This is a genomic window from Streptomyces sp. NPDC049970 (genome assembly GCF_040660235.1).
In the GTDB taxonomy this organism is placed as follows: domain Bacteria; phylum Actinomycetota; class Actinomycetes; order Streptomycetales; family Streptomycetaceae; genus Streptomyces.
Genome location: NZ_JBFALP010000006.1, coordinates 279,056 through 366,142, shown reverse-complemented (window position 1 = coordinate 366,142; position 87,087 = coordinate 279,056). Strand labels below are relative to the sequence as shown.

The 87,087-nt window shown below is 71.9% G+C and carries 72 protein-coding genes, 3 pseudogenes and 3 riboswitches (1 of these 78 running past the window's edge); of the genes and pseudogenes, 39 read left to right on the top strand and 36 right to left on the bottom strand.

The window, feature by feature from the left end; all coding sequences use genetic code 11:
- A pseudogene (locus tag AB0I83_RS15060) lies at positions 1-469 on the top strand (hypothetical protein); the annotation flags it as partial.
- A 345-nt stretch (positions 470-814) separates the two neighbouring features.
- Here the strand turns inward: AB0I83_RS15060 and AB0I83_RS15055 are convergent.
- Positions 815-1,144: a hypothetical protein gene (locus tag AB0I83_RS15055; protein ID WP_363304864.1), complete on the bottom strand. Its 330-nt coding sequence runs from the start codon at positions 1,142-1,144 to the stop codon at positions 815-817.
- A 488-nt stretch (positions 1,145-1,632) separates the two neighbouring features.
- On the opposite strand from AB0I83_RS15055, the gene AB0I83_RS15050 reads away from it, so the two are divergent.
- The 4 genes from AB0I83_RS15050 to AB0I83_RS15035 are packed head-to-tail and all read left to right on the top strand — an operon-like array spanning position 1,633 to position 14,110.
- The gene (locus AB0I83_RS15050; protein ID WP_363304863.1) at positions 1,633-12,048 is read left to right on the top strand and encodes an amino acid adenylation domain-containing protein; all 10,416 of its coding nucleotides are present in this window, start codon (positions 1,633-1,635) and stop codon (positions 12,046-12,048) included.
- Positions 12,045-12,251: an MbtH family protein gene (locus AB0I83_RS15045; protein ID WP_356529629.1), complete on the top strand. Its 207-nt coding sequence runs from the start codon at positions 12,045-12,047 to the stop codon at positions 12,249-12,251. Before AB0I83_RS15050 ends, AB0I83_RS15045 begins: the two co-directional genes overlap by 4 nt.
- A gap of 42 nt (positions 12,252-12,293) precedes the next feature.
- Positions 12,294-13,313, top strand: a complete 1,020-nt coding sequence (locus AB0I83_RS15040) for an ATP-binding cassette domain-containing protein (RefSeq protein WP_363304862.1) — start codon at positions 12,294-12,296, stop codon at positions 13,311-13,313.
- On the top strand, positions 13,310-14,110 hold the full coding sequence (locus tag AB0I83_RS15035) for an ABC transporter permease (RefSeq protein WP_356529632.1): 801 nt from the start codon (positions 13,310-13,312) through the stop codon (positions 14,108-14,110). The genes AB0I83_RS15040 and AB0I83_RS15035 overlap by 4 nt, the downstream gene beginning before the upstream one ends.
- A 191-nt stretch (positions 14,111-14,301) precedes the next feature.
- Here AB0I83_RS15035 and AB0I83_RS15030 read toward each other — a convergent pair whose 3' ends face one another.
- Both AB0I83_RS15030 and AB0I83_RS15025 read right to left on the bottom strand, forming a co-directional pair.
- Positions 14,302-15,189, bottom strand: a complete 888-nt coding sequence (locus tag AB0I83_RS15030; RefSeq protein ID WP_363304861.1) for an SDR family oxidoreductase — start codon at positions 15,187-15,189, stop codon at positions 14,302-14,304.
- Positions 15,190-15,451: 262 nt separating this feature from the next.
- Positions 15,452-15,652 carry a hypothetical protein gene (locus tag AB0I83_RS15025; protein ID WP_356529634.1) on the bottom strand — a complete coding sequence of 67 codons (201 nt, stop codon included), beginning with the start codon at positions 15,650-15,652 and terminating at the stop codon, positions 15,452-15,454.
- 362 nt (positions 15,653-16,014) lie between these two features.
- On the opposite strand from AB0I83_RS15025, the gene AB0I83_RS15020 reads away from it, so the two are divergent.
- Positions 16,015-16,257 carry a DUF6411 family protein gene (locus AB0I83_RS15020; RefSeq protein ID WP_356529635.1) on the top strand — a complete coding sequence of 81 codons (243 nt, stop codon included), beginning with the start codon at positions 16,015-16,017 and terminating at the stop codon, positions 16,255-16,257.
- A gap of 156 nt (positions 16,258-16,413) precedes the next feature.
- Here AB0I83_RS15020 and AB0I83_RS15015 read toward each other — a convergent pair whose 3' ends face one another.
- Positions 16,414-17,595, bottom strand: coding sequence for an acyl-CoA dehydrogenase family protein (locus AB0I83_RS15015; RefSeq protein WP_356839419.1), 1,182 nt, complete (start codon positions 17,593-17,595; stop codon positions 16,414-16,416).
- A gap of 220 nt (positions 17,596-17,815) precedes the next feature.
- Between AB0I83_RS15015 and AB0I83_RS15010 the strand changes: the two genes are divergently transcribed.
- A complete protein-coding gene (locus AB0I83_RS15010) occupies positions 17,816-19,819 on the top strand; it encodes a hypothetical protein (RefSeq protein ID WP_363304860.1) in 2,004 nt (667 codons plus the stop codon).
- Between the two features lie 43 nt (positions 19,820-19,862).
- Here AB0I83_RS15010 and AB0I83_RS15005 read toward each other — a convergent pair whose 3' ends face one another.
- The 6 genes and pseudogenes from AB0I83_RS15005 to AB0I83_RS14980 all read right to left on the bottom strand — a co-directional run bounded on the left by AB0I83_RS15005 (position 19,863) and on the right by AB0I83_RS14980 (position 27,445).
- On the bottom strand, positions 19,863-21,182 hold the full coding sequence (locus tag AB0I83_RS15005) for an amidohydrolase (protein WP_363304880.1): 1,320 nt from the start codon (positions 21,180-21,182) through the stop codon (positions 19,863-19,865).
- A gap of 75 nt (positions 21,183-21,257) precedes the next feature.
- Complete coding sequence (locus tag AB0I83_RS15000; protein WP_363304859.1) at positions 21,258-22,565, bottom strand: amidohydrolase family protein; 1,308 nt, start codon at positions 22,563-22,565, stop codon at positions 21,258-21,260.
- A gap of 160 nt (positions 22,566-22,725) precedes the next feature.
- Positions 22,726-23,367, bottom strand: coding sequence for a GntR family transcriptional regulator (locus AB0I83_RS14995; protein WP_363304858.1), 642 nt, complete (start codon positions 23,365-23,367; stop codon positions 22,726-22,728).
- 207 nt (positions 23,368-23,574) lie between these two features.
- Positions 23,575-25,233 carry an acyl-CoA dehydrogenase family protein gene (locus tag AB0I83_RS14990; RefSeq protein WP_363304857.1) on the bottom strand — a complete coding sequence of 553 codons (1,659 nt, stop codon included), beginning with the start codon at positions 25,231-25,233 and terminating at the stop codon, positions 23,575-23,577.
- Positions 25,234-25,279: 46 nt separating this feature from the next.
- Positions 25,280-25,879 (bottom strand): annotated as a pseudogene (locus AB0I83_RS14985) (TetR/AcrR family transcriptional regulator); the annotation flags it as partial.
- 468 nt (positions 25,880-26,347) lie between these two features.
- Entirely contained in the window at positions 26,348-27,445 is a 1,098-nt protein-coding gene (locus AB0I83_RS14980) for an alkene reductase (protein ID WP_363304856.1), read from the bottom strand.
- A gap of 340 nt (positions 27,446-27,785) precedes the next feature.
- On the opposite strand from AB0I83_RS14980, the gene AB0I83_RS14975 reads away from it, so the two are divergent.
- A complete protein-coding gene (locus AB0I83_RS14975; protein WP_363304855.1) occupies positions 27,786-30,134 on the top strand; it encodes a GH92 family glycosyl hydrolase in 2,349 nt (782 codons plus the stop codon).
- A 94-nt stretch (positions 30,135-30,228) separates the two neighbouring features.
- Here AB0I83_RS14975 and AB0I83_RS14970 read toward each other — a convergent pair whose 3' ends face one another.
- Genes AB0I83_RS14970 through AB0I83_RS14960 form a run of 3 tightly spaced genes read right to left on the bottom strand, consistent with a single transcriptional unit; the run spans position 30,229 to position 33,172 of the window.
- On the bottom strand, positions 30,229-31,032 hold the full coding sequence (locus AB0I83_RS14970) for an ABC transporter ATP-binding protein (protein ID WP_363304854.1): 804 nt from the start codon (positions 31,030-31,032) through the stop codon (positions 30,229-30,231).
- Positions 31,029-32,105: an iron ABC transporter permease gene (locus tag AB0I83_RS14965; protein WP_363304853.1), complete on the bottom strand. Its 1,077-nt coding sequence runs from the start codon at positions 32,103-32,105 to the stop codon at positions 31,029-31,031. Before AB0I83_RS14965 ends, AB0I83_RS14970 begins: the two co-directional genes overlap by 4 nt.
- 35 nt (positions 32,106-32,140) lie before the next feature.
- On the bottom strand, positions 32,141-33,172 hold the full coding sequence (locus AB0I83_RS14960) for an ABC transporter substrate-binding protein (RefSeq protein ID WP_363304879.1): 1,032 nt from the start codon (positions 33,170-33,172) through the stop codon (positions 32,141-32,143).
- Between the two features lie 41 nt (positions 33,173-33,213).
- Positions 33,214-33,397: riboswitch (cobalamin riboswitch) on the bottom strand.
- A gap of 148 nt (positions 33,398-33,545) precedes the next feature.
- A riboswitch (cobalamin riboswitch) is annotated at positions 33,546-33,674 on the top strand.
- 96 nt (positions 33,675-33,770) lie between these two features.
- On the opposite strand from AB0I83_RS14960, the gene AB0I83_RS14955 reads away from it, so the two are divergent.
- Positions 33,771-34,139 (top strand): (2Fe-2S) ferredoxin domain-containing protein, encoded by a 369-nt coding sequence (locus AB0I83_RS14955; protein ID WP_356530071.1) that lies wholly within the window; start codon positions 33,771-33,773, stop codon positions 34,137-34,139.
- A 91-nt stretch (positions 34,140-34,230) separates the two neighbouring features.
- Positions 34,231-34,917, top strand: a complete 687-nt coding sequence (locus AB0I83_RS14950) for a (2Fe-2S)-binding protein (RefSeq protein ID WP_363304852.1) — start codon at positions 34,231-34,233, stop codon at positions 34,915-34,917.
- A 100-nt stretch (positions 34,918-35,017) separates the two neighbouring features.
- On the opposite strand, the gene metE is transcribed toward AB0I83_RS14950, so the two are convergent.
- Together metE and AB0I83_RS14940 are read right to left on the bottom strand one after the other, a co-directional pair.
- Positions 35,018-37,336 carry a 5-methyltetrahydropteroyltriglutamate--homocysteine S-methyltransferase gene (gene metE, locus AB0I83_RS14945; RefSeq protein WP_363304851.1) on the bottom strand — a complete coding sequence of 773 codons (2,319 nt, stop codon included), beginning with the start codon at positions 37,334-37,336 and terminating at the stop codon, positions 35,018-35,020.
- 182 nt (positions 37,337-37,518) lie between these two features.
- A riboswitch (cobalamin riboswitch) is annotated at positions 37,519-37,707 on the bottom strand.
- Positions 37,708-38,000: 293 nt separating this feature from the next.
- Positions 38,001-38,645, bottom strand: coding sequence for a dihydrofolate reductase family protein (locus tag AB0I83_RS14940; protein WP_356529656.1), 645 nt, complete (start codon positions 38,643-38,645; stop codon positions 38,001-38,003).
- Positions 38,646-39,098: 453 nt separating this feature from the next.
- Here AB0I83_RS14940 and AB0I83_RS14935 point away from each other — a divergent pair, with 453 nt between their 5' ends.
- From AB0I83_RS14935 to AB0I83_RS14905, 7 genes are all read left to right on the top strand, one after another.
- Positions 39,099-40,637, top strand: a complete 1,539-nt coding sequence (locus tag AB0I83_RS14935; protein WP_363304850.1) for a glycoside hydrolase family 43 protein — start codon at positions 39,099-39,101, stop codon at positions 40,635-40,637.
- A gap of 193 nt (positions 40,638-40,830) precedes the next feature.
- Positions 40,831-41,670 carry a maleylpyruvate isomerase family mycothiol-dependent enzyme gene (locus AB0I83_RS14930; RefSeq protein WP_356529658.1) on the top strand — a complete coding sequence of 280 codons (840 nt, stop codon included), beginning with the start codon at positions 40,831-40,833 and terminating at the stop codon, positions 41,668-41,670.
- 238 nt (positions 41,671-41,908) lie between these two features.
- Positions 41,909-42,892, top strand: a complete 984-nt coding sequence (locus tag AB0I83_RS14925) for an Lrp/AsnC family transcriptional regulator (RefSeq protein ID WP_363304878.1) — start codon at positions 41,909-41,911, stop codon at positions 42,890-42,892.
- Between the two features lie 235 nt (positions 42,893-43,127).
- A complete protein-coding gene (locus AB0I83_RS14920; RefSeq protein ID WP_356529660.1) occupies positions 43,128-44,063 on the top strand; it encodes a polysaccharide deacetylase in 936 nt (311 codons plus the stop codon).
- Entirely contained in the window at positions 44,060-45,367 is a 1,308-nt protein-coding gene (locus AB0I83_RS14915) for an MFS transporter (protein ID WP_356529661.1), read from the top strand. The genes AB0I83_RS14920 and AB0I83_RS14915 overlap by 4 nt, the downstream gene beginning before the upstream one ends.
- Complete coding sequence (locus tag AB0I83_RS14910; protein ID WP_363304849.1) at positions 45,367-46,218, top strand: glucose 1-dehydrogenase; 852 nt, start codon at positions 45,367-45,369, stop codon at positions 46,216-46,218. The genes AB0I83_RS14915 and AB0I83_RS14910 overlap by 1 nt, the downstream gene beginning before the upstream one ends.
- A complete protein-coding gene (locus AB0I83_RS14905; RefSeq protein WP_363304848.1) occupies positions 46,215-48,428 on the top strand; it encodes a 2-dehydropantoate 2-reductase in 2,214 nt (737 codons plus the stop codon). Before AB0I83_RS14910 ends, AB0I83_RS14905 begins: the two co-directional genes overlap by 4 nt.
- A gap of 66 nt (positions 48,429-48,494) precedes the next feature.
- Here the strand turns inward: AB0I83_RS14905 and AB0I83_RS14900 are convergent, their stop codons facing one another.
- Complete coding sequence (locus AB0I83_RS14900) at positions 48,495-49,247, bottom strand: MerR family transcriptional regulator (RefSeq protein WP_363304847.1); 753 nt, start codon at positions 49,245-49,247, stop codon at positions 48,495-48,497.
- 88 nt (positions 49,248-49,335) lie between these two features.
- Here AB0I83_RS14900 and AB0I83_RS14895 point away from each other — a divergent pair, with 88 nt between their 5' ends.
- From AB0I83_RS14895 to AB0I83_RS14870, 6 genes are all read left to right on the top strand, one after another.
- Positions 49,336-49,950: a putative immunity protein gene (locus tag AB0I83_RS14895; protein WP_363304846.1), complete on the top strand. Its 615-nt coding sequence runs from the start codon at positions 49,336-49,338 to the stop codon at positions 49,948-49,950.
- On the top strand, positions 49,947-50,462 hold the full coding sequence (locus AB0I83_RS14890) for a putative immunity protein (RefSeq protein ID WP_356839399.1): 516 nt from the start codon (positions 49,947-49,949) through the stop codon (positions 50,460-50,462). Before AB0I83_RS14895 ends, AB0I83_RS14890 begins: the two co-directional genes overlap by 4 nt.
- A 254-nt stretch (positions 50,463-50,716) precedes the next feature.
- Positions 50,717-51,868: a polyprenyl synthetase family protein gene (locus AB0I83_RS14885; RefSeq protein WP_363304845.1), complete on the top strand. Its 1,152-nt coding sequence runs from the start codon at positions 50,717-50,719 to the stop codon at positions 51,866-51,868.
- Positions 51,865-53,397 carry a phytoene desaturase gene (locus tag AB0I83_RS14880; protein ID WP_363304844.1) on the top strand — a complete coding sequence of 511 codons (1,533 nt, stop codon included), beginning with the start codon at positions 51,865-51,867 and terminating at the stop codon, positions 53,395-53,397. The genes AB0I83_RS14885 and AB0I83_RS14880 overlap by 4 nt, the downstream gene beginning before the upstream one ends.
- Positions 53,394-54,374: a phytoene/squalene synthase family protein gene (locus AB0I83_RS14875; protein WP_356839398.1), complete on the top strand. Its 981-nt coding sequence runs from the start codon at positions 53,394-53,396 to the stop codon at positions 54,372-54,374. The genes AB0I83_RS14880 and AB0I83_RS14875 overlap by 4 nt, the downstream gene beginning before the upstream one ends.
- The gene (locus AB0I83_RS14870; RefSeq protein ID WP_363304843.1) at positions 54,371-55,378 is read left to right on the top strand and encodes a DUF5914 domain-containing protein; all 1,008 of its coding nucleotides are present in this window, start codon (positions 54,371-54,373) and stop codon (positions 55,376-55,378) included. The genes AB0I83_RS14875 and AB0I83_RS14870 overlap by 4 nt, the downstream gene beginning before the upstream one ends.
- A gap of 4 nt (positions 55,379-55,382) precedes the next feature.
- Here the strand turns inward: AB0I83_RS14870 and AB0I83_RS14865 are convergent, their stop codons facing one another.
- From AB0I83_RS14865 to AB0I83_RS14845, 5 genes are all read right to left on the bottom strand, one after another.
- Complete coding sequence (locus AB0I83_RS14865; RefSeq protein ID WP_363304842.1) at positions 55,383-56,945, bottom strand: FAD-dependent oxidoreductase; 1,563 nt, start codon at positions 56,943-56,945, stop codon at positions 55,383-55,385.
- Positions 56,942-57,670, bottom strand: a complete 729-nt coding sequence (locus AB0I83_RS14860) for a class I SAM-dependent methyltransferase (RefSeq protein ID WP_363304841.1) — start codon at positions 57,668-57,670, stop codon at positions 56,942-56,944. The genes AB0I83_RS14865 and AB0I83_RS14860 overlap by 4 nt, the downstream gene beginning before the upstream one ends.
- Positions 57,667-58,884, bottom strand: a complete 1,218-nt coding sequence (locus AB0I83_RS14855) for a lycopene cyclase family protein (protein ID WP_363304877.1) — start codon at positions 58,882-58,884, stop codon at positions 57,667-57,669. Before AB0I83_RS14855 ends, AB0I83_RS14860 begins: the two co-directional genes overlap by 4 nt.
- 44 nt (positions 58,885-58,928) lie before the next feature.
- Complete coding sequence (locus AB0I83_RS14850; RefSeq protein WP_363304840.1) at positions 58,929-60,194, bottom strand: NAD(P)/FAD-dependent oxidoreductase; 1,266 nt, start codon at positions 60,192-60,194, stop codon at positions 58,929-58,931.
- 589 nt (positions 60,195-60,783) lie between these two features.
- On the bottom strand, positions 60,784-62,364 hold the full coding sequence (locus AB0I83_RS14845) for an alpha/beta hydrolase (RefSeq protein ID WP_363304839.1): 1,581 nt from the start codon (positions 62,362-62,364) through the stop codon (positions 60,784-60,786).
- A gap of 94 nt (positions 62,365-62,458) precedes the next feature.
- On the opposite strand from AB0I83_RS14845, the gene AB0I83_RS14840 reads away from it, so the two are divergent.
- From AB0I83_RS14840 to AB0I83_RS14825, 4 genes and pseudogenes are all read left to right on the top strand, one after another.
- A complete protein-coding gene (locus AB0I83_RS14840; protein WP_363304838.1) occupies positions 62,459-63,490 on the top strand; it encodes a MerR family transcriptional regulator in 1,032 nt (343 codons plus the stop codon).
- 295 nt (positions 63,491-63,785) lie between these two features.
- Positions 63,786-64,688, top strand: coding sequence for a metallophosphoesterase (locus AB0I83_RS14835; RefSeq protein ID WP_363304837.1), 903 nt, complete (start codon positions 63,786-63,788; stop codon positions 64,686-64,688).
- A complete protein-coding gene (locus tag AB0I83_RS14830; protein WP_356529685.1) occupies positions 64,685-65,365 on the top strand; it encodes a 4'-phosphopantetheinyl transferase superfamily protein in 681 nt (226 codons plus the stop codon). The genes AB0I83_RS14835 and AB0I83_RS14830 overlap by 4 nt, the downstream gene beginning before the upstream one ends.
- A 117-nt stretch (positions 65,366-65,482) precedes the next feature.
- Positions 65,483-65,724 (top strand): annotated as a pseudogene (locus tag AB0I83_RS14825) (IS5/IS1182 family transposase); the annotation flags it as partial.
- A gap of 124 nt (positions 65,725-65,848) precedes the next feature.
- On the opposite strand, the gene AB0I83_RS14820 reads toward AB0I83_RS14825, so the two are convergent.
- Together AB0I83_RS14820 and AB0I83_RS14815 are read right to left on the bottom strand one after the other, a co-directional pair.
- Positions 65,849-66,493, bottom strand: a complete 645-nt coding sequence (locus tag AB0I83_RS14820) for an SMI1/KNR4 family protein (protein WP_363304836.1) — start codon at positions 66,491-66,493, stop codon at positions 65,849-65,851.
- Between the two features lie 108 nt (positions 66,494-66,601).
- The gene (locus AB0I83_RS14815) at positions 66,602-67,207 is read right to left on the bottom strand and encodes a histidine phosphatase family protein (protein ID WP_356839381.1); all 606 of its coding nucleotides are present in this window, start codon (positions 67,205-67,207) and stop codon (positions 66,602-66,604) included.
- A gap of 274 nt (positions 67,208-67,481) precedes the next feature.
- Between AB0I83_RS14815 and AB0I83_RS14810 the strand changes: the two genes are divergently transcribed.
- The 4 genes from AB0I83_RS14810 to AB0I83_RS14795 all read left to right on the top strand — a co-directional run bounded on the left by AB0I83_RS14810 (position 67,482) and on the right by AB0I83_RS14795 (position 70,535).
- Positions 67,482-67,697: a CbtB-domain containing protein gene (locus AB0I83_RS14810; RefSeq protein ID WP_356529691.1), complete on the top strand. Its 216-nt coding sequence runs from the start codon at positions 67,482-67,484 to the stop codon at positions 67,695-67,697.
- Between the two features lie 26 nt (positions 67,698-67,723).
- Positions 67,724-68,503 (top strand): CbtA family protein, encoded by a 780-nt coding sequence (locus AB0I83_RS14805; RefSeq protein ID WP_363304835.1) that lies wholly within the window; start codon positions 67,724-67,726, stop codon positions 68,501-68,503.
- Positions 68,504-68,795: 292 nt separating this feature from the next.
- Positions 68,796-69,545 carry an SDR family oxidoreductase gene (locus tag AB0I83_RS14800; RefSeq protein ID WP_356529694.1) on the top strand — a complete coding sequence of 250 codons (750 nt, stop codon included), beginning with the start codon at positions 68,796-68,798 and terminating at the stop codon, positions 69,543-69,545.
- 300 nt (positions 69,546-69,845) lie between these two features.
- Positions 69,846-70,535, top strand: coding sequence for a TetR/AcrR family transcriptional regulator (locus AB0I83_RS14795; protein ID WP_363304834.1), 690 nt, complete (start codon positions 69,846-69,848; stop codon positions 70,533-70,535).
- Positions 70,536-70,769: 234 nt separating this feature from the next.
- Here the strand turns inward: AB0I83_RS14795 and AB0I83_RS14790 are convergent, their stop codons facing one another.
- Positions 70,770-71,147 carry a tetratricopeptide repeat protein gene (locus tag AB0I83_RS14790; protein WP_356529697.1) on the bottom strand — a complete coding sequence of 126 codons (378 nt, stop codon included), beginning with the start codon at positions 71,145-71,147 and terminating at the stop codon, positions 70,770-70,772.
- A gap of 121 nt (positions 71,148-71,268) precedes the next feature.
- Between AB0I83_RS14790 and AB0I83_RS14785 the strand changes: the two genes are divergently transcribed.
- Positions 71,269-72,234 (top strand): pirin family protein, encoded by a 966-nt coding sequence (locus AB0I83_RS14785; RefSeq protein ID WP_363304833.1) that lies wholly within the window; start codon positions 71,269-71,271, stop codon positions 72,232-72,234.
- A 657-nt stretch (positions 72,235-72,891) separates the two neighbouring features.
- Here AB0I83_RS14785 and AB0I83_RS14780 read toward each other — a convergent pair.
- The 3 genes from AB0I83_RS14780 to AB0I83_RS14770 all read right to left on the bottom strand — a co-directional run bounded on the left by AB0I83_RS14780 (position 72,892) and on the right by AB0I83_RS14770 (position 75,737).
- Positions 72,892-73,977 carry an alkene reductase gene (locus AB0I83_RS14780; RefSeq protein ID WP_363304832.1) on the bottom strand — a complete coding sequence of 362 codons (1,086 nt, stop codon included), beginning with the start codon at positions 73,975-73,977 and terminating at the stop codon, positions 72,892-72,894.
- Positions 73,978-74,040: 63 nt separating this feature from the next.
- Positions 74,041-74,643, bottom strand: coding sequence for an NAD(P)-binding domain-containing protein (locus AB0I83_RS14775; protein WP_363304831.1), 603 nt, complete (start codon positions 74,641-74,643; stop codon positions 74,041-74,043).
- A 20-nt stretch (positions 74,644-74,663) separates the two neighbouring features.
- Positions 74,664-75,737, bottom strand: coding sequence for a zinc-binding dehydrogenase (locus AB0I83_RS14770; protein WP_363304830.1), 1,074 nt, complete (start codon positions 75,735-75,737; stop codon positions 74,664-74,666).
- A gap of 38 nt (positions 75,738-75,775) precedes the next feature.
- On the opposite strand from AB0I83_RS14770, the gene AB0I83_RS14765 reads away from it, so the two are divergent.
- On the top strand, positions 75,776-76,384 hold the full coding sequence (locus AB0I83_RS14765; protein WP_356529704.1) for a TetR/AcrR family transcriptional regulator: 609 nt from the start codon (positions 75,776-75,778) through the stop codon (positions 76,382-76,384).
- Between the two features lie 270 nt (positions 76,385-76,654).
- Here the strand turns inward: AB0I83_RS14765 and AB0I83_RS14760 are convergent, their stop codons facing one another.
- The 3 genes from AB0I83_RS14760 to AB0I83_RS14750 form a co-directional block, all read right to left on the bottom strand.
- The gene (locus AB0I83_RS14760) at positions 76,655-76,831 is read right to left on the bottom strand and encodes a hypothetical protein (protein ID WP_356529705.1); all 177 of its coding nucleotides are present in this window, start codon (positions 76,829-76,831) and stop codon (positions 76,655-76,657) included.
- A gap of 342 nt (positions 76,832-77,173) precedes the next feature.
- Positions 77,174-77,611, bottom strand: coding sequence for a universal stress protein (locus AB0I83_RS14755; protein ID WP_356529707.1), 438 nt, complete (start codon positions 77,609-77,611; stop codon positions 77,174-77,176).
- 180 nt (positions 77,612-77,791) lie between these two features.
- Entirely contained in the window at positions 77,792-78,217 is a 426-nt protein-coding gene (locus tag AB0I83_RS14750) for an ATP-binding protein (protein ID WP_356529708.1), read from the bottom strand.
- A gap of 518 nt (positions 78,218-78,735) precedes the next feature.
- Here AB0I83_RS14750 and AB0I83_RS14745 point away from each other — a divergent pair.
- The gene (locus tag AB0I83_RS14745; protein WP_363304829.1) at positions 78,736-79,326 is read left to right on the top strand and encodes a dihydrofolate reductase family protein; all 591 of its coding nucleotides are present in this window, start codon (positions 78,736-78,738) and stop codon (positions 79,324-79,326) included.
- 23 nt (positions 79,327-79,349) lie between these two features.
- Here the strand turns inward: AB0I83_RS14745 and AB0I83_RS14740 are convergent, their stop codons facing one another.
- From AB0I83_RS14740 to AB0I83_RS14720, 5 genes are all read right to left on the bottom strand, one after another.
- Entirely contained in the window at positions 79,350-80,405 is a 1,056-nt protein-coding gene (locus tag AB0I83_RS14740) for a helix-turn-helix domain-containing protein (protein ID WP_363304828.1), read from the bottom strand.
- A gap of 293 nt (positions 80,406-80,698) precedes the next feature.
- Positions 80,699-81,280, bottom strand: a complete 582-nt coding sequence (locus AB0I83_RS14735) for a hypothetical protein (RefSeq protein ID WP_363304827.1) — start codon at positions 81,278-81,280, stop codon at positions 80,699-80,701.
- Positions 81,280-82,245 (bottom strand): DUF6286 domain-containing Asp23/Gls24 family envelope stress response protein, encoded by a 966-nt coding sequence (locus AB0I83_RS14730; protein WP_363304826.1) that lies wholly within the window; start codon positions 82,243-82,245, stop codon positions 81,280-81,282. The genes AB0I83_RS14735 and AB0I83_RS14730 overlap by 1 nt, the downstream gene beginning before the upstream one ends.
- Positions 82,242-82,427, bottom strand: a complete 186-nt coding sequence (locus AB0I83_RS14725; RefSeq protein ID WP_356529716.1) for a hypothetical protein — start codon at positions 82,425-82,427, stop codon at positions 82,242-82,244. Before AB0I83_RS14725 ends, AB0I83_RS14730 begins: the two co-directional genes overlap by 4 nt.
- 60 nt (positions 82,428-82,487) lie before the next feature.
- On the bottom strand, positions 82,488-82,991 hold the full coding sequence (locus AB0I83_RS14720; protein WP_356529717.1) for an Asp23/Gls24 family envelope stress response protein: 504 nt from the start codon (positions 82,989-82,991) through the stop codon (positions 82,488-82,490).
- 210 nt (positions 82,992-83,201) lie between these two features.
- On the opposite strand from AB0I83_RS14720, the gene AB0I83_RS14715 reads away from it, so the two are divergent.
- From AB0I83_RS14715 to AB0I83_RS14700, 4 genes are all read left to right on the top strand, one after another.
- Complete coding sequence (locus AB0I83_RS14715; RefSeq protein WP_356529719.1) at positions 83,202-83,792, top strand: sigma-70 family RNA polymerase sigma factor; 591 nt, start codon at positions 83,202-83,204, stop codon at positions 83,790-83,792.
- The gene (locus AB0I83_RS14710) at positions 83,789-84,415 is read left to right on the top strand and encodes an Asp23/Gls24 family envelope stress response protein (protein WP_356529721.1); all 627 of its coding nucleotides are present in this window, start codon (positions 83,789-83,791) and stop codon (positions 84,413-84,415) included. Before AB0I83_RS14715 ends, AB0I83_RS14710 begins: the two co-directional genes overlap by 4 nt.
- Complete coding sequence (locus AB0I83_RS14705) at positions 84,412-84,756, top strand: hypothetical protein (protein WP_356529722.1); 345 nt, start codon at positions 84,412-84,414, stop codon at positions 84,754-84,756. The genes AB0I83_RS14710 and AB0I83_RS14705 overlap by 4 nt, the downstream gene beginning before the upstream one ends.
- Before the next feature lie 88 nt (positions 84,757-84,844).
- Positions 84,845-85,366 carry an AAA family ATPase gene (locus AB0I83_RS14700; RefSeq protein ID WP_363304825.1) on the top strand — a complete coding sequence of 174 codons (522 nt, stop codon included), beginning with the start codon at positions 84,845-84,847 and terminating at the stop codon, positions 85,364-85,366.
- Positions 85,367-85,407: 41 nt separating this feature from the next.
- Here the strand turns inward: AB0I83_RS14700 and AB0I83_RS14695 are convergent, their stop codons facing one another.
- Positions 85,408-86,445, bottom strand: coding sequence for an alcohol dehydrogenase catalytic domain-containing protein (locus AB0I83_RS14695; protein WP_363304824.1), 1,038 nt, complete (start codon positions 86,443-86,445; stop codon positions 85,408-85,410).
- A 352-nt stretch (positions 86,446-86,797) separates the two neighbouring features.
- Between AB0I83_RS14695 and AB0I83_RS14690 the strand changes: the two genes are divergently transcribed.
- Positions 86,798-87,087, top strand: the 5' portion of a protein-coding gene (locus AB0I83_RS14690; protein ID WP_363304823.1) for a flavodoxin domain-containing protein. 220 nt of this gene lie beyond the right edge of the window; the window shows 290 of its 510 coding nt (coding positions 1-290); the start codon lies at positions 86,798-86,800; its stop codon lies off the right edge, out of view.

Below are 87,087 nucleotides of genomic sequence, written 5' to 3'. Positions count from 1 at the left end.
CGTCGCCGTCGTCGGCGGGCACGCCTATGCGCTGCATCCGTGGATCGACGGCCGGCACCGGCACGGCGGCCAGCTCAGCACCGCGCAGAGCGCCCGGCTGGGCGCGCTGCTGGGCGCCGTGCACGCCTGCCTGGAGGCCGTGATGCCGCCCAAGGGGCGCACGCGCCCCGCCACCAGCCCCCATCCGGTGGAGAGCGCCGATCCGGCCGACACCTTCGCCCTGATCGACGAGCTGCTCGGGCATGTGCAGCGCCACCGCCCCTGCGACGCCTTCGACACGCTGGCACGTCACCGGTTGCTGGAGCGCCGCACGCTGCTGGAGCAGCACGCCGACCGGCGGCCGCCGCTGCTGGACCTTGGCTCCCGGCGCCCGGGAGTCCGCCGCCACGTCGAGGCAGTGCCCGCTCCGCTCGAGGAGTTCCGGAGCCGGTCGCGCGCCGGCGACCACTCGTGTCGGCGCTGCCGGTGAGCGAGCCGGTGGCGAAGTAGGCGCGGCACACCGAGCCGTCCTGGTCGGTGGCGCTCTGCGACAGCCGCCGTCCCCCGATGTGGATCCTGGCCGCACGCGTGCGGATTCGGACTGTCGCCCCCCGTACGGCAGTGGGATGTGGCCGTGCGTACTTCCGCCTGCGGGCCCGGGCGCCGCGCTGCGTGTCCAGGCGTTGGCCGACCGCGAAGTGACGGGTCGACCTTGCACCGGAGGCACCGAACGACTTCGCCGTACGCATTCGGGTGCTCGGATGACGAGGGGTGGAATGCGTACGGCGAAGGGTGTTCAGCGATTCTCAGAAGTCCTCAGGGTTCTCACGGGTTCTCAGGGGCGGACCGTGCAGGCGGAGAGCAGGCAGAGGTTGAACCCCTGGGTATTGCTGGGCCCGGTGTGCCCGCCCGGTCCTGAATTCCCCACCGTGCAGCGCGCGAGCAGACAGAGGTTGCCGCCCTGTATGCCGCGATAGGAGCTGAGCGGTCCGGTCGAACCGGATTCGGCCGCGGTCCCGGAGGCCGCGGGAGCCGTGGACCCGGCCTGCCGGGCCGACGGCTCGGGGGTGACCGAGGCCCCGGAGGCGGATGCGCCGGTCAGTACGAGTACGCCCGCTGCTGCGGATGCGATCGCCCAACGTAGAGGTGTGCGGACAAGGTTCATGGGTTCTCCGGACTGTGCGGAACGAAAGGTCTGACGCCGGAGGTTCGGTGCTGCGCCTCACCCGGATGGGTGGCCGGCGAGAACTTCTTGACGAGTTGGCTGGTATGCGTCAGCGAAGTGCAAAACCTCGCGGCGCCCGTGTGGCGTGTGTCACATGTGCAATCCGGGACGCCAGTGCCTCCGAACGACTCATGTGAGGGCCCATTCGGGGGACACATCTACTTATCGGAGGCCATCGACGTGTGCGGGTGTCCTGTCGGACGAGGTTCGCAATCGCGATGCACCTGTCAACAGGGAGGCGCGGGTGTGGGCTTCGGCCGGCCGGGTGCGGCCGCGTCCGACCCACCCTCGGGCCCCTGAGTCACACCTCCCCCCCCCGGAGACCCGGTTCCGCCGTCCACCGGGCCCACCCGTCCTGTTCCGCCCTGCCTCCGGCACCGGCCCACCGGCCTTGTGCTCCCGCAGGTCTTCCACCGAGGTGAAATCGCGTGACCGTCGCACCGCACAAGGGGACTCCGCCGGACATCCTGCGCCTGACCGCCGCTCAGCGGGGACTCTGGTTCGCCCAACGGCTCGATCCCGCGAATCCGTCCTACAACGTCGCCGAGTACGCCGATATCCGGGGCCGAATAGAACCAGGCCTGCTGCGGCGCGCGGTCGCTCACGCAGTGGACGAAATGGATGCCCTGCGCAGCACCTTCGGCGAGCGGGACGGAATTCCCTTCCAGCGCGTCCACCGGTCTGCCGAGATCGACGTGCCGATGGTCGACCTCTCGGAATTCGAGGACTCGCACGCCGAAGCCGTACGGCGTATGAAACAGGCCCTCGCGATGCCCACGGATCTCGGCACCGGACCGCTGGTGCGGATGACGCTCTACCGCCTCTCCTCGGCCCGCCACCTGTTCCACCAGCAGGTTCACCACCTGGTGCTCGACGGCTACGGGGCCGTGCTCGCCCTCGCACGCATCGCCGAGCTGTACACGGCCCTCGCCGACGCTCCGGACGCCGAACCGCCGGCCCGGCCGGTGGCCTCGCTCGCCGCTCTCCTCGAAGAGGAGGATGCCTACAACTCCTCACAACAACACGACCTGGACCGTGAGTTCTGGACGGACCGACTGGCCGGTGGGCCTGCTCCCACCGGCCTGGCAGGCAGGAGCGGGCCTCCCGGACACGGGGCGCTCTCGGTGCGCCGGGAGTTCACGCCGGACGAGACGGCACGGCTTCGGGCCGCCGCCAGACGGGCCGGCACCGGCTGGCCGACCTTCTTCATGGCGGCACTCGCAGTCTGCGTGCACCGGGGCCGAGGACTCGGAGAGGTCGTCCTCGGGCTGCCGGTCACCGGCCGGCGGACCGCCCTGGCCCGCTCCACGCCCGGGATGCTCAGCAACGTGCTGCCCCTACGTCTCGCGATATCCCCCGCCGACCGTGTGGCGGACCTGGCGAAGCGTGCCTCCGCCGGGGCCCGAGACGTCCTGCGGCACCAACGCCACCCGTCCGAGAGCCTGCGCCACCAGCTCGGCACGGCCGGGGACCGGACACCACTGACCGGGCCGTCCGTCAACATCCTGGCTTTCGACGAGTCCCTGCGCTTCGGCCCCCACACCGCGACACTGCACAACCTGTCCATCGGCCCGGTCGAGGACCTGGCCGTGGCCGTCCACGCCTCGTACGCCGATGGCGGGATGCATGTGGACCTGCTCGGAAACCCGGACCTCTACACCCAGCGGGAGCTGGCGGACCACCATGCGCGCTTCTGCCGCGTGGTCGAGGCGTTCGCCGGCGATCCGCAGCGCACGATCGGCTCCCTCAGCCTCGTCGGTGACGACGAGCACCTCGAGGTCCTCGGACTCGGGGCCCCCCGGCTCCCCTTTGAATCCGGCGCAAGCGACCTGTGCCCGCTGCCCGGGCAGCTCGCACGACAGGCCCGCAGCACCCCGGACGAGACGGCAGTGGTCTGCTCCGACACCCGTCTCACCTTCGAGGAGCTCGACCGGCAGGTGGATGTGCTCGCCGCCGTGCTGACTGCTCGCGGGGCCGGTCCCGGCAGCCGTGTGGCGGTCGGGCTGCCCCGGTCAACCGCCCTCGTGGTGGCGATGCTCGCGGTGATGCGGACAGGGGCGGCGTACCTGCCGCTCGACCCGTCCTATCCCGCGGACCGGCTGGCCTTCATGATCGAGGACTCCCGGCCGGTGGCGCTCGTCGCGACGGCCGAGTCCGCCCGGTTGACGGACCCCGGTGGCAGCGTGCCGCTGGTCGATCCTGCCGGGGCGGCGGCGGAGACCGAGCGGAGCGAGCCGGTCGGGCCCGCTCCCCACGACGCCGCGTACGTCATCTACACCTCCGGTTCCACGGGCACACCCAAGGGTGTCGTCGTCGAGCACCGCTCGCTGAGCAATCTGCTCGACCACCACCGGCGGGAGATCCACGGGCCGGCCGAAGAGGTGCTGGGCCGCAGGCCGCGGGTCGCGCTCAGCGCCGCCACCTCGTTCGACGCCTCCTGGGACCCGGTGCTGTGGATGGTCGCCGGACACGAGTTGCACATCGTCGGCGACGACGTGCGCCGGGACCCGCAGGCGCTGGTGGACTTCCTCGTCGAGCAGCGCATCGACGCCATCGAGACGACCCCCACCTACCTGCGTCAGATGCTGACGGCCGGGCTTCTCACCGACCCACGGCACCGGCCCAGGGTCATCGCGCTGGGCGGCGAGGCCGTCGACGACGCGCTGTGGGACGAGCTCGCCGGCGACCCCGCGCTGCTGGTCTTCAACTACTACGGCCCGACGGAGACCACCGTCGACGCGGTGACCACCCGGATCACCGGCGGATCACCCGTCATCGGGCGACCCGTCGCCGGCGCGGGCGCGTACGTCCTGGACCCCTCGCTGCACCCGCTGCCCCGGGGCGGGGTCGGCGAGCTGTACCTCACCGGTGAGGGCCTGGCCCGCGGCTACGCCGGGCGCCCTGGCCTCACCGCCGAACGCTTCATGCCGGACCCGTACGGACGGCCCGGCGGCCGGATGTACCGCACCGGCGACCTCGCCCGGTGGAGCGACGACGGCACACTGGAGTTCCACGGCCGCAGCGACCGGCAGATCAAGGTGCGGGGCTTCCGTGTGGAGACGGGCGAGATCGAGGCGGCCCTGCGCTGCCTGCCCGGCGTCGAGGACGCGGCGGTCGCCCTGACCGCTCCGCAGGACGGACCCGAACGCCTCGCCGCCTACCTGGTGACCGCGACCACCGAGGCACCCGCACCCGGTCACGCCGAGGTCCGGGACGCGCTCGCGGCGCTGCTGCCGGGCCACATGGTGCCGAGCGCCTGGGCGACGGTGCCGCGTCTGCCGATCACACCCAACGGCAAACTGGACACGGCCGGGCTCCCGGAAGCCGTGCCCGTTGCCTCCGACGGAGGGCGGCCGCGCACTCCCGAGGAGTCCCGGATGTGTGCCGTCTTCGCGGAGTGCCTGGGGCTGCCGAGGGCGGGCCGGGACGACGACTTCTTCCTGCTGGGCGGCCATTCCCTGCTGGCGATGCGGCTGATCGGCCGGATCCGGGGCGAGTTCGGCGCTGAGCTCCCGATCCGGGCTTTGTTCGCCGCACCCACCCCGGCCGGGCTCGTGGCCGCGCTCGGCGACGCCACACCGGCCCGGCCGGCCGTGACGGCCGTGCGGCCTCGCCCGGACCGGGTACCGCTCTCATTCGGGCAGCAGCGGCTCTGGCTCCTGGAGACCCTGGGCGACGCCGGCACCTCTTACCACCTCCCGGTCGCCCTGCGGCTGCGCGGGGCGCTCGACCGGGAGGCGCTCGCGCAGGCCCTGGCGGACCTGGTGGGCCGCCACGAGATCCTGCGCACGCTGGTGCGGGACAGTCCGGACGGACCCGAGCAGACAGTCCTGCCCACCGTGTCGGCGTGGCCGGGACTGAGCGTCATGGCAGTCACGGACCCGGTGCGGCCGGATGCCGCCCCCTTCGACCTGGGCCGCGAACTCCCCCTCCGGGCGCGGCTGTTTCCCGTCGGCCCCGACGAGCATCTCCTTGTTGTGACGCTGCATCACATCGCGGCGGACGGCTGGTCGATGGAACCGCTGATGCGGGACCTGTCCACCGCCTACGCGGCGCGCCGCTCGGGCGCGGCACCTGACTGGGCCGAGCTTCCCGTGCAGTACGCCGACTACGCCCTGTGGCAGCGGCGTCTGCTCGGCGACGTGGGGGAGGAAGGCTCCATCGCCGCACGCCAACTCGCGCACTGGGTAGACGCACTGGCCGATCTGCCCGAGGAGTCAGCCTTCCCGACGGACCGGCCGCGACCGAGCCGGTCCTCGGGACGCGGCGGAAGCGTTCCGATTCGGATCGGCGCCGCTGACCACCGCGCGCTGATACGGCTCGCGGGAGACTGCGGGGCCAGCGGCTTCATGGTGCTGCACGCGGCGCTGGCGGCCCTGATGTCCCGCCTCGGCGCGGGGGACGACATCGCGATCGGCACCCCCGTGGCCGGGCGGACCGACGAGGCCCTCACCGGCTTGGTCGGCTTCTTCGTCAACACCCTCGTGCTGCGGACCGACACCTCCGGCGCGCCGGACTTCCGTGGACTGGTGCGCCGGGTGGCGCGGGACGACGTGGCCGCCTACGCCCACCAGGACATCCCCTTCGAGCGGATCGTGGAGGAATTGGCCCCGGCCAGGTCGCTCTCCCGCCATCCGCTCTTCCAGGTGATGCTGAGCCTGAACAACACCCCTCCGCCGGAACCGGTGCTTGATGACCTGACAGTCACTCACGAGTCCTCGGTGGGACGTACGGGCGCCAAGTTCGACCTCACCTGGGACCTGGCCGAGCACCACGACGACCAGGGCGTGCCGGCCGGAGTCTCCGGCGAGCTGGAGTTCAGCGAGGACCTCTTCGACCGGGACACGGCCGAGCGGTTCTCCGAGCACTTCTCCAGGCTGCTCTCGGCCCTCCTCGCAGATCCGGACCGTCCCTCGGCGGACGCTGTGTACCTGACCGCCGGACAGCGCGCCGGCGCCCTTGACGAGTTGTCGCTCCCCGCCGCCGAGCCGGTCACCGGCGGGTCTCTGACGCGGCCGGGTGAGCCGGAGGGGGAGTGGACGGTGGTGGACGTCCTGGAGACGCGAGCGGCCGTGCAGCCGGGCCGCACCGCGGTGACGGCCCCTGACGGCCGCCTCACCTTCGGCGAGCTGGTCACTCTCGGCCACCGGCTGGCAGCCGCGCTGACCGAAGCCGGAATCGTCGCGGGAGACCGGGTCGCCGTGGCCCTGCCGCGCACCTCGCTGCACATCGTCGCCGTACTCGGTGTGCTGCGTGCGGGCGCCGTGTACGTCCCGGTCGACCCGTCGCAGCCGCGCGCCCGCAACCAGCTGATCCTCGACACCGCGGCGCCGCGCCTGGTGCTCGCCACGGCCGGTACGCGTGCAGCGCTGCCCGGTGAGGCCGACGTGATGCTCCTGGACGGAGAGGCATCGTGGCGCGGTGCCGAAGGGCCGCTGCCAGCCCCGCCGCGCGGCCGGGACGCCGCCTATGTCCTGTACACCTCCGGCTCCACGGGGGTGCCCAAGGGTGTCGTCGTGGAGCACCGGTCGCTGGCCAATCTGCTGACCGGCCACCGGGAGCGACTGATGGAGCCCGCGGAGAAGGGCAACAACGGTCTTCCTCTGCGGGTCGCTCTCACCGCGGCCATGACGTTCGACGCGTCGTGGGACCCGCTGCTCTGGATGACCGCGGGCCATGAACTGCATCTGGTGGACGACGCGACCCGCCGCGACCCCGAGGCGCTCACCGCGCTTCTGCACGAACGGGCGATCGATGTGGTGGAGACCACCCCGTCTTTCCTGGAACAGCTCCGTGCCTGTGGCCTGTTCGCCATGGGACGGCCCCGGCCCCGGGTTCTGGCCCTCGGAGGGGAGGCCGTCAACGACGCGCTGTGGCAGGAGCTGGCCACGCTGCACGACGTCACGGTGTGGAACCTCTACGGGCCCACCGAGACGACCGTCGACAGCGTGATGGGCCGGATCCTGCCCGGCTCCCGGCCGCACCTGGGCCGCCCCGTCAACGGCACCAAGGCCCGGGTGCTCGACGCACGGCTGCAGCCGGTCGCCCCGGGCGCCACCGGTGAACTGCACCTGGCGGGACCCGGGCTGGCGCGTGGATACGAGAACTGGCCGGTGGCCACCGCCACCCGCTTCCTGCCCGACCCCTACGGCGCGCCGGGCACCCGGATGTACCGCACCGGTGACCTCGTACGGCGCAGGGAAGGACGGCTCGAGTACGTCGGCCGCGCCGACGGCCAGATCAAGGTGCGGGGCTTCCGGGTCGAGACCGGCGAGATCGAGACCGTTCTGGCCGGCCACCCCGACGTCGCGCGGTGTGCCGTCGCCGTCCGCCAGAGTGCCGGGGGCGACGGGCGGCTCGTCGGCTGGGTGGTCGCGGCCCCCGGCCGCGACCCCGTCGGCCGGACGCTTCGTACCTACGTCGCCGACAGGCTGCCCGCCCACATGGTGCCGGGCACCGTCGTCACGGTCGCGACGCTGCCGTTGACCCCGCACGGGAAGGTCGACGTCGCGGCCCTGCCGCTCACGCCGGAGGCCGAAGCGGGGGCGGCGGACGACGACCCGCCGCGCTCGGCGCCGGAGGAGATCATCTGCGCCCTGTTCGCGGAGAGCCTGGGACACGATCAGGTCTCCCGCACCGCCGACTTCTTCGAACTCGGCGGACACTCACTGCTGGCGACCCGGCTGATCGGCCGGATCCGTTCCGCGTTCGGTGTCGAGCTGCCCGTACGCGCCCTGTTCGAGTCCACCACCCCCGCCGCACTCGCCGAACGGCTCGGTGAGGCCGGGGACGCCCGGCCATCGCTGCGGCGGACCACCCGACCCGACCGTCCGCCGCTCTCGCCCGCGCAGCTGCGCCTGTGGTTCCTGCACCAGCTGGATCCTGGCACCGCCGCCTACCACATCTCCATCGCCGTGCGGCTGCGCGGCGAGCTGGACCACCGGGCACTGCACCACGCGCTCTGCGACGTACTGACGCGGCACGAGAGCCTGCGGACCCTGATCAAGACCGTCGACGGTGAGCCGTACCAGGCAGTGCTGGCCCCGGGAGATGCCCGTATCACTCTGCCGGCCATGCCGGTGGAAGAGGCGGCTCTCGACGCGGCGCTGCGGGACTCGGCGGCGGACCCGTTCGACCTGACAAATGAGGTGCCGATGCGCGCGGCGCTGTTCAGCACCGGTGAGGACCGTCACGCACTTTTGTTGACGATGCATCACATTGCGGCCGACGGATGGTCGATGGGCCCGCTTGCCCAGGACCTGGCCGGCGCGTACGCCGCTCGGACGGCCGGACGTGCGCCGAACTGGGCCCGGCTTCCCGTCCAGTACACGGACTACACGCTGTGGCAGAGAAGCCTGCTGGGCGAGGTCGCCGACCCCGCCTCGCTGGCCACCCGCCAACTCTCGTACTGGTATGGAGAGCTGACGGGAGCTCCGGAAGAGACGCCGCTGCCCGTCGACCGTCCCAGGCCCGCCACCTCCGGCGGACGGGGCGGGACCGTCCCGCTGCACCTCAGCTCGGAGACCACGGCGGCTCTCGCACGCCTGGCCAGGTCGTCGGCCACCAGCACCTTCATGGTGCTCCACGCCGCGTTGGTCGCTCTGCTGCACCGCATCGGCGGCGGCTCCGACATCGTCATCGGTACGCCCGTGGCAGGGCGGACCGACGAGGCGCTCGAGCCGCTGGTCGGATTCTTCGTGAACACGCTGGCCCTGCGCACCGACCTGAGCGACGACCCGTCCTTCGACGGCCTCCTCGCGCAGGTGCGGGAGACCGATCTGGCCGCGTACGCCCATCAGGAACTGCCCTTCGAGCGGCTGGTGGAAGCGCTGCGGCCGACGCGCTCGCCGGTCCGCCACCCGCTGTTCCAGGTCATGCTCGGCCTGAACAACCACCGCCCGCCCCAGCTGAACCTGCCGGGGCTGCACGCCCAGGTCGAGGGTGTGGACACCGGCGGTGCCAAGTTCGACCTGTCCTTCTCGTTCACCGAGCGGTCCGGCACCGCGAACGAGGGCGCGTCCCTGGCGGGCACGCTGGAGTTCAGCCACGACCTGTTCGACAGAGGTACGGCACAGAGGATGGCCGACTGGTTCGGCAGGCTCGTCTCGCACGCGGTCCGCGCGCCCGGCACCCGGATATCCGACCTGCCGCTGATCGGCGCCGAGGAGAGCGACCGGCTGCTGGCGCTCGGCGACGGCGGCCACGGCGGAGCGGCGCCGGCCACCGTGCTGGACCGCTTCACGGAGACCGTCGCCGCGGCACGCAGCGGCGACATCGCGGTCACGGCTCCCGACGGCAGCGTCTCCTTCGCGGAGCTCGACGACCGTTCCGACCGGATAGCCGAGCTGCTCAGGGGCGCCGGCATCGGATCGGGTGAGCCGGTGGCCGTGCTGCTGCCGAGGAGTGTCGACTCGATAGCGGCACTGCTCGGTGTGCTCAAGGCGGGCGCCGTCTACGCCCCGGTCGACGACTCCCTCCCGCAGGGCCGGATCGACGCAGTCCTGGCCGACGCCCGCCCGAGCGTCGTGCTCACCGTCGACGCCACCGCTCCCCGCGTCGGGGACGGATGGCGCCGGCTGAACCTCGATGGGCCGCAGACCGCCCGGCCCCCGGAGAGCGTGACGGACTCCGCGCGGGCTGCCCGGCCCGGCGCCGCGAATCCCGCCTACCTGCTGCACACCTCCGGTTCCACCGGCCGCCCCAAGGGGGTGCTCGTCGGCCACGGTTCGCTGGCCCGGTTGCTTGAACACCACCGCCGGAACGTCTTCGGCCCGGCGGTCCGGGCGAGCGGGAAACACCGCCTCCAGGTCGCACTGACGGCCGCCCTGTCCTTCGACGCGTCCTGGGACCCGGTGTTGTGGATGATCGACGGCCACACGCTCCACGTCCTCGACGACCTCACCAGGCGCGACCCGGAGGCGCTGGCCGAGGCCGTCCGCATCCGGGGGCTCGACGTTCTGGAATCAACCCCCACCCACGTCCGCCAGCTCCTGGACACCGGTCTGCTCTCCACGCCCGGCCACGCACCGGCCGTCCTGATCCTCGGCGGCGAGGCCGTACCGGCCGCGCTGTGGAGCACCCTGCGGGAGCATCCCGGCGTACGGAGCCTGAACTTCTACGGACCCACCGAAGCCACGGTCGACACGCTCACCGCCGACGTCCGGGACCACACGCGTCCGGTGCTCGGCACACCCGTTGGCGGCACCCGCGCCCACCTGCTCGACACGCGGCTCCGGCCGGTGCCCGTCGGCGTGACCGGTGATCTTTACCTGGCCGGGGACAGCCCCGCGCTCGGCTACTACGGCCGTCCGTCCGAGACCGCGTGTGCCTTCCTGCCCGATCCGTACGGCCCGGCCGGAGCGCGGATGTACCGCACCGGCGACCGGGCGGTGCGAGCCTCGGACGGCGCCCTGGAGTTCGCAGGGCGCGACGACGGCCAGGTGAAGGTACGCGGTTTCCGCGTCGAGCCGGACGAGATCGCGGCCGTGCTGGAGTCCCATCCCGACGTCGTCCAGGCGGCGGTGGTGCCGCACAGCGACGGACCGGAGGGAACCCGCCTCGCCGCGTACCTAGTGACGGCGACCGGCGCCCGAGCCGGTGCGGACGGTCCCGACGCCGAGGACGGCCTGCTCACCGGCTTGCGGGAGCACGCCGCGGCCCGGCTGCCCGCCTACATGGTGCCGTCCGGATGGCTGGCGGTGGACCGCATTCCGCTCACACCGAGCGGAAAGCTCGACCGGGTCGCACTGCCCGACCCGGCGTCGGCCACGGGGGCCACCGGGACGGGGCGCGGCCCGCGCAATCCGCGGGAGGACGTGCTCTGCACCCTGTTCGCGGAGGTACTGGACCACGAGAAGATCCAGATCGACGACGACTTCTTCGCCCTGGGCGGCCACTCCCTCCTGGCCACCCGCCTCATCGGACGGATCAGGACCACACTCGGTGTGGACGTCAGCATCCGCAGCCTGTTCGAGGCCCCGACCGTCGCCACGCTCGCGGAGCGGCTGCTCGACGGCTCGCAGGACAACCCGCTGGCGACACTGCTGCCCCTGCGCACCACCGGCAGCAGGCCCCCGCTGTTCTGCGTCCATCCGGCGGGCGGCCTGGCCTGGTCGTACGGCGGGCTGCTCCCGCACCTCGACGGCGACCAGCCGGTGTACGGGCTTCAGACACCGAACCTGGACGGCACGGCACAGTTCCCCGGCAGCATCGAGGACATGGCCTCCGTGTACGTGGGCGAGCTGCGCGGCGTACAGCCGCACGGGCCGTACCACCTCTTCGGCTGGTCGTTCGGCGGCAACGTCGTCCAGGAAGTGGCCGTGCAGCTCCAGGAGGCGGGGGAGCAGGTGGCCCTGCTGACGATCCTGGACGCCTTCCCGCTCGCCCCGCTGGACGACCTGGACAGCGCGGGCCGCGACACCGTGTTCCGGGCGCTGCTGGCCAACATGGGCGTCGGCGAGGAGGTCGCGGCAGGCGTGGACAAGGTCGACGCCGCCTCCGTACGGGAGGAGTTCCGCCGCGCCGGAAGTCCCCTCGGGTCCCTGGAACCGGCCACGATCGACGCGATGGTCGACAACTTCGCAGGCCAGGCCCGGCTGATGCGCGCCTACACCCCGCGTCGTTTCCACGGGCCCGTGCTCTTCTTCACAGCCACCGAAGGGCGCCCCCGGGACACCTTCGCACTCGACCTCTGGACCCCGTACGTGGACGGGCACATCGAGAACCACGACGTGGCCTGCGCGCACGCCCAGATGATGGCGCCGGCCGCGCGCGAACAGATCGGCACCACGGTCTCGGCCGCACTGCGCGCCAACCGACACACCGCACAGGGAGAACTCTCATGACGAATCCGTTCGACGACCCCCGGACCGAGCACCGCGTACTGGTCAACGACGAGGGACAGCACGCGCTGTGGCCGTCGTTCGCCGCCGTACCGGCCGGCTGGGACGAGGTGTTCGGCCCGGCTGGGCACACCGCCTGCCTCGAGTACGTGGAAGTGAACTGGACCGACATCACCCCCAGGAGCGCGCGCGTGCGGGTCGCCTGACCACCACGGCCCGCCTCCTCACCAGCGCGACGAAAGGCACCCATGACCACACCGCAGGCCCGGACGGCGATACGCGCCGAAGGGCTCACCAAGAGATTCGGGAGGAAGCGGGCGCTGGCCGGGGTGGACCTCGAAGCGGCACCCGGCACCGTGCTGGGAGTCCTCGGCCCCAACGGCGCGGGCAAGACCACGACGGTGCGGGTGCTGTCCACACTGCTGAGACCGGACGGCGGGCGTGCCTGGATGGCGGGGCACGACGTGCTGGAGGCCCCCGAGGCCGTACGCCGCAACCTCGGGCTCTCCGGGCAGTACGCGGCGGTCGACGAGAAGCTCACCGGACGGGAGAACCTCTACCTCGTCGCACGGCTCTACGGCCTCACGCGCCGCGCCGCGCACCGCAGGGCGCGTGAACTGCTCGACGGCTTCGATCTGGAGGACGCGGCGGACCGGCCGAGCGGTACCTATTCCGGCGGAATGCGCCGACGGCTCGACCTCGCCGGAGCACTGGTGGCCAGGCCCCCCGTCGTCGTGCTGGACGAGCCCACCACAGGACTCGATCCGCGAGGCAGGGCCGACACCTGGCGCGCTGTCAGGGATCTCGTGGCGGAGGGCACGACGGTTCTCCTCACCACGCAGTACCTCGAGGAGGCGGACCAGCTGGCTGACACCATCGTCGTCATCGAGCACGGCGCCGTGGTGGCCCGAGGCTCCGCCTCCGAGCTCAAGGCCAGGGTCGGCGGCGAGCGGCTCTCGCTGACGGTCGGGCTGCCCGAGGCGCGCTCGACCGCCGCCGGCATCCTGTCCTCCCTCGGCGCGCACCGCCCGGAACTCGATCCGCGTACCGGTCGCTTCACGGTGACCACCGACTACGGCGCCCAGACCCTGGAATACGCCCTGGGCTGCCTTCGGCTGGCGAACATCACGGTCCGGGACATCGAACTGGCACCACCGACCCTCGACGACGCCTTCCTCGCCCTCACGGGTCAGCCGGTCTCGGCCGGGGCACCGCTGAACGACGCCGTGGAGGCCGTCGGCGCCGGCGCCCAGGGAAGTGTCCGGTGACCGGTGTGCAGAGGCTCGGTAGGGACTCGTCCATCATCGCCTGGCGCAACCTGCTCAACCTGCGCCGCACACCGGGCTCGGTCATCGCGGCCTTGGTACAGCCGGTGATGTTCGTCCTTCTGCTGGCGTACGTCTTCGGCGGGAGCCTCGGCGGGGCCGAGTACCGGACGTTCCTGATGGGCGGGATATTCGCCCAGGCCGTCACCTTCAACGCGGCGTTCACTGCGCTGGGCCTGGCCAACGACATGGACAAGGGGATAGTGGACCGATTCCGCTCCCTGCCGATGCCCGCGATGGCCGTACTCCTGGGCCGGACCCTGTCCGACCTGACGATGAGTACGGTGACGCTGGTCGTCACCTCGCTCTGCGGGCTGCTGGTCGGCTGGCGCATCGAAGCGTCCCCGGCCGAGGCGTTGCTCGCCTACGCGCTGATCCTCCTGTTCGCCTTCGCGATGTCCTGGGTCGGCGCCGCGATCGGGCTGCTGGCCCGCAGTGTCGAGGTCGCCCAGAGCGCGGGGCTGATCTGGCTGTTCCCGGTCACGTTCGTGTCGTCGGCGTTCGTGTCGACACACACCATGCCTGGCCCGTTGCGCACGGTCGCGGAGTGGAACCCGGTCTCCGCCACCGCCACCGCCGTACGGCAGCTCTTCGGCAACCCCGCGCCGGGGGAAATCCCCGCAGGGGACGCATGGCCGGTGGTGCACGCGCTTCCGTACGCCGCGCTCTGCGCTTGCGTGATCACCGCGACGTTCATGCTCCTCGCGCTCAGGAGGTTCCGCCGCATCACCCTCGGCTGACGGCGACCGCTTCCCCCTCCGAACGGGTGACACGGAACGCCCGAAGGCGCCCGGTACCAATCCGGGAAGCCGGTGGCCCCGAACGAAGGATGCGAGGGCGCGGAGCGGGCGGCCTCGCACGCTGCCCGGGACCGGATCGGCAGCCTGGCAGAATCCGGCCCGGGCAGCACACGCTTAATCCGTACGCCCGCTCAGCCGCCGAATCCGCCCAGGCCGTCGAGGTCGGCCCGCCCGCCGGCCCCGAGCAGGCCTGTCACCTCGAAGGACGTCTTCCGCTCCAGTCTGGGGATCTCCCGCTTCGAGAGGGCCGTGACCACCGGCGGCATGGCCGCGCGCACCAGTTGGGTGGCGCGGAGCCACCCGGGGGCGTACACGGCGGCCCGGCGGCGCTCGACCGCCCGCACCAGGTGCCCGGCCACGGTCTCCACCGGGTACACCTTCCGCGCGGGCCTCGGCATGTGCGCGCGCAACTCCCTCAGCACGGGGTGCGCGTCGGCGTCCCGGATCATGTCGGTGTCGGTCCAGTTCAGGTACGCGATCCCCACGCCCACCCGTTCATGGGCGAGCTCGGCGCGCAGTGAGTGGGCGAACGACTCCACTCCCGCCTTGGAGGCGCAGTAGGCGCTCATCATCGGTGCCGCCCCGATCGAGGCCAGTGAGGCGATCTGCAGGTAGTAGCCGCGCGTGGCCCGAAGGTGGGGCAGGAAGGCGCGTGCGCTGATCGCGCTGCCGACGAGGTTGACCTCGATCACGCGCCGCCAGGTCACCGGGTCGGAATCGGCGAACGGGCCGCCCTCGGCCAGTCCCGCGTTCGCGACCACGACCGAGGCGGGGCCCATCCGGGCCCTGACGTCGTCGGCCACCTCCGCCATGCGGGCGTCGTCGGTGACATCGACCTCCCAGCACATGGCCCCGGGAATGGTCTCCCGCACCTCGGCCAACGTCGATTCCTCCCGGCCGAGCAGGGCCACAGTGGCGCCGCGCCGCGCCAGCTCCCGAGCCATTGCCTCACCCACGCCCCGCGCCGCACCGGTGACGACGGCGACACGGCCGTGAAGTGGGCGAGCTGTGCCGGTCACGTGGACCTCCTCGACGGATGGCCGCAGGGGGTGCTCAGCGCCGCCGGGCAGGGGAGCCTGAGCGACGGGATCGGAGACCCGCTTCTGCGGTACGCCCCATTTTGCCGCTCTTCGGGTGAGGTGCGCATCCGGGCGAAGCCGCTCCGGGGCCGGGGCCGGAGCCGGGGCCGGAGCCGGCGACCGGGCGGTGTGCGTACCGCACCGCCCGCCGCCGCGGAGGCCGGCCGAGGTGGCCGGCTCCGTCGTCGTGGTCCCCGCCGGGTCAGCTGCCGGCGGACTCGTGTGCCCGGATCGCTCTGAGTCCGTGCCCCAGGGAGGGGCACTCGGCGGTCAGATCGTTGCCGCGCACGAGATAGTTGTGTACCCGCCCGTCCTCCGGGCGCTCGATGGCCCGGTAGAGGGTCCCGTTCACGGTGATCGTCCAGTCGTCGCCGTCCTGGGCCCACCCGACCGTCTTCTTCATGATGCGTCCTCTCGATCGCCGCCGCTGCGGGCCGGCTGTCGTGTATTGGCATGAAGAACGGCTTGCGGCCCTGCGCGGTTCCGACTTCCCTACGCCATTCAGGTAGAGCTTGGTCGCTGCCACCATGCCTGCGGTGCAACAGATCTGATTATCGATCAGAGAAACGACCGCACGCCGGACCGGCATCCGCCGCCCCGCCGGCTCCCACTCCTCGTGGCGGCGGGTGGCGACGCGCGTTCGGGCCCGTCCTCCGGTGTCCGTGCGCGTGCGTGCCTGCCACGCGGCGCCCGGTCGCACACGGCTGCATACCGGGGGATCCGTCGGGCACACGGCAGGTCCGACGTCGATTCGAGGAGCTCGTCATGGTGGTTGTCGGCATAGTTGCCGTATGTGTTGTCCTGGCCGTTCTGGCCTTTTTCGTCCCGCGCCTCTCCCGGCATCCGGAACGCGGTACCCAGCGCACCCTCGGCCTGGGGTCGCGGGCGGGCGGCAAGGCTCCCGGCGTGCTGGGGCGGATCTTCAGCAAGCCCTTCCGCAGCAGCTCCAAGGCCGTCGGCCGCAGTGGATCGGCCGGCCGTCGCGCGCGTGGCCGTATGCCCTTCTGACGGCCTGTCCCACCGACCCCGTCGAGCCGGGCGCGTACGGACCGCCACGCCGGTTCCTTCGGTCCGGATCGGGCAGGAGACCCTGCCCGATCCGGCCGAAAGCCTCCGGCGTGGCGGTCGGTGCGGTGGTCGTGGGGGAGAACCGCGGACCTTCTCTCAGACGAAGGCGCCGAGGCCGGTCACGGCGCGGCCGGTGATCAGGGTGTTGATCTCCCTCGTGCCCTCGTACGAGTAGAGCGCCTCCGCGTCGGCGACGAAACGCCCGATGCTGTAGTCGAGCACGATCCCGTTGCCCGCCAGGAGTTCGCGCCCCCACCCCACGACCTCGCGCATCCGGGTGGTGCAGTGGGCCTTGGCCATCGCCGAGTGCTCGTCGCGGAAGGTGCCCTCGTCCTCCAACTGGGCCAGCCTCACGACCATGCCCAGGCAGGAGGTGGCATCGCTGAGCATGCGGACCAGCAGGTCCTGCACCAGCTGGAAGCGGGCGACGGGCCCGCCGAACTGCTCGCGCTCGCGCGTGTAGTCCAGGGCGATGCGGTACGCGGCCAGCATCACGCCCACCGCTTCCCAGGCCACCCCGCTCCTGGTGTGCCGCAACACGTCCGCGGTGTCCCGGAACCCGCGGGCCTCCTGGAGCCGGTCCGCCTCGGGGACCCGGCAGTCCTCCAGGACGATGTCGGCGTTCTCCACCGTCCGCAGCGCGATCTTGTTCTCGATGAGTCCCGCCGAGAACCCAGGGGTCGAACTGTCGACGACGAAGCCGAGCACGCCGCCTTCCCCGCCCTCCTCCCTGGCCCAGACGACCACGAGATCGGCGAAGGTGGCGTTGCCGATCCACCGCTTCTCCCCGTTCAGCACCCAGGTGTCACCCTCGCGCCGTGCGGTGGTACGCAGGCCGGCCGCCACGTCGGACCCGCCCTGGGGCTCGGTCAGCGCGAACGCCCCGATCTGCTCCATCCGCCCCATGGCCGGCAGCCAGCGACGGCGCTGCTCCTCGGACCCGCACCGGGCGATACTTCCCATGGCGAGGCCCGCGTGCACCCCGTAGAACGTGGCCATCGACGCGTCCACCCGCGCCATCTCCAACGCGATGAAGCCGCTCAGCAGACTGCTCGCGGTGGTCTTCCCGCACTCCTCGTACGCCAGGCCCGCGATGCCCAACTCCCCGTAACGCGGGATCAGATGGTGAGGAAACGAAGCCTTGCCCCACCATGTGTCCGCGTGCGGGGCCACTTCCTCGCGCAGGAACTCCCGGACACGGTGGAGCGTCTCGCGCTCCCCTTCGTCCAGCAGCGCCTCGAAACGGTACAGGTCCTCTTCCAGCATGCCGCCGGCCATCGGGTCCGCCCTCCCACCGCATGTTCTGATGCTGATCGTTCGACGACCGACCGCCTACCCGGTGATCCACAGGGAATACCCGTGCCGTCGCGGGGTGGCTCCGAAAGGGTGACCGCGCGCCCCGCGGACCGTCGGCGGGACCGGCTGATGTGACCGTCACACGATTGGCTCGTTTGCCCCGATGACGGTTCTCCGCCCACGGCTCGGAAGGCACCCACCCATGCCGCTCCATCCCTCGCCGCTTCGCATCCTCGGGCGCGGTGCGCGCCTCGACGTGAAGGAGGCCGAGGCCGCGCTCGTCGAGCACTACCCGCGCCTCGTGCGACTTGCCTACCTCACGCTCCCGCCGTCCCTCGGCCGGCACCGCCGCGTCCTCTCCGCGCACGCCGCGGTACAACGGGCGCTGTACGGCGCGGTGCGCACGGAGCCGGGCCAGGGTGGCGGAACGGTTCCCGCGCCGCGCACCGCCGGTCCTGCGGGTGACGGCACGTACTCACCCGCGTACGCGGGAGTCCGCCTGCGGGTCGTGCGCTCCGCGCTGGCGTACGAAGTGCGGCCCCGCTGGTGGCCCGCACGCCTGCCCGCACCGGCAGCTCTGCGGCCCTCGGTGCCGGTGGTCCGGGGACTGAGGCTATTCCCCCGGGCGGGCGGAATGGAGGAGTTCAACCTCGACCGGGCGCTGTCGGACGTCACCGGGCCCGCTCGTGCGGCCCTCGGCCTGTTGCTGTTGGAGTCGCTGTCCGGCGACGGCACACGCTCGCTGCTCACGGAGGCGGGTGTCGCCGATCCCGCCGAAGCCGTACGGGCGGCCGGACAGGTCGCGGGGAGCGACCACGAGCGGGTCCGCCTGCTCCTGCGGTCGGCCGAGTTCGATCCGTGCACGGTGCAGACCCGCCCCAGCGACCTGCTGCGCCGCAGGCACCGCGTGCGAGCGGGGGCGGCGGCCCTCGCGCTCCTCGCCCTGGCGGGAGGGCTCGCCGTCTCGGCCGGCGCGGGAGCCGACGACGCCAGGCCGACCGTCGCCGCCCCGCGCGCCACGCTGCCCGGTGGGGCGCTCGACCCGGCTGCCCTGGCGCGTACGCCGTCGGGGCAGTGGGCGGACACCTCGCGCGTGGACTTCAGCGCCTGGTCCCCGCGTGGCAGCCGCACCGAGGACGAGGCGCTTCTGGGACGGGCGCTCGACAGCTGGGCCCGGCCTCCCGCAGGCGCCGTCGTCACGGTCACCCCCGGGACCGCGGACGTGCCGCCGGCCGAGCCGCCTCGACTGCTGTTCGCGGGCCGTCTGGACGGCGAGGCCGTGGTGCTGTTCCACGACAGCGGCGTACGTGTCGTCCGTTACGCCGAACCGCTGTCCGGGGAAGGCGCCTCGCACCTGGACTTCGCCCGGGTCGACGACGCGGACGTCACCACCGCCGCCGCACTCGCCGTCAGCCGCTCCGGTACGGCGGCGAGGTTCCTGCTGGCGCCCTGGGTCGCGGAGTCGGCGACGCGAGATCTCCTGAGCCCTGACGCACCGGCGCAGCCACTGCCCGTGGACAAGGACGGGGTCACCGCCGAGGTGCCCGGTCCTCCGGCCGGCGGATGCCGGTCCTGGCCCGTGATGCAGCTGCGGTCGTCGCAGAAGATCGTGGAGAAGCACGCGTTCCTCGTGACGGATCTCGGCGATCTCGCCCCGGTGCACCTGACCCACACCCCCAAGCCCGGATCCGGTGCGCCGTCCAGGCAGCCGCGCGAGGCGACGGGCACCGACGCGCTCACCGGCTGGGCCCGCACGGCCTGCTCGCTCCAGGACCTCCGGGGCTCCGGGGTGAGGGCGGTCAACCACTGGCAGTTCGCCGAGCAGCCCCTCCCCGGGACCCGGACCAGGGCCGGCTGGGTGTGCACCAGGGCGGACACCTGGCGGGGCCAGGGCCGTGTCCTGGTGCAGTTCGTCCCGCCCGCGCAATCACCCACCGACCCGGCCGAGGTGGTGGCTGACCGTAGGAACACCGCCCTGTGCAGCCGTTTCGGACAGCATGTCGTCGCAGGCACCCACTGGAGGTCGCCGACGGGAGCCTGGTACGTGCTCGCGGCGGGCAGCCGCGCGGTGCGGGGCATCGAGGTGACCGGTTCGGTGCTCGGTACCGCCCAGGGACAGACCTTGGCGGTCCCCGCCCGGCGCGACGCGCGGTTCCGGGTGAACGCGAGGCTGCGGGACGGCGGGACGATGCCCTCCGTCCGATGAGGCCCGCTGCCGCCCCTGCCCGGAGGGCGCGCGCCGACCGGGGTCAGTCCAGGAACCTCCCGTCGCGGGCGACGACGGCTCCGCCGTGCACGACCAGGTCCCGGCGGGGCATGTCCACTACGATCTGCGGCAGGCACTCGCCCCGCACGAGGACGAAGTCGGCCGGGGAGCCGGGCCGGAGGTCCGCGTGCGCCAGGCCCATGACGTCGGCTCCGCCGTCCGCCGCCACACGATGACAGTCCGTCAACTCGTCGTCGAGTCGCACGTCCGTCACCCACCCCAGCAGTTGGGCACGGTGCAGCATGTCGGCGTTGCCGAACGGGCTCCAGGAGTCGCGTACCCCGTCGGAGCCGAGTCCCACCCGTACCCCGTGCTCGCGGAGGCGGGCGACGGGCAGCACCAGGGATTCGGACGGCGCCACCGTGGTGAGCGCGATGTCCAGCTCGCCCAGGTCGGCGGCCATCGAGCCGAGGTCACTGTCCGACAGTTCGGGCAGGCAGAAGACGTGGCTCACGGTGACCTGGCCGGTGAGGGACAGTGCCCGCGTGCGCTCGATGATGCCGCGCATCGCGTCGAGCCCCTTCTCCCCGCGGTCGTGCAGATGGATGTCCACGCCGATGCCGTGCCGGTCCGCGATGCGGAAGACCAGGTCCAGCTGCTCGTCCAGCGCCTGGTCGAAGCCGATGGGGTCGATGCCGCCGATCATGTCGACGGCGCCCGAGCGTGCGGCCTCCTCCAGCAGTTGCGCCGTGCCCGGTGTACGGATGACACCGTGCTGCGGGAAGGCCACGATCTGGACGTCCAGGGCGTGGCGAAGCCGTTCACGGGCCTTCGCCACCCCTTCGAGCCCGGCCAGGCCGTAGGCCGGGGCCACGTCGGCATGGGCGCGCATCGCCCGTGTGCCGCGGGTGACCGCGTGGGCCATCAGGCCGTACGCGCGCTCCGCGACCGAGCGGTCCTGGCTGTGGAACAGCTCCACGTCCTGGGCCACGTAGTCGGCGATGCCGTCCGCCGGACGCCGCGAGACCCACGAGCCGCCCCAGGTCGTCTTGTCGGGGTGGATGTGCGCGTCCACCAGGGACGGGAGAGCGATACGTCCGCCACCGTCGACGACCGTCGCGCCGCGGGGTGCCGGGCCACGTGAGATCCGGCCGTCGACGACCACGAGATCGCTGGACTCCGCCGCGCCGTACGGACGTACGTCCCGGAAGACCACGGCCCGGCCATGGGCACCCGGCTTCCCCCGGACGTCCGTCTCGCCGGGCGCGGTGGGGTCGACGGGCGGGGGCGACGCGTGGGCACGGGCGGACGCGGCGGTACTCGTGGCCGCTGTCCCGGCCAGCGCGGCGGCACCGGCCAGCATCGTCCGGCGGTCGAAGGTGGCGGGGGAAGACTGGGACGGCTGCACGGGAACTCCTTCGGCGGGGTCGGGGCGGGATCAGACCGGGATTCCGGCCCGTATCACCCGTGTCGGCTCCTTGAGCAGGGCGGGATCCGCCAACGGGTCGCCGTCCACGAGGATCGCGTCGCCCGTGAAGCCGCGTGAGAGGCGGCCCACCGAGCGCTCGAGCCCCAGGAGGCGGGCGGCGCCCGTGGTGGCGGTGCGGATCGCGTCGAGCGCGGGCAGCCCAGCCGCGCGCATCAGCTCCACCTCCCTGCCGATGGGGCTGATCGTGCCGCCCGAGGAGTCGGTCCCGGCGGCGAGCGGGACACCGATCTCGTGTGCGGCGAGCACCGCCCGCTTCAGCACGGGGAGATAGGTGCGTCCGCGTTCGGCGAGCACCGGGTCCGCGGAATCGGCCAGACCGGCGATGGCGGTGAGGGTGGGCGTGAAGTACGTGCTCCTGCGGCGCATCTCGTGCAGGGTCCGCTCGCCGACGAAGGCACCGTGTTCCAGGGAGCGGATTCCGGCAGTGACGGCGTCGTGGCAGCCCTGCTCGCTGTAGCTGTGGCAGAGGACGCCCTTGCCGCCCCGCCGCGCCGCGGCGACGATCTCGGAGAGCTGCTCGTGCGAGTACACCTGGGCCAGCGGATCCTGCTCGGGCAGCCCGGCGCGCTCGTTGACGCGCGTCTTGATCACGTCGGCACCTCGGGCGAGGTTCACCTGGACCACGCGGCGCAGTGCCTCGGCCGAGCGCACGCCGTCATCGAGGCGGGCGAGCGTCGTGAGATCGGGGTCCGCCAGCACGGTGTCACCGAGGTCCGGGGTGACGAAGACGCCCGCCGCGGTCAGCCGTGGCGCGAGCTCGGGGCTGTGGCGGGCGAGTTCACGTACGGCGATGTCCTGGAAGAAGCTGGTCGAACCGCTGCGGGCGCTGGTCGCGCCCTGTCGGACGGCGTCACGGGCCTCGGTCGCGGTGCTGAGATGGATGTGCGCGTCCACGAGGCCGGGCAGGACCCAGCGTCCACGGGCGTCGACGGTCTTCCCGATGTGCCGGGGCACGGTGACATCGCCGCGGCGGCCCGCGGCGCGTACCGTCCCGTCCTCGATGACGACCACGGCGTTCTCGGTGACCTCACCGGTGGCCGGGTCCAGCAGCGTGCCGCCCTCGATCACGAGGCTGCCGCCACGGGCCCGGGTGCCGGGGGCGCGCCGGCCGCCGACGCCCGACGCGGCGGCACGGTCCGCCGGTGCGGCTGACGCCGAGCCCGCTGCGGCCACCGTGCCGGCGAGTGCCGCGGCACCGGCGAGCACGCCGCGTCGGGTCAGCCTGTCGGGGGGCGGGGGAGTGGCTTCGACGCACACGGGAGCTCCTTGGGGGAGGGAGTCGATGAGTCCCCAGTTTGTATACCAGTATGGCGCGGGCGGGCAAGGGTTGTGCCCAGGAGGTGGCAAAAGGTGCCGTATCTGCCTGATCCGTGACCTTGTGCGCGCTATGGGCGAGTAGCCTTGGTATACAAATCCGTCAGTGTTCGCCGAACATGGTCCGCAGCGCGACGACCCGGCTGTCGCGCACGTGCAGGAGGGTGCTCGCTGCCGCGGCCTCCGAGTCCCCGGCCGAGATGTGCCGGTACATCTCGGCATGCTGGGCGCGCATGTGCGCGGGCTCCTCGCGCAGGCCGAACAACAGCCGCAGCTGCCAGCTCAGCTGGTCCATGGTCCGGGCGAGCAACGGGTTGCCCGACATCGCCACGACGCCCTCGTGGAACGCGGTGTGCGCGGCCACCTCGCGTGTTCCCTCGTCCGCAGCCGCCGCGGATTCGGCCTGGCGGAGGGTCGCTTCCAACGCGGCGAGCTGTCCCGCCTCGCCCGCCGCCACGGCCCGGGCGGCGAGCCGCGAGGCCTGCACCGCCAGGGGCTCCCACACCTCGTACAGGTGCTCCACGTCCGCGAGGGCCAGCCGCCGGACGCGAACGCCGCTGTGCGGGAGCAACTCCAGGAGGCCTTCGGTGACCAGGGCGCGCAGCGCCTCGCGTACGGGCACGCGGGACATGCCCAGCTCCTCCGCGACCTCCCGCTCGACGAGGCGCGCGCCCTGCTCGTAGCGCCGGTCGACGATGCGCTGCAGGAGGGCGTCACGTGCCTGTGCGCCGAGGGAGGCGGACACGGAGACCCCTGGTGTCGGGGCGCGCGATCCGCTGTCCGGAGCCGCCCGGCCGGCCCTGCTTCTGTCCGCCACCCTGTCCGCCGCCCTGTCCGTCCGCTGCTCCCCGTGCCTCGGCGAGGATACGTCCGAGGCACGGGGTGTGGGGCCTGATCATCACCTGCGAGGGCCGCGGGGGTGGGTGCCCCCAGCCGATCGCGGGGGCACGGGTCAGACGGGGAGCCGTTCGAGCAGAGCCGTGAAGTCGGCCCCGGCCGGCAGGGTGCCGAACGCCAGCCCGCGGTCACCGGCGAGGCGTGAGGCGCAGAAGGCGTCCGCGACGGCGTGCGGTGCGTGGCGGACGAGCAACGAGCCCTGCAGCACGAGAGCAGCGCGCTCGATCACCCGGCGTGCGCGCAGCGGCGCGTCCTCGGTGAGTACGAACTCTCCCTGGAGCTCGCGCCAGGCCGCGTCGAGCCGCCCGTCCGCTCCGGCGGCTGCCTCGATCTCGGTACGGAAGGCCTGGAGGGACTCGGGCTCACGCGCCAGTGCGCGCAGCATGTCCAGCGCGTTGACGTTGCCCGAGCCCTCCCATATGCCGTTGAGCGGAGCCTCGCGATAGAGGCGGGGCATGCCGGACGCCTCGTCGTACCCGTTGCCCCCCAGGCATTCGAGTGCCTCCGCGACGGCGGCCGGCTGGCGTTTGCACACCCAGTACTTGCCGATCGCGGTGGCCAGGCGCAGGAAGGCGCGCTCCTGGGCGTCGCCGCGCTGGGCCCGGTCGGTCGCCCCGGCCAGGCGCAGGGCCAGCGTGGTCGCCGCCTCCGACTCCAGCCCCAGGTCCGCGAGGACGTTGCGCATCAGGGGCTGTTCGACGAGTCTGGCGCCGAACACCGTGCGGTGGCGTGCGTGGTGGGTGGCCTGTGCCAGTGCGGCGCGCATGCCGGCGGCCGAGCCCAGCACACAGTCGAGCCGGGTCATGGTGACCATCTCGATGATGGTGCGCACACCCCTGCCCTCGTCGCCGACCAGCCACGCCACGGTGTCGTCGAACTCGGGCTCGCCGCTCGCGTTGGAGCGGTTGCCTAGCTTGTCCTTGAGGCGCTGGATGCGGAACGTGTTGCGACCGCCGTCGGGCAGGACGCGGGGCACCAGGAAGCAGGAGAGCCCGCCCGGCGCCTGAGCGAGCACCAGGAACAGGTCGTTCATCGGCGCACTGGTGAACCACTTGTGGCCACGCAACCGCCAGGTGCCGTCCGGCTGTTCGGCCGCGACGGTCGTGTTGGCGCGTACGTCGGTGCCGCCCTGCTTCTCCGTCATGCCCATACCCGCCAGCAGTCCGCGCTTGGTGGCCGGAGTGCGCAGGCCGGCGTCGTACACGCGGCTGGTCAGCAGGGGTTCGTACACCTTGGCGAGGGCGGGGGAGTTGCGCAGGGCCGGGACCGCTGCGTAGGTCATGGAGACGGGGCAGCCGTGCCCCGCCTCGGTGCCGCTCCACACCATGAAGCCCGCGGCGCGCGCCACGTGCGCACCTGGTCGCGCGTCCGCCCAGGGAGCCCCGCCGAGCCCCTCGCCGATCGCCACGTCCATGAGCGAGTGGTAGGAGGGGTGGAAGTCCACCTCGTCCACCCGATGTCCGTACCGGTCGTGTGTGCGCAGAACCGGTTCATGCCGGTTGGCCTCGTCGGCCCAGCGCTGCACCTCCTCGCTGCCCGCACGGCGTCCGAGCCCGTGCAGGTCGTCCAGGTACCAATCCGCGCCCTCGCGGCGTACCCCGTCGATCAGTACGGGATCGTCCGCCGCGTCATGGCCCGTCAGCGGCGGCGGCTGGTTCGTCACCTCGTGGGTGGTGCCCGAGGGGCGGCTGTGCGGGGTGTCGGTCGCGGACATGATGGCCCTCCTGGGCGGGGTCGGGGCGGTGCGGGAGATCTGCGGGAGGCGCGCCCGCGCAGCGCAGTGCCATCGCGGTGAGTTCGCGAAGGAGTCCGTGGGTGTCGTCGGACTCCGGAGCGCCGAGCGGCGCGACCAGCACCTCGCCGATCGCACCGGTGAGCGCCGCCGCGGTGATCTCGCCGTTCTGGGGCGGCAGCAGCCCCCGTTCCATGCCCTCCTCGACCACCTCGGCGAAGAGCGCGCGGTACCGGCGGCGGAACTCCAGGCGCTCGGCTCCGACGGCCGGTTCGGCCGGTGCGGCGAGCAGGGCGTACGCCTGCCCGCGGTTCTCCAGGGCGCGGCGGGCGAAGACCTGGACACCGGCAGTGAGGCGCTCGACCGGGTCCCCGGGGGCGCCGAGGACGGACCCCAGGACGTCCAGCTCACGGCCCGCCGCGCGCCGGAACACCTCGACGGCGAGCGCCGCCTTCGACGGGAAGTGCTGGTACACCGAACCGGCCGACATACCCGCCGCCTCGGCGACTGCGGTCACGGAGGCCCGAGCCCAGCCCACCTCGGCCACGACGGCAGCGGCGCCGGCCACGAGTCGGTCACGAGCGGCTTCGAGACGCCTGAGCTCTGCGGGGGTCTTCCGGTAGGCCACGAAAGAAGTGAACCATCATTCATAGTTTTCCGACAAGGCCTGCCGACTCTCACGAGGCCGGCCGACTACCAGCCGGTTCGGGCGAGCCTGCCGTCCCGGTTCGGAGCCGCCTCGGTACCCGCCCGCGGGTGCGGCCCGCTCGGCGCAGCCGCACGGGCGCGCCGTGTGTCAGGCGCCGGGGAGCACCCCGGCACCCGCCACCACCGAGTCGAGGTTGCCGTTCTTGGCCTCCACGCACTCCCGGTGGGCATTCCCGACCGGGACGCGCGCAAGCGGCGGGCGGAGAGACGCCGGGAGCACGGGCCGGCCCCCCCGTGCTCCTGTTGACCCCGGCCGCACGCGCGACCCGGAAACCGAATGGGCCCGCCGTGCGACCACCTGGAGGAGGCCCGCCTCGAACCGCCCGGTCGACCCACCGTCCGACTGACCGGATGGGCGGACGGACGAGGGAGTCGCGCGCCGTCCGTCTCAGCAGTGCGTGGGGTAGTCGGTGTATCCGACGGGCCCGCCCGTGTACATCGCGTACTTGGCGCGTACGGCGTTGACCGGCGCGCCGGTGCGCAGCCGTTCGACCAGGTCGGGATTGGCGAGGAACGGGCGGCCCAGGGCGATGAGGTCCGCGCCCGCGCAGAGGAGGCGCTCGGCCGCCTCCCTGCCTCCGTCGGCCGGGATCCGGTCGGTGGGCAGCACCGGGTTGGCGATGAGGGTTCCGGACCAGATCTCGCGCAGGCGGGAGAAGAGCGGCTCGTCGGGAGAGGCGAACGCGACGTGGAGGTAGGCGAGCCCCTTGCCGTCGTTGGCTTCGAGCAGCGCGGGGTAGACGGCGTCGGCATCGGTGTCCGTGACGCCGTTGACACTGTGGCCGGGCGAGATGCGCAGGCCGGTGCGCTCGGCCCCGATCGCGTCGATGACGGCGTCGATCACCTCGGAGGTGAAGCGGATCCGGTTCCCGACACTGCCGCCGTAACCGTCGGTGCGGTGGTTGGTGCCAGTGGTGAGGAACTGGTGGAGCAGGTAGCCGTTCGCGCTGTGCACCTCGACCCCGGCGAAACCCGCGTCGACGGCCCGCCGTGCCGTGGCGGCGAAGTCACGGATCGTCGTCCGGATGTCGTCGGGCGTCATCTCGCGTGGTGTTACTGCCTCCTGACGTCCCGTCGGGGTGTGGATCGACTCGGGCAGCGGGATCGGGGAGGGGGCGATCGGGGTGAGACCGCTGGTGTCGGGGTGGCCGACACGTCCGCCGTGCTGGATCTGGAGGAACATCGGTCCGCCGCCGGCCGCCCTGACGGCCTGGGTGACCTGGCGCCACCCGGCCGTGTGGGCGTCGGTGTGCAGGGCGGTGATGTTCGGATACGTCCGGCCGACCTGACTGGGGGTCGAGGCTTCGGCGATGATCAGACCGGCTCCGGCGCGCTGGGCGTAGTACTCGGCCATCAGCGGGGTGGCCGTGCCGTCGTCCTCGGCGCGGTTGCGGGTCATGGGCGCCATGACCAGGCGGTTCGCCAACGCGTGCCGACCGAGGCGGGTGGGGGAGAGGAGCAGGGAGGTCGTGGTCTCGGAGGTCATGCACGTACCGTAAAACCTGACACCGTTGCGACGATCAAGCGCAAGGGGGTGTGTTCCGCGTCATGCGGACGGGTGGGCCGACTCGTCGTACGGCGGCAGTCGCGCGGGGGACCGCACACCTCCGACGGTCGCCCCCCGGACGCATCCCCCGAATGCGCGGGAGCTGTCCCACGACCGGCGTGTGGTCCGGGACATCCCGGAGCGCCAGGGCCCCCGGTGTCCGGTCCAGGGCGGTCGCCCGCTCTTGCCGTAACTCTTGACGAGTACACGAATTCAGGCCAAGAATGATCGCGCAGTGCGATATGACAACGTTGTCTAAGGCTGGAGAGGCGTTCTTCCCATGAGATGGACCCACTTGATACGCGGTGCGGGGACGGCGGCCGCCACGGCCGCGCTCCTCGGAGCCGCCGTCGCCGCACCCGCCGCGGCGGACGGAGGGGCGCACTCCGAGCGCGGCCGGCTGACCGATCTGGTCAACCCGTTCATCGGAACAGAGAACGAGGGCAACACCTATCCGGGTGCCGCGGTCCCGTTCGGAATGGTGCAGCTCTCGCCCGACACCGGCCACAACACGGGGTACGACTACTCGGAGACCCACATCAGGGGCTTCTCCACCGTCCACATCTCCGGCGTGGGCTGCGGCCTCGGCGGCGACCTCCCCGTGCTGCCGACCACCGGTGACATCACGTCGACGGACAACGCCGCCTACGCGGCCGAGTTCAGCCACGACGACGAGAAGGCGAGCCCCGGCACCTACACCGTCGGCCTGAAGACCGGTATCAAGGCGGAACTGAGCGCCACCGAGCGCACCGGTGTGCAGCGCTACACGTTTCCCGCCACCGACAAGGCCAACGTCCTCATCAACGCGGGCCAGTCGCTGCACAAGACCGTGAACACCAAGGTCGAGATCCTCGACAGCCGCACCGTGCGCACGGCCATCACCGGCAGCGGCTTCTGCCAGGACACCAAGCCGTACACGGTCTACACGATCACGCGCTTCGACCGGCCCTTCGCCACCTCGGGCACGTGGAAGGGCGAGAAGGTCACCGAGGGTTCGAAGACCTCGGCCGCCGGCGACGAGCGCAACGGCGCCTTCCTGCGCTTCGACACGACCGAGGACCGCAGCGTCGAGGCGACCACGGCGATCTCCTACGTCGACGCCAAGGGCGCTGCCCTAAACCTCCGCGCGGAGGGCGGCCGTCCGTACGACAGGGTCGCACGCGCCGCACAGTCCGCCTGGGAGGACCGGCTCGGCGAGGTCCGGGCGCAGGGCGGCAGCGAGACCCTTCGCCGGACCTTCTACTCGTCCCTCTACCGTTCCTTCCTCGCGCCGAACATCGGCAGCGACGTCGACGGCCGCTACACCGGCTGGGACCAGAAGACCCACCGCGCCAAGGGTTTCACGTACTACCAGAACTGGTCGCTCTGGGACACCTACCGCACCCAGGCCCAGCTGCTGTCGCTCCTCGCGCCGAGCGAGTCACGCGACATGGCGATCTCCGTCATCAAGATCGACCAGGACAGCGGCTGGCTCCCCAAGTGGGGATACGGCACGGTCGAGACGAACATCATGACGGGCGACCCCGTCACGCCGTTCCTCACCAACGCCTACCAGCAGGGACTGCTCAAGGGGTACGAGGAGCAGGCCTACCGGGCGCTCAGGAAGAACGCCGACGGAGTGCCGTCGGCCGACTCCGCCCCTGTGGGCCGCGAAGCCAACAAGGAGTACCTCGCCGACGGTTTCGCGCCCTACATCAAGGGTCGCCAGCACGTGAAGCCCGGTGACTCCGACTACGACCACGGCGCCTCCGCGACCCTGGAGTACGCACTGTCCGACGCGATGCTCGGCCAGATGGCGAAGGAGCTGGGCCACGAGGCGGACGCCGAGCGCTACACGGAGCGCGCGCAGAACTACCGGAAGATCTTCGACAGTTCGACCGGCTTCTTCCGCGCCCGCGACGCCGCCGGCGACTTCACCGGACCCGTCGACCCCGCACAGAGCGAGGGCTTCCACGAGGGCACGTCCTGGCAGTACCAGTGGCTCGTCCCGCAGGACCTGCCCGGCATGGTCTCCCTGATCGGCGGCACCCAGGCCGCCAACGAGCGCCTCGACTCGTTCTTCGCCTACGACGAGCTCCTGAAGGACCCGGCGAAGACCGCCCGCGAGGTGTGGGTGAACGGGCCGTACGACTACTACAACGCGGACAAGTACAACCCGCAGAACGAACCCGACCTGATCGCCCCGTACACCTACCTCTCCACCGGCCAGCCCTCGAAGACGACCGACGTCGTGCACGCGGCGCTCACCCTCTTCACCGACGCCCCGACCGGCATGACCGGGAACGACGACCTCGGGACGATGTCCGCCTGGAACGTCCTGTCCTCGATCGGGATCTTCCCGGTCCAGCCGGGCACGGACACCTGGGGGCTCTCGACCCCCGTCTTCGAGCGGGTGGACCTCACCCTGGACCGCCGCTACTACCCCGAGGGCCGGCTGACCGTGAGGGCTCCGGGCACCTCCGACTCGGCGCGCTACATCCAGTCCGCCCGGACCGACGGGACCGCGTACGCGAAGACCTACCTGACCACCGAGGACATCCGCGGCACCCGCGACCTGTCCTTCGAGGTCGGTACGGCTCCCTCGCGGTGGGGCACTTCGGCGGACGCGGCACCGCCCGCCCTCGACTGACACCCCGCGGCTGTCCTGCCTTACCCAGGATCCGTCCCCTCGCCCGGCCTCCGGTCGGCCGAGGGGACGGATCCTTCCGCTGTGCCGGCCGCGACTACGCTCCGGCGGGTCCGTGGGGAGGCGGCCCCTCCGGCAGGAACGTCACATGGGGCGCCCCGGTCCGGGGGTGGACGGTCACCTCGCCCTCCACCCCGTACACCTCGGCGAGGAGACGCGGGGTCAGCACCTCGGCGGGCGTGCCCGAGGCGACGACCTCGCCCGCGTCGAGGACGTACAGACGGTCGCAGTGGTACGCGGCGAGGTTGAGGTCGTGCAGGGCGACCAGGACCGTGGCCGGCAGTCTCCTCAGCACGCCGAGGACCGACAACTGGTGCTTTATGTCCAGGTGGTTGGTCGGTTCGTCGAGGACCAGCAGCGAGGGCTGCTGGGCGAGTGCCCGTGCGATCAGGACGCGCTGGCGCTCGCCCCCGGAGAGTCGGTCGAAGGGGTGGTCCGCCAGCCCGGTGACGTCCACCGCGCCGAGCGCCGTCCCGATCAGCTCCGCGTCCTCGGCGGTGTCCCCCGCGAGCAGCCGTTTGTGCGGCGTACGGCCCATGGCGACCACCTCGCGCACCGTGAGGTCGAACTCCGCCCCCGGCTCCTGCGTCACCGCCGCCACCGTCCGGGCGAGTCGCCGCACCGGCAGCGACCAGGCATCCTGCCCGTCGACCCCGACCCGGCCGGCGGCGGGGCGCAGGACGCGGTAGACGGCGCGCAGCAGGCTGGACTTGCCGCTGCCGTTCGGCCCGACCAGGCCGATCACCTCACCGGGGCGAGCGGTCATCGACACGTCGCGCACCAGCTGATGGGCGCCGGCCGTGAGAGTGACCGAGTCGACGACGAGTTCGGCTGCCCTCATGCCACACCCTCGCCCGTGCCGCGCCGTGCGTCGCGGCGCATCAGCCAGAGGAAGAACGGCCCGCCGCACAGCGCCGTGAGCACCCCGACCGGGATCTCCATCGGTGCGGCCACCACACGCGCGGCGATGTCGGCCCAGACGAGGAACACCGCTCCGCCGAGCGCGGCCGTGGGCAGCACCCGGCGGTGGTCACCGCCGACGAACAGCCGCACGATGTGCGGGAGCATCAGACCGACGAAACCGATCGGCCCGGCAGCCGCCACCAGCACGCCGGTGACGAGGGAGAGCAGCACGAACATGCGCGACCGGAAGCGGCCCACGTCCAGGCCCATCGTGGTGGCGGCCTCCTCGCCGGCCAGCAACAGGTTCAGATTGCGTGCCTGCACGGAGAGGACACCGATGCCGAGCAGCAGCGCCGCGCCGGGCAGCCGGAGAGTGGCCCAGTCGACACCGCCGAGGCCACCGAGCGTCCAGGCGAGGATCGCGCGCGTCTCGTTCCCCCGGTCGCTGGTCAGCAGCAGCAGGTCCAGCACCGCCGTGAGTACGGCCGCGACCGCCACACCGGACAGCACCAGCCGCACGGACGTGATGCGGCCCCCCGTACGGGCGGTGGCGTACACCAGCAGCAGGGCACCCAGCGCTCCGGCGAACGCGGCGACCGGGAGCGACACCGGCCCGAACAGAGTCACCCCGAACACGATCACGGTCACGGCGCCGAGGGACGCCCCGGAGGAGACCCCCAACAGGTAGGGCTCCGCTAGGGGGTTGCGTACGAGTGCCTGCATCGCGGTCCCCACGACCGCAAGCCCGGCGCCGGTCACCACCCCGAGCAGGACACGTGGCGCCCGTACGTCCAGCACGATGGTCTCGCGGGCCCGCGACCAGTCCGGCGCGGACCGGTCGGCGCCCACGGCGTGCCACACGATTCCCCACACCTGGCCCGGCGGGACGTGCACCGAACCGATGGCCAGACCCGCGACGACGGATGCGAGAAGCACGGCGGTCAGGACGAGCAGGGCCACGGCGAACGTCCCCCCGCCCGCCGCGGTGCCACCCTTCGCGCGCCGTCCCACGGCAGGCTCCGCCGGGGTGCCCACGGCCGGAGCGGTCACCGGAAGCTCTCGGGGTGCAGCCCACGGGCGAGGTCCCCGACCGCGTACGCCGACCGGATCCCGACCAGGGTCGCGGTCAGCGGCAGGACGACGAACCGCTCGTTCCTGATCGCCGGCACATCCGCGAGCGCCGGCTGGGCGAGCAGGTACGCCTTCTTCTGCTCGACGCTCCCGGAACCCTCGTAGTCGTAGATGGCTATGGCCTCCGGCTTGCGCTCCACGACCTGCTCCCAGGAGACGTCCCCGAACACGTCGTCCAGATCGGCGAAGACGTTGCGGCCGCCGGCGAGCCGGATCAGCTCGGTCCCCAGGCTCCTGCCGCCCGCGGTGAAGGCCGACTTGTCGCCGCTGTCGTAGACGAAGACCGGCATGTCGGATTCGCCCTCGACGGCGGACGCGGCCTCGGAGACCCGCCCCTTCAGATCGGAGACCAGCGTGTCGGCGCGGTCGGACACACCGAAGATCGTGCCCACGGTGCGGATCTCGTCGTAGGTGTCCTCCATCGTCACCCGCTTCCTGCCGCAGTACTCGCGGTTGAGGTGGGTGTCGATCCCGGCGTCGGCGAACGCCTTGCGCGAGCGCCCCTCCTTGTCCGCGAACGCGCTGCCGTACCCGCCGTAGACGAGGTCGGGTTCCGCCTCCAGGACAGTCTCGAACGACGGTTCCCTCTCGGCCAGTTCGGGGACGGCCTCGTACTCCTGCTTCAACTCGGGCAGCACGGCCGAGTCGGGGAAGGCGGTACCGGCCAGGTGGTCGCCCAGGCCGAGTGCGAGCATCAGCTCCGCCGGGTGCTGGTGGATGGTGACCACCCGCGCCGGAGGCTCGGTGTACGTCGTCCTCACCCCGCAGTTGTCGATCGTGACGGGGAAGCCCTCGGACACCTGCACCCCGCCCTCCGGGCTTCCGCCCGCGCCACCGGCGGAGCCGCACCCCGTGGTCAGGGCGAGTGCCGCCAGCGCGAGCGCGCCTGCCGCGACCCGCGGGGACGTGCGTCGGCGGGGTCGAACGGCCTGCGGGGAAAGGGACATGGCTGTGAACACGTGAAGCCTCCTGGGGAGTCCGCGCTCCTCGGATCGGGCCCGCGACAGGCCAGTGTCCTGACTCCCGGATCGACGCTTCCCCTCGGCCTTCCCACGCGGCGCGCAGTGGCATGTCGAGGGTCGCACTCCCCGGTCACAGTGGCGGGACCGTGCCGGATTCACACCGGCTTCCTGTCTCCCGTCGCGGCGATGACCTGGTGATAGTACGTTCCGTCGGGGCGCGGTCAAGTGGGCGGTCCCGGCCTCCCGCCGCGCGCCCCGACGGAAAGGGCCGCCCCTGTGGCGGGTTCCCGGGACGCCGCGCCCGGCGGCCCCCTTCCGTCGGATGTCATGATGACCCACGACAGGGCGACGGCGGTCCGAGGAAGCCGGTGCGAATCCGGCGCGGTCCCGCCACTGTGACCGGCGAGTTGATCCGTCCCGTCCTTGGTGCCCCTCCGGACGGAGCGGTGAGGACGGGACGGACTTCGACCCGGGAGCCAGGAGACTCACGCGGTCGCCTCCTCGACGTACACCGGGGCGGATCTCCCCGGAGAGAGGGTGGTTCGGCGTGCCCGACAACCCGGCCCAGGAGGCTTCGGACACCGTGGTGGCGGTGAGGACGGCGGGCCCGGCCCCCTGCCGCATCGTCGTGTGCCGGGACTGCTGCTGCGGCAGTCCCAAGGTGACCGGAGTGGACCACGCGGCGCAGACGGCGCGGCTGCGCACCGAGGCACCGGTGCGGGTCTCCGAGTGCCTCGACGTGTGCGACCAGGCCAACGTCGTCGTCGTGCAGCCCTCCGCCGCCGGCCGGGCCGCCGGAGGCCGGCCGGTCTGGCTGGGACTGGTCAACGACCCTGACGCGACGGAGGACATCGCCGCCTGGGTGCGTGCGGGCGGCCCGGGCCTGGCGTCCAGGCCCGAGATCCTCGACCTCTACACCTTCCTGCCTCCCCGGCGCCGTGCGGCCACCTGAGGCCGGCGGCGCCCGGTGGACCGAGGTGCCGAAGCGGCCGGTCCGCGCGGAGCCGTCCACCAGGCGACGCACGGGGGAGAGGGCACCCGGCATGGCTGATCCGGCTCGGGCGCCCCAGGACGCCGTGGCGGCGGCGATGGAGGACGCGGCCGCCCTCGGGGGTTTCTTCGCCATGCGGACCGGTGGCCCCGGCGAGGGCTGGCACCCCGTCCAGGAGTCGTACGCCCGCGGGTTCGCCGACCTCGCCACGGCCGTCGCCGACCGGTACCGCACCAGGGATCCGCGCGTCGGCGTGTCCATCGCCCAACTGGGGCACGCGGCCCGCCTCTGGTCACCCGTGCTGGCCTGCGCCCTGCTCCACGGGATCGTGCTGGACCTCGACGCCCTGCAACGCGCCGACACCGGCTCGGCACTCAGGCTGCCGCACCCCGCCGGGTGGTACGCCGACCGGCTCCCGCACCGCGAACACGCCCTGAGCACCGAGGTGATGGGGCACCTGGCGGCGTTGGAGGCCGGGCTGGACGTCAAGATCGCCCCCCGCCTGCTGGACGGGAACGCGGCCTCCGCGCTGGCGGGTTCGGCCGGAGTGCTCCTGGCCGCCCGGCCCGGTCTGCGGACGCCGCTCACCCGCCTGGTCACGCGACTGCTCGGCACCGGAAGGCTCGTCGGTACGGGATCCCTGACCGGACCGGACCTGGCCTTCCGCCGTCGCAGTTGCTGCCTGTACTACCGGACACCGGCCGGTTCGAAGTGCGGGGACTGCTGTTTCGCCGACTGAGACGCGCCGGGCCCGTCACTCGGACCCGCGACACCGGCGGGAGGTCCGCCGGGCACCGGCCGGGGCGTGTCGCGCGCCCCGGCCGGCGCCGCCCGGTCGGTCAGGACCCGGACAGCTCACCACGGACCGTGCGTGCCGCGGCGACCAGATTCCCCAGCGCCGCACGGGTCTCGGGCCAGCCCCGGGTCTTGAGACCGCAGTCCGGGTTCACCCACAGCCGCTCCGCCGGGATGGCCTCCAGTCCGGTCCGGAGCAGGTCCGCGGCCTCCTCGGCGCCCGGCACCCGGGGCGAGTGGATGTCGTAGACGCCCGGTCCCGCCTCGCGCGGATACCCGTGGGCGGCGAGCTCGTGGGCGACCTGCATGTGGGAGCGGGCCGCCTCCAGGCTGATGACGTCGGCGTCGAGGTCGTCGATGGCCTGGATGATGTCGCCGAACTCGGCGTAGCACATGTGGGTGTGGATCTGGGTGTCCGGCCGCACGCCGCCGGTGGTGAGCCGGAACGACTCGGTGGCCCAGTCCAGATAGGCGGGACGGTCCGCCGCGCGGAGCGGCAGGGTCTCGCGCAGAGCGGGCTCGTCCACCTGGATGACGGACGTGCCCGCGGCCTCCAGATCGCCGACCTCGTCGCGCAGGGCCAGCGCGACCTGGCGGGCGGTGTCACCGAGCGGCTGGTCGTCGCGGACGAAGGACCAGGCCAGCATGGTGACCGGTCCGGTCAGCATGCCCTTGACCGGGCGGTCGGTGAGGGACTGGGCGTACGTCGTCCAGCGCACCGTCATCGGATCGGGGCGGGAGATGTCGCCGGCCAGCACCGGGGGACGGACGTAGCGGGTGCCGTAGGACTGGACCCAGCCGTGCCGAGTGGCGAGGTACCCCGTCAGCTGCTCGGCGAAGTAGTGCACCATGTCGTTGCGCTCGGGCTCGCCGTGCACGAGGACGTCGATGCCGGTCCTCTCCTGGAAGGAGATCACCTCGCCGATCTCGGCCTCGATGCGCTCCTCGTACCCGGCGGTGCCGATGCGTCCGGCCCGCAGGTCCGCGCGGGCCGTGCGCAGTTCGTCGGTCTGCGGGAACGAGCCGATGGTGGTGGTCGGCAGCAACGGCAGTCCGAAGCGGGCACGCTGGGCGGCGGCGCGCTCCCCGTAGGGGAGGGAGCGACGGCCGTCGGAGCCGGTGACGGCATCGGCCCTGGCCTGTACGACCGGGTCGTAGATGACCGGGGAGTCGGCGCGGGAGGCGAGGTCGGCCTGGTTGGCGGTGATCTCCGCGGCGATGGCGTCGGTGCCCTCGGCGAGTCCCTTGGCCAGAGTGGCGATCTCCCCGGTCTTCTGCCTGGCGAAGGCGAGCCAGCGGAGGATCTCAGGATCGATGTCCTTCTCCGGCGCTGTGTCGAGGGGGACGTGCAGCAGTGAACAGGAGGAGGCGACGTCGACCCGGTCCGCGAGGCCGAGAAGCGTGGCAAGCGTGGTCAACGACTTCCCGTAGTCGTTGATCCAGACGTTGCGTCCGTTGACGACGCCGGCGACGAGCCGCCTGCCCGGCAGCCCGCCGGCTGCGGCGAGGTCGTCGAGATTGGCCGCAGCCGTGTCGGTGAAGTCGAGGGCGAGGCCCTCGACCGGGGCCTTCACCAGAACGGGGAGAGCCTCGCCGAGCCGGCCGAAGTAGGACGCGACGAGCAGCTTGGGCCGGTCGGTGAGAGCGCCGAGGTCCCGGTAGGTGCGGGCGACGGCGTTCAGCTCGGCGGATGTGCGGTCCTGGACCAGGGCGGGCTCGTCGAGCTGTACCCACTCCGCGCCGGCGGCGCGCAGATCTGCGAGAACCTCCGCGTAGACCGGCAGGAGCCGGTCCAGCAGGGTGAGCGGTTCGAAGCCGGCCGGCACCCCGGGGGCGGGCTTGGCGAGCAGAAGGTAGGTGACAGGGCCGACGAGCACCGGCCGGGCGGTGTGCCCGAGCGCGAGGGCTTCCCTCAGCTCGTCCACCTGCTTGGCCGAGTCCGCGGTGAACGTGGTGTCCGGGCCGAGTTCGGGGACGAGGTAGTGGTAGTTGGTGTCGAACCACTTGGTCATCTCCAGCGGCGCCACGTCCTGGGTGCCGCGTGCCATCGCGAAGTAGCCGTCGAGCCCGTCCGCGCGGACCGCCTCACTATGCCGCTGCGGGACGGCACCGACCATCACGCTGGTGTCCAGCACGTGGTCGTAGTACGAGAAGTCACCGGTCGGGACCTCGTCGATGCCGGCCTCCGCGAGCTGCTGCCAGTTGGTGCGGCGCAGTTCGGCCGCGGTGGCGCGCAGCGCGTCGGTGGTGACGTCGCCCTTCCAGTAGCCCTCGATGGCCTTCTTCAGTTCCCGGTTCTGTCCCTGCCGGGGGTAGCCGTGCACGGTGGCCTGGGCCGCCGCGGCTGCGGGCTGGGTTGTCACGGAGATCTCCTTCGCGAGATGAATCCCTGAGATCCCGGGGACGGGACGAGAGCGCGAAGGGGCGGCACACCCGGACGGTACGACAGCGCGCGACTCGACGCCCTGATCCGCCTGGTGTGTACGCCGACCCGCCCTCGAGGTCACCGGGATGTCCGCGCACGGTTCGTCCGCGCGCGGGCAGTTGGCAGGTCTTCGGACTCGCGGGCAGGCCCTCGTGAATGAGGACACCTAATGGCCGTCGCTTCCCAGGCCCGGTTCGTCGGACCCAGTGCGTATGACGGCGGTCGTTCCCGCTCACCGCTGCGGGGCAGTCCCGGAATTCCACCGGGTTCCCTCTTGCGACGCTCCCGCCTGGCGGACGGGGCGAACCAGCTGCGCCGACCACCCTACGGTGCCCTCGGAGCGAGCGGTGCATCCCTTCCGGTATTCGGATGGGTGAGGCGGGACACGAGCTCCGCGCGCCCTGGCTCCGACGGGGCATCGGTGGCCCGCCCGGAACGAGCCCTTCGGGCCTCGGAACGAGGGCGCGCGAATCGCCTTGCGCGGGACGATCCGAGGGGACCGCCACCGTCGGCCGTCGGCCCGGGGCACGACTCGACGGCCCCGCCTCAGGGGCGGTGCCGGGAGCCGAGACAGCCAGGCACGTACCGGCACTGAGGGCTCGTCACTTCCTCCAGAACAGGTGGTGTGCCACCCCGCTCGGGCTGGGAACGACCTCCAGGTGGAACCGGTCGAGCAGCTCATCGGGAGACTCCCAGAGCCGTACCCCGGACCCGAGCTTCATCGGCGAGACCGCCACGTGCATGGTGTCGACGAGGTCGGCGTCGAGGAACTGCCGGATGGTGGTGGCTCCGCCGCCGAGCCGGACGTCCTTGCCCTGCGCCGCCTCGCGGGCCTGTTCGAGGATCCCGGCAGGGTCACCGTCGACGAAGTGGAAGGTGGTGTCGGAGAGGGTGAGCGAAGGACGCTCGTGGTGGGTCAGGACGAACACCGGGGTGTGGAAGGGGGGCTCGTCACCCCACCAGCCCTGCCACTCATGGTCCTGCCAGGGCCCGCGTTGGGGACCGAACTTGTTGCGGCCCATGATCTCGGCGCCGATGTTGCGCGCGTAGTCCCGCGTGAGGTAGTCGTCCAGGCCCCGGCTCCCTCCGGGGTCGGTGCGCATGGGCCAACTCGCCGTGGCGCCGGCCCAGGCGAACAGTCTCTCGGGCTCGACGTGACCGAATGGCCTTTCGAGGGTCTGGTCCTCACCGGCCCCGATCCCGTCGCTCGAGACGTTGAAGTTCTGGACCCTCAGTAGTTGAGCCACCTGTTCCTCCTGTGTTGTCGACGACGATCGTGAGACCTGTGGGGCCGGGGAAACTCATCGCTGCGTCCGTGACGACTCGGAAGAGGACGCCGCGCCCGCAGGCCAGGGGCTGTGGGGGGGCTTCGGCGGAAGTCGAGCGGTCCGCAGGGCTTTGTCGAAGCGTTTCGACGCACCGTCGTCCCTCCGGGCTGCGCGACTTCCGGGGTACTTTGCGGCAGCCTAGGGCCTCGCGAGCGTTTTTCCCGTACCTGTCCGGACCATTGACACCCTGTGGTCCGGGTGCCATCGTCGAAACGCTTCAACGATCATGGCCGTGGGGCCGTTTCCCGCCGGGTGCGGTCGCCGTCGGCCGTGCCCGCCGTTGCCCGCACAGGCAGGCATCGGACGCCTGCCCCGTCGCGACGCGGGGGCCCCGGGCCGGACCCCGCAGCCCGAATCCCGTGAGGACGGACCATGGTGCTCTTCGACAATCCCGTGATACCCGGCTTCAGTCCGGACCCGAGCATCTGCCGCGTGGGCGAGGACTACTACGTGGCGACGTCCAGCTTCGAGTACGTGCCCGGGGTGCCGCTGTGGCACAGCCGTGACCTCGTGCACTGGCGGCTGGTCGGGCACGCCCTGGACCGTCCGTCGCAGGCGGACCTGCCGGACGGCACCCCGTCCTCGTGCGGCGTGTACGCCCCCACGCTCCGGTACCACGACGGAAGGTTCTGGATGATCACGACCGTCGTCGCCGGCGCGGGCACCGTCCTGGTGACCGCAGAGGACGTGGCAGGCCCGTGGTCGGATCCGGTGCCGGTCGGCATCCCCGGCATCGACCCCGATCTGGCGTGGGACGAGGAAGGGCGCTGCTGGTGCGTGTTCTCGCACGACGGGATCCGCGCGGTGCGCATCGATCCGGAGGCCGGCGAACTGCTGGGCGAGCCGGTTGCGGTGTGGTCGGGGACCGGGCTCCAGTACCCGGAGGGGCCGCACCTGTACCGCATCGGCGACTGGTGGTACCTGCTGCTGTCGGAGGGCGGGACGGAGCGCGGGCACGCGATGTCGGTGGCACGTTCCCGCACGCCGACCGGGCCGTTCGAACCGCATCCGGACAATCCCGTGCTGACCCATCGCAGCACCGGCCACCCGGTCCAGAACACCGGCCACGGCGACCTGGTGGAGGCCCACGACGGCACCTGGTGGATGGTGCTGCTGGGAACCCGGCCGCGCGGTGACACCCCGAAGTTCCACGGACTGGGCCGCGAGACGTTCCTGGTGCCGGTGCGCTGGGAGGACGGGTGGCCGCTGCCCGGGCCGCTCGAACTGCGTTCCCTGGCGCCCGCGTTGACCCCGCACCCCTGGCCCGACGAGCCGCACCGCGACGATTTCGACTCTCCGGAACTCGCCCCCTGCTGGGTGTCCCTGAGGCGGCTCGACCCGTCGGCGGCCCGTCTCGCCGAGCGCCCGGGGCACCTGGTGCTGCACGCTCGGGCCGACGCCCTCGACAGGCAGGGCGCGCTCTTCGTGGGACGGCGTCAGCGTGATCCCGACTGCAGTGCGCGGGCGCGGACCGAAGTCGGTGAAGGGGGGATCGGCGGACTCGCGGTACGGCTCGACGAGGCGCACCACTACCAGGTCGAGACGGACGGCCGCACGGTGCGGGCGGTGGCCAGGATCGGCCCGCTGCGCCAGACCGTCGCCGAACGGCAGGTCGCCTCGGGCCCGTTGACGCTGCGGGTCGACGTCACGACGGCCCACGTCCTCCCGCCGACGGTCACGGCCCGGGGTGAGGACGGGGAGGGCGCGGCGACGCAGGGGCTGCGCGTCGGTGGTCCCGACACCCTCCGCCTCGGATACGAGACCGAAGGCGGCGACTTCGAGATACTCGCCGAGCTCGACGGCCGCTACCTCACCACCGAGGTCGCCGGCGGCTTCACCGGACGCGTCATCGGCATGTACGCGACCCGGAACGCCGTCGCGTTCGACTGGTTCGAACTGCGGCCGGCCTGACGGGTGGGCCCGTCGCGCCCAGGGCCCGCCGGGTGGCGCCCGGCGCGCCGTCGGCGCCCGAGCGCGGCGGGTCCGAACCGTGAGGGCCCGGCCCTTGCCGGGAAGCCGTACGGACTGCTCTTGTGTACTCGCAGGTAACGGGCGCGGGCGGCGGGCTCGGCCGGTGTACGGCGTTCACGGGAGCGGTGGCGGAATGGGCTCAGCGGCAGATCAGGGGCAGGACGTCCGGGGCACGCGTCCCGAACGCCTCCCCGAGGGGCTGGCCGACGCGATACGTGCGACGGCCGAGGAGATAGCGGAACTGCTGCGTCGGGCCCCCGACACCGGAGCTCCCGTCCCTGGTCTGGTGTGGACGGTGGGGGAACTGGCCGCGCACCTCGCACAGGCCAACGAGCTGATGGCGGAGATCGCGGCAGGACGGTCCCACCGTCACGGCGACGGCACCCCGCAGGGCATCGCCGCAGCCAACGAACAGGCCCTCGCCGCGTTCGGCGAGCGGGCGGCGGAACCGCTGGCCGCGATGATCGTGGCACAGGCCGACGCGTACCTGGACGCAGCGGCCCGGCGCCCCGGGGACGAGACGCTGCTGACGCCCATGGGTCCGATGAGCCGGGTGGTCCTCGGCTCGTACCTCCTGACACACATGCTCGGCCACGGCTACGACCTGGCCCGCGCGCTGAGGCGCCCGCACATGGTCGACCGGGCCCGGGTCGCGCTGGCGCTGCCGTTCATGGTCGAGGCCATGCCACGCGTGACCGACGCCGCGGCCACGGCGGGGCTGAACGTCCGCTACGCGGTCCGGCTGCGGGGCGGTGGTCGATTCGGGGTGACGTTCGCCGACGGTACGGCCACCGTGGGCCACGAGCTCCCGGACCGCCCGGACTGCACGATCTCCATCGAACCGGTCACGTTCCTGCTCATGGCACTGGGCCGTTGCTCACCCGTCGGCGCCATGGCCAGGGGCCGGGTGTTCGCGTGGGGCCGCAAACCGTGGACCGGGCCGCGGTTCCCGGGGTACTTCAGGGCTCCGTGAGAAGGCGCCGGCCCCGCGGCCCCGGACCGGCCAGGGAGAATCACGCACCTTCGCGGGGCGATCCTGCACGGAGCGGCACCCCCGGCCGACCGGGGCCGATCTGCTGTATTTCCCTCCCTGAAACACGCCTGACGCCGGAGACGGGCGCTGTCGCACGTGTTCACGCAGGATTCCACCGTTGACGGGGTTCCGGGCGGTGATTAACGTCCCTGCCATGTCACCCCGAGCCCACGCAGGCATGATCGACGAACTGGACCGCCTTGTCATCGCCGCGCTCCAGCTCAACGGCCGTGCCTCGTGGAACTCGGTCTCCCGGTGGGTGGGCGTCAGCGAGACCACCGCGCAGCGGCGCTACCAGGCGCTGCGCGAGCGGAAGCTTGTCCATGTGGTCGGTGCGCTGGAGCTGGACCGCACCGAGAGCGGTTCGTCCATGCTGGTGCGCGTTCACGCCAGGCCGGGCAAGGGGCTCGAACTCGCCGAGCTGCTGGCCGCGTGCCCGGAGACCCGCTTCCTCGCCGTCGTCACCGGCACGGCCGACCTGATCGTCGACTTCGTCGCCCAGGACAACGAACAGCTGATGAGGCTGCTCTTCACCGACCTGCCCGGCGCGCACCTGATCACCGGCACCGAGTGCGTCGCCGTCATCCGCAACTTCACCTCGGCGGCCATGTGGGACACCGGCCTGCTGCCGCCGGAGGCCGTCGAGGACCTGCGGCCCGCCACGCTCGCCCCACCCTGCGACCGTGACGACTGGGACCAGGCGCCACAAGCGCTGTCCGGTCTCGAACAGGCCGTGGCCGACGGTCTCGCCGAGGACGGCCGGCTGCCGGTCAGTACGCTGGCCCGCCGGCTGGAGCGCAGCGAGTCCAGCGTCTCGCGGGCCATGGACCGGCTGGTGGAGCGCGGAGTCCTGCACTTCCGGACCCTCGTCGACCCGGCACTCCTCGGGTACCAGGCGGAGTTCATGGTGTGGCTGTCCGTCGAGCCGGACCGGCTCGACGCGGCGGGACGACAGCTCGCACGCCATCCGGGCACCAAGTTCCTCGCCGCGGCCACCGGCAGGTTCAACCTGGTCGGCCACATGGTCCTGCCCCGCCGGACCGACCTGTTCCGCTACACCGGTGAGGTCATCGGTGCCCTGCCGGGACTGAACGCCTCCGACGTCACGGTGCACCTGGCCACCGTCAAGGGTGCCTGGACCCGGCTGGACCAGTCCGGCTGAGCCCCGGCCGGGCGAGCCGCCGCACGGACACCCCGTCGTGCAGCGGACCGGACCTCTCCCCGTAGTCGTACATCTGAACATCCCTAGCCACGTACACCCGCGCGACCGGTACCTCCGGCACGTGCCGCCCGGCCGTGCCCGTAGCCGGCGCCCGCCTTTACGCGGTGGCGGGCCCGTGACCTGGACGGAGCCCCGAGCCCGCGCCCCCCGACCCCGAGCCATACCGGAGACCACCATGCCGACGAACGAGCAGGACCCCGTGACGCAGAGCTGGCGGTGGCCCGAAAGCGAATGGCGGCGACACGTCGAGGCCGTCCGAGCAGGACGCCCGCTGCTGCCGGAGCGCTGGCCTGACGGCGCCCGGGTCGCGGTCGCCCTCTCCTTCGACCCGGACCACGAGACGATCCCCCTGCGCGACGGCCTGACCAGCCCCGGGCTGCTCGCCCAGGGGGAGTACGGGGCTCGGGTCGGCGCACCGAGGGTCCTGGACCTGCTCGCCCGCTTCGGGATCCCGGCGACGTTCTTCATGCCGGCCGTCTCCGCGCTGCTCCACCCCGACGAGGCCCGCGCCTACACGCGCGACGGCCACGAGATCGCGGTCCACGGCTGGATCCACGAGCGCAACACCCTGCTCGGAGCCGAGGACGAGAAGGAACTCGTGACGCGGGCCCTCGACACGCTGACCGATCTCACGGGACAGCGCCCGACCGGTATCCGCACACCGTCCTGGGACTTCTCGGACTCGACCCTGCGGACCATCCTCGATCTCGGCTTCGACTACGACTCGTCGCTCATGGCGGACGACGAGCCCTACGAGATCCTGGCCGCCGGCCGGCCCACCGGCCTGGTCGAGATCCCCGTCGACTGGATCCGCGACGACGCCCCGTACTTCACCATGGACCGCTACGGCGCGGTCCGCCCCCACAGCCGCCCCCGCGACGTGCTGGAGATCTGGACCGACGAGTTCGACGCCGCCTACCGCGCGGGCGGCGTCTTCCAGCTCACCCTCCACCCGCACGTCATCGGCCACCGCTCACGGCTGGTCGTCCTGCGCGAACTGCTGGACCACATCGGCGCGCACCAAGGCGTCTGGTACGCGACCCACGCGGAACTGGCCCAGGCCGTCCGCACCGCGACTCCTCCCCACGAGATCCCGGAGCACACGTCATGAGCACCGAGTCCCCCGCGGCCCCGGCCGCGAACACCAAGCACAAACTGAGCGGCAAGCAGCGCAAGGCCATCGTCGCCGGCACGATCGGCAACACCGTGGAATGGGTCGACTGGGCCCTCTACTCCATCTTCGCCAAGATCATCGCCGACGAGTTCTTCCCCTCCGGCAACGGCGCGGTCGCCCTGCTGTCCACCCTCGCCGTCTTCGCCGTCGGCTTCGTCATGCGGCCCGTCGGCGCGGCCGTGCTCGGTGTGTACGCCGACCGGCACGGCCGGAAGAAGGGCATGACCCTGACGGTCGGACTGATGGCGGGCGCCGCGTTCGTCATCGCCCTGACCCCGAGCTACCAGTCCATCGGGGTGTTCTCCCCGCTGGTGCTGCTGGTGGCCCGGCTGGTCCAGGGATTCTCGGCCGGGGGCGAGTTCGGATCCTCCTCGGCGTTCCTCGTGGAGTCCGCCGCCGTCGGACGCCGCGCCTTCGCCGGGTCGTGGCAGCAGGTGTCGGTCGCGGGCGGGGTGCTGATCGCCTCACTGCTGGGAACCGTCACCACCTCCGCCCTCAGCGACGATGCCCTGCACGCGTGGGGATGGCGCCTGGCCTTCGTCGTCGGCGGGCTGCTCGGGCTGGTCGGCCTGTGGCTGCGGGTCTCGGTTGAGGACACCGAGTCCTTCACCCAGGCTCACGGAGAGGGCCGTACGCGCTCCAACCCGCTCAAGGCGATGCTCGTCGAGCACCCCGGGGCCGCGCTGCGCGTCGCGGGGATCACCGTCGCGGGCACGCTGACGTACTACATCTGGGTCAACTACCTCCCGACGTACGCCAATCTCACCACCGGTATCCCGCTGAGCAGCGCGCTGCTGTCCCAGACGCTCTGCCTGATCGTCTTCGTCGTCCTGCTCCCCTTCGTCGGCCTGCTCTCCGACCGGCTCGGCCGCAAGCCGACCATGGCCGCCTTCGCGGGCGGATTCGCCCTGCTGGCCTGGCCGTTGCTGCATCTGCTGGGTGACAGCTTCCTCAGCCTCTTCCTGGTGCAGCTGATCGGGATGCTGCTGATCCTCGGCTACTCCGCGAACTGCGCGGTCATCATGGCCGAACAGTTCCCCGCGGAGATCCGGGCCACCGGGATCGCGCTGCCGTACGCGCTGGCCGTCGCCCTCTTCGGCGGCACCGCTCCCTACCTCACCACCTGGATGCACGAGAGCGGTCACAGCGACCTGTTGTGGCTCTACGTCGCCGGGGCGTCGCTGATCTCGTTCCTCGTCTACGTGACGATGCCGGAGACCAAGAACAAGGAGTTCCACTGATGCGCCACGTCCTCGTCACGGGTGCGGCCGGGGGAATCGGCCGGGCGATCGCGGAGGTGTTCGCCGCAGAAGGCGCAGCCCTCACCCTCGCCGACCGCGACCGGGAGGCTCTCGATCCCGTCGCCGCACAGCTCGGCGCTACCGCCTCCGACGTCGGCGCGCTCACCGTCGACCTGACCCGTCCGGAGGCCCCGGCCGACCTCGTCCACCAGGCCTGGGCGGCGCGCGGACCGGTCGACGTCCTGGTCAACGCGGCCGGCGTCTACCCCTCCCTCGACATGGCCGACGTGTCCGCAGCGGACTGGGACCGGCTCTTCGCCGTCAACCTGCGGGCTCCCGTACTGGCCACCGCCGCCTTCTCCCGGCTGGCCGTCGAGCACGGCCTGCCCGGCGCGGTGGTCAACATCTCCTCCGGCTCGGCGCTCCGGGCCCGGCCCGGTGGCGGCCCCTACGCCAGTTCCAAGGCCGCGCTGGAGATGGCCACCCGGGCGGCAGCCCTCGAACTGGGCCCCCACGGCATCCGGGTCAACGCCGTCAGCCCCGGGTTCGTCCCGGTCGACAGCGCCTGCAACCCCGTCTCCGAGCAGTACGCCGCCGCGATCGGCTCCAACCCGCTCGGCAGGGCCGGGACTCCCCAGGACATCGCCCGCGCCGTGCACTGGATCGCCGGCCCGTACGCCTCCTGGATCACCGGCGAGATCCTGCGGGTCGACGGGGGATCGAGCACCGGCGCACTTCATCTGCCCCGGATCTGGCCACCGGAGGGTTCGAGGCCGGCCGGCGCCCCGCACCACTCCACAGCCGTACCCGCATCACCGCCGAGGGCGGCCACGAAGGGACACCCCGCATGAGCAGCGACAGCTACACCGTGGTCGGAGCCGGAGCCATCGGCGGGACCCTCGCCTTCAGCCTGGCCCGGGCTGGTCACCGGGTCCAGCTCATCGACACGGACGCGGCGCACGTGCGGGCGATCCGCGAGCAGGGGCTGACCGTGGCCCGTGGCGGGCAGCGGGAGAGCGTGCCCGTCGAAGCGGCGACACCCGACGCGTACGACGGCACCGTCCACCGCGTGCTGCTGGCCGTCAAGGCACAGGCCACGGAGGCCGCTCTCGACTGGATCGCCCCGAGGCTCGCTCCGGACGGCTGGGTCGTCTCGTTCCAGAACGGCTTCAACGAGGAGCTGATAGAGAACCGGATCGGTCCGGAACGCACCGTCGCCGCCTTCGTCAACATCTTCGCCGACGTCATCGAGCCCGGGGTGATCCTCGACGGGGGCGCTGGGGCCCTGGTGGTCGGTGAGTGCCGGGGTGCGGCCGTCTCCGAGCGGGTCGGCGCACTCGTCGCCGACCTGCGGAGCTGGGGGCCGGCGGTGGCCAGCGACAACGTCGAGGGCTATCTCTGGGCCAAGGCGGGCTTCGGCGCCATGCTGGCGGCCACCGCACTGGCGGACGCGCCGATGGCCGAGCTGATCGACCGTCATCCGTCGGCCATGCACGCGGTGGCCGGCGAGGTCTTCGACGTGGCCGACGCGCTGGGGGTGGAGCTGGAGGCCTTCGACGCCTTCGAGCCCGGTGCGTTCCGGCGGGGCACCGACCCCGCCGTACGCCGCGCCGCCACCGGGCGCCTCACCGCCTGGCTCGCCACCCAGTCCAAGGACCGCAGCGGCATATGGCGCGACCTGGCGGTACGCCGTCGGCCGGTCGAGGTGACCACGCACTACGCGGAGGTCTTCGCCCAGGCCGAGCGGCACGGGGTGGCCACCCCGGTCCTGCGCTCCGTCATCGACGGCCTGCGGGAACTGGAGCGCGATCCGGACCTGATGGCGGAGTCGAGGCTGGACGCCCTCGACGACCTGGCAGGCCCTCCGGCCCTCGTCCCACTCACGGGCGGGTACGCCGGCAGCCCAGACCGGGAGAGGGCCACCGCGCTGGGGGAGTGGCTGGACGCGCACCGGGAGGAGATGGTCGACGACCTGGCCGCGTACACGTCGCAGGGCAGTGCCAGCGACGACCGGGAGGCGCTCGCCGCCTGCCTGACGTGGCTGCGCGGCTGGCTCGACGGCGCCCTGGGCACCCCGCAGGCGGAAGAGGTCCTGGAACGCGAGCGGACGGGAGACATCCTGATCCGCCGCTACCCGGGCGCCGGGGACCGGCCGGTGCTCCTACTGGGCCACTACGACACGGTCTGGCCCACCGGCACCCTGGACCGGTGGCCGTTCCGGCGGGACGGCGACCGGATCACCGGCCCGGGCGTCTTCGACATGAAGGCCGGACTGGTGCAGGCGGTGTGGGCCCTGCGGGCGCTGGACGCGCTCGGTCTGCCGCGTCCGGCCTGCACCCTCATGCTGAACGGCGACGAGGAGACCGGAAGCCTCACCTCCAGCGAGGACATCGTCGCCGAGGCCCGGAACAGCCGCGCCGCCCTGGTCTTCGAGGCCGCGGCCGACGGGGCCGTCAAGACAGCGCGTAAGGGGGTCGGCCTGTTCACCGTCACCGTCACCGGCCGGGAGGCACACGCGGGCCTCGACCCGCAGGCCGGTGCCAGCGCGGTCGACGAACTCGCCCACCAGATCGTGCGGCTGGCAGACCTGCGTGACCTCGGAGCCGGCACCTCGCTCAACGTGGGTGTGATCGAGGGCGGCACCCGCAGCAACGTGACGGCGGGCCTGGCGGTCGCCCGGCTCGACGTCCGGGTGGCCACCGCAGCCGAACAGGACCGCATCGGCGCGGCGCTGGCCGGGCTACGACCGGTGGACGGGCGTACGTCGGTGGAGGTGACGGGCGGCTGGAACCGTCCCGTCTTCGAACGCACTCCCGCCGTGGCCGAGTTGGCGGAGCTGGCCCGGTCATGTGCGGCGGAGCTCGGCTGCGACCTGCGCGAGGCGGCGGTCGGCGGCGCCAGCGACGGCAACTTCGTCGTGGCGGCGGGAGTCCCGGTGCTGGACGGCATCGGCGCGGTCGGCTCCGGAGCCCACGCCCGCTCGGAGAACACCTCGGTGGCCGGCATGGTGGAGCGCGCGGCACTGACGGCGATGGTCCTCACCACGCTGTCCGACGGCTGACCTGCGACCGCCGACGGCTGATGTCGACCGGCACGGGGAGGCCCACCTGCGTCTCCGCCGTCGGCGTCACCGGAGACGCCGGTCGGCTCCGGGTTCCGCGTCCGAGCCGCTTCCCGCCGGTCCGTCCAGGGCGTGGAGGTAGGCGGAGAGCCGACCGGCGGCGTACAGCTGGGCCACTCCGCGCGACGTGAGGTCGCGCCGCCATGGTTCCAGGGTCCCGGCCAGCACGTCCAGGCTGCCGGCGTCGCGGAGCTCTCCGAGCACGGTGGCGACGGCGGCCAGGGGCCGGCCTCCCCGCCGCAGCAGGTGCGCCAGCTCGGCGTCGCGCACGTCCCGCGCGAGGTACTGGCGGTGCCCGGTGCGCGGGTCACGTCGCGGGGTGAGGACTCCGGCGCGTTCCCAGGCGCGCAGAGTGGCCGGGCCCAGCGCGAGGTGGCGGGCGAGTTCACCGACGCTGTAATGCCTTCGAGTGCCGGCCACAGCGGAGCCCGGGGCGTGGGAACCGAGTTGCGAGAGCGCGGCTTCGACGGCCCGCAGTGTGTCGCGGTCGCGCGCCAGGAGCGAGTGCCCGTGGTCGACGTGCTCCAGAGCTTCGTCCAGCCGGCCGCCGGTGACGGCCCGCATGATGTGCCGGCTCGCCGAGTAGCCGAAGGCAGGGACGAGCGCCAGGTAGGCCGCGAGGCCGGCGGCATGAGCGGCGGTGTAGTCCCGGTAGCCCGTCCGGCCGCGCCGGGCGGGCGGGATGATGCCGGCGTCCTCGTAGTTGCGGACCGCCTGTGTGGAGAGACCGTGGCGACGGGCCAGGTCCACGGGCCGCATATGACCTCCGATCGAGGGTTCGGACGCAGAGGGGGCGAGAACTCGTCGCCAAGTCTCCACCGTGCGTTCAAGGATACGATTCAGGGGCATGACACAGAGCACGCACACCGCGTCCGGAGACTTCGACCTGACGACGGACGAGCTGCGCATCGTGGCGCGTTACGTCGTTCGGCACGCGGAGGACGTCCTGCCGGTCTTCGAGCAGACCGTTCCCGATGATCCGCGCCCCCGCGCTGCGATCGACGCGGCCTGGGCGTTCGTCAACGGTGCCGACAGGACGAGACTGCAGCGGGTCACTTCCGTCGACGCCCATCGGGCCGCCCGGTCCGCGCCGTCCGAAGCCGCGCGACTGGCCGCGCGATCCGCCGGTGACGCCGCATCGGCCGCGTACCTGCACCCCATCGCCCAGGCCGGCCAGGTAGGCCACATCCTGCGGGCCTGCGCGAGTGCGGCGCGTGTCGGTGAGATGGAGGCGGGCGGTGACACCGCGATCGGGGATGCCCTGCTGGAACGGTCACGGCAGCGTGCGACACCGCTGCTCGTCGACGTGCTGTGCCGCTACCCGCCCGCGGCGGTCGGAGGCAGTCGCGTCGCCCAGCTGATGGGCACGCTGGACCGTTCGCTCCGCCAAGCGGCCGACCGGCGGCCAGGGCACACCCCGGCGAGCGGCGCCGACGCGCGAACGAGGAGGCGCACGCCGTGATCCTCCCGAAGGTCCGCGACCCCCGGTTCACGACGATCCGCCGTGGTGGCACCCTCATCGACGCGGATCACCGTCACCTCGCGCTGTGGGCCGCAGCCTGTGCGGAGCACGTCCTGGGCCTCTTCGAGTCGGCCCGGCCGGGGGACCCGCGACCGCGCGAGGCCATCGAGCACGCCCGGGCCTGGGCACGCGGCGAGGTCAGGATGACGCAGGCCAGAGCGGCGGGCGGTCATGCGATGGGGGCGGCCAGAGACCTGCGCGGGGCGGCACGCCATGCCGCGTACGCCGCCGGCCAGGCCGGGGCGGTCGCCCACGTCGCCGCGCACGAACTGGGCGCGGCCGCCTACGCGATCAAGGCCGCACGTGCTGCGGCACCGGAAGGCGGGAGCGAGACCGTGGGACGACTCGAGTGCCGGTGGCAGCGCGATCAGCTCCCTGACGCGATCCGCGAGCTCGTCCTCGACGACCAGCGGCTGCGCAACGACATCTGCTGGTCGGTGTTCGACTGCTGAGACAGAACCGCGCGGCCGCACACCGTAGGACCCTCGGGGATCACCGGGACGCAGCAGCCGATCGGCGCCGGACCGTCACGCGCCCACCGCTCCCGTCCCTCCTCCCCGCCCCTCCCTCTTTCCTCGGCTCCGCCGTCCGGGTGAACTCCGGGCCGACCGTGCCGTGCGCCGGGCAGGCATAGGCGGAACCGGGATCCTCGCGGCCGGAAGCGCCGGTGGACGCCACAGCGGGATCCGGACGAAAGGGGCGCTCCATGTTCGGTCCACGGGCGACGCCGACGGGCACCGCCGGAGGCACCGGCTCCGGCGGATTCCCGAACACGGTACGTGAGGCGGCCGAGGCCGTCGGCCCCGTGCTCACGGAGCACCTGACCACCAGGCTCCAGGAGGCCCGGAGGCTGGACGCCGCGTTCGCCGAGGAGGTGGCCGCCCGGGTGGCCGGGTTCGTCCTGCACGGCGGCAAGCGGCTGCGTACGGCCTTCGTGTGGTGCGGATGGCTGGCCGCCGGCGGGACCGGCGACCCGGCGACACCGCTGCGCGTCGCGGCGGCCCTGGAACTGCTGCAGGCCTGCGCGCTCATGCACGACGACGTGATGGACGAGTCGCCGGTACGGCGGGGTGCGCCCGCCGTCCACGAGGACTTCGCCCGTCTCCACCGGGCGGGGCGTATGAACGGCTCCGCCGCGTCCTATTCGGCCACCGCCGCCGTGCTGGCCGGGGACCTCGCGCTCGTGTGGGCCGACGACCTCCTCACCGAGACCGCGCTCACCTCCCCGTACGGCGGGCGGCTGCACCAGGAGTGGCGGGCCATGCGCGGCGAGATGGTGGCCGGGCAGTACCTGGACATGCGAGCGCAGGCCACCGGCTCCTGCGACCCGGAGCAGGCCTGGAACATCGCGACGCTGAAGAGCGCCCTCTACACCGTGGAACGGCCGCTGGCCCTGGGGGCGTCCCTGGCCGGCGCCGGCCCCCGCACCATGCAGGCACTGAGATCCGCCGGACGCTGCGCGGGCGTCGCCTTCCAGCTCCACGACGACCTGCTGGGTGCGTTCGGGGACCCGGAGGTGACGGGCAAGCCCGCGGACGAGGACCTGCTCGCACGCAAACTCACCTACCTCCTCGCCGTCGCCCTCCGTCTGGCCGCCGAGTCCGGTGACGGCGAGGCCCTGGACGCACTCGGGCCCGACGGTGCTGCATCCGGTGGAGAAGCGGTCGGCCGGATGCGCGCCGCCCTGGAACGAACGGGCGCGCGGGCGATGGTGGAGGAGGAGATCGCCGGTCTCGCGGCCTCGAGTCTGCGGCACTTCGCCGACGGCTGCGCCGACGTGCGTGCCCGGCAGGAGTTCGCGGCGCTGGTGGCCAGGGCGGCTGGCACCGTGCCGGCCAGGAACGGGGAGAACGTATGAGGACCGTGACCGGTCCCACGGACCATGTGGTGGTCGTCGGGGCCGGCCTGTCCGGACTCGCCGCCGCACTGCACCTCCTCGGCTCCGGGCGCCGGGTCACCGTCGTCGAACGCGACGCCGGGCCCGGGGGACGCGCGGGACGCCTGGAACTCGGCGGCTACCGGGTGGACACCGGGCCGACGGTCCTGACCATGCCGCACCTCGCCGACGAGGCCTTCGCCGCCGTGGGCGACAGCCTCCACCGGCGGGTCGAGCTCATCCCGCTGCACCCGGCCTACCGGGCCCGCTTCGCGGACGGCAGCCAGGTGGACGTCCACACGGACGGCGACGCCATGGAAGCCGAGGTGCGGCGGTTCGCCGGGGCCGCGGAGGCCGCCGGATACCGCCGGCTGCGCGGCTGGCTGGAGCGGCTCTACCGGGCGCAGATGCGCCGCTTCATCGACACCAACTTCGACTCCCCCTTCCAGCTCCTGCACCCCGACCTGGCACGGCTCGCAGCCCTGGGCGGATTCGGCCGGCTCGACCCGCAGATCGGCAGGTTCCTGTCGGACCCGCGGCTGAGGCGCGTGTTCTCCTTCCAGGCGCTGTACGCGGGAGTGGCCCCCGCCCGAGCTCTCGCCGCCTACGCCGTCATCGCCTACATGGACACCGTCGCGGGTGTCTGGTTCCCGAAGGGCGGGATGCACGCACTGCCCCGCGCGATGGTCGACGCGGCCGCCGACGCGGGCGGCATGTTCCACTGGTCCGCCGAAGTGACCGGACTGGAACGCTCGGCCGGGAGGGTACGGGCCGTGCGCCTGGCCTCGGGCGAGCGGATCCCCTGTGACGCCGTCGTCCTGACACCCGATCTGCCCGTCGTCCACCGGCTCCTCGGCCGGAGCCCACGGCGTCCGGTGCCGCTGCGCCACTCGCCCTCGGCCGTGATCCTGCACGCGGGGACGGACCGCACCTGGCCGGAACTGGCGCACCACACCATCTCGTTCGGTGCCGCCTGGGAGGGCACCTTCGACGAACTCACCCGGACCGGACAGCTCATGAGCGACCCGTCGCTGCTCATCACCCGGCCGACCACCCACGACCCGTCACTCGCACCGGAGGGCCGGCACCTGCACTACGTCCTCGCCCCGTGCCCCAACACCACGACCGGCCCGTCGGCCGGAACCTGGCGCGGGCTGGGACCGCGCTACCGCGACAGTCTCCTCGCCGAACTGGAGCGCCGGGGACTCGACGGCTTCGAGGCGTCCATGGAACGGGAACTGCTGGTCACCCCGGTGGACTGGACGGCCCAGGGCCATGCGGCCGGCACCCCGTTCTCCGTGTCGCACACCTTCGCGCAGACCGGCCCCTTCCGGCCCCGCAACCTCGTACGCGGCTACGACAACGTCGTACTCGCCGGGTGCGGGACGACACCCGGCGTCGGCGTACCGACCGTCCTCGTCAGCGGCAAGCTCGCGGCGGCCCGCATCACGGGCCCCCGCCGTACGGCGGACACCCGCCGCCGTCCCGTCACCGAAGGGCAGAGCCGATGAGCCGACGCGAACTGGACGCCGCCGGGATCACCGGGCCCACCCTCCGCGACGCGTACAGCCGGTGCCGCCGGCTGAACGCCCGGCACGGCCGGACGTACTTCCTGGCGACCCGGCTGCTGCCGGTGGAACGGCGCTGCGCCGTCCACGCCCTGTACGGCTTCGCCCGCTGGGCGGACGACATCGTGGACGACCTCGACCGCCGGGAGCCGCCGCAGGAGCGGGACCGCCGGCTCCGCCTGCTCGAGGACGACCTGGCGCACGGGCTGCGCACCGGCGACGGCCGCGAGCCCGTCGTCATGGCGGTCGCGGACACCGCCGAGCGCTACGCCATCGACCACGGACTGTTCGCCGACTTCCTCGCGTCCATGCGCAGCGACCTGAGCGTCGCGGAATACCCGACGTACGCGGACCTGCGCGCCTACATGCACGGTTCGGCGGCCGTGATCGGGCTCCAGATGCTGCCCGTGCTCGGGACGGTCGTGGACCGCGCGGAGGCGGCCCCGCACGCGGCGGGCCTCGGCGTCGCCTTCCAGCTGACCAACTTCCTCCGGGACGTGGGCGAGGACCTGGACCGGGGGCGCGTCTACCTCCCGAAGGACATGCTCGGCGCCCACGGGGTGGATCTCCACCTGTTGCGGTGGAGCCGGCGCACCGGGCGGCACGATCCCCGTATCCGCGCGGCGCTCGTCGAGGCCGAGGCCACGATCCGGGCCGTGTACCGGGAGGCGGAGCCCGGCATCGCCATGCTGGACCCGCGGGTACGGCCCTGCATCCGCACGGCGTTCACGCTGTACCGGGGGATCCTCGACGCCGTCGCCGACGACGGCTACGCGGTGCTGCACCGGCGAGCCGTCGTACCCCGCCGGCGCCGAGCGGCCGTGGCGGCGGCGGGACTCGTCGGGATTCTGGGGGCACGGGCCCGCACCCGGCCGTCGGTTCCGGCACCGCTCCCCGGCAGGGAGGGGGCCCCGCGATGAACGGACCGCGCGCAAGGGCCACCTGGACGCCGCCGCTGCGGCTGCGGCGCTCCCCCCGCTGGGAGCGGCAGGCTCCGACCTGGCGCGAGGCGAAGCCGGCCGTCATCGCCGAGGCGCTCGGGCGGGCCGCGGCGCGGCCGTCGGGCAACTGGTACGTCGTCGGCGCCTCGCGGGAGACCGGCGCACGGGACCGTCCGTACGGCCGGACGGTCGCCGGCGTCGAAGTGGTCCTGTGGCGGACCGCGGACGGCACACTGCGCGCCGGACCGGGGGAGTGCCCCCACCTGGGTGCTCCGCTGCGTGACAGCCGCGTGGCGTGCGGGACGCTCCTGTGCCACTGGCACGGACTCGCCCTGGACGGCGGGCCGTTCGCGGGGTGGGAGCCGTATCCGGTGCACGACGACGGGGTGCTGGTGTGGGTGCGGCTTGACGCCGCGGGAGGCGAACCCCCGCTGGGGGAACCGGCCGTGCCGGTCCGGCCGGCGCCGGGGGGCGCGGTGGACGCGGTGTTCACGGCGGTCGGCCGCTGCGAACCCGAGGACGTGGTCGCCAACCGGCTCGACCCCTGGCACGGCTCCTGGTTCCATCCGTACGCCTTCGTCGGGCTCGACGTCGTCGGCACCCCCGAGATCGACGGGGACGACGCGTTCGCCGTCGACGTCTCGTTCAGGGTCGCGGGCCGGCTGGTCGTGCCGGTGCGCGCCGTCTTCACCGCGCCCGGACCGCGCACCGTCGTCATGCGGATCACCGACGGCGAGGGCGCAGGGTCGGTGGTGGAGACCCATGCCACCCCCCTCACCGCACCGGGAGCCGCGCACCCCCGTACAGCGGTCGTCGAGGCCGTCGTGGCCGCCTCGGACCGGCGTGGCTTCGCCGTGGCGCGCGCCGCCGCTCCGGCGCTGCGACCGTTGATGCGGCGGACGGCGGGCCGGCTCTGGCGCGACGACCTGGCGTACGCCGAACGCCGCTGGTCGCTGCGGAGCACCGGGCGCTTTCCCGGCTGAGGCATCAGAGGCGTGAGGCCCGGCCCGCGAGGGCGCGCAGGAGCCTTGAACGCCCGGCCCGCGGGACGGTCCGGAGCACCTGGCCCCGGACGCCCCAGCCCGCGAGAAGCGTGTTCGCGGCCAGGAAGCCCGAGGTCGCCGCGCGTTCCATGAGCGCGACGGGCAGACCGGTGCGGACGAGGTCGCCCGCCAGCACCAGGCGCGGATGAGGTGTTCCCACGGCAGGCCTGCGCCGGTAGCCGCCGACGGAGAAGACCGGGCAGTCCGCGCGCCACTCGTGGCGGGCGTCGACGATCCGGGCGTCGGCGGTCTCGGGGTACACCTCGTGGAGGCGGCCGAGGATCCGCCGCTGGACCGCCTTGCGCTCGGCACCCTCGTCGACCGCGTAGGCGTGGAGTTCGACCACGGAGCCGCCCGTCCGCGCCGCCCAGCGCGCCGACTCGCCCTCCCAGCGATCGAGGACGCTGATGTTGTCGAGACCGTCGTAGCCACTGGTGCCGAGGAACCCCGCCCGGTCCGCGCGCACGGGGCGGTCGAGCCACAGACGGGTGACCAGGAACGGTGGCGCGGTGCGCAGTCCGGCGATGTCCGCACGCCAGGCCGCGTCCCCCAACTGCGGTGAGGCTCGCACGACATGGCGCAAACCGGCGGTGTCCAGCGCCAGCACCACGCCCTGGTGCCGGTCGGACGCCCCATCGGTCTCGACGGCGAAGTCCCCGCCGGCTGAAGGGCGGACGCGGTGGACCGCGGTGCCGGTGCGCACCTCGCAGCCGAGCCGGCGCAGACGGTCGCCGAGCGGCTCCCAGAGCGCCTGCGGGAACGGCTCACGCGGTACGTCGAAGAGGAGGCCCTCCGACGACCCCAGAAAGTAGATGTGGAACATCAGCAGCAGCTCGGCGGCGGACAGTTCGCGCGGGTCGGCGAAGAAGCTCCGGGAGAACACCTCGAACGCCAGGTGGTGCGCGGCCTCCGGGAAGTCGACGCGGTGCAGGAAGTCCGAGGCGCTGATGCCGTCGAACCGCTCGTACACCTCCGGGACCCGCACATCGAGCAGCGGCAGCGCCGCCCGCGGGTCCATCGCGGCGAGATCCCGCCAGCCGAACGTGGGGCTGAGCGCGACGAATCCGAGTGCGCTCCAGGGCGGGGTCCTCGGCACCCGGGCGAAGCTGTCCCGCATACCGTCGCGGTGCCGCAGCGGATAGTCCGGCAGCGGTGTGAGCGCCTCCAGCCCCGGATCGCTGCGCCGCAGCAGAGTGCGCAGGTTGTAGTACTGGCGGAAGAACGCGTGGAATCCCCGGCTCATCGTCGCCCCCGACCCGTCGGCGAGGGTGACCGGCCATCCGGCGAGACGGCCGCCGAGGGCCCCCTCCCGCTCGTAGAGGGTCACGCGTACGCCGCGCTCCGCGAGCGCCGTCGCCGCCGCGAGCCCGGCGATACCGCCGCCGATCACCGCCGTGGAAGGCGCGTCGCCGGTGAGACGCTCACGGCCGGGGGCGGGCAGGACCACTTCCGCCCGGCGGTCGCGTCCGTGCCGGGCCGCTCCGGGGCGACCTTCCCGGCCGCTCATGACCGGCCCGCCACGGTCAGCTGCTCGCCGTTCCTGGCGAGGAAGGTGTGGACGATGCCGGTCTGCCACCCGGCGACCGGGAGGGTCCGCACGAAGGGGAACCCGGCCCGGGCGATACGGTCCGCGAAGTCGGGGGCCGTGTCGAACGCGAGAACACTGCGCCACAGATGGTGGTACAGCTCGCGGTTGCCGGTCAGTGTGCCCGCGGGGACGATGAAACCGCGGCAGACAGCGGTCCACAGGGCCCGGTGGGCCGGTGAGCCGCTGAGGCTGTACTCGTGGACGAGCAGACGCCCGGCCGGGCGCAGCAGAGCACGCACGGATTCGAGGACCGGCCCGGGTTCGGCGACGTTGCGGAAGAGGTACGCGGCGAAGACCGCGTCGAACGTCCCGTCGTCCCCGGTGAGTCCTTCGGCGGACCGGTGCAGGAAGCGGACGTTCGCGGGCCAGCGCTTCGCACGGGCACGCTCCAGCATGCCCGCGGAGGCGTCGACGGCCGTGATGCGGGCGTAGGGGGCCGCTCGCAGCAGCGCCCGCGTGGACGCGCCCGTTCCGCAGCCGAGGTCGAGTACCCGCAACCCCGTCCCGCCGCGCGGCAGCCTGAGGCGGCGTGCCGAGCGGAGAAGGTCGGAGCGGTAGCCCGGATTCAGCGCGGTGAGACGGTCGTAGCTGTGCGAGGCGTGATCGAAGGCGTGCGCGAGGTCATGGTCACGCAACAGGGTCATCGAGGGCTCTCTTCTGATCGGCCGGTGGTACGGCGGGAGAGGAAGGGCAGTTCGAGCGCCGTACGGAGCATCGGGCCCACGGGCGTGCGCAGGCCGATGCCGAACTCCTCCCACGGCGTGCTCCCGTCGTCGAGGAAGCGCAGCACCCGGTCCATCGGGACGCGGCGGAAGAGGTCGGTGAAGAAGCGCGGGCCGTCCACCCGCCCGGTGTCCAGGGCGCGCAGCAGGACGGCGTCCATGGCCATGGCCCTGCGGCCGTACGGTGGTGGAACGATTGCGCGGCCCCGGTCCAGCGCGGCGGCGATGGCCCGGCTCTGCCGCTGCACGGCTGCGAAGGTGTAGCCGGTGGCCGGCCGGGTGGCGCCCCCGGCCGCCCCGATCCTGAAGACCGCCGGTCCGGTCCTGCGAGGGAACACCGCGTCGGTCATCGGGATGACGCCCTGCTCGGCGGACTCCACGGTCAGCGGACCGAGTCGAAGCACCTTTGTGGTGTAGTGCCGCAGGGCCGACTCGTAGGCCGACGTCGTCAGCGGACTCCGGGAGAACTCGGTGTACTCCACCAGTGCCCGGTCCGGGGCCAGTGGCAGGACGTATCCGAAGGCGAGGCCGTGACGCGGCTGGGGCACCCGGAAGTCCATGAGGTCAGCCACCTCCGGATCGAACACGGGGGCCGAGGTCCGCACGAACCAGCCGCGGAAGTGCTGCAACAGCAGGGTGCGGTGGGGCGGCGTGGCACGCACCGGCCGGGAGTCGAATACGTACCGTCCGCGCAGGGCGAGCGGGCGGCCGTCCGGGGTCGTGCAGTGCACCTGCGCGCCGTCCGGAGCGTCACGCACCTCGTGGGCCGTGGCCCGCAGGACGCGGGCCGTGGGCGAGGCCTCCAGCCGTGAGTGGACCAGCCGCTCGAAGGCGCCCGAGCGCACCATCCGGTAGCGAAGGGGCGCCGGATCCGACTCGACGACGTGGCCGTCAGGACCGCGCACCCGTAGCCGCCGCCAGTCGGCCACGACGGCCTCCTCGAACTCGCCGGTGCCCGCTTCCCAGAAGCACCAGGTGCGCTCGGCCGGGCGCAACGGTCCGTCGGGAGCCTCCACCAGAGTCACGCCGATACCGGCTCCGGTGAGCCGGTGGGCCAGGCAGAGCCCCGCCGCCCCACCACCGACGACGACGGCCTCGTCCACCCGGCCGTCGTCGTCCGGGTCCGACGGACCCACCGGTGCCGCCGCCCGCGCCGTGCCCGCGCGTCGGACGCCTCCGGTCACGCCCGGGAGACCCGTGCCGCTGCCCGGTCGGCCATCACCTCGCGCGCCGCCCGGCTGCCCGAGGCGAGTGCGCCCTGCACGGAGCCGGTGGCCCGGTGGTCCCCGCAGACGTACCGCCCGGGTGCGAAACGCGTCGTACGGCTCAGGGGCCAGGGCGGCAGCATGGCGGGAAGCGCTCCCTGCACCGTGTAGGCGGCGACGGGGTCCCAGAGGCTCGTGTCCGTGTCGTAGAGCTCGGCCAGCCGCGCGCGGACCGTCGGCTCCCCGCCGGGTGGCCCCGCGCCGAGGACGGAGGTCGACACCAGCGCGGTGCCCGGGGGCGCGTAGCCGGGCGCGACCTCGGTGAGCACGCAGCTGTTCAGGACGGCCAGTCCGCCGTCGACCACCAGGGTGGGCTCGCTCAGCGGCGACCGCTCGGCCGCGTGGTAGTACGTCGTCACCGTCCTGCCGCCCGGCACGGTCAGTCCTGGCAGCAGACGTGCGGCCGTGGCGGAGTCCGTGGCCACGACCACGGAGGCGGCGGCCTGTTCGCGCCCGTCGGCCAGCAGTACGCCGGAGTCCGTCACCCCGGAGACGGGCGAACCGAGCCGCAGGGCGCCGTCCGGCAGACGGGCGGCGAGCTGGGCCGGCACGGCGCCGATGCCCCGGGCGGGCAGGCAGAGGGTGCCCCTGGCCATGCTGCGCCAGACCAGGTGGAAGAAGCGCGCGGAGGTCTCCAGCCCCTCCTCCAGGAACACTCCGGACAGGAAGGGCCGCATGAGCTCGTCGATCGTACGGGGCGACAGCCCTGCGCGGACGAGCGCCTGTGCGGCGGTGCGGTCGGTCATCCGTCCCAGACGTTTCGCCGGGAGCAGCACGTCACGTGCGGTGAGAGCGGCGAGCGCGGCCAGGTCACGGGCCGGCAGGACGCGCCCCGGCAGCAACTCCGCCGCGTCGCCCGGCCGTCGGGTGGGGTCGGTGATCCGCACCCGTCCCGAAGGGGTCCGGGCGACGACACCGGGGGTGAACGGCCTCAGGCGCAGCGCACGCAGGTCGACGCGCCGCTTCACCTGCGGATAGGACGTGTTGAAGACCTGGAAACCGCGGTCCAGCAGGAATCCGTCCCTGCGGTCGGTGCGCATCCGCCCGCCCACGCCGTCGGACGCCTCCAGCAGCTCGACACGAAGGCCCGCGCCGCTGAGGTCGAGTGCGCAGGCCAGGCCCGAGAGGCCGGCGCCGACGACTACGGCGTCCGGCGGCTTGGGGTGCTGTCGGTTCGTCATCCGTGTCCCTCGGCTCGCTCCCGGCATGACTGACGGGTGGTCAACTCGATCACGTTCCGGGCGCCGAAGCCAGCAGCCGCCACGGAGATCGCCTCATCGTGTGACCCGAGTGCCCGGTGACGACGAGTCGCCGTACCTCTTCCGCAGGGTGCCGGGCCGGTGCACCGCCGAGCGGCCCGAGCGGTGGCTCTCCACTCCCCACCTCGCACCGCGGATCCACCTTCGGGGCGTCGACGGTCCGCCCCGCCGCGCGGGTGCGGTCGGTGACCCTTCTCTTGACCTTCTCCGTGACGCTCCCGGCCGTGGCTCCTCCCAGGACGCCTTGCCGACTTCACCGAGGTCGTCGTCGAGTGCGCCACGGGTAATCCTCGAAGTCGGGGCCGATCCCTGCGGGCATGTCCCGGCCCGGTACGGATCGTCCGGCCACGGCATCCGGACGGCCGAGGCCCGCCTCCCCTGCCCCCTGCCCCCTCTGCTTGTGCCGGCCGTCTCCGAGGCGTGCTCCCAGGCGGCCCGGGGCCGAGCGCGTGGGCTGCCGGACGCCCGGCAGCACGGCGTCCGCCTACGCGCTGCCGGGGCCGTTGGCGACTCACGCCGTCAGATGCCCCAGCACGGTCCGCACGGCCCGGCGTACCGCCTCGCGCGTCGCGTCCGTGGGATCGACCGTCTCGAAGGTGTGGTGACCGTCCGGTACGTCCACGACCTCGATGTTCGCCCCGTGCTCCTTCGCCGCGTCGAGGAACTCCTCGACGGTGGCGGCGATCTCGGCGACTTCCAGCCCGGCGCGCACCAGCACGACGGGCAGATCACCGGCGTGCGCGATCGCCTCCGCCGGGTGGAACGCGCTCCCCAGACGCCCCCAGGCCGGCAACGGCGCCATGATCGGGTAGTTCGCGGCGAGGCAGCGCAGCCATGACGGTGGCGCCGCGAGCCACGACGCGGTGAGTGGGCCGCTGCCCGAGAAGAACCACAGGGCGATCCGGTCCGCGTCCACCCGCGGATCCGCCCGGACCCGCTCCACCGCGTCGACCACGTCGGCGGCGGCACGCCCGTAGTCCGTCACGTCGTGCAGCCGGTGGTCGAGCGTCACGCCGACCATGCCTCGACCTGCCGCGTAGCGCGCGTACCCCGTCAGGATCGGCCACTCCCTGGGGGTCGGACGAGCCTCGGCGGGTACCGGGCCGCCGTGCACGAGAACCACCGCGGGGCGTGGGCGGTCGCCGGAGGGCAGATGCAGGTCGACGCGTCCGATCCGCTCGACGGGGGCCTCGGGCACGTCCAGCGGGAACGGCCGCAGATGCGCCGGCGGCCCGGCGGCGTTCGCGGGGGTGAGCCGGTGGCCTCGGCCTGCTGCGGCATCGAGGAGCGTCCGGACCAGTTCGGCCGGGCTGGAGAGCATCGGCCAATGCCCGGTGGACAGTTCGAAGAAGGTCACCCGGGGGTCGGCCAACGCCTGGAAGGCGGGCTCACCGAAATCCACCCGCGCCTGTACCAATGCGATGCTCGACCCGCTGCCGGTGCACAGCACTCCGGCGAAGGGGACGGAGGTGACCGCCCCGGTAAGCCTCAGCGGCTGGAGGAGGGTCCCCAGAGGTTGAGGCTCGGCGAGCGCGGTGAGCCGGTCGAGCGCCTCGTCGGGAACACCTGCGACGCTGCCCCAGAGCCGCCACTCCTCGCGGGACGGCGGCGGAAGTTCGGCGGCGGCGCCCTTCCCGGCCTCGGCCGCCAGAAGCATCACCTGTTCGCGCAGAAGCTGATCGGGAACGGCGGCGAGGGCCGGGACACCGTCCTGCGGCATCCCCGAGTCCAGATAGACGATCCTCGCCACCGACCTCGCGCGCCGGTCGGCGGCACCCAGAACCGGGTGGATGCCGTAGTCGTGGCCCACCAGCACGATCTCCTCGCCCCTCGCCCCTCCCACCGAGTCGATCACCGCTACGACATCCGAGATGTGCGACTCCAGATCGGTGACCGCACCCGGGTCGGAGACTTTCCCGTCGAGTCCGTCGAGTCCGTCGAGTCCGTCGAGTCCGTCGAGTCCGTCGATTCTTCCGAGCCCGCCGAGCGGCACCGCGCGGACCTCGCATCCCGCCGCGGTCAGCCGGGCCGCCGTCTCCTGCCACACGTGGGGTCCGGTGAACAGGCCGGACACCAGGACGAATACGGTCATGATCTCTCCTCTATACGCCGTCGGCATCGGACCGGCCGCCCAGGCCCGGCCCGTCTCGCGGGTACCGTAGGAACTCCCCCAGAGGGAGGTTCAAGTGTTCTCGTCGTGGGACGGCCTGTGCGGCATCGGTGACCTCGCCAGGCACGCGGGAGTCACTGTCAAGACGGTGCGCTTCTACTCCGACCTCGGACTGTTGCCCGAAGCGTCCCGCAGCACCGGCGGACACCGCCGCTACGGCCCCGACGCCCTGGAGCGGCTCCGGCTCATCCGCTCGCTGCGCACCCTGGACCTGCCGGTCGCCACCGTCCGCCGCATCCTCGACGACACCGACACCGACACCGTCGGCCGGTCCGGCGGGGCTCTGGAGGACGCCGTCGCGGGGCAGTTGGCCGCGATCGGCTCACAGCTCGCGGCCCTGCGCTGGAAGGAGGCGGCACTCCGCTGCGTGCAGGAGTGCCCACCTTCCGAACGCCCCGGGCGGCTGCTCCTGGTCGGCGCGACGGCCGTACCGCCGAACACTTCCACCCTGGCCCGTTTCTGGCGGGCGTGGCTGCCGGCGCGGATGCCGGCCCGGTCCGTCACCGCCTTCCTCGACGCCGCGGTTCCGCAGCCCCCCGTGGACCCCGAACCGGCCCAGGTGCTCGCCTTCGCAAGGCTCGACGCCATGGTGTCCGGCCCTTGCGACGGCGACGCTCCCACTCAGCCCCACGTGCACAGAGCGGCGGGGGCCCGTGAGTCGGCCGTGCTGTACGCGGGACTTGCGGAGGCGTACGACCTGGCGGCCACTCAGATGCGCCGGGGCGTGGGGCCGCAGGCGGGGGACGCGCTGGAAGGATTCGTGGACGCGTACGCGCGCGCCCACAACACCCCTGACACCCCCGGCTTCCGCCGTGTGCTCGCGGGACGGCTCGCCGCCGACCCTCGTATCGACAGGTACTGGGAACTGACGGCCGAGATCATCGGCGAGCCGTGCGGTACGCCCGAGCCGACTCCCGGGACCGCGCACGACTGGCTTCTCGCCGCGCTGGAAACGCAGTCGGGAACCGTGCGGGTCCGGAGTGGGGCGTCGGCACGACGCCGCCACCACGGCGGGCCGGATGCTGTCCGGGTGCGTGGTGACGACTAAGCCGCGGACTTCGCCTGACGAACAGGCGTGGGCGGGGCGCACGCCTCTCAGACGTGACGCACACACCTCCGATACGACGCACCCGCCAGAGCCCCACTGCCGTGCCGGCCGGCTGACAATGCGCGGCGTCCGGCGAGCCGGAGCTCTGCGCGGAAGCGTTGCGCGCCTTCCTCCGGCCCCACCGGACCGAGACGCAGGGCTGAGCGCAGCCCCCTCGGCCACCGCTACCGGACGAACAACCAGCACCTCGCGCGAGGCGTCCCACGAAGATCCCCCGAGGCGCTAAATTCGAACAATGAGTCAACTGAACGACGCGCCCCGAACGCCGAAGGGGGAGGGGCGGCTCCTCGCAGTCAGCGATCTCCACGTCGGCATCGCGGACAACCGCCCCATCGCCGACCAGCTGCGGCCCTCCTCCGACGCTGACTGGCTCATCGTCGCGGGGGACGTGGCGGAGGAGGCCGAGGAGGTCGAGAAGGCGCTGGAACTCCTGGCCGGGCGCTTCGCCCACGTGGTGTGGACCCCGGGGAACCACGAGCTGTGGACGCTGGACAAGGACTCCGTACGGCTACGAGGCCGTGAGCGGTACGAGCACCTCGTGCGGGTGTGCCGCGAGCTCGGGGTGACCAGCCCCGAGGATCCGTACCGGCACTGGCAGGGTGCGGACGGACCCGTCGCGGTGGCGCCCGTGTTCACCCTCTACGACTACAGCTTCAGGGTTCCGGGGACGACGACCAAGGAGGAGTCCCTGGCCCGCGCGCACGAGGCCGGCATCGTCTGCACCGACGAGTACCTGCTGCACCCCGATCCCTACCCCACCAGGGACGACTGGTGCCGGGCCCGGGTGGAGCTGACCGAACGGCGGCTGGCGGCGCACGACCCGGACGTACCGCTCGTGATCGCCGGGCACTGGCCGCTGCTGCGCGAGCCCACCGCGGTCATGTGGTACCCGGAGTTCGCCCAGTGGTGCGGCACCGAGCTCACCGCCGACTGGCACCGGCGTTTCAACGTCGCGGCCGTCGTGTACGGCCACCTCCACATCCCCCGTACGACCTGGCACGACGGGGTGAGGTTCGAGGAGGTCTCGATCGGCTATCCCAGGGAGTGGCGCAAACGGGGCCATCCCCGCGGCCTGTTGAGGCAGATCCTGCCGTACGAGGGCGAACAGCCCCCGGCCGCGGAAGGCCACCTCTCGTGATCGAACGACTGCTTCCCGCCCACATCGCCTGCGCGGACACGAAGGAGGCCGAGGCTCCGCCGGGGAGTCTCTACGCCGAAGAGGCACAGTTGGTCGCCCGGAGCGTGGACCGCCGCAGGCACGAGTTCGCCGCCGTACGCGTCTGCGCGAGGCGGGCGATGGCCACGCTCGGGCTGCCCCCTGTGCCGGTGCTGACCGGTCACCGAGGGATGCCGCTGTGGCCCGACGGCATCGTCGGCAGCATGACGCACTGCGACGGCTACCGTGCGGCGGCGCTCGCGCGTGCCTCGGACGTCCTCGCGATCGGCATCGACGCCGAGCCGAACGAACCTCTGCCGACCGGCGTATGGGAGGTCGTGTCGCTGCCCTCGGAGCGGGCGCGCAGGCCCGTGGGGGCAGACGGTTCGGGTGTCCACTGGGACCGGCTGCTCTTCAGCGCCAAGGAGAGCGTGTTCAAGACGTGGTTCCCGGTCACTCGCGTCGAACTCGACTTCACGGAGGCCGACATCACCTTCCGTCCCGGTCCGGAATCCGCGACGCAGGGCACCTTCACCGCCGAACTGCTGCGTAGGGAGCCCGGGGTGCCGACGTCGTACGAGGGTACGTGGCTGGTCGACGAGGGACTCGCGGTCACCGCGATCGTCCTTCCGGCGCCGGACGGTGCCGATAGGCGTTGACGAGGTCGGCCCCTGAGGGGGCCTCGGGTGGTCCGGCACGCACCTGAGGGGGGTGTCGGGTCCGCACGACAAGGGGAGGGGCTGGCGCCGGCACGGTGCGACGGAATCCCGCAGGGGGGCGGTCTGACCAGCAAGGTCCACCTGGCCTGCGACGGCCGCGACGGGGGTCGTCCCCTCGCTCTCGTCGTGACGGGCGGCATCGGCATCACCAACGCCTGCACCCGGTTCAACGCCGTGCTGGGAGCGATCCGGGCCCGGCGAGGCCGCCGCGGTGGCCGTCCGCCGGCCTTCGACCGTGCGCTCCACAGGTACCGCACGACGTCGAGGAGCGGTGCTTCAAGCGCCCGAAGCAGTGGCGTGGCCAGCCGACGGCGGTGTGGCCGGCCCGCCTCGCCACCCGATCGGGCAGAACCGCCCGTTCCTGCGAAGCAGTCGTCGCTCTCGCCTCACTCCTGACGTGAGGGTGACGGCTGACGAACCGACTCATCCCATGTCTTCGTCCCCGTCGTCGTCCTCGTCCATGCTCTCGTACCCGGAGTGGAACAGCGCGGAGAAGCTGGGGTACTTCGTCGGGTTGCCGTACTTCGGAGCGAACTCGTAGGCGGCCCACTCGCCGTCCGGCCCTACGTCGGTCGGATCGAGCAACCAGAAGTCCTCTCCCCGGGCGATCTCGACGCACCGGCGAAACAGCTGCACGTCGTCCTCGTTGCCGGGTATCGAGTCGTAGGTCTCGGTCACGCGTCCGCCGGCATCGCTGTCCCGCATCCACAGGACGCGGTCGCACGGATGGACACCGTCCACCCAGGCATCCAGGCGCGTCCACCCGTCGCTCGCCAGGAAGAATCCCCTGAGGCTCGGTGGGAACCGCACCCCGAGCCGCTCCTCGGACTCCACCAGAGCTTCCTCCCGAGCGGGTGCTTCACCCAACCACAGCTCGACCCGCCCCCCTTGGTCCAGAACCTCCAGCTGATCGTCATCCAGCAGGTCGACCAACTCTTCGCCGTCGGCACGGACCTTCACGTACAGCTCGCCGTACCGCTCCAGAAAGACACGCCACTCCTGCGGCGTGGTCAGTACAGCGGCGGCTGCGTTCTCGTCAGGCTCAGTCGTCTCACTCACGCCGATCATGCTGCCAGGCGGCACTGACAACGCCGACGGCTGCCGACTCGTACCGCGGGCGAGGACCTGCTGATGGTTGCTGCCCTCTGATGTGGACGTGACACCTGACGACACCGCCTAGCGGTCCGGCTCCGGGACGAAGGCACCGTCGCTGCCCAAGGGCCGGCCGCACCGCATGTTCCACCTTCCGGAGCGGCCGCTGAGTTCCGTCACGGTCAGAGGGGCGATGTCCAGCCGCCAGAAGGTCTCCACCGGCAGGCCCAGGGCCCGTACCACCGCGACCCGTGCGACCGCGGGCTCGACGACGGCCAGCAGTCGTTCCTGGGAGCCGTCCAGCGACTCCAGGACGTTGCCCACCCTGGCGGCCAGGTCCGCCAGGGACTCGCCGCCGTGCGGAGCCGCCGAGGGGTCGGTCAGCCAGCTCGACACCGCGCCCGGCTCGACCGCCCCGACGTCCTCGAGCCGTTGGCCACGCCAGCGGCCCATGTCCCAGTCGGCGAAACCTGGTTCGACGCGTGCCTGAAGCCCGAGGGCCTTCGCCGTCTGGGCGCAGCGCTCGGAGGGGCTGCGGACATACCGGTCGGCGCGGGGAACCCCGTCGGCGGCGGCGACCGCCGCCGTCCTGCGGGCACCCACCGCATCCAACGGGGCGTCACCTTCGAACCGGGCCTCACGCAAAGCGGCGTTGACCGCCGGTGAGATCAACATCACCCGTACCGTCATTTCCTGCCTCCACACCCCGAACGGCGGCCCTGTGACCGCAGGGGCCCCAGGGGAACACAACCGTCCTGCGGAACGGCAAAGCCGACATGCGCCATGGCGGTGGCCGAAGGGCAGGCGGTATGGTCTGCGCAACCATGACGAAGGTGTGACGGAAGCCCGGTGAAAGTCCGGCACGGTCGCGCCACTGTGTATCCGCCTCGCTGCGGGAAGTCAGACCCGGCACCTCGTCTACGGCACCACGACAGGGACGCGTGTTCCCACAGGAGGTTCTGCCATGGCACAGTCTGCCGCCCCCACCACCGTCGTACCGGTCATCGCGCCCATATCCCTCAAGGTCCTCGCGCCGTGGGCCGTCTTCTTCGGAATCCTGATGCTCGTCCTCCTCTACTTCGTCGGCGCGGAGCAGGGTGCCACCGCGTTGATCTCGGGCGAGGGCGTACACGAATGGGTCCACGACGGCCGTCACCTGCTCGGTTTCCCCTGCCACTGAGGGGTGGGAAAGCAGGAGAACGTCTCATGAACTCCGTATCGGTCCGAGCTCTCCTCATCCGCGGCATGCTGGCCGGCCTGGTGGCCGGCGTGCTCGCCCTCGCCGTGGCCTACTTCCTCGGCGAATCCCGGGTGGACGCCTCCATCGCGCTGGAAGAGGCGCACGCTCACACCCATGACCACGGCGGGGGCGAGGAACTCGTCAGCCGGACCATGCAGGCCACCGGCGGACTGGCGACCGGTGTCCTCGTGTTCGGCGTCGCGGCCGGCGGAATAGCCGCACTCGTCTTCTGTTACGCACTCGGCCGCATCGGCGCGTTCGGCCCCAGGGCCACCGCCGCGCTGGTCGCGGGAGCGGCGCTGCTGACGGTGTACGTGGTGCCGTTCCTCAAGTACCCGGCGAACCCGCCCGCCGTCGGTGATCCCGACACGATCGGGCAGCGCACCGGGTTGTTCTTCCTGATGGTCGCGCTCAGTGTGCTGTTGGCGGTGGCTGCCGTCATCGCGGGCAAGCGGCTCGCGCCGAGGCTCGGCCGTTGGGACGCGACGATCGCGGCGGCCGGGGGCTATGTCGTGCTGATCGGGCTCGCATACGCCTTCCTGCCCTCGTTCAACGAGGTCGGAACGGACTTCCCGGCCACGCTCCTGTGGGAGTTCCGGCTGTCCACGCTCGCCGTTCAGGCGACGCTCTGGACCGCGTTCGGCCTCGTGTTCGGCCTGCTCACGGAGCGGTTGCTCGTGCCCGGCCCCGACTCGGTCGCCGGCTCCGCGCCGACGGCCACTCGTTCGGTGGGAGCGGCGAACTGACCCTCACGCTCCAGGATCTTCACGCTCCATGACCCTCGTGTCCATGGAACGGTCGACGGAACCCGCCGGACCCCCGGCGGGTTCCGTCGTGTCAGGTCCGAGTCCGCGCGGAGTCCGCCCTGAGACCGTCCCGAGGGGGAGCGAAATATCGACATTCGGCCACGGTGTCCGGGTGGCGACGCTATCGGTGGCTGACGACGATCGGGGTAGCGGTGCTATTCCGAGAGTGTTAGCGTTGATGTTGTCAGGGTTCGCTGAAGCAGCGGCAACCTCTCTGTCCAGGAGTAACGCCATGACCGAGCAGAATGCCGAAACCACCCGCCGGGTCGCTCTCGTCACCGGTGGGTCACGAGGTATCGGACGTGAGAGCGTCGAGCGGCTCGCGGCGGACGGCTTCGCCGTCGTCATCAACTACGCGGGGAACAGGACTGAGGCGGAAGCGGCGGTCGCTGCGGTCGTCGCCGCCGGCGGGGATGCCGTCGCGCATCAGGCGGACGTCGCCGACGAGGTCGCGGTGGCCGCTCTCTTCGACACGGCCGAGGAGACTTTCGGGGGAGTGGACGTCGTCGTGCACGCAGCCGGAGTGATGGCACTCGCCCCGCTGGTGGACTTCGATCTGGACGCTCTCGACCGGATGCACCGGACCAACATCCGCGGCACCTTCGTCGTCGACCAGCAGGCCGCCCGGCGGCTGCGTGGCGGCGGGGCGATCATCAACTTCTCGAGCTCGGTGCTGGCTCTGGCCCTTCCCGGGTACAGCGGCTACGCCGCCACCAAGGGGGCGGTGGAGGCCATGACCCTGATCCTGGCCCGCGAGCTGCGAGGGCGTGACATCACGGTCAACGCGATCGCCCCCGGGCCGACGGCCACGGCTCTGTTCCTGGACGGCAAGGACGAGGAGACGATCGCGAAGATGGCGGCTCAGCCGCCGCTCCAGCGCCTCGGCGCCCCGGAGGACATAGCCGAGGTGGTCTCGTTCCTTGCCGGTCCCGCGCGCTGGGTCAACGGACAGGTACTGCGGGCCAACGGCGGCATCGTCTGACGGGACCTCCTGTTCGTGCCGCTGGGCAGGCCGTCCGTCGCGCCTCCATGGCACTCGTCATGCCGGTGGCGCCTGCTACGCGGACTGCCGGACGGGCCTGCCGGTCCGTGCTGATTCCTTGAGGGAGGCGACCATGTCCGGACTCGTTCCCGTGACCGGCCGCGCAGGGCGTCCTGTCGGAGATCCGCCCCGGGTCGTGACGGGCGCCCCCGTCCCTCTCGCACGGCTGCCACGAAGGTGCGGGTATCCGGACTGTCGCCGCCCCGTCGGCTCCGGGTGCTGCTTGATAGCGTCCGTCCGGTGAGCACACGAGCGCGCATCCTCGAAGTCGCGGCCGGACTGGTCGCGGAGTCTCCGGACGGTGACATCTCCACGCGGGCCGTGTGCGAGGGGGCGCAGGTCGGAGCACCGGCCCTCTATCGGCACTTCGGTGACAAGGAGGGGCTGCTGTCGGCGGTCGTCGACCATGGATTCGACGCGTATCTGGCGACGAAGCGGGAGCGTGGCGACACCGGGGATCCTGTCGAGGACCTTCGCAACGGCTGGGACAGCCATGTCGAGTTCGCTCTGCGCAACCCCAATCTGTACCGCCTGATGAACTCACCGGCGATGCGGACGCCTCCGGCATCGGCGATCGAGTCCCATCGCATACTGACGCGGGACCTGGAGCGGGCGGCAGAGCAGGGGAAGCTGCGAGTCACCCCCGAGGTCGCGGCACAGATGATCATGTCTGCCACCACCGGTGTGGCGCTGATGCTGGTCGCCCGTCCCGCGACCTTCACGGACGTCGGCACGTCAGCACGCGTGCGGGACGCCGTGCACGCGGCCGTCTTCACGCCTGACGCGTGGACGAGCAAGCCGGTGGACACCGAGGTCCCCTCCGCGGCGGCCCGGCTCAGTGCGCTGCTGCGGCGCTCGCAGGGTTCCGGCCTCAGTACCGCCGAATCGGCACTGATGACCGAGTGGCTGGACCGCGTCTCCAACGCGTAGTTCGCACGGGACCCGAGGGCGGAGCGCCTGCGCCGGGCCCACCTTGCCGGGCCGGTTGTGTGGAGCCCGGCAAGGTGACGCGGCCCGCATGCGTAAGGGGCTCGTACACGGGCTGTGCGAGGGCCCCGTCAGGCTCCCGTCCGAGGGCGGCCCCTCACAACTCCCGCCGCCCAATCCATCCGGTCCGCCCAACCCATCCGGGCCATCCGGTCCGTCCTCAGTCCCGAGCCGTCCTCAGTCCCGAGCCGTCCGCCTCTGGCCGACCGGCTCGGGGTCGAAGTCGCCGGCCATTGCCCTGGCCATCCGCAGGTGCGGTGCGGCTTCTGCCTGTCGGCCCTGACGTTCGAGTGTGCGCCCGAGCATCAGCCGCGCGTAGTCCTCGACCGGGTCGCGCTCCAGCACCTCGCGCAGTTCCGTCTCGGCCTTGGTGAGCCTGGCCGAGTGATAGTAGGCGCGGGCCAACAGCAGCCGCGGCGCCACCTGTTCGGGCGCCTCTTCGACCAGCCCGCCGAGGATCCGGGCGGCGGTCAGGTACTCCTTCGCTTCGAAGAACATCTGCGCGCGGTCCCACCGGTCGGCCGGTGTACCGAACTCGTAGTAGGTCTCGTCCACTGCTTCTCCCAGGCCGAAGTGTCTTACGGTCCCGTCAACACTCCGAGGTCGTTTAACATTCCACTAAATTTTCGGCGTGGATACGGGCGCTCCCTCAGCCTTCGGGAATAGGTTGTGCGCTATGAGCAATCTCGATCGCCAGGCATCCCTTTCCGTCTGCGGGGGACGTGGCTTCGTCGTGGCCGAGCCGGTACGCGAACTCCTCACTCCTCGACGCGTCCAGCTCGGGGAGTCCACGGAGGTGCGCAGGCTGCTTCCCAACCTCGGCCGCCGGATGGTCGGGGCCTGGGCCTTCGTCGACCACTACGGCCCGGACGACATCGCGGACGAGCCCGGGATGCAGGTACCTCCCCATCCCCACATGGGGCTGCAGACCGTGAGCTGGCTCCACGAAGGTGAGGTCCTGCACCGTGACAGCCTGGGAAGCCTTCAGGAGGTCCGTCCGCGAGAGCTCGGTCTGATGACGTCGGGCAAGGCGATCAGCCACTCGGAGGAGAGCCCGAAGTCGCACGCAAGGCTCCTGCACGGCGCCCAACTGTGGGTGGCGCTTCCTCACGAGCACCGGCACGTGGAGCCGCACTTCCAGCACCACAGGGATCTGCCCGCCGTCACGGCGCCGGGCGTCCTCGCGACCGTGATCCTCGGTGAACTCGACGGTGCCGCCTCGCCCGGCACCGCCTACTCCCCGATCGTCGGCGCCGACCTGGCGCTCGCCGCCGGCGCCGAAGCCCGGCTGCCGCTGAATCCCGACTTCGAGTACGCCGTGCTGTCGATGTCGGGCGAGGCTGAGGTGGACGGTGTCCCGGTCCTGCCGGGTTCGATGCTCTACCTCGGCTGCGGCCGCACCGAACTGCCTCTGCGGGCAGCGTCCGACACCGGACTGATGCTGCTCGGGGGCGAGCCGTTCGACGAGGAGATCGTCATGTGGTGGAACTTCATCGGGCGTTCGCACGAGGAAATCGAGGAGGCCCGGCAGGCGTGGGCGGAGGGTTCCCGCTTCGGTGAGGTGCACGGCTACGAGGGTGGCCGGCTGCCTGCGCCCGAACTGCCGCCAGTGGCGCTGAAACCGCGGGGCCGGGTGCGCTGAACTGAGGTTATGTGTTCTCAGGCGCTCCTTGGCACGTGCGCTCACCGCGTCCCCTCGCCGACCCGGCGGGGGACGCAGCTGCGCCTCCCGCAGTCCGGTTCCAGGGTGGACGGAAGTCGCACGTGTTGGCACCTGTGACCAGGTCTGATCGAAGACTTGCTGCCCCTTTGTCGGCCTTACCGGTGAGCAACCAGGTTGCTGGGGTTGGGGGACTCCTGGTGCCTGCTCCGCCTGACCGGCGTCTCCTCGCGCGGTGGCCGACCGAAGGCGACCTGTTCACCACCCGGGCCGGGGTATGGCTGTGGGTCGACAAATGCACGGACCGGCCCGTCTGGCACGCCACGGCCGAGACCGGAAAGGGGATGAAGGCCGAGCCCGGGTGCCGTTCGACCTCGGCGTCCGGTCCGGCCTCCGTCGCGAGCTCCCTGCTCGCCCGGTCCTGCACCCCCAAGGCGAGGTTCGCCGGGCCCCTGCGCCGACGCGCCATCGGATACGTACGCACCCACCCGGTACAAGCCCGACACGACCACCTGCGCAGTCTCGTCGAAGTCCCGGCCTCGGAAGCGGCGGTGGGCCTGGAGCGGGGGTCTCCGATCTCGGGCGTGGCGCGGCTCAGGCGTGGTCCGGCGTGTTGCCGGACGCTTCACCCGTTCCTGCTCAGCCGGTGGTGAAGGCGGGGTAGTCGGTGTAGCCCTCGGTGTGACCGGCGTAGTAGCTGTCCCGGTCGCCGTCGGCCAGCGGGTGGCCCTGCGCGAAGCGCTCGACCAGGTCGGGGTTGGCGATGAAGGGGGCGCCGAAAGAGATCGCGTCGACGATCCCGTGGTCGAGGATCTCGTTGCCGAGGGCCTGGGTGAAGCCGAGGTTGGCGACGATGTTGCCCTGGTAGTGGGCGCGGTAGCGGGAGAAGACGGCGATGCGCTCCTCGATGGTGCCGGGGGTACCCAGGAGGTGCAGGTAGGCCAGGTTGCTGTCGTTGAGCTTCTTGAGCAGCTGGTCGTAGTCGGCCAGTGTCTCCCCGTCCGCGGTGAACGCGGTTCCGCTGGTCCAGTGCGGGGACATCTTCGCGCCGATGCGGTCGCTGCCCCACACGTCACTGACGGCGTCGAGGATGTCCAGGAGCAACCGAGCCCGCTTCTCGCTGCTGCCTCCGTAGGCGTCGGTACGCTGGTTGAGGCGGGGGTTGAGGAACTGCGGGATCAAGTGCTGTCCCTGGGCGTGGATTTCCACCCCGTCGAAACCGGCCCGGCGGGCGTTCTCGGCCGCATGGCGGTAGTCGGCCAGGGTGTCGGCGATCTCAGCGCCGGTGTAGGCGCGCGGAGTGACGGTGTCCTTCGGGCCGGAGGGGGTGAAGGACTTCTCGCCCGGGTTGATGGCCGAGGGCCCGGCGGGCAGGCGTCCGCCGAAGTGGTCGGGGTGGGAGGCCGCTCCGACGTGGCCGAGCTGGGAGATGATCCGCCCGCCCGCCTCGTGGACGGCTTCGGTGACCTTCGCCCAGCCGGCGGTCTGTGTGTCGGTGTAGATGCCGGGGACGTTGATGAAGCCGATTGCGTCGGGGCTTACCCATGTTCCCTCGGTGACGATCAGCCCTGTGGTGGCGCGCTGCCTGTAGTAGGCCGCGTGCAGGTCCGTGGGGGCCAGCTCGGCGTTGTGAGCGCGGGCGCGGGTCATGGGGGCCATGACGACTCTGTTGGGGAGCTCGAGCGCGCCGAGGCCGACAGGCTGCAACAGGGGCTGGGTAGTCATTGTCGACTTCCTTGTGTCAGATAGCGGATGGTTGGGAGGGCGGTGAGCGAGCGAGAGGTGGGCTCAGTCCTGTTTGAGGGCGTGGAGGCCGGAGAGCGGGCCGCCGAGCTGCATGAGGCGTCCGCCGTCGCGCAAGGAGCCGAGGTCGACGGGGGCGAAGCCGAAGGCGGCGGTGAGGTCCGTGACGGTCGTCTTGGCGTCGGCGTCGTCACCGGCGAGGAACAGCACCTGGCGTCCGGCCTGGTGGCGCGGGTCGGCGGCGATGTACTGGCCGTAGAGGGTGTTGAACGCCTTGACGACGCGGGCTCCGGGCAGCAGTGAGGCGACGTGTTCGCTGCCGGTCAGCTCGCCCAGGTCGGCGATCCTCGTGTGCGGGGGCGGGGAGGCGAACTGGTTGGTGGCGTCGATGACGATGCGGCCGTCGAAGGGGGGCAGGGCGGCTGTCACGTCCGGGATCTGGGGCCAGCCGACTGCGAGTACGACGAGTTCCGCCGCGGCGGCTTCCTCCGGGGTGCAGGCGTGGGCGAGCGGTCCGAGTTCGTCGGCGAGGTCGGCCAGGGAGGCTGGGCCGCGGCTGTTGCTCAGTACGACCTGGTGTCCGTGGGCCACGGCGTGGCGGGCGATGGCCTGGGCGACGGTTCCGGCGCCGAGGGTTCCGATCTTCATTGCGTTGCCCTTCGTGGGGTTCAGGGTGCGGGGCTGGTGAGCAGGACGGTTCCGCTCTTGCCGGGTCGGCGGACATGGCCGACGGCCTTCGCGAAGTCGGCGAGGTCGTAGCTGGCGGCGACCTCGAAGAGTTCCGGGGCGGTCGCGGCCAGGCGGGAAGCGAAGGCGACGTCCTCGGCCCGTTCCTCAGGCGTGCGGCTCATCCACCGGCCGATGGACACGCCCCGCACGGTCAGGGCCCGCGGTGTCAGCACGAGCGACTCCAGCGGCGTGCTCCCGGAACCGAGCTGTCCGTAGGTGATCAGCGTGCCGCCGTCGTCGAGCAGCCCGGCCGGCTCGCCGGTCAGGGATCCGCCCACCGCGTCCAGCACGACCTGGGCACCCCGGCCGCCGGCCGCGTCCCGGACCTGAGTGCGCCAGTCCGCGTCGGCCGTCGAGACGGTCGGCAGGTCGGGGAAGCGCTGCCGCAAGGTCTGTGCCCCGGGGCCGCTGCGTACGAGGTTGACCAGCGGGATGCCGTGCTCGAGTGCTGCGGCGCTGGCCAGTCTTCCCACCGAGGAACCGGCGGCCGTCTGCACCACCGGACCTGCCTGGCTGTGCTGGGCGTCCTCGACCGCCCGCAGCAGAGTGAGCGGGTTGACCAGCATCAGTGCCGCGGTCTCGTCGTCGACGCCCTCGGGCACCGGCACCACAAGATCGGCCGGCGCCGTGAGGAGTTCGCTCCACGCACCCGGCACCGGGAAGAACGCGACCCGCTGACCGGGGCGTAGATGCCGCACGCCCGCGCCGATGGTGTCGACGACGCCCATTCCCTCCAAGCCGGGGATCCGTGGTGTGGCGAACCGCCGTTGCGGCGCATCCGGCAGCCCCCGCACTCCTGCCAGGTCGCCGGGGTGGATCGGCCGGGACAGCACCCGCGCCCGCACCTGCCCGGCCGCAGGCGCAGGCGCAGGAGGAGGCTGCTTCTCGCTCAGGTGCAGTACCTGCCTGGCTTCTCCGTGCTGGTCGTGCGCGATGGTGCGCATGACGCTCCCGTCCCGGTAGTTATTGATGATCGGCGTAATTGAAACTCCTGCTATGATGATGAGCATCATCGAAAAGGTCAAGTCGAGGACGACGCGAGGGGACGGCAATGCCGCGTATCACCAAGGAGGACAAGGCCCGCAACCGGCAGAACATCCTCGAATCGGCGGGCCGCATGTTTCGCTCGCAGGGCATCGACGCGGTCGGCATCGCCGAGCTGATGAAGGAGGCCGGGCTCACCCACGGTGGCTTCTACAACCACTTCGCCTCCAAGAACGAACTGGTCGTGGAGGTGTGCGGGGCCTCCTTCGCCGCCTCACTCGGGAGTCTTGCCCGGACGATCGAGGAGGGTCCGGAACAGGGGGACTCTCCGCTGGAGCGGGTCCTGGCCGGATACCTGTCCACCGCACACCGTGACGCCCCGGACGGTGGCTGCCCTTCCGCCGCCCTGGTCACCGACGCCGGACGGCACAGCCGAGCCGTGCAGAGCGCGTACGCCGAGGGCGTCGAGGGTTATCTCACCGGCTTCGCCGCCGAGTTCCTGCGCGAGGCCGAGGAGAAGGGCCACGAGCTCGACCCGGGCGAGGCCCGTCGTAGCGCCATGCGCCTGCTCAGCGAAATGGTGGGCGCGCTGATGCTCGCCCGCGCGGTACGCAACGTCGAGCCCGACCTCTCCGAGGAGATCCTGCAGACCGGCCGCAACCACGCCCTCGGCTGAGCTCGTCCTGCCTTTCGGATCTACCGTTGGCCGGCTGACTTCCCTGCCGGGCGAGAATCGGCCGCCGCCATGACGGTCCATCTCGCCAAGAGGGTCATTGCCCTCGACGTGGAGATTGCCGAGCTCGACGCACTCGTCGAGGCACGGTCTCGAGAACATCCGGTTTCGAGGACATCCTCATGCCGAGGTAATTCGAAGCCTGCCCGGGGCGGGTGCTGCTGGGAGCTGAACCTGTCGCCGCAACCGGTGGCGCGATGGACGCGTAAGGGCTCAGTGGGGGCTGCCCGTCGACGAGTTGTCGTAGGTGCCGTTGGGCTTGGAACGGTATGGGTAGCGGCCGAGCTTCCGGCCGCGCCGCACTCGGCGGCCACCGAGCAGCAGCACGGTGACGATGATCAAGATGAGCAGCGTGACCCCGCTGCCGGCGAGTATCAGTGCTGTCTCCACCGGCTGAGTGTAGGAGACGGGGGACAGAGGGGCAGTAAAGATGCGGCCCGAAGGAGCAGTCGGCCCCCACCGCGCGCGAGATGTCCAGGGTGAGACCGCTCGGTGGCGTCACCGAACTCGTATGATCTCGCGGTGAGAATCTGGACGGGGCGCCCTGCCGACACCGACACCGACGTCGAAGCGGTCGGTCGTCCGCCGCTACTTCGGTCCGCCCCGAGCCGGGGGAATCCCTGAGGTCGAACCTCGTCGATCACTACTCGGTCCGGCACGCGCTCCAGTCGCTGTGGACCGGTTCCGTCGAAGCGAGCGCCGATCAGGACGGGGCCGGCGCCGACTCGCCGGTCAGTCCGGCGGAGGGCGCGCCGGGACCACCATGACGACCCTGTCGCTGTGCCGAGTCAGGTCCCTGAGCACAGATCCCTTGAGAGATCGGTGGAGCGTCCCCGCAAGGCCGGGGGCAGAGCTGCCCAGAATGATCGCCAAGGCGTCGTACCGGCGGGCGACCCGCTTGATGCGGTCGACCACATTTCCGGTCTCGTCGGTGTACGTCCATTCTCCGCCGAAGTCGGCAAGGAGCCGATCCACCTCTGCGCGCCGGTGCTCGCTCGATTTTCTGATCACGTTTGATTCCAGGGCTGAACCCGCGAGATCAGGGTCGATCGGATAGTCCGCCAGATCGGTCACGTGGATCACATGGAGGCGGGCCCCCAGCCGTTCGGCCATCTCCACGGAAAACGCCAGTGCCGCGTCCCCGGCGGGCGATGCCTCGAAGGCGATCACGAGATCGCATGATTCGTCTCCCCCTGATCGAGTGGACATGCACACCCTCCGCGGGTCGAGGTGAATGCCTTCACGGCCATTCTCACGCCTGCAGCTTCAGGGTGCCTGCGTTGTTCGGGCGTCCGGATCGGTCGAATTCCTGCTACGGAAGGCGCGAAGCCCGGAACGCCCGGTCACTCTTCACCCGAAGGCGAGCCGGGCGCGGACGGTCTTTCCGGTGCTCGGTCCACGGGTCACTGTCAGTTCGGTCGCCAGTCGGCGGACCATGTGCCACCCGAAGCCACCGCCGCCGCTCAGGTCCGGTGCGCGTTCGGTCGGAGGCGCCGCGCTGGGGTCGCTGACCGCAGCTGTCACGGAGTCCGGCGTTGCCGTGAGTTCGAGGGTGTACCGGCCGCCCCCGTGTCGCAGCGCGTTCGTGACGAGTTCCGTCACCACCAGTACGAGGGATTCGGCCGTGGACGGGTCCGGGGCCGGTGTGAGGTCGGCGGCGAACCTTCGGGAGGCCTCGCGGGCCCGGTGGATGCTGTCGGAGTCCTCGCCCCTGACGACGGCGGGTGTGGAGCGTGCCGATGCGATAGTGATCTTCCTGCTCTTCCTGTCGTTCATGCGCGTCCACCCCGCCTGTGAGCTGTAGTGCCGCATTGCAGTGGTAATCATTGTGCCCCGCTGCCCGGCCTCCACACTTGCCCTTTCCGCTCCCGAGCGGCCGACCCGCGCGGTGGCCGTGGCCGGTGCCATGATCGCCGCCGCCGGAGGGTCCGGTCACTCGACGACGGCTGCGGGCTTCCGCCGGCCGTCCCGTCCGGCGCGGTGGCCGGCGTCATTCGTGGTGTTCAGGGCTGTCCCGTAATCCATGCTGTTTCCGGGAGCAAAGTGAGGTCGGCGGTGTACTTCGCCGCAACCCTGCCGACTGTGGGATCCATGAACACGCGGAACACGCGATTGACCGAAGGGTTCCAAACTGGTGATCTGGATTTCCCGACAGGCTTTCTCGGTGCGGTGATTCTGTGCGGTGATTCATCCGTGTGGTGAATCGGACCGAGGAATTCTGCGACCCGCGATGAGCCCTGCGACATCCCACTTCCGTTGGTCGTACCGTCGAATCCGTTGTCGAGGAGGACTTGATGCGCAGCGTGACGTACTCGATGAGTGCTTCCCTTGACGGATACATCGTCGGGCCGGACGGCGAATTCGCCTGGACGGCGCCGGACGAGGAGGTGTTTCGTTTCTGGCTCGACGAGATCCGGGAGGTCGGCGTCCACCTGCTGGGACGACGGCTGTACGAGACGATGCTGTACTGGGAGACCGCCGACCAGGATCAGTCGCTCGACGACTCGATGCTGGAGTGGGCCGCGATCTGGAACCAGCTGCCCAAGGTGGTGTTCTCCACCACCCTGTCGGAGGTACAGGGCAACGCCCGCCTCGCTTCCGACGGACCGGCGGCGGAGATCGAGCGGCTGCGAGCCGAACCGGGGGAGGGTGACATCGCGATCGGCGGTGCGACGCTCGCCGCCGAGGCTGCCGCGGCGGGGCTGATCGACGAGTACCGGGTCGTGGTCCACCCGGTGCTGGTCGGCGGTGGCATCCCGTTCTTCCCTCGGAGCGAGGACCGGGTGGATCTCGAACTCGTCGAGACCCGCACCTTCGGTTCGGGCGTCGTCCACCTCCGCTACCGGGTGGTGCGTCAGCCCGTCCGTCCCGTCCCGCGGGCCTGAGGGGCCCGCGGCCGGTACCGAGGTCAGAGGCTCTGCGCGGGCCACTTGAGGAGTCGTGCCCCGATGATGGCCGTCTGGAGGGTGTAGCGCTGGAGGGGATCAGTGGGGTCGGTACCGGTGAGCCGGTGGATGCGCTCGAGACGGTACGTCAGGGCACGGGCGCTGAGCGAGAGCCGGCGCGCGGCTTCCGTGGTGTTGCAGCCGGCCTCGAAGTAGACCGTGAGGGTGGTCAGCGAGGTCTCGGGTCCCCCGCGGGCCTTGAGCAGAGGGCCGAGGGCGGTGCGGACGAGGTCGGCCATCGCCTGGCGATCGCGGGTCAGTACGGGATAGACCATGAAGTCGGCGGTGTCCAGGACGGGGTCCTCCAGGCCGAGGCGGGTGGCGAGGGCGAGCGTGTCCAGGGCCTCCTCGAAGGAGTGGACGACGCCGCCGGCGCCCCGGTGGCTGCGCCCGATCGCGGTGCGGCCTCCACCGGCCGCGGCACGGGCCTGCTCGGCGAAGTAGGCGAGGACGTCGCGCCGGTCGCCGGGCGCGACGCAGACCAGTCGGCCCTCCTTCGTCGTGAGGAGGATCTCGCGTTCCCCGAAACGGCTGGTCACGGCGCGTTCCACACGGCGGGGTACGTCGTCGCCTTCCGCGTAGAGGGCGGGGCCGGTGGCGACCGCGACGGCGTGGTCGTGGGAGAGGCGCAGCCCGAATCTGTCGGCGCGTTCGGCGAGGCGCCCGAGATCGGTGTGACCGTGGAGGAGGTCGTCCAGGAACTCGCTCCGGGCGGCCTCCTGCCGCCGGACCGCGTGGTGCTGGGCCCGGTCGTAGCCTTCGGCCATGGCGTCGATGGCCTGAACGACCATGGCGAGGGTGCTGTCGGTCGAGTCCGGGGCCTCCGACCAGGTCGCACGGGCGTACCTGAGATGCCGGGCTACGAGCTGGCGCAGAGTGGTGCCGTCCGCGGCCGCCTGCTCGCCGAACGCCCGCAGCGCTTCGCCCTCCTCACGGGTCAGCCGCCTGACCGCTGAAGCCGTCGCGATCAACCGGCTGAAGCCCGTGAAGCAGCCGGCCGAGGGGTCGGAGGCGCTCACCGGCTGCCCTCGAAAGGCACGCACGCGTCAGGGATCGCTGTCATCAGGCACTCCGGGGAACGACGATCGACGTGGGGACACATCTGTCCCTTGACGCCGACCAGACTTCCCGGCACACCAGCGCGACTCCCGACGCGTTCGGGCCACCTTATCCATCAGGGACGACTTCCGTGGGCACCCGTCCGCGCATGCGATGCGGACGGCCCTCAGCCACGGGAGAACCAGGAAAACCGGGAGAACCCCGTCCGGTAAGGAGACCGGCGCGAGGGCCGCGCCCTTCGCGGCCGGTCTCCTTACCGGATGTGCGCGATCTTGTGCGAGGTGGCGCTGATCCGCGTACGACCGACCACGCTGTAAGGCAGCGCCGCGTCCCGTGCCTCGGTGAGTACGGCCGAGAGGGCGTCCTGGACCGCGACGGGCGCGGTGCCGGGATGAAGCCAGATGTGGGTGTGGACGTACAGGCGGGTTCCGCGTGCGCGGACCAGGACTCGGCACCGCGCGACTCCCGCCAGCGAGGCGGTCCGCTCGGCCAGTACGTCGTTCAAGGCGTCCAGGTGCAGGACGCCGCCCGGTGCGGGCAGCCGCAGCCGGCGCGGACGCGTGCTGCCGCACTGGCCGAGGAACCACCGGGCGAGCAGCAGGGTCAGCACGACGGTGGTTGCGATGACCGCGGGTGTCCACCAGCCGCTCGTTCGCAGATCCGCCAGGAACGCCCGGTCCGCCAGTGTGCTGTCTTCCGGGGCGGTCGGCCATCCATCGGGCAGCCTGGACCCGACGGAGGCGGCTGAGCCCGCCAGCACCGCACCGCCCAGCGCCAGTGCCACGCCGACGACGCCCAGCGTGATCCGGTTGACGGCCTGGCGTGGCTGCTCCATCACTTCTCTCCTCCTGTCAGGGCCGGGTCCGGCGTACCGGGCCCGGCCTGGGACGCATCGGCAGAGCCCGCCGCCGGTGCCTGCCAGGCCGGCTCAGTTCTGACGCGCACACGCACACGCGGGGCGTTGCGCAGCGCGCACCCGGCCACGGCCGATCCGGCGGCCGAGACGACCTGCTCCCGCGCGGCTGCCCGGTCTCCGAAGGCGAGACCGGCCCTCACCGCGACACGGCGACGCCCCACTCGCACGCTGACGTGGCCGATACCGGGGACGTCAGCCACGGCGTCACGTACGAGGGCTCCGACGGCCGAGCGGTCGACAGCGCAGCCCGGGCCGTCGCCGGCCGGTGAGAGTGTCAGGAGACGGCGCCGCCCGGGTGTGACCGCCAGGACGATCAGCGACAGCCCGAGCAGGGCGGCAGCGGCACCACCCAGGACGACGGGCGTGTCACCCGGCCCGTGCGTGGACAGCCAGTCGAGGACGCCGCTGCGCCACGCGGCCGGCGGCCGGTGCGCCAGGTGGACCCGGATGACGTCGAAGGCCAACGCCCCGCAGGCCGACGCGCCTGCCGCGGTGAGCACGGCCATGGGCACCCTCCGTGCGGACCACCACCGGCGGGAGGCCTGCCGCACGGGCTTCCCGTCCGACGGCGCAGCCGGGGGGACGGAGGTGTTCGAGTTGAGGGTGCGGGCGCTCACCTTCGTGCGGGAGACGTCGAGCCCGGTCAACTGCCGAGTACGCGTGGTGACGTGCTCCTGGACGCGGCGCACCGTCTCGGCCACGGGCGCCGGGTAGGGCAGGGCGACGCCGAGCGACACGTTCACCCGACGCCCGCTGACCACAGCCGAGACCCGTGTGGCCGAGACGCTCCGGCCCGGCAGGGTCTCGGCGGCAGCCCGCCCGGCGATCTTGCGAACGGCCTTGTCCGACACCGTGGTGGTTCCTCGCTGCGACGGTGTGGTCATCGACGGTTCCGCTCGAAGAGGTCCCGCAGATCCTCGGGCCTGCCCCCACCGTCGAGCCAGTGGCCCACCGCCCAACCCACCGCCCCCAGGGCGGCGACGAGGAGGAACGCCCCGAAGCCGCCGAAGTAGCCGGCGAACGCCAGAGCCATACCCACCAACATTCCGACGACTGGCCTGCTCATCCTTCTCCACCTCTCACATGCCCACCGGGCCCGACGCTGCTCCTGCTACCGCGCCTCGGGCTATTCCACCCGGGAGTCGGCCGGGGCACCGCCCTCGCCGTCCTCGTCAGGCAGGTGCACGTCGTTGACCGTCACGTTGACCTCCACGACCTCCAGGCCGGTGATGCGCTCGACGGCCGCGATGACGTTCTCCCGTACATCGCGCGCCACATCGGTGATCGCGACCCCGTACTCGACGACCAGGTCCACGTCGATCGCGGTCTGCCGTTCGCCGACCTCGACCTTGACGCCACGGCCCACGTTGGGCCTGCCACCCGGAACCCGGTCGCGGACCGCGCCGAGCGTGCGCGAGAGACCGCCGCCCATGTCGTGCACACCGGGGATCTCCCGTGCCGCGCTCCCGGCGATCTTCACTACGACGACATCGGCGATGGACGTCCTGCCCCGGGTCGCCGCCGGCTGGTCCGCTCCGGTGGTACCACCTGTGAGGGCGGTCGTGCCCTGCTCGCTCTTCGTGCTCTGAGGAGCGGCGTTCTTGGAAACCGGGGCCGTCTGCGTAGTCATGGACAAGTCCTCCTCGTACGTTCTGTGAACTGCTCTCACACCTGTAGAACCGGCTCGTCGCCGTCCGTGACGCCGATCTCCGGAATTTCTTCTCGGCAGCCTCGGGACGCGACAATCAGGACACGCCCGGATCGCCTGCTGAACCGGTGCGTCACAACGAGGCACGGTCGTGTGTCCAACCGACAGAGAGCGAACGAGAGGAGCCGTCCAGTGCCGGGGTCCCGCAGAGAGACCGCATCAGCGGCCGCAGAGGGCCGGAGCGACACCGATGACGCTCTCCTGGTCCTGCGGGCAGCGGAAGGGGACGAGGAGGCCTTCGCGGTCCTCGTGCGCCGCCACGCGCCCGCGCTCGTACGCATGGCCACCCGCATGCTGGGGAACGTGCCGGAGGCGGAGGACGCCGTGCAGGACGGGCTCATCAGCGCCTGGCGCAAACTGCCGGAGTTCCAGCGCCAGTCGACCTTCGGTACGTGGATGTACCGGATCGTCACGAACCGCTGCCTGAACGTCCTGCGCGCCCGCAAGCCCGTCGACTCGCTGGACGCTGCCGGACACGTGGCAGCGCCCGAGCACACCGCCTCACCTGCCCGGATCGCCGAGTCGCACGCGGCGGTCGACGAGCTCCAGGCGGCCCTCTCCTCTCTCTCCGCCGAGCAGCGGGCCTGCTGGGTGCTGAGAGAATGCGACGGCCGGTCCTACGAGTTCATCGCGGAGGCCGTCGGAATCAGCCAGGAGGCGGTCCGGGCCCGGGTCTTCCGCGCACGACGCTGTCTCACACAACAACTGGGGGCCTGGCGATGACCACCCACACCGACCCTCCCCAGCCGCAGCCCCGCGGCGAGGACGACGAACAGCTGCCCTGCGGCCGTTCGCTCCCCGACGTCTGGGACACCTGGGAACAGGGGACGACCGACCCGCACACACGTGACTGCCCCCACTGCCGTCAGGCGGTGGACGAGCTGGAGGCACTGCAGACCTCGGTACACCGTCTGAACGCGGAACCGGCCGGGACAGAGCCGTACGACACCCTCGCGCTGACGCAGCGGGTCATGGACGTCGTCCGCCTGGAGCTGCGCCCCGGACATCCCCTGCCCCTGGGGGAACCGGACGAGGACATCTGGATCATGGAGGCGGTCGCCGCCCGGACCGTGCGTGCCGCGGCGGAGACCGTGGACGGGGTACGCGCCGGATCCTGCAGGATCACTCCCCACCGTCCCCCGGCCGGCGATCCTTCCCGGATCGACGTACGGCTCGAGATCCACGCACCACTGACCGCCGATCTGCCCAGCACCGCGGAACAGGTCCGTCAGCACGTTCTGGCATCGGTCCACGACCGGCTGGGACTGGTCCTGACCAGCATCGACATCCAGATCACCGATCTGGTCGACGCGAACGACGAGCCCGAGGGAGGGCAGGGCCGATGACACGGAACGCCGAACACACGGCGCTCACCGACGAAGTGGCGGACGCGGTGCTTGCCGTGGAAGGCGTGGCCTTCCTGAAGCCGGGGGTGGCGCGGCAGCTGCGCGGCGTCCTCGGCTCCGCCGGGCGGCCGGGGAACCCGCGCACCACCGGTCTGAGGATGAACCGGAAGGACGGCGAGTGCCCCTGGGAGGTCGACGTCCAGATCGTCTCCCTGCGCGAGGCGCGGGCCGTGGACGTCGCCAGGGCCACTCGCCGGGCCGTCGAGGAGTGTCTGACGGCGAGGTTTCCCGATGAGGTGGCCCCGGCCCGGATCACCGTGACGGTGACGGGGCTGTTCTGACCCGGTGTTCTGACCCGGTGTTCTGACCCGGTGTTCCGGCCCGGTGGGCCGGAACACCGGGCCGGCACGGGCGATAGCGTGGGGCCCCATGATCGTATGGCTGAACGGCACCCACGGTGCGGGCAAGACGACGACCAGCGCGCTGGTGCAGCAACTGATCCCGGGTTCAAGGGTTTTCGACGCCGAGAAGGTCGGCGAGACGCTCATGGACATCACGCCGGGGCTGCCCGGTACGGACAACTTCCAGCACTGGCCGCCCTGGCGGCCGCTCGTGGTCGAGACCGCCCGCCGCGTCCTCGACTACACCGGTGGCACCCTGGTGATGCCGATGACCGTCCTGGTCGAGCGGTACTGGCGCGAGATCAGCACGGGCCTGGCGCAACACGCCGTTCCCGTAAGGCACTTCGTCCTCCACGCCGACCAGGACACCCTCCGGCGGCGCATCGAGGGGGACACGGTCATGGGCCCGTCGGAGTTCCGTCTCAGACATCTTGAGCCCTACGCCGAGGCGGCCCGCACGTGGCTGCACGGCGAGGCCCAGGTCGTCGACACCACGCACCTCACACCCGCCCAGGCCGCCCGGCGGATCGCGGAGGCCGTCAGGAGCTGAGCTCCGCCCGCCATGCGACAGGGGGAGGCGTTCACAACGCCTCAGTAGCGTGCCGGACGCAGGACCGTCCTCAGCGCACCGGTCTCGACGCCGTGCGAGAGAACCGTGTACGCCTGCCGCATCTCGTCGAAGTCGAACCTTCGTGTGACGAGGCGCGAGAGGGTCTTGAGGTGGTCAGGCGTGAGCACGTCGAGCAGCCAGGGCGTGGACGAGGTGTCGACCTGCCCCGTGCTGATCGTGACGTTCTTCCGCCACAGATCCTCCAGGTGCAGGGTGACGGATGTGCCGTGCATGGCTATGTTCGCGATGTGCCCGCCCGAGCGCACGACCCTCGTGCACAGGCTGAAGCTGTCCGAGCCGCCCGCGGCCTCGATGACCACATCGGCTCCTGGGCCGTCGGAGAGGTCTGCGATCAGGCTTCCCGGAAGCTCCGCGGAGTCGGCGCCCATCCCGGCCGCGGTCGCCAGGCGGGAGGGCGAGAGGTCGACGGAGATGACCTGGGCGGGCGAGTAGATCCCCGCTATGACGAGGGCGGCCAGGCCGACCGGACCCGCCCCGACCACGACGACCACGGAACCGGGGTGGACCTTGCCGTTGCGCACCCCCAGTTCGAAGGCCGCGGGCAGGACCTCGGAGAACAGGACGGCCGTGTCCCGGTCCAGTGAGTAGGGCAGCTTGTGCGTCGAGTGATCCGCGAAGGGGACGCGGACGTACTCGGCCTGGGTGCCGTTCACCTCGTGCCCGAGGAGCCATCCACCCCCGCGCGCGCACTGGCCGTACGCGCCTTCCCTGCAAGGTACGCATTGGCCGCATGACGATATGGACGAGAGGATCACTTCGTCCCGCGGAACCACGGTGTGTACCTCGGGGCCGACTTCGATGATCTCGCCGACGGCTTCGTGCCCCAGGACGGTGCCCGGCCTGACATCCGGTACCGCACCGTCAAGCGCGTGCTGGTCGCCGACGCACACGGTTGTCGCCTCGACCCGCACCAGCGCGTCCGTGGGCTGTTCGATCCTCGGATCGTCGACGGACTCCCAGCGCCCGTCACCGGGGCCGTGATAGATGAAAGCGTGCACAGCGGTCACTCCCTCTCTCCAGCGTGCTGTTCCCGGCGGGTGGCGGCAACTTCTGATGCCCGGACCCCGTCCAGTGTCCGACCGCCGGGCAACTCCCCGGAGAGGCGGACGGGCCAACTACCCGGGACGTTCGGTCCCCTCTCCGACGCGATGACCAGGTGCGTCGGAGGCGGGCGGCGCTGATGGGGACCAGTAGGCCCTCCCTTGTGCCTCGGACGGCCCTGTGGCGTCTTCGTCGGTACGGGGAGACTCTGGAACGACCAGCTGACCGGGGCTCCGACGTCGTCGGAGCCCGCAGCGCCGGGGCCGTCGCAAGAGCCCGTGCGGCGTTCCACGAGAGGCGGTGAGAACAGTGCCCCGTCACGTTCTGGTGGCGTACGGAACGAGAAGCGGATCCACGGCCGAGATCGCCCGATTCGTGGCCCGGACACTCCGGGACGAGGGCCTGGACGCCGACGCGCTGCCCGTCTCGGAGACCACGGACATCGGGCGTTACGAGGCTGTGGTCATCGGTGGCGCCCTGTACACGGGGCGTTGGCCCCGTGAGGTCAGACACTTCGCGTGGCGCAACCGCAAGACGCTGCGTGAACGCGCCGTTTGGGCGTTCAGCAGTGGCCCGCTCGATACGTCGGCCTCGGAGAG

Coding starts and splice junctions, on each gene's coding strand:
- AB0I83_RS15055 (WP_363304864.1), bottom strand. CDS start 1,144: ATGAACCTTGTCCGCACACCTCTACGTTGGGCGATCGCATCCGCAGCA.
- AB0I83_RS15045 (WP_356529629.1), top strand. CDS start 12,045: ATGACGAATCCGTTCGACGACCCCCGGACCGAGCACCGCGTACTGGTC.
- AB0I83_RS15040 (WP_363304862.1), top strand. CDS start 12,294: ATGACCACACCGCAGGCCCGGACGGCGATACGCGCCGAAGGGCTCACC.
- AB0I83_RS15025 (WP_356529634.1), bottom strand. CDS start 15,652: ATGAAGAAGACGGTCGGGTGGGCCCAGGACGGCGACGACTGGACGATC.
- AB0I83_RS15020 (WP_356529635.1), top strand. CDS start 16,015: ATGGTGGTTGTCGGCATAGTTGCCGTATGTGTTGTCCTGGCCGTTCTG.
- AB0I83_RS15015 (WP_356839419.1), bottom strand. CDS start 17,595: ATGGCCGGCGGCATGCTGGAAGAGGACCTGTACCGTTTCGAGGCGCTG.
- AB0I83_RS15010 (WP_363304860.1), top strand. CDS start 17,816: ATGCCGCTCCATCCCTCGCCGCTTCGCATCCTCGGGCGCGGTGCGCGC.
- AB0I83_RS15005 (WP_363304880.1), bottom strand. CDS start 21,182: ATGCTGGCCGGTGCCGCCGCGCTGGCCGGGACAGCGGCCACGAGTACC.
- AB0I83_RS14990 (WP_363304857.1), bottom strand. CDS start 25,233: ATGTCCGCGACCGACACCCCGCACAGCCGCCCCTCGGGCACCACCCAC.
- AB0I83_RS14980 (WP_363304856.1), bottom strand. CDS start 27,445: ATGACCTCCGAGACCACGACCTCCCTGCTCCTCTCCCCCACCCGCCTC.
- AB0I83_RS14975 (WP_363304855.1), top strand. CDS start 27,786: ATGAGATGGACCCACTTGATACGCGGTGCGGGGACGGCGGCCGCCACG.
- AB0I83_RS14970 (WP_363304854.1), bottom strand. CDS start 31,032: ATGAGGGCAGCCGAACTCGTCGTCGACTCGGTCACTCTCACGGCCGGC.
- AB0I83_RS14960 (WP_363304879.1), bottom strand. CDS start 33,172: ATGTCCCTTTCCCCGCAGGCCGTTCGACCCCGCCGACGCACGTCCCCG.
- AB0I83_RS14950 (WP_363304852.1), top strand. CDS start 34,231: ATGGCTGATCCGGCTCGGGCGCCCCAGGACGCCGTGGCGGCGGCGATG.
- AB0I83_RS14935 (WP_363304850.1), top strand. CDS start 39,099: ATGGTGCTCTTCGACAATCCCGTGATACCCGGCTTCAGTCCGGACCCG.
- AB0I83_RS14930 (WP_356529658.1), top strand. CDS start 40,831: ATGGGCTCAGCGGCAGATCAGGGGCAGGACGTCCGGGGCACGCGTCCC.
- AB0I83_RS14925 (WP_363304878.1), top strand. CDS start 41,909: ATGATCGACGAACTGGACCGCCTTGTCATCGCCGCGCTCCAGCTCAAC.
- AB0I83_RS14920 (WP_356529660.1), top strand. CDS start 43,128: ATGCCGACGAACGAGCAGGACCCCGTGACGCAGAGCTGGCGGTGGCCC.
- AB0I83_RS14915 (WP_356529661.1), top strand. CDS start 44,060: ATGAGCACCGAGTCCCCCGCGGCCCCGGCCGCGAACACCAAGCACAAA.
- AB0I83_RS14910 (WP_363304849.1), top strand. CDS start 45,367: ATGCGCCACGTCCTCGTCACGGGTGCGGCCGGGGGAATCGGCCGGGCG.
- AB0I83_RS14905 (WP_363304848.1), top strand. CDS start 46,215: ATGAGCAGCGACAGCTACACCGTGGTCGGAGCCGGAGCCATCGGCGGG.
- AB0I83_RS14900 (WP_363304847.1), bottom strand. CDS start 49,247: ATGCGGCCCGTGGACCTGGCCCGTCGCCACGGTCTCTCCACACAGGCG.
- AB0I83_RS14895 (WP_363304846.1), top strand. CDS start 49,336: ATGACACAGAGCACGCACACCGCGTCCGGAGACTTCGACCTGACGACG.
- AB0I83_RS14885 (WP_363304845.1), top strand. CDS start 50,717: ATGTTCGGTCCACGGGCGACGCCGACGGGCACCGCCGGAGGCACCGGC.
- AB0I83_RS14880 (WP_363304844.1), top strand. CDS start 51,865: ATGAGGACCGTGACCGGTCCCACGGACCATGTGGTGGTCGTCGGGGCC.
- AB0I83_RS14875 (WP_356839398.1), top strand. CDS start 53,394: ATGAGCCGACGCGAACTGGACGCCGCCGGGATCACCGGGCCCACCCTC.
- AB0I83_RS14870 (WP_363304843.1), top strand. CDS start 54,371: ATGAACGGACCGCGCGCAAGGGCCACCTGGACGCCGCCGCTGCGGCTG.
- AB0I83_RS14865 (WP_363304842.1), bottom strand. CDS start 56,945: ATGAGCGGCCGGGAAGGTCGCCCCGGAGCGGCCCGGCACGGACGCGAC.
- AB0I83_RS14860 (WP_363304841.1), bottom strand. CDS start 57,670: ATGACCCTGTTGCGTGACCATGACCTCGCGCACGCCTTCGATCACGCC.
- AB0I83_RS14850 (WP_363304840.1), bottom strand. CDS start 60,194: ATGACGAACCGACAGCACCCCAAGCCGCCGGACGCCGTAGTCGTCGGC.
- AB0I83_RS14845 (WP_363304839.1), bottom strand. CDS start 62,364: ATGACCGTATTCGTCCTGGTGTCCGGCCTGTTCACCGGACCCCACGTG.
- AB0I83_RS14835 (WP_363304837.1), top strand. CDS start 63,786: ATGAGTCAACTGAACGACGCGCCCCGAACGCCGAAGGGGGAGGGGCGG.
- AB0I83_RS14820 (WP_363304836.1), bottom strand. CDS start 66,493: ATGATCGGCGTGAGTGAGACGACTGAGCCTGACGAGAACGCAGCCGCC.
- AB0I83_RS14815 (WP_356839381.1), bottom strand. CDS start 67,207: ATGACGGTACGGGTGATGTTGATCTCACCGGCGGTCAACGCCGCTTTG.
- AB0I83_RS14810 (WP_356529691.1), top strand. CDS start 67,482: ATGGCACAGTCTGCCGCCCCCACCACCGTCGTACCGGTCATCGCGCCC.
- AB0I83_RS14805 (WP_363304835.1), top strand. CDS start 67,724: ATGAACTCCGTATCGGTCCGAGCTCTCCTCATCCGCGGCATGCTGGCC.
- AB0I83_RS14800 (WP_356529694.1), top strand. CDS start 68,796: ATGACCGAGCAGAATGCCGAAACCACCCGCCGGGTCGCTCTCGTCACC.
- AB0I83_RS14785 (WP_363304833.1), top strand. CDS start 71,269: ATGAGCAATCTCGATCGCCAGGCATCCCTTTCCGTCTGCGGGGGACGT.
- AB0I83_RS14780 (WP_363304832.1), bottom strand. CDS start 73,977: ATGACTACCCAGCCCCTGTTGCAGCCTGTCGGCCTCGGCGCGCTCGAG.
- AB0I83_RS14775 (WP_363304831.1), bottom strand. CDS start 74,643: ATGAAGATCGGAACCCTCGGCGCCGGAACCGTCGCCCAGGCCATCGCC.
- AB0I83_RS14770 (WP_363304830.1), bottom strand. CDS start 75,737: ATGATGCTCATCATCATAGCAGGAGTTTCAATTACGCCGATCATCAAT.
- AB0I83_RS14765 (WP_356529704.1), top strand. CDS start 75,776: ATGCCGCGTATCACCAAGGAGGACAAGGCCCGCAACCGGCAGAACATC.
- AB0I83_RS14750 (WP_356529708.1), bottom strand. CDS start 78,217: ATGAACGACAGGAAGAGCAGGAAGATCACTATCGCATCGGCACGCTCC.
- AB0I83_RS14745 (WP_363304829.1), top strand. CDS start 78,736: ATGCGCAGCGTGACGTACTCGATGAGTGCTTCCCTTGACGGATACATC.
- AB0I83_RS14735 (WP_363304827.1), bottom strand. CDS start 81,280: ATGGAGCAGCCACGCCAGGCCGTCAACCGGATCACGCTGGGCGTCGTC.
- AB0I83_RS14730 (WP_363304826.1), bottom strand. CDS start 82,245: ATGACCACACCGTCGCAGCGAGGAACCACCACGGTGTCGGACAAGGCC.
- AB0I83_RS14725 (WP_356529716.1), bottom strand. CDS start 82,427: ATGAGCAGGCCAGTCGTCGGAATGTTGGTGGGTATGGCTCTGGCGTTC.
- AB0I83_RS14720 (WP_356529717.1), bottom strand. CDS start 82,991: ATGACTACGCAGACGGCCCCGGTTTCCAAGAACGCCGCTCCTCAGAGC.
- AB0I83_RS14710 (WP_356529721.1), top strand. CDS start 83,789: ATGACCACCCACACCGACCCTCCCCAGCCGCAGCCCCGCGGCGAGGAC.
- AB0I83_RS14705 (WP_356529722.1), top strand. CDS start 84,412: ATGACACGGAACGCCGAACACACGGCGCTCACCGACGAAGTGGCGGAC.
- AB0I83_RS14700 (WP_363304825.1), top strand. CDS start 84,845: ATGATCGTATGGCTGAACGGCACCCACGGTGCGGGCAAGACGACGACC.